Raw genomic sequence first — 115,343 nt, forward strand, 5'->3', positions numbered from 1 at the left:
TTACTGATTCGGATACTGACTCAGAAACGGATTCTGAGATGGATTCAGATACTGATTCGGATACTGATTCGGATACTGATTCAGAAACGGATTCGGATACCGATTCAGAAATGGATTCTGATACTGATTCAGAGACTGACTCAGAGATGGATTCGGATACGGATTCTGAAACTGACTCAGAAATTGATTCGGATACTGACTCAGATACTGACTCAGAGATGGATTCGGATACGGATTCTGAGATTGATTCGGATACTGATTCTGAGATTGACTCACTTACTGACTCAGAGATGGATTCTGATACCGATTCAGAAACGGATTCTGATACTGACTCAGAGATTGACTCAGATACTGATTCAGAAATGGACTCAGAAACGGATTCTGATACTGACTCAGAGATGGACTCGCTTACTGATTCGGAGACTGACTCAGAGATGGATTCTGATACCGATTCAGAGATTGATTCACTTACTGACTCAGAAATGGATTCAGAAATGGATTCTGATACTGACTCAGAGATGGACTCAGAAACGGATTCAGAGATGGATTCACTTACTGACTCAGAGATGGATTCTGATACCGATTCAGAGATGGACTCAGATACTGATTCTGATACCGATTCAGAGATGGACTCACTTACTGACTCAGAAACGGATTCAGAGATGGATTCTGAAACTGACTCAGAAATTGATTCAGAAACTGACTCAGAGATGGATTCTGACACTGACTCAGAGATGGACTCACTTACTGATTCTTGAACAGATTCTGACGTTGATTCTGATACAGATTCTTGAACAGACTCAGAAGTTGATTCTGATGTTGATTCTTTTGTAGATTCTGATGTTGACTCAGAAGTCGATTCTGATACTGATTCTGATACGGACTCAGAAATTGATTCAGAGATAATTTCGGCCTTACGGTTATACAAACCTGCATCGACATTTGTTACGTTTGCATTATTCACACGAACTGCAACAGATCCATTCGCATCTACATCTGAGTCAATAGTATCATTTGTTCCAATGTTTTGTTTAGTGAAAAGGTAGCCATTTGGCGCAATAACAGAAAGTGTATAGTTGCCATTTGGTAAATCTTTGAAGCTATATGTTCCATCACTTGCTGATTGAACTGAGAAGGTTTGGTTTGTTGCTGTATTACGGATTGTAACGTAAGCACCTGAGATAGCAGGTTCACCTGCATCACGAATACCATCTTTGTCTTTGTCTTCCCATAGGCGGCCACTTACACTGTATGTTTTAGGAGCAAGTTGATCAATAACACTTGCGTTAACACCATTGATACGGTATCCAGAGATGGCAGTACCAGCTGCATCAGCGACTGTGTAAGGAATATTCTGTCCACTATATGATCCATTATGGACTACATTGGCCGTTTCATACACATATGGTGATGATCCTTTTGCTGCAACCAAGTTCATTTTTAAGGTCTTCAAATCCTGAATGGAACCTGAATATGTAGTACGGAATTTAATTGTATCTGTTCCAGCAAGTGTTTTAGTTTTGGCAACATATTCTGCACCGGTTGTACGACTAGTTTTGACGGTACCTTGTGCCTGTGCTTGGCTATATGTTATTTTATTAGTTGCAGCACCATTAATAAGGACATTTGTTGGATCGCCTAATTTCGAATCTGCTGAAGTATCAATATGAATGGCCGTATATTGCGTTACTTTTACAGCTTGTCCTGGAACGTAAACTACTGTCCAGTCAATTGTTTTAGTTGCTGAATCATATACACCAGTTACAGATTGAATTAAGTTTTTTGGTTGAACTGTAGATGAACCTGATCCTCCCCAATAAATTTGTTGGTGGCTATCTGTGAAGTCTGAAATCGTAAAGGTTGTTTTGGTTCCTGATGTTGTTGCACGCAAACTCGAATAATGAGCATAGTCAATCGGAGATACACCCTCACTCACAACATTAAATGTGATGACTTGTCCTGCACCTTCCGTTACTGTTGTTACAACTTCCGCTACCTGTCCGTCTGCTAGACGATAACCTGGAATCATTGCTGGGTCAGCAACTTCTGCTACGGTGATTGAAACTTTTTCAGAACGAGGATTTTCAGTTTTAACTGGAACAATTTTATTTGTTGAACCAACAATTTTTCCATCTTGGTCCACATAGCGAACTTTATAAGACACAGCCGCTGTACGAGTTACAGTAGCGGTACTTGAAGACGCTTGAGCTGGTTCAACTGTGCTACTTGACGCAGTTGATGTACTAGATGATTGCGCACTTGTCGATGATGACATTGACACCTCATCAGTGCTCGCAAGAGTGCTAGTAGTTGAACTTGCAGTATCTTCTGCCATTACCTGACTAGCCGCTGCACCTGCTCCTACAATTGCACCTAGCGATGCCGCACCTCTAATCAAAACAGAAGCTTGGTTGTAAGCATCTGTATCAATAGAGCGGACTTTTACTTTCTCTGGTTCTGGACTTGATGATACTTTCACCAAGCCTACATGGGTCATAATGGTGCGAACCCAATGTTTCCCAGCTTTGTGAAGTTTTACTCGTGTCTTACGCGAGACCTCACTATAATTTAACTTTCTAAGTTTACCTTTCACGCTATCGCCTTCCTCCTAATAATCCAGTATCTATTTGTACCAGCTTGCTACCTTAATATACTAAATTATTTTACTATTTTTATAGACTAATGAATTATACTAGTTTTTTATGCCCTTATTTGTACATTTTCTTATATATGTCTAAAAAATACAAAAAAACATTAAACAACTTTAAATTTTTTGTTTTTCAATGTTTTTTCGGAATATTAACGATACATTTAAGTGGTTAAGTGTCCATTTTGCGAACGCTTTCTGAACTAATCCATAAAATTTACTAAAATATTCGCCATGTCTCTTGCTGAAGTATCTCCAGGTTTTCTGATCCAATTAATAAACAAAAAATGTAAACAAACAACAAAAGTTTCCCAAGCATATTCTTGCGGAAGGTTGAATTTTTTATCTAAATGAGCGAGTTTATTTTGAATATCAGAATTTTTCAAAATCAAAGCAATATGCTCTTTTATAATATGATCAATATCAGCAATATAATCTAGCAACATACAACACAATTCTCTTCTAGTTTCTAAATAAGAAACTAGTTGGTACAACACTCCAAACCCAAATGTTAGGTCTTGACTGAGTATAGTCGTTGTCTCTGCCATTAAATCTTCAAATGCAAATTGAATCACTTCGTCTTTCGCATTATAATAATAATAATAAAAAGATGAACGGCTTATCTTTGCTTCTTCAATTATGTCTTTTATTGTGATATCTTTGTAAGCTTTTTTTTGGATTAGCGAAAGTAATGCTGAAACAATTTTGTAATTATTGACTTTTACATTCATAAACTCCCTTTCATATTTTATAATATAGTTCTCATTCCAAGCCTAAAAGGACTATCTATATCTTTTAAAAAGAATGTGATAATCCTATATTTTTGATGAGAAAAGAAGAAAATGTTAATCATTAAAATTGCTTTGCTACCTAAAGTACCTCATAAGAGAGAACACAACAGATATGGTGACCAATAAGACAACCGTTAAATAAAAGATTGGACGACGGTTGTTTTTCTTTTCTGGTTTAACATAGCGTGCATTACTAATTTTTTCTGATATATCTTTTTCTAACAATTCATTACGTTTTGTCATGACAATCTCCTTTCTTTAATACTGCAATATATTGTTCTTTTGAATCTTGTCCAGATTTTTGCCGTTGTAGACGAACAAGATCTGGCAGATAATCGGCATTTGCTATATAATCCACCATTTCTTGGCCCTGACCTTCAGCAAATAGGTGTTCACTAGCCATAAACATTGGTTGATGTACTGTATTTTCAAATGCTAAAATGAGTAGATTATGTTCAAAAGCCATTCTGTTTGCAGACAAAATTTCTCTTCCATGGTTGATATCCAAGTAAATATCACACTGGGCAACCAGCTTTTCAACTACTTGGTTTGAAACATTTGGATACAGTGTCACATTTTCATAAGCCGCAAAACTGGTTAATCGTGGAGACATTTCTGTCAAAGCTGCAATATGAAATTTATGAGTTGGAAGACTTATCACAAGGGTAGATAAATCTTGAATATTATCTGAGTTTGTTAAAATCAGGATTTCTTTTCCATTTTGATTTTGCCGTTTTTCTGGATAGATATAGCCCAAGTATGAAACCCGCTCTGCTTGTTCCTGCGGTAACAACTTCAGCATATTTTTATAGCTTTCTTGGTCTTGGACAACCACTCTCTTACTACGACGTGTTTTTTGTTCTAAGATTAGTCTCATATTGCCAGGAATGGTGTCTGTTATTTTTTCCTGCCAAAACAGAATGTCGTCTCCCGGCTGGTCAAAATAATGTGACACGATAAAGGAGCTCGATAAGGTATTATAAAAAATCTGTGACGTATCTTGATTGGATTCTTTTAAATAAAATTGAACAAAGTCAACCTTTTTTGAGAAAATATAGGTCTTTTCATTCCAGTTCAGCAAAATGTTTCCCGACAAATAGTTTTCTGAAATGATTTCTTGACCGTCTAAAGAATAATATTTCTTTAATACAATACGATTTTTCTCATCTCGGAATGATTTTGCAACTTTAAAACCAGCTAAATTATAATGATCTGAATAGCGAACACGGTGTTCTCTATCAAACCAATCCACTTGTTTTACAATTCGAAGATGAGTTGGTTCGTGGTAAAAAATTTCTCCCATTTTGATGTTTCGATTCCAGATTTCACCACTAGCGTTAGTTCCTGTAATTTGCCAAAAATCTGGCAGAGGAACTTTATTAAAATAAAGACCGGTTCCTGTTTGATTTTCCATACCACAAAAGAAAACATAGGGGGATGTTCGTTGAGGTCCGATATTCCCATCATCATTTATAACGATTGTTTTTCCAGTAAATCCAGCTTGTTCTAATGAATACTCTAAATCAAGGGAAGCATTGCTCAACCAATCAAATAATTTAATCATTTGTCAAAACCTCCACAAAATGTTTCCATTTTTTTTCTAAAATATTTCTTAAATATTCACTTGCAATTTCATAAGATTCAATGGCCGCTTGCTTTATTGTATCTTGTTCGTACATAAAAATGATTCGATCTGCAATTAGCGTTGAAACAATTCCTGCATCATCTGGCTCTAATCGAGGTACCAGATGACCATTTTTACCTTCTTTAATAAACGTTTGATTACCATAAGGTACATCCAATCCAATCATAGCTAAGCCAGAACCAATGGCTTCTAAAAGTGTTAACCCAAATCCTTCACTTGTTGAAGCAGTAAGGTACAGTTCATAATCTCTGTACACATCCTGGAGCGAATGATGGCCTTTTAATTGAATATACTCTTTTGCGTCTAGGGCTTCTATCAACTCCGTTAATTGCTGCCTTTGGCCACCCTCTCCATATATGTCCAATGTCACCGGAAAGACCTCACGCGCTTTTACAACGGCCCTTACAAGCCAATCAATATGCTTTTCACTTGCTAATCTTGAGGCAGTAATTAAACTGTATTTTTTGCGCGGATTGCCGGTAATTTTCAAGGTATCCAAACTACCAACAGGAATAGCAAATACAGCAGGCTGAAAATCTGTATACTGTTGAAATTGTTGTTCTAGCAATCTTTTTTGTGCTTCTGTTGAAGTGATGAAAGCATCTACCTTATCTGCATTAGAAAATTGGTATTCGTAATAGTTATTCCAGAGAATATTTTCTTCGTTACTTGCCTTTTCATTATAATGCTCAGCATGAATCACAACAGCTAGTTTTGCAGCCCCTTTATGTTCAAAAACTCCTTGTCCAATACCGGTTGCCCTATCTAACAGCAGAATATCTTTGTTAGTCAACTGCAATTGATCTAACATTCGACAAATTAGATCTTCTTTAGCATACACTCGCCCATCTGGAAATTCGAAAAACTCTCCGCCAAAGGCCATATTTTCTTCAAAAGCAATACTACCATTTTCATTATAAAAGGTTCGTTGGATAGTTTCTAATTTATCGTCATTAAAAACAAAGAATTCGCTAAATTGTTTTGTATACGTGTAATAATCTTTCCGCAACAGCTGCCCTTGACCAGATAAATATTCAACTCGCTGTACACAGTCAGTTGTGTCTCTTTTAAGGGCTACAACTATTTGAATATCTGTTTCTTCAAAAGTATAACGGATAATCTGGCCATTTACCTGTTTTTCAGCAATGGGGTGTGAAAATGTTTGTTCTAATTCCACTAAAGGATAGGTAGAAGGGGCTATTTTTATATCTGTAAAAAACGAATACAGCCAAATAATCTCCTGATTTTCCAATCCAATATTCTCAGTTAAATGTTGTAAATTTTCTGCCTGGAACATGTCAGTAAAAATAAATTTAGTCGGAATGTTCAGTTGACGAAAAATACCTGCACGATAGGCTTGAGCATATTCAACTCCACTACTGGCCCATCCGATGCCTTTGTTGATATTGTAAATAGTCATAATGCTTCCTTTTTAATCTAAACATAATAAATCGAGAATTCACCATCTTTATCTTTTGAAATGGTGCTTAGCATAATATTGCGCACAATCGAATCTTTAACGTCTTCTTCCATTTTGAGATAAGATCGAAACGATTCTAAATAGTATTCATTGATTGAATTTCTTTGAGCTACCTGTCTTAATGAAACCATTGATTTCAATTGTTGAAGGTTATCAACCTCAGAAATCCAACAAACATCAATGGCTTTTAAAACAGATAATCGATAAAACTCATCTATTTTCTCATTTATCATTAAGATTTCTTGCTTTTTTTGTAGCTCTTTATGGTATAAATCTAACAGTAGATTTTTCACTTCCTGTTTGTTCTCAACTTGAAATCCCTTTGGAATAGCTCGAAACTGATAACTATAATTCTCAAGAATGTAGCGTTTTAATTGATTCTCTGTTAAGGACTCATTTTTTTCTAAGAATCGATCAATGCTATCAATAAAAATACCTTCTAACTGATCTGCTAATTTTTTCTCGCCATAAATCAGGCTATCACGTAACCGATAAATTCGATTGCGTTGAAAACGAAGACTTTCATCAAATTTGATAGTTGTTTGTCTTCCACGAACCGCCTTGTCTTCACTTTTTTCTTGTGCACGTTCAAATGCCTTTTGGTATCTACGCTTTGTAATTTCTTGTCCATAATTTTTCCGATCAGTATGGTTATTACGGTCAAAATATCGTTTTACTAGATAAGGTGCATGCTGAATCAATAATTCATCTTCTAATGAGACAAAAAACTGACTCAGACCGGGGTCGCCCTGTCTTCCAGCGCGTCCTCTTAATTGCCAGTCAGAACGCATATTCGGCATACGCTCCGTTCCAATAACAGCCAATCCTCCTAGTTCACGCACGCCTTCTCCCAATATAATATCGGTACCACGACCCGCAATAGACGTTGCTACATTGACTGCACCTTTTTGTCCAGCCTCTTTAATAATCATGGCCTCTTTTGCGATATTTTTGGCAGTAAGAACATTATGCGGAATACCTTCTTGAAGAAGCAGACGGGAATAAATCTCTGCTACACCTACTGTTCCAGAAATGAGCAATACTGGTTGTCCCTTTTCATGCAATTCTTTAACATATTCGATGGTTGCGTACAGTTTTTCAGGTAAAGTTGTATAGACCTTATCTGGGTAATCCACCCGAATAAGAGGAGCATTAGTTGGAATCACAACAACAGGAACCTTGTAGGTAGAAATCAATTCATCCTCTGCCAACTTTCCTGTCCCTGTCATTCCAGATAAGGTCGGAAACATATTAAAGAGACTTTGGTAGGTAATAGATGCCACAGCTTTCGAATCTTTAGTTAGCTTTACTTTTTCTTTGGTTTCAATCGCTTGATGGATACCGGATTGTAAGCGTGTTCCTTCCATTAAGCGCCCCGTTCTATTATCCAATAATTTTATTTCATCGTTATCAACGACATAGTCTACATCTACTTTATAAACATGGTGGGCACGAAGCGCAAGATTGATATGTCTGAATAATTCGAAGTGTTTATCAGAATACAAGTCTTCTATATCGAAATACTTTTCTGCGTATAAACCACCTTCTTCTGTTAAATAAACTACCTTGTCGTCCTTGTCAAAGAAATATTCTTCATCTTTTTTTAGCGTCAAAACGAATTGATTGGCACTTTCATATAAGTTCGATTGAACTCGCGGTGATCCAGAAATAATAAGAGGTGTCTGAGCGCTATCAAGTAGTACGGCATCTGCTTCGTCTACAATAACAAAATTAAAGGGTCTTAAAAACTTATCTTCTTTAGAACTGGCCAAATTATCAGCCAGGTAATCAAACCCCAAACCTGTACTGGTTGTATAGGTAATATCTGAATAGTAGATTTCCCTCTTGAAAGAAGGATTTACTTCATCCGTTTCACTATAAACTGCTACTCCGACTGTTAGTCCAAGCCATTTATAGACCTTTCCCATTTCTTCTGCATCACGTTTCGCCAAATACTCATTGGTTGTTACCAACAAGGCACCTTTTCCTGAGAGGGCATTTAAATATAGTGGCATAGTTGCTGTCAAGGTTTTCCCTTCACCAGTTTTCATTTCCGCAATATTTCCACCGTGAAGAGCAATTCCTCCAAGAACCTGTACATCAAAAGGGAACATCCCTAAGACACGCTTTGAAGCTTCCCGAATGGTTGCATAAGCTTCGGGTAATAAGTCCTCTAATGTCTCACCATTTGCCAATCGTTCTTTAAACAGAACAGTTTGGTGCTGTAAGTCAGCGTCAGACATAGCTTTCATAGTGGACTTAAATAGATTTATTTTTTTTAATTGTTTGCGTAAACGCATTAATTTCAACTCATTAAAGAGTGAGTGGTGTTTTTTTAATTTCATACTTCTAGTCTAATTCAATAAAGTTTCTAACAAGTTCCAATTCATTTGGCAAATCAGCACTTTTATATTTTCCAACAATTGGAAGAACCTCTGTATCGCTTGGTTCAGCAATTTTTAAAATTGATAACGATCGAAATGATAATGTGTAACAACCCGCACTACGTATATATACTGTATATGTAAAAGTATCTTCAGGACAAGCAAATTCTTCTTCGCCTTCTCTAAGGACAGTTGTCTCTACTATCTCTCCCTGACGATTGTAAAACATAATCTGTACAAAATAGCGAAGCGGTGGCGTTGTTTCCATATCCAACTCAATGGCATATTTTTTACCTGGAATCAAGGCTGGCAAGTCAGGAACACTGCGATTGCCTTGGTAATTTGTTCGTGATTGAAATGTCCGAAGTGGTTTTCCAGCTGCTAATCTAGGATTGTGTAAAAGCGTTTCGTTTTCTTCGAAAGAAACTTTAGAACCATACAAATAAGACTGTCCGCTTCGAACATACGGCCACTCAATCTTTTTGATTAAGATTTTTCCCATTAGAATTTCCTTCCAAAATTTTCTTCTAAAAAGTTCGCAAACTGCCTCATAAACCATTGATTGATTGCACGACTGTTGTCATTATGACGTCCTTCATATCCTTTTGTAAAAATATGTGTATCATGTTCTACAAAATGGTCAATCAACAGATTTTTAGCTGTTCCGTCATAATCATCATTTTCCATATAAGCAATCGCAAATTTTGTATCTTTGAAATCAGATTGGGAAAACTTATCCCAAAATCTCTGATTTAATGCTTTCACTTCTTCTAACTCTGCTGCCCCAGTCACATTCAAGAGTACATCAGCTGATGTTTCAAATTCATGAGGACGTTTTAATTTCATACCTAATGCAGTATCCCCAAGATTGGTAAATGGTTTTCCAACTACTACCCCATATGGATTGAAGGTTGAAGCGTAATACAAAGCTCCAAAAGATCCCATTGATAATCCCGATAAAATCATTTGCGAGGAATCAAAATTCAAATAATCTAATGCTTCTTGAAGTGTTTGCTCTAATTGGCTTTCAAAATTATCTGACCCAGTGTAAAAGGCGCCACCCTCAATGCGAGGATCTGCAATCAAAACAAAAGGTGCTTTAAGATTTTTCATAATCCCAAAACCTTCAAAACCTTCCGCAGTTCGATATCCAGAAAAATAAACATTCAATGGTGGTTTTAAGTCTCCTGGATTGAAGTAAGAAAAGAATTCTTGGCGTTGGGAATTAAAGGCATGTTTTCCACCAAGGACCATTTCTCCGTATCCTTGACGTGAATAACGCCAGTGCATTGCACCAAATTTTAATTTCCCATTCCCTTTGGCATGGACGACGACAGAGTACATACCCGCATCAGGATTTTTTGGAATAATATAGACATCTTGCATTTCTTCTTCCGTAATAAAGATTGACTCAAGAAGTCCTCTTGTGCTACCTCTTTGAATTGGAATCAATTCAATTTGAATGGAGCAATTCCCTTCTTTGACGTATTCTTGCCATAATTCAATAGCCACCTCAAACGAACTCAAATTGTAGCGATAAGTAAATAATTGAGTAAAATCCTCACCAAAGTTACCTTCAAAAATAGCATGAACATGCCCTTGGTAGGATACTTTTCCTTTAAATAATGGATTAGGATCAATGTCTGGCAGTTTTAGCTTGGCACCATATTGTCCAGGAAATGCCACCATTTCGATATGGGCAACTTTCTCTTCGGTACTACCATCTATCTTAATCGTCTGAGGTCTTTTTCTTTTAACAAAACCACCGTCTTCTTGCTCTAAAATAGAAACACCTTTATCTAAAAAGACTGCATAGGCTTCAACATTAACACTTATCGGAGTTAAATCTTCCTCCCTTACCGTATCCGAAATCACAACTGCTCCAAAATAAATCGCTACATGTGCAGGTTCACCATTTTCTTGTAGGGGAAGCTGTGATTGCTTATGCAATTTGAGTGCTTCTAAAAAATCTGGAAGAGCTTCTATCGTGGAATAATGCCATTTTACAGAGCGATCAGCGCTATGGTCTATTGTCCAGTCTTCTCTACCGATTTGTAGTATTTCCATTATCTCTCCTCCTCATCGTAGAGCAAACTCTTCCACTTATCTAAAATTCTTCCACTTGTGTAATCAGCCATTTTTTGTACAGCATATACAATCGAACGATTCCAGTTGGCTAATCCATCAAAATAATAATGAAGTGCCTGATTCAATTCTGAATCATCTTGTAAAATCCAGCCATTTTTTTGGTGTTCTACATATTCTGAGACAACAGAATTGACCTGTGGTAATCCCGCACTAATACTTGCAATTTGTGTATATAAATCAGGGACTTCTCCCAAGTCAAGCACCAATCGAACCTTATCCAATGCTTTAATAATTTGAGTCTCATTTGTGAAATGTGAAAAGATAATTGACTTTAATTCCAATTCAGTGGCTTCATCAATCTGATTTTCACCCTCACTTTCTGCCACACGGAAAAACAACTCTAAATCATATTTAGAATGGATTTCTTTTTCAATTGCGGCTTCTAAACGTTTTAAAACACCGTCTTGTCTGAACGTAACAAGTTGCAAATGAATCAACGGATTCACTGCCATGCTTTCTAAAATCAATTTGCAATAATCGACAGCCTCTTGTTCTGAAATAGTATCAATGAAGAAATAGATGATTAGTTCTTTAATCATTTGACTATTCCCAAGTCTCAGACGAGTATCAAATGGTGATACTCTCGAAATTTTATGAGACAAGTGACCTAAATTGAAATTAGAGAGTTCTAACTGGAGCTCTTCTTCTAATTTTAAACTATCTACTAATAAGACCTTTGACTGTTCTAAAACATCTTTTAATCGATCCTGCTCAACATGCTCATTTCGACCAGAAAAGAATGAAAAGATTTTTTTCTGGTTCGGAAAAGAATCAAACAAGAGTGTATTGTGTCTTCTGTCAGAAGATATAACCAAGATATCTTCCTCTGTAATAGTCTTTAATTTCTGTAACCGTTCTTTTAACAATTCTTCCCAAGAATGGTAAGTATATTTATCAAAAATACAATCTGCCAATGGATTGATTTCAATCCGCATATTTTCAATCAAATATTCTCTAATTTGCCAAACACCATTTCGATTTAAATAATCTTGATGGCATGGTTCTCCATCGACATAATATAAAATACTAGAAATGAAACCTCGATCATCAAAATAAAGAATTTCTGTTGTTTCATTACCACTATAATTAGTAATGGTGACAATATTCCCATTTTCTGCAAAATCAATTACAGCAATTGTTTCTCTTTGTTGATTTCTCGCTATAATGGAAAAAGGTGTATAAACAAAATTTGTCCCTTCTGGCCAATTCAAGGCTTTAAAATCAATCGGAACGGTGTGCTTTAAATGAATGCTTTGGATATCGTCAAAGAAAGACCAGTATTGTGCCCCTAACAAGTCTTGCTTATGAAAATAGTAACGAAGCTGTGGTTGGTAATTCAAAATAAGTAAACCTGCTTCTTCATCCGCATTTGAAAACATTCGATATTGATTAATCGTGTCATCAAATTTAACACTGTTGTATACACGAAACCATAACGGAGCAGTATCAAACCAAGTCCGTTCATTGTTGTACCACGAAGGTATAAAATAATACATGCTTTCTCCTTAATTAAAGTATGTCTTTGTATTTCTTCCACATTTGGAAAGACTCAACTTGTTCTATAATACCAAGCATCAACATTGTAATCACAAACGCATTACTAATTAGTAAAGCCGGACTAATCGGTTGAGAACTCAAAACAATAGACAATAATGGCACACCACTGATTATAACTGTCAGCAAAGCACCAATCTGTGATATGATACCAATTTTTCGAGAAATAAACCTCTGTGTATCGTAACCAGGTGTAACACTTTCAATATAATCACCATTTTGGCGCATTGATTTAGCAATTTCATATGAATCATAATTATAATATGCAAATCCAATCGCTAAAATATACAATAGACAGATGTAAATGATCGCACCCATTAATTTGGAAATACCAACATTTTGGTACAAGAACAAAAGAAATTCATTATCTGGATTTGTACGAAGCAAAATAGAAACAATGTAGAGTGGCAACATCATTAAAGAGATACCATACATAAATGGCATACTTCCAGCCGGCATCATCCGGATTGGTAGATAACTGTCACGAGAATTGGAATTCGCCAATCCTATCCGCTTGATTGGAATACGATACTCCGAACGATAATTGGATATAGCAATCAGAATTAAAACCACCAGTATAGCAGCAAAAAGAACAAGTCTCAAAAACAATTCCGACTGTTCAAAAGTATTCTCTCTAAAATACAGGGTTGCATTATTTATAAATGACAAAATCATGTTTGACATAATGAATATCATCATACCGCCTAACCCCAACCGACTGTTTTGATTCCCCAACCAAACCAGTACAGCAGCGCCAGAAGCCAGTAAAACAATCGTCATTATTCGAACCAATCCTGGGTATGAACCTCCCATAAAATCAACGTGTTCAAAGGTAGAATTCATTGTCAAACCATAGCCTTGTAAAATGGCAATAGCGATCGCTAATGTCGTTTGGTAACGATGAGTTTGTAAGGCTGTTTTATTTTTCAACATGCCAAAAACAGCAAAAAAGCGCCATAAAATCATGGAGGTCATCCAAGGACCTACTCCTAGGCTAAACAGAGTTAGATTACTCAGATTTCCCGCTGAAAAAACCGCTAGACTTTCGAGCAAGTTCTTTGTTTCTGCATCTGCAATAAATTGATTATTAAGTGGCATTGTCGAAATCGGTATCCCTCTCCCAACAAGGTATACAAAGATAAAAAAGATAGTCCATAATCCACGTGCCCAGACTGGATTTTCTAAAAATTTAACTTTAATTTTAAACATAATATTTTCCATGTTCGTATTATAGCATAAAATAAATGGCAATGCACTTACTAATATGCTTTTTCTCCTTTGTAAAAATCAATATATATATATATATATCAACATCGATGTAACTTCGTTTGTGAATTGTTTATCAAATCAATAAAAACCTATAATAATATGCATATTTAAATTGCTTTATTTAGGCTACAAAAAATGCTATAATTGAGTAGAAAAAATAATTTAGCAATAGAAAAGAGGATGTTGGTCTCTATACTTTGAAACCAATTAAAGAAATAAATGGAGAAGATTTCAGTTATCATTCCCGTATATAATGGTGAAAAGCACCTAGCGCAGTGTATCGAGAGTGTTATCAACCAGTCCTATAATAATCTTGAGATTATCATTATTAATGACGGTTCTACTGATGGCAGCTCAGCGATTATTGAACATTATCGTCAACACGATAAACGTATTCGTGTTTTGCACAAATCAATAAATGAGGGATTAGGCGCTGCACGTAATTCATCGCTAGCCTTAGCTACTGGACAATACATTTGCTTTATTGATTGTGATGATTGGATGGACAAAAATCATGTATCCGATTTATATGATTTACTAACTCGTACAGATAGTGATATTGCCGTTTGCAACTTCTCCCAGTACATTGAGGATGAGGGACGTTTTAAAATCCATATTCACCCTGATGACTACTATGAAGCGGTCTATACTTCACAAGAGTGGTTAGCCTATCAGTACGGCATGCCTAATTTTTTAAGTTCTTGTTTTACAGTTCCTTGGGTTAAATTGTATAAAAAAGAATTATTTGAAAACATTCTGTATTTTACTGATGGTTTTGGTGAAGATGACCGCACAACATGGAAACTCTATCTTGTTGCTGATAAAATTGCATACATGAATCGCCCAAGTCTTGTTTACCGTCTAAACTCGGCTAGTATGACTCAGACCGCTAATCAAGCTACTATCTTCAATACAGAACCTGTTTTTGAAAGACTAGCGACACTCAGTTTAATTGGCTTTGATGTTTCAAAAGAAATCAAAGCCTATGAGTGGAGAGCTGGTATTAACCGTAATGATGCCCTCAATAAAGGTCAAATGGAAAAATACAAGCACTTGAAATTTATTGAACAAATCATGAAGAAGTATAGAGGTTAATATGAGAGTTTATATCACAAATATCAACGGTCACTCTGGAACTAGTACTGCACAAATTGCACAAAATATGGTAACAGATATCGCCACAGAATTAGGGTACAGAGAGCTCGGTGTCTTTTGTTATCCAATGAGTTCTGATAGCAACGAAGAGCTTTCCAAGCGAATTGATGGTATTTTAGCAAGTGTTCGAAATGGTGATGTTATTATCTTTCAAACACCCACTTGGAATACTACCGCTTTTGATATTCGTTTAATGGCAAAAATCAAAGCACACAATGTTAAGGTTGTTGTCTTTATCCATGACGTTGTTCCATTAATGTTTGCTGGAAACTTCTATTTGATGGAACACACCATTCCATATTACAACACCGCAGATGTCATCATTGCTCCAAGTCAAGCGATGATTGACAAATTGCGTGAACATGGCTTAACTGTTGAAAAGACAATTATACAGGGCATGTGGGATCATCCAACAACTGCACCACAACTTCCGTCTCAGTTCAAAAAAGTCATCCATTTCCCTGGAAATCCTGATCGCTTTAGTTTTGTAACAAAGTGGGAGCATGACATAGAGCTTCGTCTCTATACTGGACGCGATGTCACTGATTTACCACAGAACGTTACCAAAATCCCTTATCGGCCTGCCGAACAACTTCTCATTGAAATGTCTGAGGGAGGATTTGGTTTAGTTTGGATGGACGATCACGATAAGGAATACCAAACCATGTATTGTCCTTATAAATTAGGTGCTTTTATTGCAGCAGGTATCCCTGTCATCGTTCAAAAAGGCCTAGCTAATGAAGATATTGTACGGAATAATCATCTCGGAATCATCGTTGACAATCTAGATGATGCTATTCAACAAATCAACTCCATGAGTCCAGAAGAGTATCAATCACTGGTTTCATCCGTCAGGTCATTTAGCCCATTGGTTCGTCAAGGATACTTCACACGAAAATTACTAACGGATGCTGTGTTCCACGCATTAAAAAAATAAGGAGACTCAAATGAGCTATTTCCCAACTATTACAGTTAAACCTATCTTAGAAAGCCTCGATTATATTTTGAAAAACCAATCTTCAGTTGCCAGATTTGGTGATGGAGAAATCGATATCATTACAGGCCATAGCATTCCCTATCAAACTTACCAACCAGAACTCGGTAAACGCCTCAAGGAAATCTTACAAACCAAAAGTTCACCAGAATTTTTGGTTTGCTTGCCTGATGTATTTGAAAGACGGCAACGGTATAATTCAAATGCTAATTTCTTTTGGGAAACCCACATGAAGCAATATCGTACATTCTATGAAGCAACCTGTACTTCGCCTTGGTATGGTTCTACTTTTCTATCAAGACCCTATATTGATTTAGAAGACAAAACTCCTGCAAAAGAATCATTTGAACGTTTGACCGCATTATGGAACCAACGAGACTTATTGATTATAGAAGGAGAAACTTCTAGATCGGGAGTAGGCAACGATTTGTTTCAAAATGCCAAGTCGATTTCTCGTATTATCTGTCCATCAAAAGATGCTTTTGCACATTACACAGAAATTTATGAAACTGCAAAACAATATGCTGAAGACAAATTAGTCCTTATTATGTTGGGCCCTACCGCAAAACTATTAGCATATGATTTACATCAAGATGGTTTTCAAGCTATTGATTTAGGACACATTGACTCAGAATATGAATGGTTCAAAATGAAAGCTACTCACAAAGTAAAACTAAACCATAAACACACTGCAGAATTCAATCGCGATACCGATATTGCTCCAGTAGAGGACGAAGAGTATTTTTCTCAAATTATCGCTCGTGTGGGCATTCAAAATGAGGAGCCTTTCATGGCACAAGAAACCGTAAAAATAGAAAATGAAATCATCAGTATCATTATTCCTGTATACAACGTTAAACAATATCTGAAACGTTGTTTGGATTCCATTCTCAAGCAAACATATAGTAATCTAGAAATTATACTAGTTAACGACGGTTCAACTGATGGAAGCGCCATTATTTGTAACGAATATGCTGCAAAAGACAAGCGTATCCGAGTGATCCACCAAAGCAATTCTGGCGTATCACAGGCTAGGAATAATGCTATTAAACAAGCAACTGGTCGATATATTACGTTTATTGACTCAGATGATTTTATAGAAGAACACTATCTTGAAGCCTTGCATACTTCCTTAGTTAAAAACAAGACTGATATAGCAGTATGCAACTTTGCTTCTTTCAACGAAGAAAGACAAAGTTTCTTGTTCTTTACCCGCTCAGAAGATTATTTTGAAAAAGTCTACAATACACAAGAATGGCTTGATCAAGAAGGTGTTGCCCGATACAACATGTATCTAGTCTTTACCTTTTCGCCTTTAAAATTATTTAAACGCGAATTATTTGATGGTATTGAATACCCTGTCAATCGTGTTCGTGAAGACGATGCTACAATCTATAAGCTATACTTAAAAGCCAAGACCATTAGCTTCATCAATTCACCAGGTTACTACTATTCACAACGCCAAGATAGTCTATCTCGAACAGTTATGCAAGCTGATATTACAACTATGATTAGCAATGCTGAAGAAAGAATTGCACTACTTGCGTCCCTAGGCTATGATCTATCGACACATATTACGTCATATGTCAATCGTCTAAAAAAATGCCAAGCTGACGCCTTGTACGCTGGACAAATTGAACTCTACAATACGATCAGTGCAAAATTAGATTTATATAATAACTATAAAAAGAAATAGGACATATAAAGTAAGACATGTCCTACGCTCTCATTGTAACACCAAGATAATTCTTTTACAAATAATCTGTTGCGAAAGTGTTTTAAATCTTATTTATTATATAGAAGAAAAAAATCAGGTTTTCAACAACCTGATTTTTTTAATTTCTATCCGAGAAATTCAATGCTCTATCATTTTGATCCTGTTTCCAAATTGTACTTCTATATGGTCCTTCTTAATTGCAAACTTCTTGGAAAGTCGGGATTGAAGCGATTTGGTAAAATCTTATCCAAGTGGAATCCTTGTTTTTGATAAAAAGATAGGCCAATGTAATTACCTTCAGTAACATAAGTGATCCATTGTGTATCAATCACATACTTATCTTTCTGGTACTGGGTAAAGCCGTTTAATAAGGCAGTTCCTATTCCTTGACCTTTTAAAGTTGGCTCAACATAAAAGACATAGATATGTCCACCTTGTGCATCGATACCCCCACCGATACAACCGAGGACATTTCCATCTTCTTCTGCGACCCAATAACCATGAAAGTCAGGAGTTTCTTCCTCAATTTCTTTTGCTATTCTACTTGGATTATAATATTCCTGAATCACTTCTTCAATGTAATCTTGGGTATGCAAATCAGCATAAGTATCTCGCCAACCTGCTGAACAAACAGAAATAATCCCATCAATATCAGACTGATTTGCTCTCCGTATTTCCATACTAGTCTCCTAAAAATGGAGGCAAAACCGCCTCCATACTTTCAACTTAATAATCAGGGCGTACAACGCCTTTAACCGTAGCTTTTGTCGCTTCGTAATCACCATCTACCACGACTTTGATGATCCGTTTAGCATCTTCTTCCGGTGCAGCAACTAAAGGCAAGCGAAGTGGCCCAACATTGAAGCCTAGATAATTCAAGACTGCCTTGACCGGTGCTGGACTTGGATAAGAAAAGAGGGCATTGACTTTTGGAATGAATTTACGCTGGATTACAGCCGCAGTTTTCACATCATTCTGCAAAATGGCTTCCATCATATCATGCATTTCCTGACCATTAGTGTGAGATGCAACCGAAATGACACCATCAGCCCCCAAACTCATAGCATGAAAAGCATCGCCGTCTTCACCAGTATAAATCAAGAAATCATCTGGCCGGTTTTCAATCAGATAGGCAATATTGGCCAAGGTCGTACATTCCTTGACACCAATGATATTTGGATGCTCCGCCAAGCGCAACATGGTTTCTGGTGTCAATTCAACTACTACCCGACCAGGAATATTGTAAAGAATAATTGGCAAATCAGAAGCATCCGCAATCGCTTTAAAATGTTGGTACAATCCTTCTTGGGACGGTTTGTTGTAATAAGGTACAATAGCTAAACCAGCCGCAAAACCACCGAAAGCCGCTACTTCCTTTGCAAAATCGACAGAGTCCCGCGTATCATTTGTACCAATACCAGCAATCAATGGAACGCGTCCATTAACGATTTTTTGAACAGCAGCAAACAGTTCTAATTCCTCATCGTGGGTCAGTGTTGGACTTTCAGCTGTGGTTCCAGCCAACAAAATCGCCTCTGTATGGTTTTCCAACAGATGCTCCACCAGCTTAGGCAAAGCTTCAAAATTGATAGAACCATCTTCATGAAATGGTGTCACCATTGCTGTGATTATTTTTGCATTTCGCAATTGTTCAATAGACATAGGAGACCTCTCACTTTTCTATTTCTGATATTTTACTTCAAATCAAATACTAAATCGGTAGTTGGTCGAACCAAGCCACGTTCATGAAGGGATTCTGCAATTTGTACTGAATTCCAAGCTGCTCCCTTTAAGAGGTTATCTGAAACAACCCACATGTGGATACCTTTTTCAGCATCTAAATCTTTGCGGATACGGCCGACAAATGTATCACGGCTTCCAACAGCATTGACTGCTTGCGGGTAAGTTTGTGTCGCAACATCGTCTTCTAATACTGCACCTGGGAAGTTGGCAATCGCTGCTTTTACTTCATCAATTGGCGCAACAATATCGGTTTCAATGTAGACAGATTCTGAATGACCTGATAAAACAGGGATACGGACACAGGTTGCCGAAACAGCAATACTGTCATCTTCCATGATTTTCTTAGTCTCATTGGTCATTTTCATCTCTTCATAGGTATAATCATTGTCAGTGAAGACATCGATTTGTGGAAGAGCGTTAAAAGCGATGGGGTAATGTTTCTTGTCCCCACCTGATGGTAGGATATTTGCAACAACATCTTTAGGATTCACACCATCATTCAAAACAGAACGCAGTTGATCCTGTGTTTCCATAATGGCACCCATACCCGCACCTGATACTGCTTGATAGGTCGAAACGATAATGCGGTTCAAGCCCCACTGCTTGCGAATTGGTTCCAAAGCCACCATCATTTGAATAGTAGAGCAGTTTGGACAAGCAATAATACCATTGTGATTTTCCATGGCATGGGCATTGACTTCAGGGACTACCAATGGAACATCTGGGTTCATCCGAAAATGCGAAGTATTGTCTACTACTACTGCACCTGCTTTGACAGCGTATGGCGCATATTTGGCAGAGATAGAACCACCTGCAGAAAAGAGGGCAATATCCACTCCTTCAAAGGCTGTTTCTGTTGTTTCTTCAATGACAATGTCTTGTCCTTTAAAACTGAGCGTTTTGCCTGCCGATCGGGCCGAAGCCAAAAGACGCAAGCTATCAATTGGAAGAGTTGTCTCTTCTAACATCTGAATCATCTGTGCTCCTACGGCACCTGTTGCACCTACAACTGCTACTGTGTATCCCATAATTTCCTCTTTCAAAAGAGCCAAAGCTCTACTTTCATAATTTTCTAAAAATTTTATAATAGCTCCATTATACTATTTTTTTAAGGACTTGTCAGTAGAAAATAAAAAAAATCCCCTATTCAAAAGAATAGGAGATTTGGGGCATGTTTCCATGAGAACAGAAGGTTCACACAACTGTCCAAAATCCGCTCCTGCGTTACAATTGAATGTAGATTTCCCCAGCGTAATATGGTCCAAAGACCACATCGACTCATCGCATACACTAAGTATAGCACAAGTTAACTATGTTTGCCAATCAAAGGATTTGGTCGATCGATTTCCTTCAATCGCTTTTGAAGCCAGACAATGTCATACCACCGGTCAAATTTGAAGCCAAGTCGGTCAAAATGAGCGACCTGTTTGTAACCTCTTTTTTCATGAAAAGAAATGGAGGCTGTATTTGGAAGAGAGATACAAGCCAAGAGACTGACATAGTGACGCTCATCCAACATCGCTTCTAAGGCATCATACAAAAGCGTACCAATCCCCGACTGGCGGACTTGTTGATCAACGTATATTGAAACTTCAACTGTCCAATCGTAAGCTGCTCTTCCATAGTATTCATGAGCGTATGCATAGCCAAGAATCCGACCGTTTTCCTCTGCTACTAGATAGGGATAATATTGCATAATTCCCATCATTCGCTCTTGGAATTCCGCTATGGTTGGTACAGCTGTTTCGAAGGTGATGGCTGTTTCTAGGACATAAGGGCTATAAATCTGGAGTAAGTCACTAGCGTCACGAATCTGGGCTTCTCGTATCTGAATCATATACTACTTCTTTCTCTTTGGTGGAACTAGTATAGCATATTTCACAGGCAAAAAGCAGGCAAAAGCCTGCTTCAGATTGAAGAAAAAGTCCATTTTGGGCAATTTTCTTCAATCTTTTTTTATATACTTGAGAAATAAAGAAACTCTTTTAAATACTGCTACATCAGCTTTTATGAGAGTTTCTATTATATCGTAGTCAGTTTCTACAATAACAATTTTTCTATTAAAAATAGGGTTTGTCTACGTTCTGAAGCAGGCAAAAGCCTGCTTTTCTGTCTTTAAAACAAACCAAGTGCTTGTCCGTTTTCGTCCACATTCATATTGAGAGCTGCTGGTTTTTTAGGAAGTCCTGGCATGGTCATGACCTCACCTGTTAAGACAACCAGGAAACCGGCTCCTAATTTGGGAACGATTTCTCGGATAGTTACCGTAAAATCAGTTGGAGCACCAAGAAGGTTTGGGTCATCTGAAAAACTATACTGGGTTTTGGCCATACACACAGGTAACTGAGCCCAACCATTTTGCACAATTTGAGCCAGTTGGGTTTTGGCTTTTTTCTCTAAAACAATTCCCGAAGCACCATAAATACCACGCGCAATAGCTTCTATTTTTTCTTCAACAGACTGTTCATCTGCATACAAACGCTTGTATTGAGCTGGCTTCTCTTCAATCACTTTTACAACTGTTTCAGCCAAGGCAACTCCACCTTCAGCACCATCTGCCCAAACACTTGCTAAGGCAACAGGAACTTGAATTTCTGCACATAGTTCTTTTAGAAGTGCAATTTCTGCTTCTGTGTCTGACACAAATTCATTGATAGCAACGACTACTGGAATACCATAGCCACGCATATTATTGACATGGCGTTTTAAGTTAGCAAAGCCATCTTTAAGTGCAGCAGTATTTTCTTTTGTAAGTTCTTCTTTAGCAAGCCCACCGTTCATTTTCAAGGCACGAATGGTCGCAACAACTACAATGGCATCAGGACTTTTAGGTAGATGGGGCGTTTTAATATCAAGGAATTTTTCTGCTCCTAAATCAGCACCAAAACCTGCTTCTGTTACAGTGAAATCTGCCAGACGAAGGGCCGTTGTTGTTGCCAAAACAGAATTACAACCATGTGCAATATTGGCAAACGGACCACCGTGGACAAAAGCTGGTGTACCATAAATCGTTTGAACCAAGTTTGGTTTTAATGCATCTTTCAGAATTAAAGTAAGAGCGCCTTCTACTGCCAAATCACGAACAAAAACAGGTGTTCGATCATAGCGGTAACCTATGACAATATTGCCCAATCGCTCTTTGAGGTTTTGTAAATCGGTTGCTAGACACAAAATTGCCATGATTTCAGAAGCAACGGTAATATCAAAACCGTCTTCTCTGGGAACACCATTTAAAGGACCACCAAGCCCAACTGTTACCTGGCGCAGCGCACGGTCATTTAAATCTAAAACCCGTTTCCAAATAATGCGACGTGGGTCAATATTGAGCTCATTTCCTTGGTGCAAGTGGTTGTCAATTAAGGCGGACAAAGCATTATGAGCTGTTGTAATGGCGTGCATATCACCTGTAAAGTGCAAATTGATATCTTCCATTGGTAGGACCTGGGCATAGCCCCCTCCTGCTGCTCCACCTTTGACTCCCATGACTGGGCCAAGTGATGGCTCACGAAGGGCAATCATGGTTTTCTTCCCAATGTGCGAGAGTGCATCGGCCAGACCAATTGTAATCGTTGATTTGCCTTCTCCAGCAGGGGTTGGGTTAATAGCTGTAACCAGAATCAAACGACCTGTTGGACGGGATTGGACCTGCTTGATTTTATCGGCGGTTAGTTTTGCTTTGAATTTCCCGTAGAGCTCTACATCATCCAAATCAATCCCTAAGGGGGCAACCACATCGAGAATCGGTTTCAATGTGACACTTTGTGCAATTTCAATATCTGTTTTCATAATCCACCTCACATTTTCTATTCTTATTTTACCAACAAACAAGACAAAAAGAAACAAATGAAACAACTCTTCGTCAGAACATTCGTATTTTATAAGTAAACAAGAGAGAGGATTTCATCGTTTCTAAAGTTTTTTCTATACCAAAAACTTTACGGAAACGCTTTTTTTCTGTACAATATTAGCATGAAAATTTTAATTACATCAGGTGGTACGAGTGAAGCCATTGATCAAGTCCGTTCGATTACCAATCATTCTACGGGATATCTTGGTAAGCGTGTTGCAGAGGTCTGTTTAGCAGCTGGTCATACTGTATCCTTAGTTACAACTAAGCAAGCTGTCAAACCTGAAAGCCACCCTAATTTAACCATATATGAAATCAAAAATGTAGCTGATTTAGTAGATACTATGGAACCCTTGGTCAAATCCCATGACAGTCTCATTCATAGTATGGCAGTTTCTGATTATACACCTGTTTATATGACATGCTTGGAGGAAGTCAAGGCAAGTGAAAAGATTGAAGACCTATTGGAACGATCTAATTCAGAAAGCAAAATTTCATCTGCTGATGAGGTGCAAGTTTTATTTCTCAAAAAGACACCAAAGGTCATTTCTCTCGTCAAAGAATGGAATCCGTCCATTTCACTAATCGGCTTTAAACTGTTAGTGGATGTTTCAAAAGAAGAATTGCTTCGTGTCGCACGCGCTAGTCTTGAGAAAAACAAGGCTGACTACATTGTGGCTAATGACCTCCTAGACATCAAAGATGGGCAACATATCGCCTATATTGTAGACGCTCAAAAAGAGAAACAAGTTCAAACCAAGGACGAAATCGCACAAACACTCCTGAGTATTCTCACTGAAAGAGAGGGCTAAAAATGGCCAATATTACACTTGCAGTCACAGGATCCATCTCTGCCTACAAGGCTGCTGATTTAACCAGTCAATTGATAAAATTGGGTCACAATATAACAGTCTTGATGACCAAATCTGCCACCCGATTTATTACTCCATTGACTCTACAAGCTTTATCTAAAAATCCTGTACAAACTGATGTCATGATTGAAGAAGACCCTAAATCCATCAAACACATCGATATTGCAAAAGCAACAGATGTATTTTTGGTAGCACCCGCTTCTGCTACAACTATTGCTAAACTCTCCTATGGTTTTGCTGACAATATGGTGACGTCTGTTGCCCTCGCATTACCATCATATGTTCCAAAACTCATTGCGCCTGCTATGAATACCAATATGTATTTAAACCCTGCAACACAAGAAAATCTAAAGCGTTTGGCAAACTATGGCTTTAAAGAAATTCAACCACGTGAAGCTTTGTTAGCTTGTGGTGATTTTGGGACCGGTGCCTTAGCAGACCTAGAAGATATTTTAAAAGAGGTACAAAATAAGTTATGAAAAGAAGAAAATCAACCGATATAGCTGTCATTGCTATGTTTTTCGCCACTATGCTCGTCATTCACTTGCTAAGCTCCGTTATTTTTAATGTCCTACCCTTTCCAATAAAACCAACCCTGGTTCATATTCCAGTTATCATTGCTTCTATTATTTACGGACCACGGATTGGAGCTATTCTTGGTGGCCTGATGGGAGTGATTAGTGTCGTAACCAACACACTTTACCTATTGCCGACCAGTTATCTTTTTTCTCCATTTGTTGAAAACGGGAATCTTAATTCCCTTATCATCGCTATGGTGCCACGGATTCTGATTGGTGTGACACCTTACTTTGTTTACAAATGGTTCCACAATAAAACTGGATTAACCGTTGCTGGGGCGATTGGGTCTATGACCAATACCGTATTTGTCTTGGGAGGAATCTTTGTTCTATTTTCAGCTGTTTACAATGGCAATATCCAAGCCATGCTAGCTTCCATTGTTGGAACCAATGCCCTAGCTGAAATGGTTATCTCAGCTGTATTGACAGTTGCTATTGTTCCAGTTATGGAAAAAATCAAAAAATAAATGGAAAAAGCATGTGAGAGCGTGCTTTTTTTTTCTGAAAATGGTATAATGAAAGCGATTAATTTTTAGGAGGATTCCAATGACCTATCAAGAAACTTATCAGGCATGGTTAGACTATGCTGATCTTCCAGATTATCTCCGTAAAGACTTACTTGACATGGATGAGAAAACAAAAGAAGATGCTTTTTATACCAATCTAGAATTTGGTACTGCAGGTATGCGGGGCTATATCGGAGCAGGTACAAACCGTATCAACGTATTTGTCGTTCGCCAAGCTACTGAAGGATTGGCTAAGCTGGTTGAGTCAAAGGGTGAGGAAGCTAAAAAACGTGGTGTAGCCATCGCTTATGACTCTCGCCACTTCTCTCCAGAATTTGCTTTTGAATCCGCCCAAGTTTTGGCTGCTCATGGGATCAAATCTTATGTCTTTGAAAGCCTCCGCCCAACACCTGAATTGTCTTTTGCTGTCCGCCACTACAATGCTATTGCTGGAATCATGATAACGGCCAGTCACAATCCAAAAGAGTTCAATGGCTACAAGGTTTATGGTGAAGATGGTGGTCAAATGCCACCTGCCGATGCCAATGCTTTAACAGACTATATCCGTGGAATCGCCGATCCATTTACCGTGGCGCTTGCAGATTTAGAAGAAAGCAAGACTTCTGGTTTGATTACCGTTTTAGGTGAAGAAACAGACGCTCTTTACCTTGAAGAGCTCAAAGCCATTACCATCAATCCAGACTTGATTGCTGAGCATGGTAAGGACATGAAAATTGTCTATACGCCACTTCACGGAACCGGTGAAATGTTGACCCGCCGTGCTTTGGCTCAAGCTGGTTTTGACTCCGTTGAAATTGTAGAAAGTCAAGCCACTGCTGATCCTGATTTCTCAACAGTTGCTTCACCAAACCCTGAAAGCCAGGCAGCATTCGCTTTAGCAGAAGAATTAGGCCGTGAAGTTGGAGCTGATGTGCTTCTTGCGACAGACCCAGATGCTGACCGGGTAGGCGTTGAGGTTCGTCAAGCAGATGGTAGCTACTGGAACCTTTCTGGTAACCAAATCGGTGCTCTCTTAGCCAAATACATCTTAGAAGCACACAAACAAGCAGGAACATTACCAGCTAACGCAGCCCTTTGCAAATCGATTGTGTCTACTGAATTAGTAACCAAGATTGCTGAGAGCTACGGGGCAACCATGTTCAACGTCTTAACAGGTTTCAAATTTATTGCTGAAAAAATCCAGGAATTTGAAGAAACAGGCAATCATACATACATGTTTGGTTTTGAAGAAAGTTTTGGTTACCTCATTAAGCCTTTTGTTCGTGACAAAGACGCTATTCAAGCAGTCCTACTAGTCGCTGAAATCGCAGCCTACTACCGCTCACGTGGTTTGACACTGGCTGACGGTATCGATGAAATCTTCAAAGAATATGGCTATTTTGCTGAAAAGACCATTTCAGTAACCCTATCTGGTAAAGACGGTGCAGAGCAAATCAAGGCGATCATGGCTAAATTCCGTGACAATGCCCCAAGCCAATTCAACCAGACAGACATCGCTCTATTTGAAGACTTTGCCCTTCAAACAGCTACAACACTTGACGGTACAGTAACAAACTTGACCACTCCACCGAGCGATGTGCTCAAGTACACCCTAACAGATGATTCTTGGTTTGCCGTTCGCCCATCAGGGACAGAACCAAAAATCAAGTTCTATATCGCTACTGTTGGTGAAACCCTTGCTGAAGCAGAAGAAAAAATCACCAACATCGAAGCTGAAATCAACGCATTTGTGAAATAACACAAAAAGAGGCCAAGGCCTCTTTTTTGTTTACTCCATCCACTTCCACATCCAGTCTCTTTCTAATTTCCAGTAATCCATTCCCAAAAAGCCACTGAAGGTTAAGAAGCGAAGGGCTGACACGTTTGAGAAGGGGATTAACTTTCTCATTCTAATTGATTTTTTTGTTTTATACAAATGGATAAGTCAAAAACCACCTGCTTGACTCAGCAGGTGGCGGTTGGATATAAGAGGAAAAGTGACTGTCCCACTTCTTTTTTGAAAATAGAATCACGCTATCCTGTTTATGCGATTCAAACAATAATGGTTGTCTAAGTCGTTATAGTGTTAACAAGATGAGATTATCACCCCTTCGCTGTCTATGACGCTCAACTGAAACTTCACGATGAAAGAATCGAGCTAGCTCAGGAAGGGTTAGGGTAGTCAATTAGCCTTTATATATACTTTTAAATAAGGATAGCTAGGCTAATAAGTAGGATTTCTTAACAAGATTTCACAACTAGCTTTTGTTGTATACCAAAAGCATCCGATTAAGTGAAACAGTCCTTCTCCCAGACAAGCTAGATACAAATTAAAAACACACTCATCAACAAATGACTAAAGAATGATTTCACGACTTCTTTCTTTTTTCCTCAGAAAGAATCTAACACGATAAACAATACTCACTTGGAGTATATACACGCAATATGGTTTCCAAAACCTTGTAGGCATATTCACAGCTTTCACCTACACTGATTTTCTCCCTACTCCTTTCTTGAGTTGTGCTGTTATTTGTAGTCTAGCGACTATTGTTTTCAAGAGGAATTTCCTCTTTTCACTTGTATTATACCTCTTTTTTTAAACGCTTTCAAATAATTATGTGCAATTCTTCTAAAAAAATAAAAAGTAGGATATTTATCCTACTTTAGATTGAAGAAAAAGTCCATTTTGGATCATTTTCTTCAATTTTTTTCTTTGGTTAGTAAACATCAAAATCTTTAGAAACGCTGATAAATTAGCATTTTAAAGAGTTGGGGGAGGATTTGAATTTGCTATTTTCTAGCGTTTAAAGGGTTTGTCTACGTTCTGAAGTAGGATATTTCTCCTACTTTCCATCTTGATAAGCCTGCCACATTTTTTGTTGGGCCTTGGCAAAGGCATAGTGGTAAAAGTCATCTGCTGCAACCCATGTGAGTTCTTTATTTGCAAATTCACTTTGAGCTTGCTCTTCCAAAATCCCCTCAATTAGTTCAATTTGCCACTTACGATGACTAAAGATATGTTGGATTTTTTCAAAACGAGTCTCCTGCCAAGAAATATCCATAGAATGATGGTCCTCAAACAATTGCAATACAGACTTTTCCTCTTTCTCCGCAACTTCATCAAAGAGACTAAGTTCTTTTTGGCTTGCTTCAGTTACTTCCATCAAAGGAAAGGACCAAAAACCTGATAGAAGACCTGAGGAAAGATTTTTTTCCAATAAAAATTCATTATTTTTATTTCGGATAATAAACCCTTTCAAATAGACAGGAATTGGCTTTTTCTTGGGTGCTTTAATGGGGTACTTGTCCATGGTCCCATGTAAAAAAGCTGCGCTAAAGTCTTTAACAGGACTTTCTTCCGGACGTGGATTAACAGGCGATTCGATGTCTGAGCCCAGGTCCATCAGGGCCTGATTAAAATCTCCCGGTCTTTCTGGATCAATTAATTCTTCCATCATGGCTTGAAAAATCTTGCGATTGGCTGGGACGCCGATATCGTAATCAACTTCAAATAAGCGACTGAGCACGCGCATAACATTTCCGTCAACAGCTGGCTCAGGAAGGCCAAAAGCAATACTAGAAATGGCACCTGCTGTATAAGGTCCAATACCCTTTAAACTCAGAATCTCTTCGTGTGTCTTGGGAAATTCTCCCTTAAAATTAGCAACCATTTGTTTCGCAGCTTCTTGCATATTGCGAACGCGCGAATAGTAACCTAGCCCTTCCCAGACTTTCAACAAAACAGCTTCTGGTGCCTGAGCCAAGTCTTGTATCGTCGGCAGGCGGTATAAAAAACTTTCATAATAAGGAATGACGGTGTCTACACGGGTCTGCTGGAGCATGATTTCAGATACCCAAATAGCATACGGGTCACTCGTACGCCGCCAAGGTAGATCACGTTTGTTCTCATCGTACCAGTCTAAGAGAGCTTTTCGAAAGGCTACAATCTTGTCTGTTGGCCACATGTTAATGCCATAATCTTGTAAATCTAACATAAAATCAGTATACCATAAAAGAAAAAAGAGCTGGTTTCCCAACTCTTAATCTGATACATTTTTCTGCGTTTGTTGCATTTGGAAATAGGTTCCCTTTGCTCTCATCAATTCAGCATGATTGCCCATTTCCACAATATCTCCATCTACCATTACCAGAATCAAATCTGCTGCTTGAATGGTTGATAAGCGATGAGCGATGATAAAGCTCGTACGCCCTTTCATCAACTTTTCAAAGGCTTCTTGAATCAGCAATTCTGTCCGTGTATCGATAGATGACGTCGCCTCATCCAAAATCAAGATTTTCGGAACACGAACAAAAACGCGCGCAATGGCTAAGAGTTGCCGTTGCCCTTGCGAAAGGGACTCTCCTGCATCCGCTAGATAGGTGTCATATCCATTTGGCAACTGTCGAATAAAGAAATCAGCATTGGCAGCCTTAGCTGCTTCTACCACCAATTCTCTGGTAGCATTTGGATAACCATAGGCAATATTGTCATGAATCGTTGCTGATTTCAACCAGGTTTCCTGTAAGACCATGCCAATTTGTTTCCGTAAGGACTCTCGGCTATAAGCGGTAATTGGAACACCATCCAATAAGATTTGTCCTTTTGTAACTGGGTAAAAACGCATCATTAAATTAATCAAGGTCGATTTTCCAGCACCTGTTGGGCCAACAATAGCAATCTTACTACCTGCAACCACTTTTAAATTCAGATTTTTCATCAGAGGCTTTGTCGGAACATAGGAGAAATCGACATCTTGAAATTCAATTTCCCCTGTGACATCTTCAAATTGCAGTTCTTTTGTCTCTTCCTCGGACAAGCGTTCTTGGTCTAAGATGGCAAATAGCCGCTCTGCACATGCCAAGGCACTCTGCAATTCAGACAAGACTGATGATATATCATTAAAAGGCTTACTGTATTGACTGGCATAATTTAAGAAAGTTGTTAATTGCCCCACTGAAAAGGTTCCACGCATGATTCGCAAGGCACCAATTCCTGTTAACAAAGCATATATCAATGCATTGATAAAGCGCGTGGTAGGGTTTACCGTTGAGGAAGCGAAAATAGCCACTTGGGATACCTTGGCGTAGTCTGCATTGATGTCATTAAATTCCCTTGAAAATTGTTCTTGTGCATTAAATGACTGAATCAAGCTCAACTGCCCAATACTTTCACTTAAAAACGATACCTGTTGACCTCGGGCCTTGGTTTGTTCTCTATAATACAAAAATGATTTTTTCGCAATATAGCGCGCCAACAAGAGGGAGACTGGTGTCAATGCAACCACCATTACCATCATTAGTAAATCTAAATCAGCCATTGTGAAAATCGTCAGAACAATCGTCAACACACCAATAAAGAACTGATTAAAAATCATCAAAAGCCCATTGGTTAATTGCTCACTATCACTACTGAGTCTAGCCACTAAATCACCCGTTGATTGCCGATCAAGATAGGACAAGGGCAAGTGTTGAATCGCATCAAAGGCTTCCTGTCGAAGAGCAGTCACCAATGTGTACACAAGACGATTCACCAATAAAGGTGTCACCCATTGGACTATAGTATTTAGCCCAATGACCAAAGCCATTATTTTTAAAATCCTCAATAAATCTGCACTCAAGCCATTTTGTAAAACAGCATCAACAGATTGACCAATCAAGATAGGCAAATAAACACTCAGCAAAACTTGGACAATACTGGCTAGTAAGAAAAGAATCAATTGGAGAGGTTGTTGGAATAATAAGGCAATCAATCGCTTCAAATTAGAGGAACGGTCTGTACGCAATCCCATCTACACCACCTCCTTGCTTTCTTGTGAACGGGCAATTTCTTGGTAGACAAAGCAGTGATCAAGAAGCTGTTCATGCCGTCCCAAACCAACTTGCTCTCCTTTGTCCAAGACCAGAATTGAATCCGCCACAGCTAAGCTATTGGTTCGCTGAGAAATAAGAATCAAGGTTTTTGAAGGCATTTTTTCTTTCAAACTATCCAATAAGCGTCTTTCGGTCAAGTAATCCAAGGCTGAGGTGGCATCATCCAAAATCAAAATCGGAGCCGGTTGTAGCACGGCTCTTGCAATGGTCAGGCGTTGCTTTTGGCCACCTGAAAAATTTCGTCCCATGGCCTCGACCCGAGTGTCCAATCCTTCTTTTTCCCTTAAAAAGTCCGCGGCTTGAGCAATTTCAAGGGCGTTCCATAATTCTTGGTCTGATATACCAGATAATCCTAGTGTCAAATTCGTCCGAACAGTCCCGGCAAATAATTGGGGTTGTTGCGGAACAAGAGCAAATTGCTGCCGCCACTCTTTCAAATTCTTAGGAGAATAGCCAGCCTGAAAAACCGCAACTTCTCCTTCACTAGCAGCATAGAGATGTAAGAACAAATCGATCAGAGTCGACTTACCTGATCCCGTTCCGCCAATAATTCCAAACGTTTGACCTCTAAAAATTTTAAATGAAATGTTTGAAAGAGCCGTTTCAGATGCCGTTGGGTATTGGAAGGAGAGATGATCCACCTCTATTTGTAAATTTTGATAAGAACTTTTCTTTACTGGTAGAGGGGCAAGAAGGTTTTCTGATTCTTGCTCAAAAATTTCTTCTACTCGCTTAGCACTGACAAAACTTTGATTTAAAGTTGTCACAACCATGACCAATTTGACCAATTCCACTAAGATTTGTAGTAAATAGTTAATCAGTGCAACCAACTTTCCTTGCTCCAATAAGCCGCTATCGATAAATTGGTTTCCCTGCACAATCAAGATGAATAACGAAGCGTTGACCACCAAAAAGGTCAAAGGAGTCAAACTAGCAGACAAAAAACCAGCCTTCATCTGCTGGCTCTCATAGGACTGATTGGCGGTGTGAAACTGCCTTACTTCTCTATCTGTCTGTACAAAGGCACGCACAACCCGCATCCCAGAAATGCTTTCTTGAATCAAGCCAACAAGACGATCCATTATTTTTCGAATCGTTGCAAAGTAAGAACTTGAAATCTTTGATATAAGGATCACAATCACAAATAGTACAGCAATCATCCCCAAAAAGATGATGGACAAATCAGGGCTGATATAAAAAGCCATAAACAGCGCTCCAAACACCACAATCGGAGCCCGTAAAAACAAACGCAAAAAGGTATTGATCCCATTTTGAATTTGCAAGGTATCGCTAGACAGGCGAGTTAAAAGACTACTTGGCCCTAGTTGATCACGGCGTTCTTTCGGAAGGGTTAGGACTTTTTGATACAAGTCTACGGTTAAATCCTTTGCGAATCCAACAGCTGCTTTTGATGCAAAATACTGGGCAGAAACCGCAACAAGAACACCTACTATTGCAAATGAGACCAATAATAAAATCATAGCAATCAAGTCTTCTTGATTGCCATGAACAATAATAGTGTCAACGATATAGGCGATGACCAAAGGAACGATCAATTCAAAAGCAGCCTCTAGTAACTTCAATAACGGAGCTAGGATGGACTCTTTTAAATAGTTCTTAAAGTAATACAATAACGATTTCATACTAAATTGCATCAGCTGCTTGAGCCGCAGTAATAATCGCTAATTTGTAAACATCTTCTGAGCTACAACCACGAGAAAGGTCATTAACCGGCTTATTCAAACCTTGAAGAACTGGACCCACTGCATCAAAGTTACCAAGACGCTCAGCAATCTTGTAAGCAATATTTCCTGCTTCGATAGCTGGGAAGATAAAGACATTGGCCTGACCAGCAACAGGACTATCTGGAGCTTTCAAACGAGCTGTATTTGGAATCAAAGCAGCATCCATTTGCAATTCGCCATCAATTAGCAAATCAGGGCGTTTTTCTTGGGCAATACGTGTCGCTTCAACAACTTTATCAACACGTGGTCCAGAACCAGATCCTTTTGTTGAGTAGGAAACCATGGCAACTTTTGGATCAATGCCAAATGTTTTAGCAGTTTCAGCTGAGTTAATCGCAATTTCAGCCAATGTTTCTGCATCTGGATCAATGTTAATTGCACAGTCTCCAAAGATGTATTGGCGTTCTTCGCGCACCATCAAGAACACACCTGATGTACGTGTCACACCTGGCTTGGTTTTAATAATTTGCAAAGCAGGACGAACAGTATCGGCAGTCGAGTGAATCGCACCAGAAACCATCCCTTCAGCTAGTCCTAATTGAACCAACATAACACCAAAGTAATTCACATCACGTAAGATTTCATCAGCTTGTGACTCTTCCACTTTTCCTTTGCGAAGCGTCAAAAATTCTTGCTTCATAGTGTCAAAGTTCGCATAGTTATTTGGATCAATAACTGTAATACCAGGATTTGAAAAACCAAATTCAATCAATAAGGCATGAACTTCTTCTGGGACCCCCAAAATAATCGGCTCCACCAAACCTTCAAATTTAAGACGGGCTGCCGCACGAACAATCCGCTCATCTTTTCCTTCAGGAAAGACAATTCTTAATTTTTTTCCTACGATCTTGTGCTTTAAGTCACCAATAAGGCTACGAATTTCCATTTTAAAACTCCTTTAGTTTGATAAATTATTTATTACAGCTTGAAAATCAGCTGGTAATGAACGTTGTAAAGTTAGTCTCTCCTCATCAAAAGGATGGACAAAAGAAAGATGGTGGCAATGAAGGGCTTGCCGTTTTATCCCAAAATCCAAACGGCCACCATATAAATCATCTCCCAGCAAAGGAAAGCCAATGTGGGAAAAATGTACCCGAATTTGATGGGTACGACCAGTATGCAATTGAATGTCCACTAGATGAACATCTCCCCAAGACTTTATAACCTCATACGAAGTGTGGGCATATTTCCCCTTTTTCGTGACACATCGGGTGATAATACTGTCTTCAGGGCGACCAATAGGGGCAATAATATCACCAGTCTTAGCCAATTCCCCTCGACCGTGTACCAAAGCATAATACCGCTTTTGAATGGTCTTGGCTTGCAATTGCTTATCCAAACGTGAATGAGCATAGCCATGTTTGGCAAACAACATCAAACCTGATGTATCACGATCGAGCCGCGTCACAATATGAATTTGTTGGTTTTCATACTGTTTGCGAACATAATATCCCTTGACAAAATTAGCCATGGTTGACGAATGAATGCTACTTGGAATCGAAGCAAAGCCAAATGGTTTATCAAGAACTAGAAAATGCTGGTCTTCATACACGATATCTAAAGGGTGTTCCACAGGAGCCAAGCGTCCGTTTTCATCTGTTTCGCTTGGAATATCAATGGTTACCCTATCTCCAATATCTAAAAGATAAACCGCATTTTGCTCTATGCCATTTACTAGGATATTGCCACCCTTAAACTTCACCTTGGCTAGCAAACTTTTTGAAATCTCATGTTTTTTCAAAAATGTTTTGACTTTGACATGCTGGTCTGCTACAAATTCAAACCGCATTACTCCACCTCTCCAATAAAGGCGTCTTTCACACGATTCCAAAAACTAGTGTGACTTGGTGTCGCTAAAAAGTGAATCTTGCTACGATCAATCTGATATTCAATTTTCTCGATGCTGTCATAGACAAAAGTACGATTATCAATTGAAATAGAATACCTGTCATTGTGTTTTGGCTCAATCACGATTTTGTCCTTTTTCGGAACAACAATGGAGGAGCCAAGCGTGCGGTAAACACGATTGTTCAGACTCGCTACCTCCGCAATTTGCAAAGCTTCAATGGTCGGATGTAAAACAGCTCCACCAAGTGATTTGTTATAAGCAGTTGAGCCAGTCGGCGTTGAAACCGAAATACCATCACCTCGAAAACGTTCAAAGGGAACATTGTTAATGATAATATCTGCTACCATCGTTTTTGAAAGTCGTTTAACAGTCGCTTCATTGAGAGCTCTACCTGTAATCTGTCGCCCATCCATTAGATGGACACGCACCCCTAAAATCGGATAAGAAACACGAGCCCCAGTATCCAATTTTAGATTTTCAATTAACTTGTCGACCTCAAAATCTCGATAATCGGTATAAAAACCAAGGTGACCAGTATGAATCCCTACAAATCGAACACGATCTAAAATCGATTCGTATTTATGAAAGGCTGACAGCAACATTCCATCACCACCAATCGAGATAACGATATCAGGATTTTTAGGTGTCAAAATAAAATTAGCTTCTTTTAACTTATCCCACAACTCTTTTGAAACTGCCTCACTTTTGGGATTGCGGCTACTGAGCAGTGCGATTTTTTTTCTATCTGTAATCTTCATCTGTATCGTCGCTATTTCCAACACCATCATTCAATTTTCTGTGAGCAGGATCAAATAAGGCCTGTGCTTCTTGAATGTCGTCCCGGATTTTTCGCATCTCCTCATCTAATTGATAGGCAATCTTTGCCGTAATTTCCAAACGTTGCTTAATTTCTTCAGGAAAATTTCCCTTGTACTTATAATTCAAAGAGTGTTCAATCGTTGCCCAAAAATTCATTGATAAAGTACGAATCTGTATCTCTGCCAAGACAGTCTGGTTACCATTAATCGTATCTACTGGGTATTCCACCACGACATGATAAGAACGATAGCCTGACGCTTTCATATTTTTGATATAATCACGCTCATGTACAATACGCATATCCTTGCGTTTTCTCAATATTGCAAGTACTTCTTCCACGTCATCTACAAATTGTACCATAACCCGAACACCTGCAATATCCTGCATATCTTGGGCTAAATTTTCTGTCTTGATATGACGTAAAATCATCTTTTCTTTAATTGATTCAATTGGCTTGACACGACCTGTGACAAATTCAATCGGAGAATGACGATTGGCCTTACGGTACTGCTTACGAACACCTCTCAGCTTGATTTTCAACTCTCCAACAGCCTGAATATACGGGTCTAAAAATTCTTCCCAATTTAACTCCATACGGTCCTCTTTCTAGTCAAAATGAAAAAAGATTTCATCTGGATGCAATAGTCCATTCTTGTCAAAAAATCGTTTTTTTTTATAGAATAGCACAAAGACTATTATACCATACGAAAGGCTTTTCCTCTACTAAAAATGAACCAATTAGAAATTGAATACAAGACATTGCTCACAAAATCAGAGTATAAAAGGCTAAAAGAGTTTTTCTCTGGACATGCCCTTTTTCAGCAAACCAATTATTACATCGATACACCAGAATTTGAACTAAAGAAAAACCGCTTATCTCTTCGCATTAGAACACTAATGGATCGTGCGGAATTGACATTAAAAAAACCACTCGACGTTGGAAACATCGAATACAATCAAGAAATCAGCTTAGAACAAGCCAATCAATTGATTCAAAAATTTGAGCTGCCTAATGGTGAAATAAAAAAAATAATCCAAGACACGGATATCCCTTTCGAAACGCTATCTATCTGGGGATATTTAACCACAAATCGAATCGAAATCAACGATGGCCTTGGACTATTTGCCCTTGATGAAAATCATTACAATGGTATCACAGATTATGAACTAGAAATTGAAGTCCAGAATCCAGATGAAGGAAAAATTGCTTTTGATTATTTTCTAAAAAAACAATCCATCAAATTTAAATATGCTAGTAGTAAGGTTGCCCGCGCTGCTGCCTCTCTTCCATCAGCCAAATAAGTGCTGATTTTTTTGTTTTAGAAATGAAAAAATTACGGTTTTTTGGTAAAATAGTACTGTATGTAGATCTCATCGGTTCAGCTAACAAACGCTGTTCCTGCTAGAACATTCAAAAGGAGAATTTTTTGACATGGTTCAACCATATGCCGACAAACAAATTAAGTTGTTTTCACTTTCAGGAAACCGAGCTATTGCTGAAAAAATTTCAGAAGCCGCTGGTATTCCGCTTGGAAAAGCCTCTTCTCGCCAATTTTCCGATGGAGAAATTCAGATCAACATCGAAGAAAGTGTTCGGGGTGTCGATGTCTATATCATTCAGTCAACCAGCTATCCTGTCAACAATCATTTATGGGAATTATTGATTATGGTTGATGCCTGCATCCGTGCTAGTGCCAATTCTGTTACTGTTGTCATGCCATACTTTGGTTACGCAAGACAAGATCGAACCGCTGCACCGCGCGAACCAATTACAGCAAAATTAGTTGCCAATATGCTGGTAAAAGCTGGCGTGAATCGTGTTGTTAGCTTAGATTTACACGCAGTTCAAGTTCAAGGCTTCTTTGACATTCCAGTAGACAATCTCTTTACAGTTCCTCTTTTTGCAGACTATTATGTTGAAAAAGGGTTAACAGGAAATGATGTTGTCATTGTTAGTCCAAAAAATTCAGGCATTAAACGGGCCCGTAGTCTAGCTGAATACCTTGACGCTCCGATTGCCATTATCGATTATGCACAAGATGATTCTGAGCGCTCACAAGGCTATATCATCGGGGAGGTTGCTGGTAAAAAAGCCATTTTAATTGATGATATATTAAATACTGGCCGTACTTTCTCAGAAGCAGCAAAAATCGTCCAAGAAAATGGTGCAACAGAAATTTATGCCGTAGCAAGTCATGGGTTATTTGCAGGAAATGCGACAGAATTACTAGATCAGGCTCCTATTAAGGAAATCTTAGTAACAGATTCCGTAGTAAGTAAAGAAAATCTACCTAAAAATATTGCTTATATCACTGCTAGTAAATTGATTGCGGATGCGATTATTCGTATCCACGAACGCCGTCCAGTTAGCCCTCTGTTTAATTATTCTGTACCCAATAAGAAATAAAAGGAGACCTGTCTTTGATTTATCTTGATAATGCAGCAACGACTTCTCTTTCTGATCAAGCCCTCCAGACATTGATAGAAGTATCAAAAGAAATATTCGGCAATCCGTCTAGTATTCATTCTTTTGGACGCAAGGCTAATCAAATTCTACGCACTGCAAGGGAAACAATTGGGAAGATTTTGGAGGTTCCTTCAAGTTGTATTATCTTTACATCAGGAGGCTCCGAAGCAAATAATTTGGCCATAAAAGGTTACGCTCTTTCCCACCAAGATAAGGGAAAACACATTATTACGACTGCCATTGAACACCACTCTGTGTTGCATACAATGGAATACCTTGAAAAACGATTTGGTTTTGAAATAACCTATATTCAACCAATCAATCAAACCATCTCTGCTCAACAGATTCAAGAAGCACTTCGACCAGATACCATCTTGGTTAGCACCATGTTTGCTAACAACGAAACCGGTGATGTATTGCCAATCAAAGAAATCGGTCTATTACTAAGAAATCATCCAGCTGTCTTCCATGTCGATGCGGTTCAAGCTATTGGAAAGGTTCCTATATCACCTGAAGAGCTACACATTGATTTTCTGTCTGCCTCCGCTCATAAATTTCATGGTCCAAAAGGAACAGGATTTCTATACAGTCGCTTGCCACGGTTTGATGCCTTAATTCATGGTGGCAAACAAGAGAGCGAGCATCGTGCTGGGACCGAAAACATCCCAAGTATCGCTGCTATGGCCACTGCTCTTTCTCATCAAATTGACATGCTAGATACCAATTTTCAAACGGTCGAGGCTTTAAAAAAATCATTTTTACAACACTTAGATGCAACTAACTACTATCTAAATCAGACACAAGATTGTCTGCCCTATGTTTTAAACATTGGCTTTACAGACCAACTGAACGAACAAATCCTCATGAGATTGGATTTAGCAGGAATTGCCGTTTCAAGTGGATCAGCCTGCACGGCTGGTGTAGTCCAAAAAAGCCATGTATTGGAAGCTTATTACGGTCCAAATTCTCATCGTCTTACAGAATCCATCCGAATTAGCTTTTCAGAAGAAAACACAGTTGCAGAGATAAAAAGAGCAACACAAATAATAAATGAAATCATTGGAGGTGCCGCCTAATGGCATTTGAACAACAAGTAACCCTAAAAGATTGCCGCTACACTTATCAGATTCATCCAGCAATCCGAAAATACACATTACGTGACAATACTTTTGAAGTCACAAAAGTTGGAAATTACCAACTAACTCGTATGTTAGAGGAAGTTCCAAATTCAAATCAAGGATTTTTGTTAAAAATCATCATCAATTCAGATTTAACTGGTTTTAAAATCAATATCACTGACAAATCTGGTTTGCATCTTGTGAATATTTTTAAAAACCAGGAAAGAACAGTCATACAAGAGAAGTTTTATTTTCTCATGGAAAGTTTAGTGGACCGTGAAATTTTCACAAAGATCGAACAATAATACTACAAAAAAACAAGGAAAATCCTTGTTTTTTATTTTTAAATGCATATACGTTGATTTTTTCACAAACATCATCTACAATAGATAATAGAGAAAAACAGAAAACGAATGGAGAAATAGATTGTGAAAAAAGAAAAAGATAGTGCGATTCCGAGAGCCACAGCTAAACGCTTGTCACTCTACTACCGTATCTTCAAACGATTCCACAAAGAAAAAATTGAGAAGGCCAGTTCAAAAGAAATTGCAGAAGCAATTGGTATTGATTCTGCCACTGTCCGCCGTGACTTTTCCTATTTTGGAGAATTGGGTCGACGTGGTTTTGGCTATGATATCAAAAATATGATGGATTTTTTTGCTGATATCTTAAACGACAATTCCATTACTAATGTTATGTTGGTTGGAGTCGGAAATATGGGACGCGCCCTTCTTCACTATCGCTTCCATGAACGCAATAAAATGAAAATTGTGATGGCTTTTGAATCAGATGATAATCCCGTTGTCGGAACAGAAGACCAAAATGTTCCTATTTATGCCATATCCGAAGTAGAAGAGAAAATTAAGGGTACTAATACAAAAACAGCCATTTTAACAGTTCCAAGTAGCGTGGCTCAAGAAGTAACTGATACTTTGGTAAAAGCTGGCATTAAAGGGATCTTAAGCTTTTCACCTGTTAATCTATCTGTTCCAAAAGATGTTGTTGTACAGTATGTCGATTTAACAAGTGAACTTCAAACCCTTCTTTATTTCATGCGCAAAGGCTAAGTTTCATGAAAAAACCAATTATTGCTATTACGGGAAATCAATTTTTTGATTCAAACGACACCGTCTCCCCTCACCTTAGCTACTGCGCTACTGGTTTTGTAACAGCGGTGCAGGAAGCTGGTGGTGTCCCCCTTATCATGCCCATATCTGAACCAGAATTAGCAAAAGAATACGTTACTTTAGCGGATAAATTGATTTTCACGGGTGGACAAAATGTCTTACCACAATTTTACCAGGAAGAGCAAAGCATTGACAGCGACGACTATTTATTGGAGCGGGATCTCTTTGAATTAGCGTTAATGAAAGAAGCCCTTCTTCAAAACAAACCAATCTTTACAGTCTGTCGTGGAACCCAGCTCTTTAATGTCTTAATGGGAGGAACCCTTTACCAAGATATTCCGAATCATTGGCAGACGGCTGCTTCTGCTACACCAGTTCATGATATCGGGATTGAAAAAGATTCATTATTAGCAACTATTTACGGTGAGCATGCCTCAATCAACTCCTTTCATCACCAAGCGATAAAAAAACTGGCACCTGATTTAATAATCACTGCTAGATCCTCTGATGATGGTATCATTGAGGCCATCGAACGAAAAGATCAGTATCCCTATCTTGGTGTTCAATGGCATCCAGAATTGATGGTAGAAGATAGAACACTCGAGAAAAATCTCTTTTCCTTTGTAGTAAATCACCTTTAAAATAATTCACTCTCCTCACGGAAACTAAAATAGTTGCTTTTTCCCACAATTACATGATCCAATAAGACAAGTCCTAGTGTTTCACAGGACTTTTTTAAATTCCCTGTAAAATCAATATCATTTCGACTGGGTTCGACCATACCTGAAGGATGATTATGGACAACAACAACCGATGTCGCCATACATTTGACTGCATAGTGCAAAATCTCTCTAGGAACTGCTAGACTTCTATCCACACTACCGATAAAAATCGTTTTTTGGGAGATAATTTGATTTTGCGTGTTCAAATATAAGGCTACCAGATGTTCCTGCTTCTCATGACCAATCTCGCTAATCATTTTTTTAGCCAAACGTTCACTTCCCAATACCCGTTCTTCCAAAATTAATTCCGATTGACTTATCCGCTTTCCAAGTTCCAGCATAGCTTTGATCTCAATCGCTTTGACGCGACCAATGCCTGTAAGTGTCTGTAATTCTTCAATGGACAGCTCTTTGAGATTTGCCAGATGTTGAATCTTGGCCAAGAGTTCCTGGGCTAGGTGTAAGACTGGTTGCGTCTTTGTCCCTGTTCGTAGTAATATGGCCAATAATTCTTGATTACTTAATCTCTCTGCACCAACAGCCATTAACCTTTCTCTAGGTAATAGCGCTTCTTCTTTAAATTGAATTGTATACATCGGTAACCTCCTATCTCTCTATTCGTAATTTAGGATAAAGAAAAAACCTAATAAAAGATACTAGGTTTTATAATTGTAACTGATTATACGATTTTTTAAAGTAGTCTTTCATTTCATCAGAAGCTTCGTCAAAAGCAATTTCTGACTTTAAAGCTCCTTGAACAATCGTTCGTTTTGTTGCTGCAAAGTCATCACAAGTTACTAGTGTAATCCTATTTTGACCTGGGACATCATCGATAACATCTACTCTTTCTGGTACAACAACTTCAACAGAATCAATGATATAGATATAAATCTTATCTTTGTCAGTAATGTAAATTTTCATTCCATTTTTAGCATTTTCAAGAGGAGAAAAGAGGGCTTCACTTGCTCCAGTCATACCAAAAACATGGTGACTAGCTAAAGAATAATTCCCTTTTCCCATTTCTTGGTTTTCTTTCATTGTTCCAGCACCATACATTAAGGCTGTATTTGATAAACCTTTAAAAATTGGTAAATTTACACCCAATTCCGGAACAGCAATCCCTCCGATAACTGGAAGATTTTGGGCTTCCCACTGCGATTTTAAAATAGCTTCTGTTGAAATAGATTCTACTTGTGAAAAATCAAATGTAGTATTGGCTTTCTTGTTTTTTTCAATTTCATCCTTTGAAATATTACTAATTTGGTAATGGTTCGAATACCAAACAATAATCATATTGCGAATCGAAGTACTAAAAATAAGTAACATAGAAAGTATTAACAAAATCGAAATAAAGAAGTTTCTTATAAAATGATTTTGTCTCATTCGTTTTTTAGAATGCTGTTTCATCAATGCTACTCCTCTGTTTCCTCAGTATCATCTTCTGGATCCACTAAGGTAAATGTAACGATTCTCGCATCTTCATCTAGCCTCATAACTTTTACACCCATAGTCGATCGACCTGTTTGAGAGATATTTGACACATTGGTTCGAATAACGACGCCTGTATCGGTCATGACCATCATGTCTTCCTCACCAGAAACGGTAACAACACCAGCCAAGTGACCGTTTTTATCCGTGACATTCAAGGTCTTAATCCCTTTACCGCCACGGCCTTTTGTCGGGTATTCAGTTGCTGGAGTCCGTTTCCCGTATCCATTTTCTGTTAGCACGAGTACTTCTTGATCATCTGAAATAACCGTTGCACCAACGACTTGATCCCCATCTCGAAGATTGACACCACGAACCCCTGTTGCAGATCGACCCATATTACGAACAACAGTCTCATCAAAGCGAACAGAGTAGCCGAATTTTGTCCCCATAAAGATGTCGGATTGACCATTTGTCAAGAAGACTGCAATCAATTCATCATCTTCTTTTAGATTCAAGGCTTTCAGACCATTTTGACGAATGTTACCAAACTCTGAGACGCTTGTCCGTTTGACCACACCTTGGCGGGTTGCAAAGAACAAATAATTGCCATCATTGCGTTCACGACCAACATTGATAACGGTTTGAATAAATTCATTTTCATCCAGTTTCAGTAAATTCACGATTGGCAAGCCTTTTGCAGTTCGACCATATTCTGGAATTTCATAGGCCTTCAATCTGTAAACCCGACCAGTATTCGTAAAGAAGAGCAAGCGATCATGCGTACTGGAGGAAACCATGTCTTTGACAAAGTCATCATCTTTAACACCAGTTCCTTGAACTCCACGACCACCCCGTTTTTGAGCACGGAATTCTTCTTGTGCAAGACGTTTAATATATCCCTTGTTGGACAAGGTAATCAAGACATCCGTTTCTTCAATCAAGTCTTCGTCTTCAAGAGAAAGAACTTCACCAATCATCAATTCTGTCCGGCGTTTATCAGCATATTTGCGTTTGACTTCTGACAGCTCTTCCTTGACGATAGCAATGACTCGTTCTGGTTTGGCTAAAATATCTGCCAAATCTGCAATCAAAGCCATTAACTCATCATATTCAGATTGAATTTTGTCTCGTTCCAAACCAGTCAAACGGCGAAGACGCATGTCTAAGATCGCTTGACTTTGGCGCTCGCTCAAGTCAAACTTGTTCATTAATTCTGCCTGAGCAATCGCATCTGTCTCTGAATTGCGGATAATCTGGATAACTTCATCAATATGATCCAGTGCAATCAAGAGACCTTCTAAGATATGGGCTCTGCTTTCAGCCTTATCCTTGTCAAATTGCGTCCGACGCACTACCACTTCTTTTTGGTGTTCAACATAGGCAGTTAAGATTTCTTTGACGGATAAAATCTTAGGTACTCCGCCTTGAATCGCTAACATATTAAAGCTAAAGTTGGACTGCATCTGCGTTAATTTGAAAAGATTATTTAAAATAACACTTGCAGACGCATCACGGCGAACTTCAATCACAAAACGGACACCTTCACGACTCGATTCATCTCGAACAGCTGTGATACCCTCAATCCGCTTTTCTTGAGCCAAGCGAACAATGTGATCGTGTACCTTCGACTTGTTGACCATGTATGGGAACTCAGTAACAACGATCCGCTCACGGCCATTTCCAAATTCTTCAATCTCTGTACGAGAACGAAGAACAATGGAGCCTTTTCCTGTCTCATAAGCCTTATGAATCCCAGATTTGCCCATTACAAGGGCACCTGTTGGAAAGTCTGGTCCAGGCAAAACTTCCATGATGTCACGTGTTGTTGCTTCAGGATTATCAATAATTAAATTGACAGCATCAATGGTTTCACCAAGGTTATGTGGTGGAATATTTGTCGCCATACCAACGGCAATCCCTGTTGCCCCATTGACTAAAAGATTTGGAAAACGTGCTGGCAACACCAACGGCTCACGCTCATTTCCATCATAGTTATCCTGGAAATCAACTGTGTTTTTGTTAATGTCACGAAGCATTTCAAGAGCAATCTTGCTCATTCTTGCCTCGGTATAACGTTGCGCGGCAGCACCATCTCCGTCCATCGAACCAAAGTTTCCATGACCATCAACAAGCATGTGACGGTAGCTCCACCATTGAGCCATCCGAACCATAGCTTCATAAATCGAACTGTCACCATGTGGATGGTATTTACCCATAACATCACCCGTGATACGAGCAGATTTTTTATGGGGCTTATCAGGTGTTATCCCCAATTCATTCATCCCATACAAAATACGGCGATGAACTGGTTTCAACCCATCTCGTACATCAGGAAGCGCACGAGATACGATAACACTCATCGCATAATCAATGAAACTGGTCTTCATTTCACTGGTTAAATTGATATTGACTAAATTTTTATCTTGCACTAAATGGCCTCGTTTCCACTAGAAATACTTACTACTATTATACCACAAAATAAGTTATATTTATTTTAATAAGATAAGAGTTGTTTGAAATGTAAACATTTTCAAATTCCCTACTCTGCTTGTACTTGTTTTCAAAAAGTGCTAGAATAATAAGTGGTTGGACCAAGGGGTCCATAATGAATAAAAGGAGATGATCTGAAATGACAAATTCAAAACAACACAAAAAAGTCATCCTTGTCGGTGACGGTGCCGTTGGTTCTGCTTATGCTTATGCCTTGGTTAACCAAGGTATTGGTCAAGAACTCGGTATTGTTGATATTAACAAAGACCGTACTCAAGGTGATGCTGAAGACTTGAGCCACGCTCTTGCGTTTACTTCTCCAAAGAAAATCTATTCCGCTGAATATTCTGATGCCCATGATGCAGATTTAGTCGTTCTTACTGCTGGTTTGCCACAAAAACCAGGTGAAACTCGTCTTCAATTGATCGAAAAAAATCTTCGTATCAACCAACAAATCGTTAGTGAAATCGTCGCTTCAGGATTCAATGGCATCTTCCTTGTTGCTGCCAATCCTGTTGACATCTTGACATACTCAACATGGAAATTCTCTGGTTTCCCTAAAGAGCGTGTCATCGGTTCAGGTACTTCTCTTGATACAGCTCGTTTCCGTCAAGCCTTGGCAGACAAAATTGGTATTGATGCGCGTTCAGTCCATGCCTACATCATGGGTGAGCACGGCGATTCAGAATTTGCTGTTTGGTCACATGCCAACGTTGCCGGCGTTAAATTAGAGCAATGGTTACAAGATAATCGTGATGTTGATGCTCAAGGTCTTGTTGATCTCTTTATCTCAGTTCGTGATGCCGCCTACTCAATTATCAATAAAAAAGGTGCGACCTACTACGGTATCGGTGTTGCTCTTGCTCGTATTACACAAGCAATCTTTAACGATGAGCGTACTGTACTTCCACTTTCTGTTTTCCAATCAGGCCAATATGAAGGTGTTGAAGGTATCTTTATTGGACAACCTGCCATCATTGGGGCACACGGTATCGTTCGCCCAGTAAACGTTCCATTGAACGACCAAGAATTGCAAAAAATGCAAGCTTCTGCTAGACAATTAAAGGAAATTATTGACGAAGCTTTTGCAAATCCAGAAATTGCTGCATCTGTTAAACAATAATCTAAAACTTGTCCTAGGACAAGTTTTTTTATACAAAAAAAAGAAACCACAATTGGTTTCTTTTTGTATTATTTTGACTTGATATAGTTGACACCATCTGCCTTTGGAGCTACCGCTTTTCCAAAGAAAGCAGCCAGTACCACAATTGTCAATAAATAAGGTGCAATTTGCAGGTAAACTGGATTGACTCCTTGAAGGAATGGTAATTGTTTAGCTACAATCGCTAAGGACTGAGAAAGACCAAAGAACAAACTAGAAAGCATCGCACCGACTGGATTCCAGCGTCCAAAAATCATAGCTGCCAAAGCAATAAATCCAGGGCCTGCAATAGTGGCACCAGAAAATTGACCAGAGATAGCCTGTGAATAAATCGCGCCACCAATACCACCTAAAAATCCTGAAATCAATACACCTGTATAGCGCATGAAATAAACATTGATACCGAGTGTATCTGCCGCTTGTGGATGTTCACCTACTGATCGCAATCGTAAGCCGAATTTGGTTTTATAAATAATGAACCAAGTAAGAAAAGCAACAAGAATAGCAACATAAGCTGGTAAACTTGTTGATGTAAAGAAAATTTTACCAATAACCGGAATATCTGATAAAATTGGGAAAGTGAATTTTCCAAATGACTTACTAATCGTATCTGTTTGCGCACGGTTATAAATCACTTTACAGAGATAAACAGATAAACTAGGTGCAATTAAGTTCAAAACTGTACCAGAGACAACATGATCTGCTCGAAAATTGATTGTGGCAAGTGCGTGAATTGCAGAATAAGCTAATCCTACAAGCCCAGCAAGAACAGAAGCAATCCATGGTGTCATATTCCCAAAATTTGGGGCTAAAGCAATGTTAAAAGCTGCTCCAGCAAAGGCACCAACTACCATAATTCCTTCCAAACCAACGTTTACAATTCCACCTCTTTCAGAGAATGTTCCACCAATACTGGTAAAAATAAGAGGTGCAGCATAAATTAAAGTATTTGAGACAATTAATGCCAAAAGTGTTGTTAAATCCACCTTATTGACCTCCTTTTAATTTTCTTGGTTTAATAACATATTTGATGAGATAGTTAATTCCAACAAAGAAAATAATCAAGCCAGAAACAACATCAACAATTTCAGGTGGTACAATAGCCTGCATACCAGATTTACCAACTTCTAAAATACCGTATAAAAGGGCAGCTAATGGAATACCTAGTGGAGAATTTCCTGCCAATAAGGCAACGGCCATGCCATTAAATCCAATGCTTAATGATGAATCTTGTTGTTTAACGTATTCATAAGTACCAAGGCCATCAACTGCTCCACCTAAACCAGCAAGTGCTCCAGAAATAACCATCGAGATAATGATCATTTGTTTTGCAGAGATACCGGCATATTGAGAAGCATGAGGATTAAGTCCAACAGCAGTAATTTCATAACCCAATGTTGTCTTTTTCAGTATAATCCAAAATAGAACAACAGCTATCAGTGCAAAAAATAGGCCTAAATTGATACGTGAATGATTAAAAAGATTCGAAAGCCACTCAACTTGGTAAGATGCACTTTCAGGAATTTTGGCTAAATCTGAACCTTTTTGAGAAAATTTCTCTAAAATATACCCATTTACAACTGCATTACAAGAATATAAAATAATGTAGTTCAACATGATGGTCACAATGACTTCACTGGTTCCTAAATAGGCTCGCAAGGCACCTGGTATAGCCCCAGCAAAACCTCCGGCTACACAGGCAACAACGATAGTAAGAGGAATAGAAACTATTTTGGGTAAACTTTGTGTTTCAAGAGCTACCCACGCAGCTGCAGTCCAACCAATTAACGCTTGTCCTGGTAAACCAACATTGAAAAATCCTGCTTTAGAAGAAACAGCAAATCCCAAGGCAACCAGAATTAAAGGCGCCATTGCGCGACCAATTTCACCAATATTATACGGTGAACCAAATGCCGTATCAATTAATTTTGTATACGCAGCAACTGGGTCATCACCAAAAATTAAGATAATAATTGCACCAGCAATCAACCCCAACAAGACAGCAATAAAAGGAACTGCCAATTCTTGATATTTTTTAGACATGTACTTCCTCCTTTGCTAATGTTCCACCAGCCATTAAAATACCTAACTCTTGTTTATTTGTTTCTTCTGGTAACAGAATACCTTGTATTTTTCCATCATGAATGACAGCAATACGATCTGACACATCTAGTATTTCATCTAATTCAAAACTTACGACAAGAACAGCTTTTCCTTTGTCTCTTTCTGCAATTAGACGTTTGCGAATGTACTCGATTGCCCCAACATCCAAACCACGAGTTGGTTGACTGATAATCATCAAGTCAGGATTGCGGTCAATCTCTCTAGCAATAACAGCTTTCTGCTGATTTCCTCCAGAGAGAGAACCACCTGAGACCAATTCGCTAGCTCCACGGACATCGAATTCTTCCATCAAACGACGAGCATTTTCATTGATTTTACGATAGTTTAAAAATCCATTTTTACTAAGTGGTTCTTTATAATAGGACTGAAGGGCAATGTTTTCAGCAACGGTCATATCCAGAATCATCCCATCTCGATGACGATCTTCTGGAACATGACTAACCTGCATTTCAGTAATCTGACGTGGACTTAAATTTGTTACTTCTTTTCCTTTAATTTTAATCGAACCTGATTTTACTTTACGAAGTCCCGTTAAGGCTTGAATCAACTCTGTTTGGCCATTTCCATCAATACCAGCAATACCAAGAATTTCACCAGCTCTGACGGAGAGATTTAATTCTTTTACAGCAGGAACACCACGGTTCTCATGAACTACCAAATTTTCTACTTCAAGAACCACCTCTTTAGGATTAGCCGAAATTTTTTCTGTTTTAAAAGACACGGAGCGGCCAACCATCATCTCTGCTAATTCTTGACTAGTAGTGCCTTCGATTGTCACAGTATCAATAGATTTTCCACGCCGAATAACAGTTACATGGTCCGAAACGGCACGAATTTCATCAAGTTTATGCGTAATAAGAATGATAGATTTTCCTTCATTTTTTAAACTGCGCATAATATCCAATAATTCTGCAATTTCCGCAGGAGTTAATACAGCTGTTGGCTCATCAAAAATGATAATATCTGCACCACGGTAGAGGGTTTTTAAAATTTCCACACGTTGTTGCGCACCAACTGTAATATCAGAAATCTTAGCTGTTGGATCAATGGACAAGCCATATTTATCAGAAAGCTCTTTAATTTCTTTAATAGCTGCTTTCATGTCTAAGACACCAGCATTTGTTTTCTCGCTTCCAAGAACAATGTTTTCGGCTACTGTAAAAGCTTCTACCAACATAAAATGCTGGTGAACCATTCCAATCCCTAATTTTGCTGCTTTAGATGGTGAATCTAACGAAACTGACTTCCCATTTAGAAAAATTTCACCACTAGTTGGTTCTAAAAGTCCAACCAACATGTTCATCAGCGTTGATTTTCCTGCTCCATTTTCACCGAGCAAAGAATGAATCTCACCTCGCTCGACTTTTAAATTAATCTGATCATTTGCTACGAAATCACCAAATTTTTTTGTAATGCCACGCATTTCAATGACATAATCTGTCGTCATATCTCTTTCCTTTCGACATTCTTTTTATATCAGTAAAACCAATCCAACAAATTAAAGGCTTAGCTTTACTGAGACAAAAGTCTCAGTTTTAAAAAAGCGACCGCGAAAAAGGTCGCTTTTTCTCAAATGAAATTATTTTTTATCTGATTTTACACCAGAGTCAACTGTTAAGCTTCCGTCAACAATCGCTGTTTTTGCTTCTTCAACAGCTTTTAATACATCTTCTGAAAGACCTTCTGTTGCAAGATCAACACCACCATCTTTCAAACCATAAGTTAGGACTTGCCCACCAGGGAATTCTTTACCGTCTAATTGATCGTTTGCAATTTCTTGAAGAACATGTCCAACTTTTTTAATAGTTGATGTTAAGGTTGAGGTTGATTCTTTGCCATCTTTAGAAGTATATTTACCTTCTTCAGTTTGATCACGGTCTACACCGATAACCCAAACTTTATCTTTGCTATCAGCTGGCAATTGAGAATTGATGTCTGCTGCTTCTTGGAAAACTCCAGTACCAGTTGCTCCTGAAGCATGGTAGATTACATCAACACCAGAAGCGTACATTGTCGCAGCAATCGATTTACCTTTAGCAGCATCACTGTAACTATCAGCATATTGAACTTCAACTTTAATAGATGGATCAACAGATTTAACACCGGCAACGAAACCAGTTTCAAAGCGCGTGATAACGTCTGATTCCATACCACCTACGAAACCAATTTTCTTAGAATCACTTGTTTTAGCAGCAACAATACCTGCTAAGTAAGCACCTTCATGGTCAGCAAACAAGGCATTCAAAACATTATCCCCTTCAGTTGCTGAATCAATTAGTACATAGTTCAATTCAGGGTGACGTGCTGCAGCAGTTTTTACGCCATCTGCTAATTTATAACCAATACCTGCAATCAAGTTAAAATCACTTGATGCTGCTGACTCAAGGTTTGTCTCATATTGAGATTCATCATCAGATTGGAAATACGCATAGTCTGTTTTTTCCTTTAATCCATGTTCTTTACCCCAAGCTGAAATACCTTCCCAAGCAGATTGGTTAAATGATTTATCATCAACACCACCTGTATCAGTAATCATCGCAACCTTCAATGAAGAACCGGAATCTTCTTTAGATTTTGAAGCATCTGATGAATTGCTTTTATTGCCGCAAGCTACTAACGCAAGTGCAGCTAATGAAGCTAAACCAAGGCCGACAAATTTCTTGTTCATTTCTGAACCCTCCTAAAAAAATCTTTTGCAACAATTGTTGCATGTTGGAATGGATACAGTCTGATGACTGTGACACAGATTAGTTTAAATCTGTGAAAGAATATGGAAGTAATTCCCCGACTGTCATCACGACTGTCGATTTATCTTTTGCAACTAAGGTTACCGGTAAATCTGGCGAGAAAAATTCAGCCATAACCTGACGACAAGCTCCACAAGGAGAGATTGGTTTTTCTGTTTCTCCGTAAACAACGAGCTCTTTGAATTCCGTTACACCTTCAGAAACAGCTTTAAAGATTGCAGTACGCTCTCCACAATTTGTCAATGGAAAAGACGCATTTTCAATATTGCAACCTGTGTATTCACGTCCATCTTCTGCAACCAATAGTGCTCCGATGGGAAAATGAGAATAGGGAACATAGGCATTTTGGCTTGCAGAGATTGCTTTTTCAATCTGGTTAGTAGTCGCCATCTGCTTTCTGTCCTTTCATGATTGCAACACCTGAAGAAGCACCCAAGCGATTGGCTCCTGCTTTAATAAAGGCTTCTGCATCTTCTAAAGAACGGACTCCACCAGATGCTTTCACACCAAGTTCTGTGCCAACAATATGGCGCATCAATGTCACATCATGAACGGTTGCACCACCTGTTGAAAAACCTGTTGAAGTTTTGACAAAATCTGCGCCAGCTTCTTTTGACAATTCACAAGCCAGCATTTTTTCTTTATCTGTCAATAGACAAGTCTCAATAATGACTTTTACCAACTTGTCTCCACTTGCTGCGACAACTGCTTCAATATCCGCTTTTACCAAATCTACGTTTCCAGATTTCAAAGCACCAACATTCAGTACCATATCAATCTCATCTGCACCGTTTTCGATGGCATCTTTGGTTTCAAATGCTTTCACAGCTGAGGTACTAGCTCCCAAAGGAAAACCAATAACCGTACAAACCTTCACATCTGTATCTTTTAATTCTTGAGCTGCAAGTGAAACCCAGATTGGATTCACGCATACACTGGCAAAATCAAATTCTTTTGCTTCTTCTAGAATAACACGAACTTGTTCTTCGGTTGCGTCTTGTTTTAAAAGAGTATGATCAATATATTTATTTAATTCCATGAGTTTTTCTCCGTACATTATGAGACGATTTCGATAATTTCTTTCGTCTTTACAACAACATCTTCTATTTTAACATTTTTTTGGAAATCTGTAAGTATTTTATCCGAAATTTTTACATTACTATATATGGTTGCAATAACATCACCAACTTGAACTGCTTCTCCAACTTTTTTGGTGAATACAATGCCAGATTCATAATCTAATGAATCTGTTTTAACAGCACGTCCTGCACCTAATCGCATGGCAATAAGACCAAATTCTTTTGCTGGCAATTCTGTAATAAAACCAGTTGACTCCGCTTTAACTGCTATCGTATGTTGGACTTGCACCGGACGATACAAATCTTGTAGATCACCACCTTGCGCTATTACCATCTCTTCAAATTTTGCTAATGCAGTACCATTTTTAAGATGTGAATGAACTTCTTCGACTGTCTTGTCTATATCAGCAAGACGCAACATAACTTGAGCGAGCTCACATATGAATTCTGTGATATCCTCCCTTCCTTTTCCACGTAAAATATCAAGTGCCTCTAGTATTTCGAGGCGATTTCCAATACTTGTCCCTAAAGGCTGTGACATATCGGTTAAAACAGCAATTGTCTTTCTTCCAACAGCTTTTCCTAAGTCCACCATAGTTTTAGCCAAAATACGGGCATCTTCTATCCGTTGCATAAACGCGCCGTCACCGACTGTCACATCAAGTAAAATACTATCTGCTCCTGCCGCAATCTTTTTAGACATAACCGAACTTGCAATCAGTGGAATAGTATCAACAGTTGCAGTCACATCTCGCAGAGCATAGAGGAGCTTATCTGCTTTTACAAGATTATCCGATTGGCCGATTACTGCAAGACCAGTTTCTTGAACTTGTTTGATAAAACTCTCTTGCGATACTTCAATTTGGTACCCCTTGATGGATTCCAACTTATCAAGGGTTCCACCAGTATGCCCTAGACCACGTCCACTCATCTTTGCTACTGGAACACCAAAACTCGCTACCAAGGGAGCTAAGATGAGGGTCACTTTGTCACCAACTCCACCAGTTGAGTGTTTGTCCACTTTGATACCAGCAATTTCCGATAAATCAATTTGTTCACCAGTTGCAACCATAGCCATGGTTAAATCAGAGATTTCTTGCGTAGTCATTCCTTTAAAATAAATAGTCATGGCAAATGCAGACATTTGATAATCTGGTACAGATCCAGTAACATAGCCGTCAATCAGCCAATTTATTTCTTCTTTTGACAGTTCTAAACCATCTCGCTTTTTCTGAATAATATCAACTGCTCTCATTCTTTTACACTCTCAAGGATATAGTAGCCCTTGTCCTTCTTTTTGATTGTGCAATTTCCGAACACTTCTTCCATTTTAGCTTTGGCACTTGGAGACCCTTGTTTCTTTTGTATCACAAGGGTTAATTTCCCACCTTCTAGTAAATGATTATAAGCGCCTGAAATCATTTCATGCACAACTGTCTTACCAGCTCGAATGGGAGGATTTGAGACAATATAATCAAATTGGCCAGACACCATTTCATAGATATCCGACTGAAATATACTGGCTTCTACTTGATTCTTCACTGCATTTTTTTTAGCCAGTTCAACAGCTCTTTCATTGATATCAACTAGAGTTGCCTTAACACCAAAAACCTTAGCTAAGGTAAGCCCGATGGGGCCATAGCCACAGCCAAGATCTAGAAGGGTTCTATTTTCTTTTAAGTCAAGGTTTTTCAGCAATACTTGACTTCCAAAATCAACCATTTTTTTACTGAAGACACCCGCATCTGTAAAAAAGGACATTTCTGTATTCAGAAGGGAGACATTCAACTCTTGAACATCATGTGCTACTGTTGGTTTTTTTTCATAATACATGTTTGACATAAGACTATTATAGCATGTTTGAAAACCGTTTACAAGAAACCCTCCCCTCTTTCAAGGTTGATTAAAAACTAAAGTAGAAAGCGTTTTCTTTTTTTGCTTGATTCTATTATAAATCTTTCTAAAAGAAAAAGAATCGGTCAAACGTCCGATTCTTTTTCATTCTTTAATAAATAATCTACATCTATAATTTCTAGAACTTTATATTTTTTTCGTACAATTTCTTTTCTTTCCAACTCCTTGATTATCCGCCTTAATTGTCGATCACTTACCCCTATAAATGGAGCAACTTCACGAATGACAAATGGGATTGTATTACTATCGTGCCGAATCCTTAAATCCTTGATATATCCCAATGTCCTTGCCTTGTGTCCGTATAGTCTCGTATCTGAATAATGTGTTGTACGATTCAGTAATTTAGTAAAGGTGCCCTCCATTACAAAATGAAGAAATGGAATATGGCAAAACAAATCAGTTAGGGCACGCTGGCTTGGAATACATAATAATTCTAAATCTGTATCAGCATATACATAATGAAGAAAACAATTTTTTGTATAGATTTCAAGCTCTCCAATTAAATCACCATGTTGTACATAGCCTAATACGGTCTCTTGTCCTTCGCTACCAAGTTGTTTTATGACAGCTCGTCCAGATAAAATAATATAGAGATGTGGCGCATCTTGTCCAACTAAGGCCACTACATCACCTTTTGAAAAGTAGGCTATTTGAAGTGAAGACAGGGTTTCTTCTGGTAACAAATCCTTTAATTTTTTACCTTTAATGCTTACATGATCTAATCGAGCCATCTTTTTTTCCTCAGTAGTTTCTTAACTATCATTTTATCACAAATCCTCGAAAATATTTTTACATTCACTGTATTTAATGCTACAATAATGCTATGAAAAATGAATTATTAAATTTTGAAAAAATCAGCCGTACAACCTGGCAAAGACTTCATAGAGATACAACCGCTCCACTAACACAAGAAGAATTAAATTCGATTAAGAGTTTAAATGATAAAATCAACCTTCAAGAAGTCGTGGATATCTATCTACCACTGCTCAATTTAATTGCAATCTATAAAAAATCAAGTGAAGATCTATCCTTTTCAAAAAGTATCTTCTTACAAGAAAAAATTCGGCCAAAGCCATTTATTATCGGGATTTCAGGTAGTGTAGCTGTTGGAAAATCAACGACGAGCCGTCTCTTGCAAATCCTATTATCAAGAAGATTTAAATGGGCGAGTGTTGAAATGATTACAACAGATGGTTTCCTATATCCCAACCAAACTTTAGAAGAAAAAGGCGTTCTAAATAAAAAAGGATTTCCTGAATCTTACAATATGGAATTATTGCTGGAGTTTTTAGAAGCCATCAAAAATGGACAAGATTTCCAAATTCCGGTCTATTCCCATGAAGTTTATGACATTCTTGAAAATGAAAAGCAAACTATTCAACCGGCGGATTTTGTCATTGTCGAAGGCATTAATGTTCTGCAAAATCCACAAAACCAAAGCCTTTATGTGAGTGATTATTTTGACTTGGCTATCTATGTGGATGCAGAGGTTTCTAATATTGAAAACTGGTACTTGGAACGATTCCAAAGCCTTTTGAAACTAGCTGAAAAAGATCCTAACAACTACTATCATCGTTTTACAACGATGCCTTTTAACGAGGTATTAGCCATTGCCCAAGATACCTGGAAAAACATCAATCTCGCCAACCTTAAAACTTATATCGAGCCAACAAAAAATAGGGCAGATATTATCCTTCACAAGGCCCAAAATCACTCTATTGATAAAATTTACTTGAAACGGTAGATTTCCCTTGTCAAATTGTCTATTTTCCGATATAATAATATGGTTAGTACAGAAAAGGTGGAGGTGAAACCATTGGCAAATATTAAGTCAGCTATCAAACGCGCTGAAAAGAACGTTTCTCAAAACGCACAAAACTCAGCTCAAAAATCAGCTATGCGTACTGCTATTAAAGCATTTGAAGCAAATCCTTCTGAGGAGCTTTTCCGCGCTGCAAGCTCAGCAATCGATAAAGCAGAAACTAAAGGTTTGATTCACAAAAACAAAGCAAGCCGCGACAAAGCACGTCTTGCATCAAAACTTGCTTAAAAAAGAGCCACTCGGCTTTTTTTGTTTGTCGTATTTTATACAAAAAGAGACTTGGAAAGCCATTTCAGTCTCTTATTTTTTTATTGGCAAACGCACTTCAAAAACAGTTCCTTTGGGATGATTGTCTCTGACTGAAATTGTACCATTTAGAGTATGTAGGATTTGTTTTGCTAAGGACAAGCCGAGACCAAAGCCACCTTTTTGACGTGTCCTTGCCTTATCCACTCGGTAAAAACGATCAAAAATTTTTGTTTTATTTTCTGGACTAATCCCAATACCATCATCAGCAACTGTCAATACAAACTGCTTATCTTTTATCCCAGTTTCTATCACAATCTGAGCATCTTCTTCTGTATACTTCAAAGCATTGTCAAATAAAATGGTCATTAATTGCTTGATCAGTGCCTTGTCGGAATAAAAAGCCATCGATACAGAATTTATAATCTGCAGCTCGCGATTGCTCTCTTCAGCCATGATAGTAAAATTATCCAAGGCATCCACAAGAACTTCTGGTTGAATGAGCTGGATCTCTGCTTTTATCCCATCATCTCTTCTCGCTAAATTTAAGAGATTAGTGGTTAAAATCCGCATGTTCCGAACTTCCTCTAAACTAGACGCAATATTTTCGCTCGATTCCATAATAGTGGCCTCTGGTTTACGAAAAAGAGCTTCGAGGCGGTTTTGTAAAACAGCGAGCGGCGTCCGCAATTCATGACTAGCATTCTCCACAAATTCTTTTTGCTTTTGAAAGCTAATCAGTAACGGTTTCACACTGAGTTTTGCTAAATATAGACTAGCAAAAATAGAAACCAACCAAAAACTAATCATGACCAACATCACCGTCTTTTCATAACGTGCAATAGAGTCCGTAATTTGAGTGGTGTTAAAAACAATCGATGCATACTGGATATCTAATCCCGCAGCTTGTATCACATCTACTTGTGACACATCTAAGGTCAAAATACGGTAACTCTCTTCTTGACCAAATAGGGTTTCAACTGTCTGGTCTTCTATCTTATTCACTTTTTCAGCATCAACAGCTAGATTTGCCAAACCTGAGATATAGTCTATCTGATTGACGATGCCCCCCTCCTGATTATATAAAATCACATGGTAATTCGTATTTAAGCGTAATTTATCAGATGGTTTAAAATTAGGAGAGATTTTTTTATCTGTCTTGTCATCTGTTTGATTGTCTGAATCAATCACAACTTCTGCTTCTGACGAGATCCCTCGCATCAAAGCAAAATTTAACAAGAGGGTAGGGTCTTTTTCAAATGCCTTGAAATTTTCATCTGCTTGTTCATACATAGTTCCCCTCATTAATTGGAGGATAATCAGCGTCATGAGGGTGAAAATGCAGGTAAATAATGCAAAATAACGGATAAAATACGAAAGATTATCCGTTTGTAATTGTCGTTTCATCTTATTGAACATTTTTTAATAAATACCCAACACTGCGCAATGTTTGAAGATTGTCTCCAAATGCTGTTCCTTTCAATTTTTTACGGATTTTTGAGACATAAACTTCGACAACAGAAATCGTTGTGTCACTATCAAATCCCCAAATGCGGTCAAAAATTTGTGTCTTTGGTAAAATCACATTTTGATTTTGCAAGAAATAGACCAATAAATCAAATTCTTTCCCTAGAAGTTCCACTTCAGATCCAGCTGCTCTTGTTGTATTGGTTGCTAAATCAACTACAATATCGCCATAAGTTAGCAGATGCTCATTGAATTTACCAGTACGTTTCAAAAGAGCTTGAATCCGCATTTTTAATTCTTCTAAGTAAAATGGCTTGGTCAAGTAGTCATCTGCTCCCAATTCAAATCCTGTTCCCTTGTCATCGATGCTCTCTTTTGCCGTCGTAATGAGAACCGGTGTTGCCACACCTTTTTCACGTAGTTCCTTTAAGACTTGAAAGCCATCTTTTTCAGGTAACATCAAATCCAGTAAAATCAGGTCATAAACACCAGATTCTGCTTCGTAAATCCCTTCTTCCCCATCAAATACCTGCATGACATCTGCAAAATCATCTAAAAAGTCAAACACTGAATTGGACAAACTTAAATCATCTTCAACCAATAAAATCTTAATCATACTAAACTCCTTTAAAAAATATTATACCACGGATTCCACTATTTTCATTCATATTAGGAAACTTTTGAAATATGGTAGAGTGCAATTAGAGAGACCAATAAAACTGTGGATATTCGTCTTACAATCGAAACATATTGGGCCATTTTTTCAACATTCATAATCGTTACCTCTCTTCTTTCTTGTAACAAACAGTATATATTTCTTTTCTTAAAACAAACTAAAAAATGGTTCCATTGGAACCATTTTATTATAATTCTGTAATCTTACCAGTGTTTAGGTAGACAACCCATTCACAGATATTCTTGGCATAATCCCCGATACGCTCCAAGTAAGAAATAACTTGGAAGTAATCACGACCAGCAATAATAGAATCTGGATTTTTCTTGATTTCTTCGGTTGCTAACTCACGAATGCTATCAAAGTATTGGTTGACAATTTCATCTTGAGCCGCAATATCGTAAGCTTGGTCGCTGTCCCCCTTGTTTAGGTACAAGTCAAGAACGGCCTCAACCAATTTACGAACTTGCCGTCCCATTTGATTGATTTCTTCTTCAACAGCGGCAATACGAACTTCACCTTTCATACGAATAGTAGCTTCAGCAATCGCAGAAGCATGGTCTCCCATACGCTCTAAGTCACTAGTTGCCTTCAATACTGTGATCACCCGACGCAAGTCAGAGGATACGGGTTGCTGAAGGGCAATGATTTCAAGTGATTTTTTTTCTAATTTCACTTCAAAGTCATTGATGTCCGAATCTGCTTCAATAACTTCTTTTGCCAATTCACGATCATGTGTAATAAAAGCACGGACTGTTTTATTGATTTGGCCCAATACTTCATTTCCCATAGCATAAAACTGGTTATGCAATTTATCTAATTCTTCTTCAAATTGTGAACGTAACATCATCTTCCTCTTTTCTATGGATTAACCAAATTTACCTGTAATGTAATCTTCCGTTTCTTTATGAGCAGGATTTAGGAACATTTCTTTTGTTTTATTGTATTCAATTAGGTCGCCAGCAAGAAAGAATCCTGTTTTATCGGAGATACGTGATGCCTGTTGCATGGAACGTGTCACGACTAGCATGGTATACTTTTCTTTCAAGTCGTACAAGGTGTCTTCAATTTTGCCAGCAGAAATTGGATCCAGTGCTGAAGTTGGTTCATCTAACAAGATAATCTTTGGGCTGGTTGCCAATACACGGGCGACACAGACACGCTGTTGTTGCCCCCCTGACAAACCAAGTGCCGAATCATGCAGACGATCTTTCACCTCATCCCAAATGGAGGCACCTTTTAAAGAAGATTCAACCGCTTCGTCCAATACCTGTTTGTCTTTCACACCATTGATTCGAAGTCCGTAGACAACATTCTCATAAATTGACATTGGGAAAGGGTTAGGTTGTTGAAAGACCATCCCGATTTCCTTGCGAAGATCAACAGTATCCGTCCGAGGACTATAAATATTTTGGCCATTGTAGCTGATAGCTCCTGTGACAGTCACCTCTGGATTTAAATCCCCCATTCGGTTAATGGATCGAAGCAGGGTTGATTTACCAGATCCTGACGGTCCAATCAAAGCGGTGATTTCATTTGGATAAAAATCAATGGAAACACTGTTTAGGGCTTTTTTCTTATTGTAATAGACGGATAAATCTTTTACTTGTAAAATAGGTTCGCTCATACTGTTTCCTTTCTATCCAAAGTGCCCAGACACATAGTCACTGGTTGATTTACAGTGAGCATTTTGGAAAATCTTCGCTGTTTTATCGTATTCAATTAAATCGCCCAAGTAGAAGAATGCAGTGTAATCACTAGCACGGGCAGCCTGTTGCATGTTGTGCGTAACAATGATAATCGTATAATTTTTCTTCAACTCAAACATGGTTTCTTCCAATTGCATGGTCGCAATCGGATCCAAAGCTGAGGCAGGCTCGTCCATCAAGAGAATATCTGGTTTCACCGAAATCGCTCTGGCGATGCACAAACGTTGTTGCTGACCACCAGACAAGGTAAAGGCAGACTTATGCAAATCATCTTTTACTTGATCCCATAAAGCTGCTTGTTTCAATGAAGTTTCAACAATTTCATCTAAAACTTTTTTGTCTTTTACCCCTGCTCGCTCATAAGCAAAGGTGATGTTTTTATAAATAGATTTTGCAAATGGGTTGGGACGTTGAAAGACCATTCCAATATGCTTACGCATTTCATATACATTAATATCTGGAGCATTGACATCAATTCCTTGATATAAAATTTCTCCTGTTACTTTCGCAATATCAATCGTATCATTCATGCGGTTCAAACTTCTGAGGAAGGTTGATTTTCCGCAACCTGACGGTCCGATAAGTGCTGTAATTTTATTTTTTTCAAACTGCATATCAATGCCATGGATGGCTTCCTTTTGTCCATAATAGACATGTAAATCCTTAGTTTCCAAGGCTAGTTCCTTGTCAGGAAAAGTGATGATATGCCGTTCATTCCAATCGTAATCAGCCATTGTTTCTCCTAATACGTTAATGCTTTTTCAATTAAGCTGCTGAAGTTAATTTTGAGTGTAGGAATTTTCCAAGTCTGCGAGCGCCAAGGTTAAAGATCAAAATAAAGATCAATAAGACTGCTGCACTACCTGCTGAGACCTGTGTTGCATCAGGGATGGTTCCTTCACTGTTAACTTTCCAAATATGCACTGCCAATGTTTCAGATTGACGGAAAATTGAAATCGGACTGGTCACACTAAGTGGGTTCCAATTGCTCCAATCAAGAGCTGGTGCTGATTGTCCAGCTGTATAGATGAGAGCGGCAGCTTCACCAAAAATACGACCAGATGCCAATACAATTCCGGTCACAATCCCTGGAAGAGCTTCTGGAATAACAACATGAAGTACCGTTTCCCATCTTGATAAGCCTAGAGCAAGTCCAGCTTCACGCTGTGTATGGTGAACCGTACGAAGACTATCTTCAATCGTCCGTGTCATCTGTGGCAAGTTAAAGACTGTTAAGGCGAGGGCACCTGAAATAATCGAGAATCCATATTCAAATTGCACAACGAAAATCAAGTAACCAAACAAACCAACAACAACAGAGGGTAAGGAAGACAAAATCTCAATACAGGTCCGAATAAAATCAGTTAAACGGCCTTTTTTAGCATATTCAGCCAAGTACACTCCTGCTCCCATTGACAATGGAATCGAAATCATTAAAGTAACAACCAAAAGAAAGAGGGAATTATACAATTGGATTCCAATCCCGCCTCCAGCTTTATAAGAGGAAGAGGCGCCTGTCAAAAACTTCCAACTGATATGCGGAACACCTCTTAAGAGAATAAAAAGAATCAGTGATGCCAAAATCGTTACAATAATAGCAGCAATTGTATAGAGAGTTCCTGTTGCTAATTTATCAACTTTTTTAGCGTTCATAGTTCTTCACCTTTCTCTCTCTGGTAATAAATTTCATCAACATATTAAAGGCCAAACTCATAATTAATAAAACAAGGGCTAACGACCACAATACGTTGTTTTGCACCGTCCCCATAACAGTATTACCAATACCCATTGTCAAGACAGAAGTTAGGGTTGCAGCTGGTGTCGTTAAGGAAGTTGGAACAACTGCTGAGTTACCAACGACCATCTGAATTGCCAAAGCTTCACCAAAAGCACGAGCCATCCCAAAGATAACAGCTGTAAAAATCCCCGGTTTTGCAGCATTCAATATGACACGCCAAATCGTTTGCCAACGGGTTGCTCCCATAGCTAAACTGGCTTCACGATAGTGGCGCGGAACAGCTCTAAGAGCATCTGTGGTCATAAAGGTTACTGTTGGCAAAATCATGACAAACAAGACCGCAACACCAGATAGAATACCAAAACCAGTTCCTCCAAAAATAGAACGGGTAAATGGCACAACAACTTGCAAACCAATGAATCCATAAACTACTGATGGAATACCAACCAAAAGTTCAATCGCAGGTTGCAAGATTTTTGCACCATATTTTGGAGAGACCTCTGTCATAAAGACCGCTGCACCAATGGCAAAGGGAGTCGCAATCAAGGCAGACAAAATGGTAACGATAAAGGAGCCCGAAATCATCGGAAAAGCTCCCAACAATGGTTTACCATCAGCTCCTTTGACACTTGGTTGCCACTCTGTTCCAAATAGGAATTTTACTGGACTAATCTTATCGACAAAGAAGGTCGACAATCCTTTTTGAGCAACGAAGACCAAAATCATCGCTACAATCACGACAATCAATGACAAACAAAGAAAAGTGATGGTCTTACCAAATTTTTCTAAACGAGAATTTTTTGAAGGGGATACCAATTTTTTAGCCAATTCTTGATTTTTCATACTTCTCCTCTTACTTTTTCGTTACAGTTCCATCAGGCGACTTGATAACTTTCATATCATTCATCGAAATATAGCCCATTCCAACAACAATGCCTTCTTGGACTTCATCTGTCATCATATAGTCTAAAAATTCTTTTGTTAAACCTTCTGGATCGCCTTGGGTATACATATGTTCATACGCCCAAAGTGGCCAATAATTAGTAGCAACATTTTCGGTTGTCGGCTCAAAACCATTTAATTTAATCGTTTTAATAGAATCATCTAAATAGGCGAAGGCCAAATAAGAAATCGCACCTGGAGTTTGTGCAACAATGGATTTTACCATACCATTTGAATCTTGTTCTTGACTTTGTTTGGCAGAAACTCCATCCATGATAATGCTGTCAAAAGTCGCACGAGAACCAGAACTTGCAGCACGATTGATAATGGATACTTCTAAATCTTTTCCACCAACTTCTTTCCAGTTGGTAATTTTACCAGAAAAGATGTCTCGCAATTGCTCAGTTGTTAAGTTATCAACAGTTACTTTTTCGTTCACAATGACTGCCATATCCGCAACTGCAACCTGGTGGTCAACCAACTTACTGGCATCAATCCCATCTTTTTCCTCAGCAAATACGTCACTGTTTCCAATATCAACTGCTCCAGACTGAACTTGAGACAAACCTGTACCAGAACCACCACCTTGGACATTCACAGTTTTCCCAAGATTTTCTTTGCCAAATTCATCTGCCGCCGCTTCAACAAGGGGTTGAAGAGCTGTTGAGCCAACTGCTGTAATCGTTTCTCCTCTTTGGATCCAAGATGAGCAGGCCGACAAGCTAACACTTGCAATAACAATCGCTGATAAAATTCCCAGCTTGTGCTTTTTCTTCATTTTTAGTTTCCTTTTGTTTTTTTAAAAGAGAATTTTGCAGTTTTTTACACATTTTTTACAAAAAAACCGCTAGTTCAAATATAACATATAAGATATTAAGTTGCAAACTATTTCTACTATATTACCTTAGTGAAAACGGAGGCCTTTTGGAAAGTTATTTTTTAAGATTCCAGAGGCAATTTTGGCAAAACCCAAGCCATTTCCATTTACCAATATTTGATACCAGCCATTTGGTACAGGTTTTGAAAGAGTAATTGGGTGTCCTGCCGTATAAAGATAGAATTCCGCTTCTGACAAGGAAATAGTGCTGATGACTTCTTCTTTTTTTAAAGCTAAACCAAGAGCAAAGCTAGGCTCAAAGCGTTTTTTCTTAAAGGTTCCTAGGTGCAGACCATTTCGAGCAATTCGAATCGTTGACAAATCTGGCAAACCATTTGGAACAAGGTAGAGTTCTTCTCCAAAAACTTGCAGCAAGCCATCTAACTGGATTGTCAACTGTTCTTTTAAAAACTGTTTCCAAAGTCCTTGTTGTTCTTGGGATAAGTTGGATTTTCCAGATTTGATTTTTTTAGAGCTGGCTTGGCCTAAAAAACGAAATTTCGCTACAAACTGACCTTCTCCCTTAAACAAATGTGGATACATGCGGGCTGTTTCTGGAAAACCAATTCCTTCAACCATACCATTTATTTTCGAAATCGGAATCAGTTCAAGAGGATAGGTTTCCAACAACCATTTGACAATAGCTTCATTTTCTTCAGGCGCCCAAGTACAGGTCGAATAAATCAATTCACCACCTTCTTTAAGCATCTCCATGGCTGACTCCAAGATATCTTTTTGAAGCACGGCACACTCTGTTGGATAGCCTTCACTCCAATATTGTATGGCTGCTGAATCTTTGCGGAACATGCCTTCTCCAGAACAAGGGGCATCTAGTACAATCATATCAAAATAGGCTGGAAAAACCTTAGCTAATCTATCTGCTGACTCATTTGTTACTAGCACATTTCTAGCACCAAACCGCTCAATATTTTCAACCAAAATCTTGGAACGTTTTTTGGAAATTTCATTGCTGACTAAGAGACCTGTATTGTCCAAATAGGATAATAAATGGGTTGATTTTCCTCCTGGCGCAGCTGCTAAATCCAGAACTTTCATTCCTTTTTGTGGTTGTGGCGCTGCTACTTGACCAACTACTTGAGCAGCAGGTTCTTGTGAATAAACCAGTCCAGTGACATGCTCTGGTGATTTTCCAGATACTTTTCCATAGTAGGACCAGTTCATGTTGGGAATCTTATCAGGTTTTTCTTGCTGGTATTCTTTTAGTGGATTCAATCGATAAGCAGCTATCGGCTCATTTTCAAAGCTCGCAAAAAAGGCCGGCGCCTGGGCACCGAGCAATTGAGTGTATTTATCGATAAACGCTTGTGGTAGTTGGCTCATTTTAAATAACCTTTTATTTCCTTTTCCATAGCTTTAGGCAGTAAGATGACCATTTCACGATTGCGATAGGTTAGCTTTTCCCCGTCAAGACAAAGTAATGTGTAGCCCAAGGATTTACCTAAAATAGAGGCTGCTGCGTAATCCCACGGGTATAAATTAGAAGCTACCAATAGGAGCTGATTTTTTAGTACCTTTGAAAAACTAATTCCAGCACTGCCTGTCGATCTTGTTCCTAGGGTCTGCTTAGCAAGATCAGCAAGTCCGTGGCAGTTCTCTTGGTAAAGTCCTGCATTGATCCCAACTAACGATTCTTTTAAGGAGCGTTTTTTGAAGGGCAATAAAAGCTTGCCGTTTAATTCAACGGGAAAGTCTCCACCACCACAAATGAGTTCGTCTTTCATCACATCATAAATGAGACCAAATTGACCGATACCATTTTCATAATAAGCGACTAAAACGGCGAAATCCTCTCTTTGGGCAATAAAATTAGTCGTACCGTCAATTGGATCGATGACCCAGACATTTCCACTGTGAATATCCGTCTGTGAAGTCGTTTCCTCTCCAAGGATCATATCGTTTGGATAAGATTCCAAAATCTTCTGAGTCAAATCCGCCTCAACTTGCTGGTCCAAATGCGTGACCAAATCTGTAAAATGTGATTTTTCGTGAATTGTCAATGAAACATGGAGATTTTCTCGCAAGAACTCTCCCGCTTCCTTAACAATTTGTTGAGCAAAAAGGTACTTAGTTTCCAAGACGAACAGCTCCTTTTCCTTTTTCACGAGCAGCTTTAACAGCCTGATAGGTTGAATAGCCAGATACAGCTTCAAATTCCTTATCAATTTGCTTTTCTTGCCCTTTACCGGGAACAACTGACTTGAATTGTTTGTATCGATCTAGAAGCATTTCAGCAGAAACACCTCCTTCGTACGCTTTTTCCACTAAATTTAAAAAAGAAAGCACGGAGGAAAGCTCCTCTGTGCTCCACGAAAAATCAAGTGGATATGAATACTGTTTGTCCATATCGTTTATCCTATCTCCGCTCTTAATGTTGCATTTTTTAATTCTTGTTTCCGGTAGTCACGAGGTAAAAATGCACGAATTTCATCTTCATTAAAACCTATCTGCATACGCTTTTCATCTAAAATAATCGGTCTGCGAAGTAAACTTGGATAGGTTTCAATCAAACCAATTAATTCTGAAATAGACAATTCATCTACATCAACATTTAGCTTTTGGAAAATTTTTGAGCGTGTCGAAATCAAATCATCTGTTCCGTTTTCTGTCAGCGCTAAAATACTCTTAAGCTCAGAAGCAGTCAATGGGCTCGTCATGATATTGTGTTCCGTAAAAGGTACTTCGTGATTGGTCAGCCAAGCCCGTGCTTTTCGACAACTCGTACAACTTGGTGATAAAAACAGAGTAATCATACCAATACCTTTCTATAAATTTTTACTTTTTTAAACATCTGTCTACTATCATTATACAATAGTCTAGCATGCTTGACAAGAAGAAATCAAATAAAGCCTGTTTAAAGTGGTTTTAGCAATCAAAATGGGCAGAAAAATGAACTAGTTAGCAAGAAACTTTCTGACTTGAGATATAAAGTAAAGCGAGCCTGTGACAACATATAAGGAGTTATCATCCACTGTCGCAAATCTTTCAATCCACTCTTGCCAATTTGTTATTTGGGCATAAGCAGCTGGATAGTCCTCTAACTGAAGACTCGTTGGATAATCAAAACTGGTAACCGTCAAGCTGGTAAATTCATCTAATAGTGTCAACATTTCATCGACAGGTTTGGTATTGATGGCTGCAAACAAGATATGAATCTCTTTGCCTGTATAATCTGCTTTCAAAACATCCACCAGCATCTGAACACTTTCTTGGTTGTGAGCTCCATCAATCATTAGATTAGGCCGGAGAAATTCCGTACGTCCTACCCATTGGCTATCTGCTAGTGCCTGACGAATGGCTGTATCTGAAAGCTGAGGATAGTCTTTTTTTAGTAATTCAGTCGCCATTAAGGCCAGACTAGCATTGTTTTTCTGGTGCTTACCTGGCATGGTCAATCGTAAATTTGAGCGTTTTTCTTGACCAAACGAAAAATCAAAAGAATCTCCCTTATCTTGGTACTTAAAGTCCTTGCCCAACTCGTAGGTCGGTGCGTGATAGAGCGCTGCAGTTTCCTGAAAGACGTTTCGAACTTCTTCTCTTTCCACTGCATAAATAAAAGGAGCTGCATTTTTCAACACACCTGCTTTTTGGCGAGCGATAGCTTCATAGGTCTGACCAAGAATGTCCTGATGGTCCAAGCCAATAGACGGACAGATGACGGCAATCGGTGAAAAGACATTGGTCGAGTCGTATAATCCACCAAGCCCCGCTTCTACAAAGACGATGTCCACTGGCCTAACGTCACCAAAATAAAGAAACATAAGGGCTGTAATAATTTCAAATTCCGTAGCTGGTGTCCAACTGGTTTCCTTTGGCAAACGTTCTACAATCGGCTCAATCTTCTCTACTAGGGAAACAAAGGTCTCTTTATCAATCATTTGCCCATTGAGACTGATTCGTTCCCTGAAGTCAACAATAAATGGGGAAACAAAGGTCCCCACATCATATCCAGAACCGGTAAAGATTTTTTGAAGATAGTTAACAGTTGAACCTTTTCCATTGGTTCCAACGACATGGACCCCTCGAATCTTTTCTTGGGGATTCCCCAATTCTTGTAAAAGCCATGAAATTCGTTCTAGACCAGGCTTGCTTCCAAATTTTAACTTGCCATGAATCCAATCTAAACTTTCTTGGTAATTCATTGTATCATCACTTTCTTCTTTTTTAACAGTATACCATAAGTTGCTTGATCAACTAAAAAGAAGCGGAAAACTTCCAGCTTCTTATCCTTCTGTCCATTTCAATGAAATCGATTCATCTGATTTCATCTGTTGCATGAGGCTGTCAATTCCATCAAACTTGACCATGTCTCGAATTTTATCAAGCCAATAAATGGTCATTTTCTGGCCATAAATTTCCTTTTCAAATCCAAAGATGTGGGCTTCTAGACGCAATTCGGTCCCATCAAATGTCACATTTTTTCCGACGCTGGCCATGGCACGATAGCGTTCCCCTTCGACCTCGACATCTGCTACGTATACCCCGTCACTTGGCAAATGAACCCGCTCTACTGGGGCAAGATTTGCCGTTGGATAACCAATTGTTCGACCACGCGCATCTCCATGCACAACAATCCCCTCTGTACTAAAAGTATAGCCCAACAACTGATTAGCTGTCGCTACATCTCCTCTTGCAATGGCTTTGCGAATCCGCGTCGAAGAGACTTTTTCATCATGAAGACGAACTTCTTCAATCACTTCTACTGGCCCAGGGAAAAGCCGTTTCAAATCAGACACATCTGCTCTGCTATTGCCAAAATGGTAATCAAATCCCGTTACAAGGATTTTTGCCTGTAAGCCTGCAATGTAGCGATCCACAAATTCTTGGGGACTTTGTTTGGCAAAAGAACTCGTAAAATCAGTCAGATAAAGGGTGTCAACGCCATACCTTTCCATCAAAGAAAAGCGTTTTTCAGGAGTTGACAGATGAAGCAACAATTCTGGTGTAAAACGGGCAAAAGCTAATTTGGGGGATTCTGGAAAGGTCAAGACCGATACGGTGAGGCCATGCTCATCGGCTAGTTTCCGTGCTTTATCAAACAAGGCCTTGTGCCCCAGGTGAATGCCGTCAAAATAGCCCAGCACCAGGACGGTTTCTTTTTTCGTTTTTAATGCGTTTAAATCGTTTATTTCTACAATGTCCATAATAGTTTATTTTATCACAAAAAGAGAGAAAAGCCTTACAAAAAGACTTTTCTAGGTTTGTATTGGTTATCCCTTTTCTCCAGGATGGCAACTAGTTTTCCTTGGTGAAAACCAGCCAGCAAATCAGCAGATGTCGCTGCTTCAATAAAGCGTCCGTAGCCAACTTCAGTCAATTGCTCATCAGTCAATTCCAGAATTGGCAAATCACCAATCCCCTGCTCAATCGGTCTAAGAAAAGAATAATCTTTTTCTTCTACTTTTGTGGCAATGTCAGATAAAGTGAGGGCGTCTTCCAACTGCATACCGGCTGATACGGTTCGCTCCAAACGAGACATGTGGCTTTCAATACCCAGTTTTGCCCCCAAATCAACCGCCAAGGTCCGGACATAGGTCCCCTTGCTGCACCTGACCCGAAAATCAAATCTCACCAGGCCGTCTTCAAACCGTAAGGAACTAGTCCGGACAAATTCATGAATGGTTACCTGTCTAATCGGACGATCAACCGTCTCGCCCGCACGGGCATATTCATATAGTTTTCGCCCATTAACTTTGACCGCAGAATACATGGGAGGGATTTGGGAGATTTCCCCCTCAAAGGACGCCATCATCTGATCAATCATCTCTTCTGATAAACCTTCTGGTAAGACAGTGCGTTCTACCACTTCTCCTGAAGCGTCCTCCGTCGTGGTTGAAAAACCAAGGGTCACTTCTCCCTCGTAGACCTTACCTTCTTCTTGCATGAATTCGATCATGCGGGTCGCTTTCCCAACCGCAATCGGTAAGACACCTGTCACGTCGGGATCCAGCGTACCACCATGACCAATCTTTTTTTCTTGTAAAATCTTACGGAGTTTAAAGACCGCATCATGACTAGTCATACCAGCTTCTTTTTTTAGATTAATAATTCCTGTTAGCATAGTGGTATTATATCATAAGCAAGGAAAAAGTAGAATGGAAATCGATCCATTCTACTCCTCTTTCAATTTTGCAAACTTTTCTTTCATGGTTGGGTTGTTTCGCGTTAGCTTTTTAACAGAGACGTCATCGAGTTTGTTATTGGCGAGGCGGAGCTGGTTTTCTGAGGTGGTGAGTGCTGCTTTGACGGCTTCCATGCGTTTGATGGCCTTGTCAATCTCATCGATGGCTTTTTGGAAATTGGTGCTGGCGGATTGGTAATTTTTAGCAAAGGCTGTTTTGAAGGTTTCCAAATCTTCTTCAAAATGTGTAATGTCAATGTTTTGAGCCTTAACCAGAGCTAGCTCCTGCTTGTAGGACAAGCTATTTAGCGCAGCATTTCGCAAAAGACCAATCAACTGGATAAAGAACTGTGGGCGGACCACATACATCTTAGGGTATTCATGGCTGACATCGACAATCCCCGTATTGTAATAGTCGTTGTCTGCTTCGAGCATGGTCACCAAAACGGCGTACTCACAGTTTTTCTCCCTCCGATCCTTGTCTAATTCCTTAAAGAAATCCGCATTCTTGTGCTTGGTCTTGGTCGTGTCCGCTTCATTTTTCATCTCAAACATGATGGAGATGAATTCGACCCCATTTTCATCGGCTTCTCGGAAAATAAAATCACCCTTAGATCCGGTGCTGGATACGAGATTGTCCTTGCCAAATGAGGCACGTGGAAAGGCATAAGAGCGAACCTTGTTGAACTCCGTTTCGGCATAGGCCTCTAAACTTTCTCCGATGGCCTTAGTTGATTGCTGGGCCTTGAAATTCTTATAGAACTCAACCTGATCATTGGCAGCCTTTAATTGCAGCTCGTAATCATTTTTAACAGCAGAAAGGGCTAATTCCCTCTCTTTTTCTTGGAGGAGAAGCTGGTTTTTAACGGTATCGCGTTCTTTTTCGACGGCTGTTAAACTCTGCTGCAATTCATTTTGGTGTTGCAAACGCAAGCGTTCTAACTGACTTTGCAACTCTTGCAATTCCTTGTCCTTTTCGACTAACTGACTCGACATGGATTGTTCAGTCGATTTTTTTACCAGTTCCTTCTGGGCTTCAAATTGGTCTATTTGAGATTGCAGAGTTTGCAATTCCAGATTTTTTTGCTCGAGGGCCTGTTGTTGTTTATTTTTTTCTCTTTCTTCTACCAGTGCAACTTCTTTTGCCAAGCGATCATGGATTTCCTTTTCAAACTCACTGGTTCGAACCTGGCTGAGCAATTCACTGTATTCTGTTTCGTTAACCTGAAAAACGGTATCGCAATGTGGGCATTTAATATGGTGCATAGCAGACCCCTTCTAAATCTTGTATTTTAATTATTATACCACAAAGATGGCAGGCTCTATTTTTATGGACACAATAGCAAAATCATTAGATTTTAAGTTGAAATTTCTTGTGTTCTGAACTGCTTGTGGAAGCGATTTATGATATACTATTTTTAGAAAAAATGGAGGTAACTATGATTAAATTACTGGCCCTCGATATGGACGGGACTTTACTAAATGACCAGAAAAAACTCACTCAAGCACAGATTGATGCCATTCATAAGGCGGTTGATGCTGGTGTAAAATTGGTTCTATGCACGGGGCGTATTTTAAACGGGGTCAAACCTTATTTTAAACAATTAGGCCTAGACGCTGAAAATGAGTACGTGATCGTCAACAATGGCTGTTCGACTCATCAAACCTCCGATTGGAAACTAATTGATTGGGAAGAGTTGAATCCAAAAGATATTACTTATCTGGCAAGTTTCTTAACGGACAACGATATCCAATTGACACTTTTTGATGAGGAAGACTACTATGTCCTTGATGAAGAAGCCAATCAATACGTCCGTGAAGACACCGAAATTGTCTTTGTCGAGCCAAAAACCTTGCCTTATGAAACAGCCATCAGTGGCGATCGCCACCTTTTTCAAGCCATGTTTGTAGGGCCAAAAGACCAAGTCGATGCTTTCCAACTAGAACACGATGTGGCCTTTAATCAAAAATACAACGGTGTCCGTTCCCAAGACATTATTTACGAAATTTTGCCAAAACATGCCAGCAAGGCTTCTGCTCTTGAAAAATTAGCCAAGCATTTGGGCATTTTGCCAAAGGAAATCATGGCAATTGGAGACGCCAACAACGATATTGAAATGCTGGAGTTTGCCGGTCTTTCTATTGCTATGGGAAATGCTGCGCCCCACATCAAGGATTTGGCTGATGACATCACAGCATCAAACAACGAAGACGGCGTTGCCAAAGCCATTGAAAAATGGATTTTACAATCGTAAAAATTTTATAAAAAGGAGAAACCATGAAATACCCTAGCTTATTGGACCGCTTCTTGGTCTATGTGAAAGAAAACACCCGCTCAGATGAAACTTCTACAACGACTCCAAGTACGCAAAGCCAAGTAGAATTTTCACAAAACATTCTGATTCCTGAAATGAAACGGATTGGTTTGCAAGATGTTCATTACTTGCCAAACGGTTTTGCCATCGGTACGCTTCCAGCTAACGATCCAACTTTAAACCGTAAAATTGGTTTTATCTCCCACGTTGATACTGCCGATTTTAATGCAGAAGGCGTCTCTCCGCAAATCATTGAAAACTATGACGGATCTGCCATTGCCCTTGGGACCTCTGGCTACACACTCGATCCAAAAGATTTCCCTCAATTGGGCAACTACCATGGGCAAACCCTCATTACAACCGATGGGACAACACTTCTTGGAGCCGATGACAAGTCTGGTATCGCAGAAATTATGACAGCCATCGAGTATTTAGTGCAACATCCTGAAATCAAGCATTGTGAGATCCGTGTTGGTTTTGGTCCCGATGAAGAAATCGGAGTTGGAGCCGACAAATTCGACGTGGAAGACTTTGATGTTGATTTTGCCTACACGGTTGATGGTGGCCCTCTTGGTGAATTACAATACGAAACCTTTAGTGCAGCGGCTGCTAAAATTGATTTCCTAGGACGAAATGTTCACCCTGGCTCTGCCAAAAATCAGATGATCAACGCCCTGCAACTAGCTATTGATTTCCATAATAGCCTTCCAGAAAACGATCGTCCTGAAAAAACAGACGGCTACCAAGGCTTCTACCACTTGATGGATATTAGCGGTCAAGTTGAAGAGGCTTCTGCTTCTTATATCGTCCGTGATTTTGAAGAAGAAGATTTCAAAGCTCGCAAACAATATCTTGTAGACTTGGCTGAGAAGATGAATGCTGCATTTGATAGCCCACGTGTTATTGTTCACCTACACGACCAATATTACAATATGAAAAAAGTCATCGAAAAAGACATGACACCAATCAACATTGCTAAAAAAGCCATGGAAACATTAAACATCAAGCCAATCATTGAACCGGTTCGTGGTGGTACAGATGGGTCTAAAATTTCCTTTATGGGGATTCCAACACCAAACCTTTTTGCTGGTGGGGAAAACATGCATGGCCGATTTGAATTTGTCAGCCTGCAAACCATGGAAAAAGCGGTTGATGTGATTCTAGGAATTGTTTCAAGCCGTGATTAAAAACTCAAAAAAAGACGTTCAAGGAACGTCTTTTTAGTTTGCAAACAAAAGCACCAAACCAATCATAATCGGTATCGTCGCTAGAATGGTTAGAGAGTTGATATTGGCCGCTTCCGAAGAACGACTCCCTAATTTAAGGGCAAAAACGGGTGCTAGACCTGAAATCGGTGAAAAGAGACAAATGACCAACATTTGGCGAACAAGCAAGGGCAAGGGAAGAAAATAGTAGACACACAGTGCAGCAAGACTACTCATGGTCAACCGAATGAATAAGAGTTGAAAAAGACGCCCCCACTCCTGCTTTTCAAGACGGAAATCCAATAAAATCCCCAGTATTAACATAGCCAGAAATGGGTTCGCATCTCCTGCTATCGCAGCCATGTCCAATAGCGATTGCGGAAGCCGAATACCAATAGCAGCAAGTAGAAAGCTTAATAGATAGACCACAAAAGGGATAGATCCAAAAAGTTTGCGCAAAATAGCGAAGATAGACATCGACTCTTTATCTTTGTTCAATAAGGTAGCAAGGGTATAATTGCCTCCCACCACCATTATGGCATTGCCGCTATCAAAGAGCATAACCGGTGCAAGGTATGCTGCTGGAAAAAAAGCTTGTATGAAAGGCAAACTAAAAGTCCCAATGTTGTATCCTGAAATTTGAACCAATCCTGTACCTTGTCCAACTGCATCCTGATGACGTGCTGTCCAATAACCGACAAAATCCATCACCAAATTCATGAGAATTGCAAGTAGAATCGGTAGAAAAAAACCTCTTCCTAATGAAATAGAGGAAGCGGAAGACAACAAAGCACAAGGCAGAGTCACATTCATGACAATACCGGAAAACATCCCTGAATCCTCTTTTTTCACTACTCCTCTGATTCGCAAGGTATAACCTAACAAAATAATCAAAATAAAGCCCAAGGCTTTTAACAAAATTGCACTCATTTTCTCTCCTTAAAACCCTTCTATTATATCATAAAGAGTGATGCTAACGGATTTCTTAAAAGATATATAATTTTTTTATATATTTTTCTTGACAAATTCCAAACATAGGTATATTATTTATATATAAAATAATTATACATAGGAGGTCAGACATGTATTATCCTGTATCTTCTATCTTAATCGAGTACTTGATTTTGGCCATGTTGCAGAAAAAGGATTCCTACGGCTACGAAATCAGTCAGACTATTAAGATAGTGGCTGACATCAAAGAGTCCACGCTCTACCCCATTCTCAAAAAATTGCAAACGGCTGGCTTTGTGACCACCTATTCGCAGGAATACCAAGGCCGCAAACGAAAGTACTACTCCATTACTTTATTGGGAAAAGAACAAATTGCTTTTTTAAAACACGAGTGGGAAACTTATAAATCGACCATCGATGGTATATTAGAAGGGAGTATCCGAAAATGACACGCAACGAGTATTTACAAGAATTAAGCCTCTATCTAACAGCTTTGCCCCAAGAAGAGAGAGAAAATGTTCTGGACTATTTCGCAGAGTACTTTGCGGATTGCAATGATGATGCTGCTGCTATTAAACAATTGGGTACCCCTGCTGAAGCTGCCAAGGCAATTTTAGATAGTACAAGTGAAGCTGACAATCATGAAAAACAAAGTACGGAACAAGGCGAATCAGACCTTAGAAGTGATTCGTCGAAAAGTTTCAAAGAAACCTTTAAGCAGCTTTTTAATGCTCATTTCCAAGATGAAATTTTCAAGCACACATCTTTCAAAACCTCCTTCTCCTTCAACCAAGATTTGATTGAAAAAGAACCGATTGTATTAGAAAACGTTAGCAAATTAACTGTGACTGCTTCCGAACAGAATATCCATATCCGCCAAGTAAAAGACACAACGCCATCCATCATCTACAAAGTCAATCAAGACGATACTGAAACCACTCTAGACTATAGTCTGATCGATGGCCGACTCGTGTTGGATGATCTTGATGAACAAATTGAGGAAATCACACTCTTCATTCCTACAGAATATTCCCTAGATGAGATCAGCATTGAAGTCGAAGATAGCAATGTGAGCTTAAAAGGAATTGAAGCTCAAACAGTTCAGATTTTAGGAACAGATGTGAATCTGGATTTAAACCATTGCCAATTCCAGCATGCCAATTTGGAATTAGAGGATTGCAACCTCAACAGTTTATCGACAAGGTTTGCTGATACACGTATCTCCTTACAGGATTGCAATGTCCACACGACACAGTGTTCCTTTATCGGTTTGGTAGAGGTGGAAGCCGAAGATTGCAACCTCTCCTTCTACACGTTGGATTCGCAAAAACTTTCGATGGATATTCAGCTAGAAGATGGCTATCTTATCGCATCAGACGCCTTCAAGCCTTTCATTCAAGAAATCGATGATGAAACAACCCTTCAAACAGAGAATCCAAATGCAAGTGGCCGCCTAAAAATCAGAGCCCAAGATGCTATGGTAACAATCAAGGAAAACAGTCTATAAAAAAGACACTGCTAAGCAGTGTCTTTTTAAAGCGCTAAAACCTCAATTTCCTTGCCACCTAATAAAATCAGGTATTTATCAATCCGCGCAATTCCATAGGATTTTTGAAGGGCCTTAGCATAAAGTTCCATTTGAAACTGGTAGCGTTCCCGCAAGGTCTCAGGATTGGTGTAGCTATCTGTCTTGTAGTCAAAGAGGACAATGCGGTCCTCAAAGACCAGATAGCCATCAACAATCCCCCGTACCACAAAGTCTTCCTGACTAGTTGGGTCTTTTTCCAACATGGCAAAAGGAGCCTCACGGTAGAGTTTATCCAAATTCTGAATAATCAGTTGGCCTAGATCGGTATCGAAAAAGGCTAAAATCTTGTCCAATTGCAGGGCAGCTTTGACAGAAGGGCTGGCTTGAACGGACTCCAAGGTTTCTTCCAAGACAGCTCGTGTTACCTGGCCTGACAGAGGCAAACGTTGCATGAATTCATGGGTCGCTGATCCAACCGCCATACCAGAAACGGTCTCGAGGCTACCAATTTCTGGAAGGACAAATTTGGATTTCGACTGCTCTCTATAAAGTACAGGTTTATCCATGATGTCCAGACCTTCACTGTCCATAATCGGCTCGTAAAAGGCCTTGATTTGACTAGGCGTCCGTACGGTTGGCAACTCAATAGCCGCTTTATACTCCTTGTTGACCTTCTCAACACTTTCCAGCACATCTAGCGCCCGTCGAATGTCTGCGGACTGGCGATTGTGTTTAACATTTCCCTTGTCAATACGGCCTTGGAGACAGCCGATTTTGTCAGCAGTCAATTCTTCTGCCTCTACATAGCGAAGCTGATAAGCCAACTCTTGATGTGGGAAGGCCGTCCAAATCGCCACAAGCCAGTCTTGGAAGCTCTGCATTTCTTCCCGCAAAGTAGCTGGTAAATGATGGTCTTCTTTAGCTCCGTCAAACTTTTGACTGAGTTTTTCTTTTTGCCCTTTGCCAATAATGTAAAGCTTTTTCTCAGCACGTGTCATGGCAACATAGAGCAACCGCATCTGTTCTGACAGGGTGGCCAGATTCAATTCTCTGCGATTGAGCTGGTAGGGAACCGTTTCAATACTCACAGGAAGATGGGGCAAAACAGTGTTCACTTGCTCTTTCATATCTGCCAGGTACTTGATTCCAATCCCATTATCACGGCTCAAAATCATGCTTGCATGACTATCTTGCATGCTGAACTTCTTATCGGCATTGAGAACGAAAACATAGGGAAACTCCAGCCCCTTAGAATGGTGAATGGTCATCAATTTGACAGCATTTTTCGGAGCTCCGACCACGACTTCCATTAAATCCGTATCCGTCTCCAAGACCTTATCGATCATATGGATAAAACGGGCCAAGCCCTTAAAGCCTGATTTTTCAAAATTGTTGGCCCGAAGGGCTAGGGCATAGAGATTGGCTTGGCGTTGGTCAGGTTTTGGCAATGCGGCCACATAATCATAGTAAAATCGGTCTCTATATATCTTCCAAATCAAGTCATATAGACTGTGGCTTTTGGCAAACTGCCGCCAATCAGAAAGGTATGCCATAAAGCGAGACAACTTTTCGTAGAGTTCTACAGAGACAAGCTCTGGATGCGCACCTGTTTGCTCCAAGACCAAGAGCAACTTGTCATAGAGTTCTCCTTCTTTTGCCTGAATAGCCAAGCGAGCCAGCTGGTCTTCATCAAAATGAAACATCGGCGAACGCAACAAGGCAACTAGGGCATAGTCGTTCAAAGGATTGTCAATCACGCGCAAAGTGTCCAGCATAATCATGACTTCTAAAGATTTGAGGTAATTCTTCTCGCCACCATCTGATTCAACAGGAATGCCGTACTCCTCAAAGGCAGCAATCAGGGGCTCATTTCTGGTCCGCGAAGAAACCAGTAAGGTGATTTCTGAGAAAGAAACTCCTTGCTCATTGTGGAGGCGGATGATTTCTTTTGCTACGAGATCGATTTCCCCACGGCTAACTGGCAACTCCTCGTCCGCCTCTGAAGTGGATTCTTCTTGCTCCGTATTGAATATGAGTACCTCTGTCTCATATTCCTTATGCCCCTCTTTTTGCTTGGGACTTCCGACAACCAAGAGATGGGTAGTATCATAGAGAATATCCCCCACTTTTTCATCCATCAGATGGGCAAAGACGCCATTCGTGGCATCCAAGACTTCGGACTGACTACGGAAGTTCTCTTTCAGCAAAATCAATTGGCCGTCCTCTGGAAATTCCTGATACCGTTTGAATTTTTGATTGAAAATCTGTGGATCAGCCTGACGGAAACGGTAAATGGACTGCTTGATGTCCCCTACCATAAAGCGGTTGTGACCATTGGACAAGAGCTCCAGCATTCGTTCTTGCATGTGGTTGTTGTCCTGGTATTCATCGACCATGACTTCATGGTATTTTTGTTTGAAAAGACTAGCAACCGTAGGATTTTCTTCTAAAATTTCAATGGCAAAATGGGCAATGTCATTGAATTCAAAAGCATTTTCCTGCATTTTGACCTGCAAATACTGATGAGAGAAATCAAGGACAAATTTCCGTAACAATTCGAGCATGGGCAGGATCTTATCTTCATGGGGTTTTAAGGCCAAAAGGGTTAGGATAGCCGCTTGAAGCTTTTTAAACGGCAGGATATAGAGATTGCGTTCCTTATTGTAGTCCGAAGCAAAAGACTTAATGGTTTCGTCCTTGGTCGAGCCAACCGCCATGACCAAATTGCGTCCCGCAGCTGCTCTTGTAACCTCCGTCGCAAACTCATACAGAGCTTCCACATCTTGCCCCTCTTGGTAGGTCTCCAAAATTTCTAAGAGACTGTCTACATTGTCCAAGTATTTATAGGACTTTTGAAACTCATTTCGAACTGTCTCCAAGTGGCGCTTAAAGTAGTCTATGGCCTCATCGACCAATGATTGCAGAGATTGACCAGATAGGATGCTCTGGAGAAAGAGCTGCTCTTGCTCCTTTTGAGGACCTTGGTAGGAGCTGAGAAAGATCGTCTCCAACCATTCTTTCGGCCCAGCAGTTGATTGGCTAAAGTTGTGAATGTTATAGACAATCTGACGAAAGGCCTGGCTGTCTTTTCGATGTCCTGAGAAATTCCGAACCAGACTGGTAAACAATTCCTTCTGGTCGCCATTCATATAGTCTCGAAAGAGGTCCTCATAGACTTCTTTTTTTAAGATTTGTTGCTCAGATTCATCCGTTAATATCCGAAAAATGGGAGAAACTCCGATTAAGTAGCCATATTGGTTAACCAACTTTTGGGTAAAAGCATCCATGGTTCCAATATCTGCGGTCTGAATACCGGCTATTTGATCCGAAAAGTGTTGCCGGTCTTCATCTGTCTCCGCTTCAGAAAGCGCCTTTGTTAGGCGTTTTTCCAACCGTTCCTTCAATTCACCAGCCGCCTTGACCGTAAAGGTGGAGATAAAGAGCTCATCAATCCCAACACCACGTCCAATCATGTCCACAATCCGCTCAACCATGACAAAGGTTTTTCCAGATCCAGCAGAAGCCGACACCAAAATATTACGGCCATTGCTGTATATAGCTGTTAATTGTTCTGGGGTCATCTTTTGGACCTTGTCAGAAGCCTTTTCTTGGGTAATTCGCTCTTGGATTTGGTCCTCTGTTAAAAAGGGCTTATTCACTATCTTGTCCTCCTTTCTCTGGATTTTCTTGCTTCATCAGTTGGATAAAGGTTTCTTTCTTGCCACGACTCGGACCGGTTATCAAGCGCCTAGCCTGTCCCATATGCCGGTCCGCCTCAAAATGGGTGATACTCTTTTCTTGCTGACCCGCCACACTTCTCCCATCCTTGGTATAAGGATTGATGAGAAAATGCCCTTTGCGAATTGTTTTTTCTGCCTCTTGGAATAAGAAGGCATTGTGATCTAGCAAGGTCTGCAATTCATCTGTTTGGTAAAGGGAATTGTTGAGATGGTAGGAACCATCGCCTAAGAACCCTTTTTGTTGCTCGTTAAAGAGTCCTTTATAGGTCAACTCAGTTTGAGCCTTTTGCGGCAACTCTTCCAAACTTGTAACGGATTTCAAATCTACCTTAGGCTCCTGCATGTGCAAATACATGGCCCCAAAGAGTTGATCAACGTCAATCTTGTATTTCTTTTTCAAGGCTTCCAAATAGGTGACCAACTGAGAATTGAGTCCATTGTAAAATTGCTGAATGTCAAACTGATTGGCACCTGATTTGTAGTCCACGACACCATAACCACCACTTTGTGACAAGCGGTCAACCCGGTCAATAATCCCTCGGATTTGAATACTGTCCTGGACTAAAAATTGGAAGAGTTCTTCCTGACTTTGAATGCTGACCGTTTCTTGGCGTTTCAAGAGACTTGCAGTGGAGCGGGCAATGGTTTCCAATACTTCCTTGGAATAGCGCGCTTCATCGTCCTGGTCATAGAACAAGACAAAGGGCTCTGATTGATTGACGTTCGCAATCGCTCTTTCCAACCGTTTGTCAAAATCGCCCTCCTCTTTCATCGTTAACTCAAAGACCTTGTGCAAATACTGGCCATGGTGACGATGGTCAGGATGAATGGTTTCCAATTCTTTCAAGCCCAAGACATAACGTAAAAAGTAGAGATACTGATTGGTATAAAAGGTTGTCAAAGCTGAAACTGAAAGGGAAATCGGCTCTTCTTCTGGGAAACGAATCGAGAGCACATCTTGTCCAACTGGAACTGTCGCAATATCGTCAACCACTCCAGGAATCAGAACATCTTTAGCCGCAAGGCGTTTGGAGAGGTAACGAGACGCCACAGCCCAGAAAGTTTCCTCCTCTTTGTTCAATTCCCGACCAAGGTCATCTTGATTCAAAGCTAGGACAGTTCCCAAAACATCCCGATAATTGCCGATGGATTCAGACTTGGCTTCAAACCGACTGTTGGATTTGTCTTGAATCGACACACCCAATTCATTCAATTCTTTCAGATATACGGACACATCATCTTCAGCTTCATTGACGACTTGAGGATAGGAAAGAACCAATTCTTGCTCTGCAGCATGAAAGAGGGATAGAGCTGTAAAGCGATTTTTCTTGCTAATTTCCTGACTGGCAATTTCAAACGAAGCAAATTCTCCTGAAAGAGCATTGATGGCCAGGCGTTCTTCATCACTTAGAAGTGACTTGTTTTGTACCACCTTTGGAAAATGGCCTTTGGTCATGCCTAGGGCAAAGACATATGGACTGCTATGGGGTTCAACCAAATCATAGGATTTGATATTGACCACATCGACAGTTGCTGGGACTGTTCGGTATTCTGCCGCCAGCATCGCCGTTCTGAGCAGGGCTAAAAAGTCCTCTAAAGACAAGGACACCATGCCAAAAATCAATTCTATCTGTTGTAAAATTGACGAAAAAACGGTCCAAACTTGCTCATGCTTCTCCAGTTCTTCTGGGCTAGTATTCTCGGTCAATTGTTCCATATTCTCAGCTAAAGACACCCGATTTAAAAAGACATGAAAATCCGTCAGCCAGTCAAGACCTGTTTGTTCCTTTTTCACAAAAAGATAGTCCAAAGACTCCATGAGTGACAAGCGAATCTGGTTGAGCTGGCCTAGATCATATGCCCCCCCATTGTTTGCCCGAAAATCCTTGGAGAAGCGAGTTCCCTTGATATCCGCAAATCGAACATAATGGGCAAAGCGGTCCACTTCTGCTTGGCTGAAACTTCCAAATAGACCAGATTTCATGAGATTTAAGACATCTTCAGCTCTGAACCGGTAACGGTGAAGCCGCTCCAAGGAATCCACAAAATGAACTAGCGGGTGATTCGCCATGGACTCAGCCTTTCCAAAATAATATGGAATAGCAAAATTCTCAAAAACTTGCTCTACTTGAAGCTTGTAACTGTCCACGTCTCCCAGTAAAACTAGGATATCTTTATACCGTACTCCATCAGCTAAGAGGTGTCGGATGCGTCGTGCAACCAATTCAATTTCCTCTTTTTGATTGAGGGCAGACCAGATTTGGATTTGGTTTTCAGGGTGAACGGTAGGTGCATCTTCAGACCGAGTAAAGTCGTGCAGGCTTTCCCAATGCTGCATCAGCACATCCAAATCCGTTTCAGTTTCCTTGTCTCCATTTAGATAATGGGGTTTGACAGCATATTTAATAGCCAATTGACGGAGAAATTCGACTGGAGCCTGATAGACATTTCCAGCGATAAAATTAGCTTGATAGGCTTTCTGACTGGCATAGGTCCCAATAATAATTTCGTGACACTTATCAGAAAGCATGGCAATCAGGGCTTCTTCTTCTGCCGAAAAACGGGTAAAGCCATCAATGACAAGGACTGTTTCTGAAAGCTCCTTATCTAAAAATCCAGCTTCTACCTGTTGGGCAAAAACGGATAACTGGGAACGATTTTCAACTTGTAAATCCTGCAACAAAGCTGTTACAGCAGAAAAAATCGTGACCAAGTCAGCCTCTTTTTCATCCGATAAACTTTCCAAATCAAACAAAGTCAAATTGGCTGTTTTCATTTCCCGATAGAGATCCATTAACTGTTTGATAAAGGCTGGATCCTTCCGCAATCTGCCATATAGCTTCAAATCCATATCAGACAGCTGGGATAAGGCACGGAAAAAAATCATGGACAAGCCTGTATCATCCATCGTCTGTTGTGGGACATCACTATTGAGAACAAAATAACGGGCCATCTGGGCAAAGCGCGTGATGGTGATCCGAAAAGAAGCCTGATTCGGAAGACTTTCCAAAACTTTTCGTTCCTTCTCAAAGGAAAGCGAATTGGGAGCAATATAAAATACACGCTTGCCCGCCTCTGCGAATTGCTGGGCTTCCTGCGCCAAATAGGTTGTCATATCATTTGAAATAGCTGTATACAGTAACTTCATAATCCCAACTTTCTTTTCATAACAAGTCTATATTGTCTTACTATTATACCATATTGAAAGCCACTTTAAGCGCTACAAAAAGAACTCTAGAATAGCTCTAGAGTTGATGTTTAATCTTTTTTCCCAATCGGCGCGATGGCTGCCAGAACTTTTTTCAAGCCCATATTTGGGAAGTTGATTTTGAGCTCTTGTTGTTGGCCACTACCAGAGACTTCAAGGACAGTTCCTTCTCCCCATTTCTTGTGAATGGCGATGTCTCCAATCGACCAGTCTGCTCCAGTTGAGTCCTTGGCCGTTTTACCAAATGGCAGGTCTTGTCCAAGGTTGCGGACAGGCTGAGCAGCGGCTTTGCGACTTTGAAGCGCTTGTTGGAGGCTCATGCCCTGTCCAAATTGGCTGGTTTTGCCATTGACATAAGAAGCTTTAAAACTAGTATTGGCCGGTCTAGCCAGTCCTTGGTAATCCAATAAATCCGATGAAATTTCCCGAATAAATCGACTCGGTTGGTTGTAATTGGTCCGACCGTATAAGAGACGGGACTTGGCATTGGTCAGATAGAGCTCTTTCTCTGCCCGTGTGATGCCCACATAAGCCAAACGGCGTTCTTCTTCCAGCTCCGTTTCGTCTTCTGAAGCCCGGCTAAGGGGAAAAACATTTTCTTCCATGCCAATTAAAAAGACATAAGGAAATTCTAAGCCCTTAGCCGCATGCAGGGTCATTAGGGTCACTTCTGAGCTTTCACTATCCCCGTCATCGGTATCTGCAATCAAAGCCAAGTCATTCAAGAAACGGCTGAGGGTATCTAGGCCCGTCTCTTCTTCTTCGACTTCTTTTTCATCAAAGTTTTTGGTAACGGATAGGAATTCTTGGATATTTTCGATACGGGCATTAGCTTCCAGAGTAGCCTGCACAGTCAAAGCATTGAGGTAACCCGTTTCTGCTAGGACGGCTTCAACCAATTCTGTAATGCTGAGCTTGTCCAAATCCGCCCGCAGTCTGCACATCGTCTGGGCCAAATCCCAAACAGCCTGCGCAGCTTTCCCCTTAATCGACGATAACATAATGTTATCACAGGCTTCAAGCAGTGAGAATTCCTGCATGTTAGCAAAATCTCGAATCTTCTCTACCGTTCCTGGACCGACCCCACGCTTGGGCTCATTCACAATGCGCTCAAAGGAGATATTATCAGCAGGGTTGGCAATGATATTGAGGTAGGAAATGATGTCTCGAATCTCTTTCCGGCTATAGAACTTGGTTCCACCAACCATGGTGTAAGGGATATTGGACTTGAGCAGGGCTTCTTCTATGGTCCGCGACTGGGCATTGGTCCGATACAAGACCGCCATGTCCTTGTATGCAACACCTGTTCGAGCCAAGTCAACCATTTTTCCGGCTACATAAACGGCTTCATCCTGCTCGTCATTGGCCCGGTAATAAACAATATTTTCACCATCCTCATTTTGCGTCCACAATTTTTTAGGACGACGGTTTTTGTTGCGCTCAATGACATCATTGGCTGCTTGCAAAATGGTTTTGGTAGAGCGGTAATTTTCTTCTAAAAGGACAACCTTAGCATCCTTGTAGTCTTTTTCAAAGTCCAAGATATTTTGCATATCCGCTCCACGCCAACCATAAATAGACTGGTCGGCATCCCCGACTACACAGATATTGCGAAAACGGGAAGCCAATAATTTTACCAGCTGGTACTGGGCGTGGTTGGTATCTTGGTACTCGTCCACATGAATGTACTGGTAGCGCTGTTGGTAATAGGTCAAAACATCAGGATGTTGATCGAACAAACGCAAGGTCATCATGATCAAATCATCGAAATCCAAAGCCTCAGACTGACGCAATTCTTTTTGGTAAGCCGTGTAGCACTTGGACACAATTTCCGTATACAAATCGCCTGCTTGTTGGGCATAAGCCACATCATCAATCAAATCATTTTTAGCATTGGAAATCGTACCGAGTATGGAGCGCTCACTCCATTTTTTCGGATCGAGATTAAGATTTTTCAAAATTCGTTTCATCAAGGTCCGCTGTTCACCAGGGTCTATAATGGTAAAGTTACGGTTGTATCCGATATGATCTGCATCGCGACGCAGAATACGGACACACATGGAGTGAAAAGTCGCAATCAAACTATCTTGAGTAGCAGGATTAAGGGCCATGGCTCGTTCTTTCATCTCCCGTGCCGCCTTATTGGTAAAGGTAATGGCCAAAATATTCCATGGATTGACCATCTTCTCATCGATTAGGTAGGCAATCCGATGGGTCAAAACCCGCGTCTTACCTGATCCAGCACCGGCCATAATCAGCAACGGACCTTCTGTCGTCTGCACCGCTTCCGCCTGCCGGTCATTCATTCCGTTTAATAATGGATTCATCTTCCTTTGGTTGCCCAAAAAGCAACGCTTCCTTTCTCATTACAATTCCTTAACCTTCTTATCATACCATTTTTTAGAAAAAAAAGCAGAGCAGACAAACAAAAAACCTGATTGAACATCAGGTTTTCTTCTATTAAAAGTTAAAGACATCGTTGAGGTTTTCAGCCATGGTTGGGTGCGTGAAAATCTGATTTTTGATGTAGGTATATGGAATAGCATTGTCGATAGCCATCTTGATTAAATTGATATTTTCTTGAGAGCCTTCTGCAAAAAGAGTCGCACCTAGGATCAATTGCGTATCACTATCAACAATGACTTTGTAGATACCACGTAGGTCGTTGTTCACATGCCCACGAGGCATACCAGCAACAGCCAATTCATTTGTCTTGTAGTTCAAGCCAGCTTCTTTGGCTTCTTTTTCTGTCAAACCAACATGCGACAACGCTGGCTCGATAAAGGTCGTAGTTGGAACATTTTTACGGCTTTGCAAGTTGTAGTCGCCATTACCAGTTAATTTACCAAAAACAATGCGGAAATCATCTAGAGATGTGTAGGTAAACTGCAAGCCACCATTGACATCTCCAACAGCATAGACACCCGGTACAGTGGTTTCACAATAGTCGTCGACTTTGACAGCACCACGTTCGGTAACTGCGATAGCCGTATTTTCCAAACCTAATCCTTCAATAGCAGGTTTGCGGCCAAGAGCATACAATACAACATCAAATTCATAATCTTGCCCGTTTGCAGTCACAAGGACAGCCTCACTCTTGTTGGCAACTTGTTCTACTTTTGCTCCAACCACAAAAGAAATTCCTGCATCTTCCAAATAACCTTTTGCCATATTGGCTACAACTTCATCATAACGACCAAGAACAGCCGGAGCAGCTTCAAACACAGTTACTGCTGATCCTAATTTGGCATACAGGTTGGCAAATTCAAGACCAATGTTTCCTCCACCAATGACACCCAAGCGTTTTGGTTGTTCAGCTAGTTTTTGAATGCCAGTGCTATCAACTACATTTTTGTTCTCTAGCAAGCCTGGAATTGGAAAAACATTTGAAACAGCACCTGTGTTGATCACAATGGTTTCTGCTGTTAATTGTTCCACTTCTTCACCAGATGAAATTTCAATCACCTTATCTGCTACAAAACGAGCTTGAGCATTGTACAAGTCAACACCAGCACCGGTTAAAACAGCTTCATTTTTGCCACGCAAGCGTGTTACCACAGTCTCTTTATGGGCCATAGCGTCAGCAAAAGAGCCACCATTTTCTGCGATGGTGATCAAAGACTTGGTTGGAATACAACCAATGTTGATACAGGTTCCGCCATACATAGATGCATCTTTTTCAACCAAAGCTACTTGTTTGCCTGAAGCAGACAATTTCCCAGCTAGTGTTTTGCCAGCCTTACCAAATCCAATTACAACGACATCATAGGTTTTCATCTTCTAAATACCTCATATTTTTTATTCATTCTAAGTGTATCAAAGTCGTAACAATTTGTCAGAAATCTGCTACGCAGTAAAAAAACCAGCTCAGTTGAGCTGGTTTAGCTGACTTATTAGTCTTTTGCACCAAGTGCTGCCATAGTGATGTAGTTGTATGGCTTGTTGAAGTGTGGCAAGAAGAAGATATCAGTCAATGCTAATTTCTCGATTGTCACGCCTTCTTGTACAGCAAGTGAGAACATGTGGATACCCATAGAGATATCTTCACGAGCCGCCATTTGTGCACCAAGGATGCGACGAGAATCTTTATCGTAAACGATCTTGATTGTAACTGGGAAGTTACCGTGCTCCATGAATTCTGGTTTTTGGTTGTCAGTGTACTCAGTTACAGCTGCATCAAAACCAAGACGTTTTGCTTTTTCAAGTGTCAAACCAGTTGATACCAAGTTAAGGCCGTAGATAGAGATACCGTTTGAACCTTGAACACCAATACCTTCAAGATCAGTACCACAAGCGTTGTGTGCTGCTACGATACCAGTACGAACGGCGTTTGAAGCAAGCGCGATGTAACTTGTGTCGCGAGTTGCGTTGTCATAGATTGTCGCACAGTCACCGATAGCGTATACACCTGGGATAGAAGTTTCTTGGCGTTTGTTAACAAGGAATGCACCGTTTCGGAAACGCTCGATTTGCTCACCAGCAAAGGCAGTGTTTGGACGGAAACCAACTGCAAGGATAACCATGTCGACATCGTATTCGTTCTTGTCAGTGATGATTTTTTCAACTTTACCGTTACCAGCAACTTCTTTTACTGTTTCACCGAATGCCAATTGGATACCATTGTCTTCCATGTTCTTAGCCATCATATCGCTAAGGTCACGGTCGTAGTAACCAGCAAGACAAGTGTCAACAACGTCGATAAGAACAACTTCTTTACCTTTGCGTTGGAATGCTTCTGCAAGCTCAACACCGATGTAACCAGCACCAACTACTGCTACTTTGTTGATGTCTTTGTCTTTCAAACGTTCGATAACATCTGCAGAGTTTTGGTACAATTTAACAAATTGAAGGTTTTCAAGAGTTGATTCAAATTCCAATGAACCTGGTTTGAATTCAGCACCTTTGATTGGAGGCAAGATTGGTTGTGAACCAGTAGCGAAGATCAATTTTTCGTATGATTCAACGTGCTCTTTACCATCTACAAGAGCTGTAACAGTTTTCGCATCGTAGTCGATGTGTTGTACTGGAGACTCCATGTAAACTGTTGCACCAAGCGATTCCAATTCTTCCTTGTCTGAGTAGAACAAGCCATCAGCACCGGCGATTTGTTCACCGATCCAAAGAGCCATACCACAGCCCAAGAATGAAATGTTTGAGTTTTGGTCGAAAACAACGATTTCGTTGGCTTCACCATAGTTTGTCAACATAGTTTTGATACATGCAGTACCAGCGTGGTTCGCACCAACAACAACGATTTTAGACATAGTAAAATCCTCTTTCAAAATAATTTTTTACATTTTCTATTATACTAGATAATGATACCGATTTCAAACTTTATGCTCAGAAAATCACAATTCTTTACAATAAAAGACTGGGACAGCCCAATCTTTTATTTATTCATTTTTAAAACAATTCCTTGTAAAAGGAAATGGTTTCTTCTAGTGTTGGCATGAATGGGTTGCCTGGTGCACAAGCGTCAATCAAGGCATTCTTAGACAGGTATTCAAAGTCAAACTCTTCTTCTTTGATATCTAATTCAGTCAGTTTCTTAGGAATACCGACGGTTGCTGAAAGTTTTTCGATTTCAGCAATCGCATAGTTTGCACATTCTTCATCTGTTTTGCCTTCTGTGACCAATCCGAGTGCTTTGGCTACATCACGGAAGGCCGCTGGAACGCGTTTGGCATTTTCACGTTCAATAATTGGAAGGAGCATGGCACAGCAAACACCATGTGGCAAGTGGTAGACAGCGCCCAGTTGATGGGCCATTGAGTGCACATAGCCAAGACCGGCATTGTTGAAGGCCATACCACCTAAGAAGATCGCGTTGACCATGGCTTCACGCGCTTCAATGTCTTGACCATTTTCAACCGCACGTGGCAAGAATTCTTTAATCAGTTCAATTGCACCGATGGATAATTTCTTGGTCACTCCGTATGCCCCAGGTGTTACCAAAGCCTCAATGGCATGTGTCATTGCATCCATACCAGTTGCTGCCGTCAAGTCAGCTGGTTTTGAGAGCATGAGTTCTGGGTCATTAACAGACATGATGGCTAAGCTGTTCTTGTCCACCATCACCATCTTCACCTTTCGCTCTTCATCAGTAATGACATAGTTAATGGTAATTTCTGCTGATGTTCCTGCTGTGGTGTTGATGGCCACAACTGGAAGACCTTTTTCTTTGGACTTGTGTAAGCCCTCATAATCTTGAGGTGTGCCACCGTTGGTTGCCATGATGGAGATACAGCTTGCCGCATCTTGAGGAGAACCGCCACCGACTGATAAGATAAAGTCGCAATCATTTTCCTTCAAGACTGCCAATCCATCATAGACATTTTTACAAGATGGGTTTGGATCAACATCTTTAAAAACGACATAGTCAATTCCTGCAGCATCAAGTGGGGCTGTTACTTTCGGTAAGATGTCGCTTGAAGCGATAAAGTGGTCTGTCACCAACAAGGCTTTTTTGAAGCCTAATTCTTTAACCTGGTCACCGAATTCGTTGATAACACCTTTACCGATAAGGTTAACCGCTGGTACGTAAAATACTGACATTACTTGTCCTCCTTTAGTATTTTGTAAACGTTTTTATAATAATATTTTACTACTTCTTATTTGTGAAATCAATAACAAAATCGGTTGAGGTCTATAAAAATATGCACATTTATTAAATTGTCAGAAATTTTAATAAAACTTTTTACAAATGAATTTTTTTTTGATATAATCTTTAGACAGAGGTGAAAAAAATGAAAAACATTGCTTTTGATTCCGAACTGTACTTAAACTTGCAACGCGACCATATTTTGGAGCGGATTAACCAGTTTAATGGTAAACTCTATCTTGAATTTGGTGGCAAAATGCTGGAAGATTTCCATGCTGCGCGTGTCCTACCCGGATATGAGCCGGATAACAAAATCCGTCTTCTGCATGAATTAAGAGACCAAGTTGAAATTGTTATTGCCATTAATGCTAATAACATTGAACATTCTAAAGCCCGTGGCGATTTGGGTATTTCTTATGACCAGGAAGTATTCCGTCTCATTGATAAATTTAACGATCTCGATATTTTTGTTGGATCCGTGGTCATCACACAATACGCTGGTCAACCTGCTGCCGATGCCTTTCGTCATGAATTGACAAAAAATGGGATTGCTTCCTATCTTCACTATCCAATCGATGGGTATCCTACTGCGATTGACCGGATTATTTCGCCAGAAGGCATGGGAAAAAATGACTACATCAAAACCAGTCGTAATCTCGTAGTTGTAACAGCCCCTGGTCCAGGTTCTGGTAAATTGGCTACTTGTATGTCAAACCTGTATCATGACCAAGCCAATGGGATTACATCTGGTTATGCCAAATTTGAGACTTTCCCTGTGTGGAATTTGCCACTTCATCACCCGGTCAACTTGGCCTATGAAGCTGCTACTGCAGATTTGGATGATGTCAATATGATTGACCCATTCCATTTGGAAACTTATGAAAAAACGACTGTTAACTACAACCGTGATATTGAAATTTTTCCAGTTCTAAAACGCATGCTGGAGCGGATTTTGGACAAGTCACCTTATGCTTCTCCAACAGACATGGGCGTCAACATGGTGGGCTTTGCCATTGTCGACAACGATGCAGCCATCGAAGCTTCCAAGCAAGAAATCATTCGTCGTTACTACCAGACCTTGATAGAGTTTAAGGCTGAACGTGTTGAAGCTTCCGCTATCAAGAAAATCGAACTCTTGATGAATGATTTAGGAATTTCTCCTTTAGATCGAAAAGTAACTATTGCAGCACGTCAAAAAGCTGAAGCTACTGGAAATCCTGCCCTTGCCTTGGAACTACCAAATGGTCAAATTGTCACAGGTAAAACATCTGAATTGTTTGGCCCATCTGCTGCCGTTATTGTCAATGCGATTAAAGCCTTGGCAGGCATTGACAAACAAACCCTCTTAATCGAACCAGAATACGTAACACCAATCCAAGATTTGAAAATTAGCCATCTTGGAAACCGAAATCCTCGCCTTCATTCAACAGAATTGTTAATTGCACTGGCCATTACTGCTATGAACAATACAGAGGCTGACAAAGCAATGAAACAATTGGGGAATTTGAAAGGAAGCGAAGTTCACTCTACTGTGAATTTACCAGAAGAAGATAAAAACGTCTTCCGGAAACTCGGCATCAATGTTACTTTTGATCCCGTCTACCAGCAAAATCAACTCTATCGTAAATAAAAAATAAACCAAATCGATTGATTTGGTTTATTTTTTTGTTTGCATATCTCTTGGAATCCCATCGTGTTTTCCTGTAACATACATGGTAAAAACGCCTTTTGCAACAGCTTCATCATCTTGATTGGTTATTGTAACTTCCACAATATTAGTCGATTTTCCATTATGGACACAAATCCCTTCAACGGATAATCTATCGCCCAATCTTGCTGCTCTCATATAATTCATGCTAGACTGCATGGTTACCGCTGCCGTTTTTAAAGATAGGGTAACAAGACCAGCAATCTGGTCACACATGGTAAACAAATAACCACCATGTGCATTCCCATAATAATTTAAGGAAGAATCAACAACCTTCGTACTGATGATAACGCGTCCGTCTTCAATCGCTTCCACCTTATAATTTTCAAAAACAGTAATGCTATGTAGGTAATTTTTGTTCATCGTTTCTCTTTTCTAACACTAGAAAATCCCACTTTTATGGGATTTTCCTTCTTATTTTTTAAGTTCTAAAATTTCTGGACCTTCAGGTCGTCCAACAATGACTTTTGAAATGAGGCCTAAGAAAAGACCATGCTCGACCACACCAACGGTTACGTCTAATTCATCAGCCAGTGCCTTGGCATCTTCAATTTTTTTCAAATCCAGATCAATAATGTAATTGTCTTGATCTGTCAAGAGCAACTCTCCATCTTTCATGCGGAAGCTTGGAGCGTAGCCTTTTGCTTCAAATTTTCGGAAAAGATTTTTGGCACCATATCGAACAACTTCAACTGGTAATTTAAAAGCGCCTAATTGGTCAACGACTTTTGACTCATCTACAATCCAGATACAATCTTTGCTGTTGACCGCAACAATTTTTTCCATGAGAAGGGCTGCACCACCTCCCTTAATTCCATTAAATTGAGCATCAACTTCATCGGCCCCATCAACAGTTAAATCAACGGTATCCACTTCATCAATTGATTTCAACGGAATCCCCAGACTTTCAGCCTGAGCAGTCGTGGCATTGGAAGTTGTGACGCCAGTAATTTGGAGTCCTTCTTCTTTTACACGGCGTCCAATTTCTTCTACAAAATAGTAAGCAGTTGAGCCAGTTCCAAGACCAACAATCATTCCATCCGTGACGAATTCTGCTGCTTTGATACCGACTTGTTGTTTTAACTGTGACATGAATCTTCTCCTTTTTATTACAAAATAAAACGATTACAACTATTTATTCTATCACATTCTAGTTGCAATAACCATCAAAAATTGACTTACTTGAAATTAAATACCGTTCTAGCTAAATAATCGGATAGTCGAGGAAATAAGGTATAAAATTTATGGGTTGCATTCAGCAAAAAGGGAAGATTTAATTCCCGTTTTTTGGTTCCCATGGCCTTGACAATCTTACGAGCTACATCATCTGGTTGCAAGAGAAAAGCCTTGACACTTTCCTGGTAGGAACCGTCAGGATCTGCTAAGTCAAAAAAGCCAGTGGCAATTGGACCAGGATTAACAGTCAAGACCTGGACATTGTATGGAGCTAATTCCAAACGAATGGTATCTGAAAAACCAATCGCCGCAAACTTGGTCGCTGAATAGACGGAAGACTTGGCAGAGGCCACTTTACCTGACATACTGACAATATTGATAATTTGACCTGAACGGGCTTCTTTCATCTTCTTTCCCACGATACGGCAGAGGTTCATCAAGGCAAATACATTGATATCAAACATGGCACGCACTTGACTGTCCGAAAAATTCTCATAGGCATCATAAGTGGCATACCCCGCATTGTTGACCACAATATCAATCGGACCATAGTCTTGGTAAATACCTTCTACTAATTCCATCAAGGCTGCTTCGTCCCGAATATCGGTATTGTAGACAACCTTGTTTTCATGGTCTGCATAGAGGGACTCGATTTTCTGAGAATCACGGCCTAGCAAAATTAAGAAATCATTTTTGAGCAATGGTACCATGGATTGAACCAAACCACCTGAAGCCCCTGTCAGCAAAATCCGTCTCATACTTCCACCTCTTCCAGGTCTTTGACAACGTGGACATTTTCAAAGATGGTTTGGGCGTCACGCCTTAACTGGCTGACATCCTTGGATAAAAATCGTGGACTGATGTGGTTTAGCAGAAGGCGTTTGGCGCTTGCATCACTGGCAACTTGAGCTGCCTCCATATTGGTCGAGTGCCCATGTTTTCTAGCCATTTTTTCATCCCCTTTGCCATAGGTAGACTCATGTACCAGTATATCGGCATTGACAGCCAGGCGAACACTGGCATGGCATTTGCGGGTGTCTCCTAGAATCGTTACAACCTTACCAGGCCGTGGCGGAGAAAGGTAGTCACTGGCAATAATCTCACGACCATCTTCTAAGGTAACATTATGGCCATTTTTAACCTGTCCAAAGAGCGGCCCAAAGGGCACACCTGCTGCCTTTAATTTTTCCGCATCTAGTACCCCATCCAAGTCTTTTTGGATAACGCGATAGCCCACACAGAATGTGGTATGGTCCAATGCTTCTGCATAGACTTGAAATTTTTCATTCTCAAGGATTTTTCCAAGATGGTCCTTGTCAAATTCATGAAACTGAATCCGGTAGGGCAAGCGAGTGCCAGATACTTTTAGGCTGGTCAAGACAAAGGATTTGATGCCAACCGGGCCATAAATGGCTAAATCGGTCTGTTCTTCATTGGCTTGAAAAGAGCGACTCGATAAAAAGCCTGGTAAACCAAAAATATGGTCGCCATGTAAGTGGGTGATAAAAATTTTGGAAATTTTACGAGGGCGAATGGTGGTCTCCAAAATCTGATTTTGCGTTCCCTCACCACAGTCAAAGAGCCAAATTTCATTGAGTTCGTCCAAGAGTTTGAGAGCCAAACTGGACACATTACGGGATTTAGAGGGCTGGCCTGCACCAGTCCCCAAAAATTGTATAAACATAGTTCTCCTATTTCTTACAGTAGACAATGGCTTGGTTGCCTGACCACTGGATATAGACAGTATCTGAACGATACTGCTGGGCAGCTTCCATCACTTCTTCTTGATTGAGGCCACTGATGCGGACATAATGGTCATTTTCTGCCAAATTGGTTATTAAAAATCGGTCTTGTGCGATGGCAGTCCATTCCTGGTCTTGAAAATCCATTGTCTCCATATAAAGAGCTTGGTCTTTTTCATAGACACAAAAATGGGGAAAGATTTGGGCTACTTCAAAGAGCAGTTCAGAGCTAATTTCTTCTTGTTTTTCCGAAAAGACACGGGCTAGACCACTTTCATTTACAAAGGTAAAGCCAAACGCTTTACCAGACAAATTGAGGCGGACAAAGGGCTTTTCTTCGGAAAAATCAGGATATTCTTGAAACAAGTCACAGGCTGTTGCTAATTCCAAGTAATAATCAGTCGCTGCCTGCGGATTTTGCTTTTGGTAGATTTCTGCAAAATATGCATTGATAACAGAAGGCGGAGGCGTTAGAAACAGCAATTGCTGTTCCTTGTTTAAATCTTTCAAAACACGCTCCAAGTATACCTTGTCCATACTGGTAAAGCCGCCATATTTTAAGGCTAAGTCAATCATTTCCATCCTACAAAATCATCCAATCTCCATTTATTATCTGGGGCAATGTAGCCTGAAACTACCTCAACATCCTCTTGAAACTCCCGCTTATCGATAAGGACCGTATTGGCTAACTCATGCAAACGATAGGTTTGGGCCAAAGGTACCTTGATGGTAAAAGGCTCAAACATGGTCTTGATTTTTGCTAGCACCATCATTTGAATATGTGACTTGGCATCCTTGTCTTTCGCTGAAATCATAACATGGGGAAACTGGGTTGGGTGAAAATCGTCCCCCACCCTATCCAACTTATTGTAAATCGCCAAACGTGGAATATCCAACATATCCAAATCTTTTAAGATGTCTAAAACAACCTGTTCCTGCTCGGAATGATTGGCATCTGAGGCATCAATCACATGCAATAATAAGTCCACATTCATGGATTCTTCCAAGGTTGATTTAAAGGCTGAAATCAACTCTGTCGGCAGGTCTTGGATAAAGCCAACGGTATCTGTTAGCGTTACCTGAAACTTATCCGCCAAATGTATTTGTTTGGTGGTCGCATCCAAGGTCGCAAACAGCTCGTCTGCTTCGTATTGTTGCTTGTCCGTCATGGCATTCATGATGGTGGACTTGCCAGCATTGGTGTAACCAATTAAGCCGATTTTAAAGACTCCTGATTGGAGGCGGCGTTCACGGACAGTTGCTCGATTCTTTTCAACAACTTTTAGCTGCCGTTCAATGTCATGAATCTGATTCCGGATGGACCGCCGGTTGAGTTCTAACTGGCTCTCACCTGGTCCACGAGATCCGATACCACCTGCTTGCCGGCTGAGCATTACCCCTTGTCCAACTAAACGGGGTAGCATGTATTTGAGTTGCGCCAGGTGGACCTGTAATTTCCCCTCGTGGCTTCTAGCTCTCATGGCAAAAATATCTAGGATCAGTTGCATGCGGTCAATCACTTTGATGCCTAGAATACTCTCCAAATTGGCATTCTGACGAGGTGTCAGACGGTTATTAACAATCACCGTATCGATTTCATCTGCTTCCACCATCTGGGCGATTTCATCGAGTTTACCAGAGCCAACGAAGGTTTTACTATCGTATTTTTCCCTTTTTTGCGTGTAGACACCTTTGACCTCTGCACCAGCTGTTTGAGCCAGACTAGCCAATTCTGCCATCGACATGTCAAATTGCTCTGTTCCCTGTAATTCTACTCCGACTAGGAGGACGGTTTCTTGTGTTTTCTTGGTTTCAATCATGTAAAAAAGCCTCCACATCTTGTTTGATGGTTTCCATGGTATTTTCTTGGGAAATATCGTAAAAAGTGACATTCATACGGTTTCGGAACCAAGTCAATTGCCGCTTGGCAAACCGTCTGCTGTTTTGTTTAACTTTTTCAACCGCCTCATCCAAAGAAGACTCCCCTTTAAAATAAGGAAAAAATTCCTTGTAGCCAATCCCTAGACTAGCCTGACTGTCAGGATACTGCTGATAAAGCCATTCTACTTCCTCTAAAAGCCCCACGTCCATCATGCTATCCACGCGTTGGTTTATACGATCATAAAGACGCGACCGCTCATCTGTCAGCCCAAGCAAATAAACATCATAGTCTTGCTCCTGGTTTGTCATATTCTGACCAAATCGATGCAGTTCGAGTGCCCGAATGGCCCGACGGCGATTGAGTTGTGGAATGTCTAGCCCAGCTTTTTCAACAGCCACAAACAACTCGTCATCAGTCCAATTTTCCAAGTCTTTTCGGTACTCCAGTAGGGCTTCTTGGTCAATCTCTCCACCTAGGTGGTAACCTTCTAATAAACTTTGAATATAGAGTCCAGTTCCTCCAACCAGAATCGGCACTAAGCCTTTGTCAGCAATTTCTTCAATCTTTACTCTTGCTTCTTGTACAAATTCAAAGGCGGAATAGCCTTCTGATACTGAACGGACATCAATCAAATGATGAACAGCCTGTTCTTGCTCTGCTTTTGTTACCTTGGCCGTCCCAATTGAGAGCTCTTTATAAACCTGTTGACTATCGCCAGAAATGATTTCCCCATTGAAGTCTTGTGCCAATTGTATTCCTAAGGCAGACTTTCCAACTGCCGTTGGGCCAACCACCACAATTATTTTTGTTTTCATCTTTTTTCCTTGAAAATTTTGGATTTTTTCGCTACTATATATTATAACATAAGTAAATTGGAACACGGTCTTGAGCTTGTTGAAAATGAAAATTCTATTTCCAATTCAACGATTGTCTCGGACCCATGTCAGAAAAAGGAGTACGAATTATGCCTAAAAGTTTTGGAAAAGGTTTCTTTACAGGTGTCTTGAGCACAGTTGCTGCAGTTGTTGGTGCAGGATTTGCAATTCAAAAAGTCATTATTGAGCCAGAAGAGAAAAAAGAGGCTTTCGTTGAAGAAAACCGTAAAAAAGCAGCACGCCGTCGCGTGACACGTTAATTAACAAAACCGTACAGAATTCTGTACGGTTTTTATTATGAAAATGTAATGGTGTAACGGTATACCTTCTCTTCTTTTGGGCTAGCCCATTGGACATGTTCTTTTTCTTCAAAGATATCCCCCTCATCCGTATAAGTCGATAGCCCTACCATCGGCTCCAATGCGACAAAAGGAGCCTTATTCGCAGCAGACCAAATTAATAAATTGGGAAAATCTGAAAAAGCCATCTCAATTTCATGCTGCCCCTTCTCAGAAGCTAGACTTACTTTTTTTGAGTGACTGTTAGCCAAAATTAGGGCATCTCTTTCAAATAAGTTGTGTTGCAATGGAAGAGTCCTGCCATCAAAATCCACAACCCTTTTCTTCAAGCGATTGACCAAGCCTGTTTCTACTTCACAAGCAGGTAGCGCCTGCTCTTCTGTTTTATCGAAGAAAATAGCATAATCTGAAAAATCCAACCCCTCTTCCAATGGACAACGAAAACCAGGATGTCCACCGATAAAAAATGGCATTTCTTTATCGGATTGATTCAGTACATGATAGGCCGCTTCAAGCTGGTTCTCTTTCAGCTCATAGGAAATGGATAAAGTAAAGGGAAATGGATATTGTTTCAACATGTTTTCTGTCGCAGAAATTGAAAACACAATACGGTTAGCTGTCTGCTCCTTACAGATAAATTCCTCTTTACGGACAATTCCATGGCGAGGCATGGAAATTCTTTCCCCAGTCTGCGTTTGTGCTTGATTCTCCCGCAGGCTACCACAAATCGGAAAGAGAACAGGAGCTTGTCCAGACCAATAAGCTGGATCTCCTTGCCAAAGATATTCTAGACCTGTCTTATTTTTAATAGAGGTTAGAGCGCCACCAAAGCTATCAAATGCGATGGTTAAATGTTCATTTTCAAGAATATATTTCATAAAAACTCCCTATTTTTCCACTATGGAAACTTGAACTTCTTTGTAAATCCAATCAAAATCAGCTTGTTCAAAATGCCCTGTGAATGGTGAAAGCGCATTGGCGGATCCAACAGCGATGGCATATTTCAAACTTTCTTCTGGAGAACTTTCTTTGGCCAAACCAACCGCTAAAGCTGCCACCATTGAATCACCACAACCGACCGTATTAACAGGCTTAATTTTTGGTGGACGGCCATGGTAGACTTTGCCATCATGAATAAGAACTGCACCATCGCCTCCTAAGGACACGACAACATACTCTATCTCTTCTTCAACTAATTGTTTAGCGTAGAAAACCATGTCGTCGATGGAGGAAATCGTGACACCAAAATGTGCTGCTATCTCATCTTCATTGGGCTTGACTAAGGTTGGTTTTGATGCTAAGGCATGTTTAAAAGCCTCCCCACTGCTATCAAGAATAACTTTTTTACCACCTTCTTTTGTCAAACGAATCAAATCTGCATAAATCGTTGCAGGAACACCTTTTGGAAGACTTCCAGAAATGGTTACCACCTCCGTCTCTTGTAAAAGCTGTTGGAAGTGCTCCACAAAAGCAGTGACTTCTTGCGCTGAAATGTCACAACCCGGCTCTAAAAATTCCGTTGAACCAAACTTTTCTTCCAAAATATTGATGCAAGATCTGGTTTCCCCTGCTACCTTCGTAAAAGAAGTTGGAATGTCGATTTCTTTCAAAAGAGATTCCAAATATTGCCCATTAAAGCCCCCTACAAAACCAGTTGTTAAAACTGGATAGCCACAGAGCTTGACATTCTTTGCGACATTGACACCCTTACCACCTGCATTGTTAATGGTCTCTTTCACTCGCATGACCGTCCCAGGCTCCAAAGTCCCAATCAACTGATACCCCTTGTCAATCGAAGCATTTAGTGTAACCGTTGTAATCATATCGACTCCTTTTTACCACAAACTGGTTATAACCAGTTTTTCTTTTATTATAATATATTAACCGTTTAAAATCAAATAGAATCTTGAATAAGCATGCAAAAAGAGACAGAGGATGATCTATTCTTCTGTTTGAATTCACACTGCATTTCTGCTAGAATAAAGGGACGAAAAGGAGTTCATATGAAACAGCAAGTATCCAATTTAAAACTAGCTGAGCGCGGGGCAGTTCTTTCCATTATTGTCTACCTCGTCTTATCAGGTGTAAAATTTGCAGCTGGGAAAAGCTTTCACTCCGATGCACTGATTGCAGATGCATTTAATAACTTATCTGATATTGTTGGAAATGTGGCTGTTTTAATCGGTTTGAAGATGGCGCAAAAACCAGCAGATAGCGACCATAAATTTGGTCATTGGAAGATAGAGGATCTTGCTAGCCTTATCACTTCCTTTATCATGTTTGTTGTAGGGATTCAAGTTCTTCATTCGACTATTCAAAAACTAATGAGTCATGAAGTGGTCCCTATTGACATGGCTGGTGCCTGGGTAGGGATTGTCTCTGCGCTCGCCATGATAACCGTCTATTTTTACAACAAGCGACTAGCTAAAAAAGTTCGTTCAAAAGCACTTGAAGCAGCTGCTAAAGATAATTTGTCAGATGCTGCCACTTCTATCGGAACGGCCGTTGCTATCTTTGCTTCTGCCTTGAACTTTCCTGTCTTAGATCAAATTGCAGCTATCATTATCACCTTCTTTATTCTCAAAACAGCCTACGATATTTTTATGGAAAGCTTTTTCACACTATCAGATGGTTTTGACGAAGAAGTCTTGGAAACCTACGAGGCAGATATTTTAAAAATTCCTAAGATCATCTCCGTTAAATCCCAACGTGGACGAACATACGGAGCCAATATCTACCTTGATATTGTTCTGGAGATGAACCCTGATCTATCTGTTTACGAAAGCCACGAAATAACGGAGCAAGTTGAAAATCTACTCAAGCTAAAATACGGTGTCTTTGATGTGGATATCCATGTCGAGCCTTCGGAAATCCCACATGATGAATTGTATGAACATGTCTATGATAAACTCTACCGCTTTGATTCACAGGTCCAAGGACACGAAGTCAATTTTGAAAGTTTAATTGAAGAGCACTTCGTCGGAATAAATGAAAATGGCAAAAGAATAAACCGTATGGAATTCCTCGAAACCCATACGGAAAAAAGTCATTATTTAAAAAACTACCAATTGGTTTCTATTAGCCAAAAGTCAAAACTAGCCACTTATGAAATTGGAAACTGCATCCATACTTCGCTTTGGAGACGGCATGAAGATTGGCAGATGGTTTACCATCAGGTAACAAGTCGTACTCCTTTCGAATAATCTCCCACAAAAATCGCCTTAGAACTTTTTCTGTTCTAAGGCGATTTCTATTGTCTCTTTTGAAAAGAATCCTTTTCGTTACAAATATTTGTTAGAACATTGCTAGTAGGAAAAGCAATGGAAACAGACCTTTTGTTTAAACCGAAACATGATCTTTTCTTAGAAACAAGTCATGAACTAGCCAAATGATCACAAGCCCTTGAATGACAACACTGATCATACTACCTTCCACACCAAAGGAGCCACCGCTAAGCCAACTAGGCCCCGTCGTCGTTACATGGATAAAGGCGTCGCCAGTCTGGCTACCACTTACTGGAAAAGCAAAAACATTTCCTTGGAAACAATTCCAGGCAGCATGGATACCGCTAATAACCCATAAATTATTTGTCTTGAGCATCACCAGACAGGCTAAAATGGCAAACAATGTTAAATCAAGTAACGGAATCACGCTAATCCCATCATTTCCCAAGTGAATAGCTGTGAAAAAGATAGAGGATACAATCACGCCCACCGGAATATTGTTCTTAGCGGAAATACTTGTAAATAGCCAACCTCGGCAGAGTACTTCTTCTGTTGTCCCTTGAATGGACCAAGCCAATAATAAGACAAGAAATTTTAAAATAGTTGTTACCGAGAAATCAAATGCTTCAATGTTGACCACCCCAAACAGCATCATAACCAGAACTGTGACCGTTAATAAAGCAGCGCCCAAGCCCCAGCCTTTCAAAAACTCCTTTAGGGCATTTTTTCTGGACAGTCCCATTCCCTGCCAAGGTGTTTTTTCAACCTGACGAGCCCATAGCACGACTACAAGCGCGATAAAGGCAAAGCTAGCTAACTCAATCACCAAAGATAAAAAACTATCCTCCAGCACTTCTGGAGACAGTATTGGAATCCACATCAATCCCACTATTCCAATTAGTTCTCCAAGAAATAATAGGACAAGTGCCACAATCGGTGCCAACCACCACGATAAGTTAAATGCTGATTGTTTTTTAGCCTCAATAATCGTCTCTTTCATCTCATCCTCCTAAAATAAATAATATAAGATACTTAATCCAAGGATATCCGCAATGGTATGGGCCACAAAAAACGGAAATAAATTTTTATCCGAACTTCTTTGATACAGGACATAAAAAATCCCACCAAATATAAAACCGATCCCAACCGCCGACAACATTCCCTGGTAAATATGGAAAATAAAGCGAACAAAGAAAGCCCAAACCAAAACCCATTTTCGATCTTTGGGCGATACAGACATACACATCCCTAGAAAGAAAATCTCTTCGTAAACCCCATTCAACATGGCATATAAGACCGAAGACAAGCGAAAGTGTTCGAAGATGAAAGAAAGAGGAGCTGGAAAGGGAAGCTGCCCTGCTAGCGGCTGTGCTAGCAGGAAAAATAAATCCATCGCAACTGCGACAAAGAAAAACAACGCAATTCCTTTAACAAAACTTTTTAGAGAAGGTTTGACATTCCAAGCACTCAGATCAAACTTACGAAACCCTAAATAGGCAAACGCAAGTACTAATAAAATCGCTTGCAACAACAAACTACTATAATCATCCTGCACTGTGAATTCCAAGGCATCTGAGACAGTTGTTGTCTCTTCTAATAAAGATTGATACCCCAATACTGCTAAGTAGCTCGCTTCTCCAAACAACAAAACTGATAAGACCAGAATATCAAACCATTTTAAATATTTTAATTTCGTCATCTTCGTCTCTCATTTCTTTTTTGATAATTCCAGACCATCATACCACTAGTTACAAAACGCAGCACTAGTAGAACGGGAACCGATAGCGCCAATAAAGGATAGACTCTTAAAGCCCCACCTACTAGCAAATAATCCCACAAAGCATGATCCAAAGCCAAGGCCTCAATTTTCCCTGTAAATAGGTATAGGAAACTATAATAGATCCCCATCAAACTAGCCAAGATGATTTGCAATAAGACCTGCTTCCAAGCACTTCCACTGAGAATCACAACTCCATGACTGAGTCCAAATACCAATGCAGATACAATTATAGCCTTATGAAAAGGTAGACGTTTCAAACAATAGGCCAAAATAACCCGTCTAAATAAAAACTCTTCCCCAACACCAACCAATAGCGTCGACAAAAATGGCAACCAAAACGACAACTTCCAAGTCAAATTTGTCCCCATAAAAAAGAGAACCAAAGAAGCAAGAGGAACAAAGTTTACCAAATAAAAAGACCACTTCTTAGGAAAAATATACGAAATCGATAACTCTTTATTGTATCTGTTCACAAACCAGACCATCATCCCTGCTGTTACTAATAGAAAGGGAAATTTATAGAACACAAAGGCTTCTGTCCCATAATCAATCTGAAACACACCATGAATCACTAAATAACTCAAAACAGTCAACCCTAAATAAAGACCCAATATCGTATAAACCTGCTTTGATGATATTACTCGATTTTCTGTTCTCATCTTATCCTCCTTTGATTCAAATCACGTTTAGTATACCAAAACTTTCTATTCTTTTTATACCCTCTATCTACTTTTCCTCTGTTTTTTCTCAACACCTCATGGAAATAGGGCGCCCTAGAAGTCATTTATAGTATAATAAAGACAAAAGGAGGAATGAGTATGCCACATATCTTAGTTGTTGAAGATGATCCGATTATCAATCAAGTTGTTTGTGAATTTCTACGCGAAAATAACTACCAAGTCACGACAACTGACGACGGACAAAAAGCCATGGAACTATATGCCAATACTTCATTTGATGTGATTATTCTGGATATTATGATTCCTTCCTTAAGCGGTCTTGAGGTCCTAAAAGCTATCCGTCAGGAATCTGATATTCCTATTGTCATGCTAACAGCTATGGACGATGAATATACACAACTCATTAGCTTTCAGCACCTCATCAGCGATTATGTGACCAAACCCTTTTCCCCCCTCATTTTGATGAAACGAATTGAAAATATCCTTCGACTACAAAAGCCGACAGATACGATTACACTCAGTAGATTGGTAATCTCTCCAGAACATGGAACTGTTTTTTGGGATCAAAAAGAAGTGAAATTAACCAAAAAAGAGTATGCGATTTTACTTCTATTATCCAGAGAAAAAGGCCATATTCTAACCAGAGATGCTATCATGATGGACATTTGGGGCTATACTGAATTAGATAGTCGCGTACTGGATAATCATATGAAAAATCTACGTAAAAAGATTCCAGATTTACCATTAAAGACCATTATTGGTCGTGGTTACAAGATGGAGGAAGAGGAATAAGATATGGGACTCGTACGAAAACAATTTTTCATCGTTACCGCCATGATGTCTGCAACCTTTCTCTTTTTCTTAGGCCTTCTTTATGTGACACTACCTATCTACTACAATCAAGCAAAACAACGAGAACTCCACTCAGAATACCTAAAAGTTGTGAACTCCCTAGAGGGATTAAGCAAAACAGAGCTGTTAAAAGCGATTGAACAAGTAGACAACGAAATCCCAAGTATGTTCTTTCGTTTAGTGAACCAGGATGGCCATGAACTGTACCCTGTATTGACCGATCAAGAATGGGCTGAAAAATCGAGCCGTTATTTTGAACATACACACTATGATTCCGTTGGAGCTTGGGCAGAATACATCACATCAAAAGAGGGACAAGAATATATTGTCCAAGTAGATTATGGCTTTTCGTCTTTATCACAAACCAGTGAAATCCTAGTCACCTTTTACCCCTTTATTCTTATCGGCATTGTCTGTCTGACCAGTTTAGTCGCCTTCGTGTATAGCTATCATTCCAACAAACGCATCAAAGCTATCTCAAGCAAAACCAAGGAGATGCTTTCCTTAGAGCCCGACTTATTATGTACCACTGATGGAAAAGATGAAATTGCGACCTTAGCACAAAACATCAATAGTTTATATGATAAATTATTGACCAGTATTCAAGACTTGCAATCCGAAAACAAACGGGCCAAACAACGTGAAAAAGAAAAATCTGACTTTCTCAGGATAGCTTCTCACGAATTAAAAACGCCCATAGCTAGTATGACAGGGCTTGTAGAAGGCATGCTGTACAATGTTGGAGAGTTTAAAAATCACGATCTTTACCTAAGAAAATGCCTAGATATTTTAAAAGAACAGGCTGAACTTGTCCAATCCATCTTAGAAGCGACTAAATTAGAGCTTCCAAATCAACTGTTGACGGACCGCTTTTCTCTATCAGAATCCCTAAATGAGATTCTCCCCACATACTCTGCCTTTGCCCAAACCAAGCAAATAACCCTAAAGCTCCATATAGAAGAAACAGGTATTATAGCAGATAAAGACTACTTCTTAAAAGCAATTAAAAACATTCTAGATAATGCCATTCGCTATGGAAAAGCAGATACCACGGTGTGCTTATCCTTAAACAATAAGCAGTTGGTCATTGAAAACACTCCCGAGTCCAGCTTGTCTAAAGAAGAGATAGATTCCCTGTTTCAACCTTTTTACAGACCCGATTTTTCCCGTTCTAAAAAAGTGGGAGGGAGCGGTATTGGTCTTTTTATCGTCAAAGAAATCCTCGACCGCCACCAGTTTCCTTTCCAGTTGAGTAGCACAACAAAAGGACAGCTTCGTTTTACAATTTGGTGCACAAAAGAGGCTGGGACAAAAACATTTTGATTTTTGAAATTCTTTATCATCCACTTTTCAATTTAGTAAATTAGATCTAAAAAGCGAACAAAACAGAATTCTGTCTTGCTCGCTTTTTATATTTAGGGTTAAAATTTTGTCCCAACTTCTTTTAAATTATAAGGCTTCTACTGCTGAAACAATTTGTGAAATCAATTCAGTATCTGATAAGCCTGTTACCTGAGCCACAACTTCTGTTAATGGCTTTTCAGCTATCAACTCTTGCAATTCAACAGATTGGGGATCTGTTTCGTCCTTGTAAGAAAAGATATACGCAACAGTGTTCAATAAGTTTTCGTATGACAAGCCACGCTCTTTTAATTCACGAATAGGGCGAATAAAACGTTCATCATAGCCCAATTTGCGAATCGGTGTTCTGGCAACACGGCTCACTTCATCGACAATATATGGATTTTCAAAACGGCTTATGATGACTTGATGGTAATCCACTAAAGCCTGTTCATCAAATTGCCATTTAGCGATCAACAAACTACGAATTTCCGCTAAAACAGCTTCGACTTTCTCTTTTACCGTCACGTTTTGAAGGGCTTCTAAAATAGTTGCTGCGCCATAAAAAGCTCCTGTATAGGCTGACGTCGCATGTCCAGAGTTCACTGAGAACAATTTCCGCTCAATAAAGGGTTCTAAGTCTTCTTCATAATGAACTTTGTCCAGTTTTAAAGTTGGATTCTTCATAGCTTTTGTCTCAACGACCCATTCGCTAAACGGCTCTACCACTACAAATAGAGGGTCTGTATGACTCTGTGCTGGTACAATACGGTCTACTGCAGCATTTGGAAATCCAATATAGGCTTTGGCGAATGCTAGGCCTTCTAAAGTAAGGTGTTTTTGTACTTCTTCATATAAAAAGCTAGATCCACCAATCATATTCTCACAAGCCAATACATCTAACGGTTGAGTATTGCCTTTTTTCAAACGCGCCTCAATGCCTTCTGCAATCAATGGTGCAATAAAAGGTAAGATATTTGGACCAATGGCTGTTGTCACGAGATCTGCTTTTGCAATAGCTGCAATAACTTCTTCGGAATTCTTGCCATTGTTAATGCCACGGACACCCGAAACAGCGATACGGCGCTTGCCTTCTTCTGCAATTTCAATCTCGTATTGACCACGCGCATTTAAAGCATCAATGATGGTTTCATTGACATCTACAAAAGCAATCTCAAAACCATTTTCAAATAGGATTTCTCCGATAAAACCTCGGCCAATATTTCCAGCACCAAAATGAACTGCTTTTTTCATCTTTTTCCTCCCTGCTTACCCTGCAGTGTTCAACAAGGCAATCACTTCTTCTTCTGATTGAGCATCTGCTAATTGAGCCACGTTTTCGACATCGGCACAAAAGAGTGAAATTTTTTGAATCATTTCCAAATGATCATCCCCCACTCCTGCAATGCCAAACAAAATCGTCGCTATCTTAGGTAATTCCTCTGTCCCAAAATTGACACCAGCTGGCACTTGAACAATGGTGATGCCTGATGAAACCACTTCTTTTTTGGCTGCATCTGTCCCATGAGGAATGGCAATGAAATTGCCCATGTAAACAGACAATTCGTTGTTTCGTTCAATCATGGCTTCGATATAAGCTTCATTAACATGACCAGCATCACAAAGAACTCGTCCGCAATAGCGAATGGCTTCTTCTTTGCTGGAAAATGTTTGATTCAGTTTGATTAAGTCTTTTTGAAATTCCATGTTAGTTCTCCAATTTTTTTATATTTTCAGTAAAGATTGTATTTAATAGTTGATAAATAATTTCTTTATTTCCTGTCCTGTATATCTCAGTATACAGATTGTTTTCAATGATTGACTGGCTAATAGCTGTCATCAATTCCCGCATTTCATCTGATTCAGCATCTTTGGTCACCATCACCAGAATTCGCTGCACTTCCTCTTTTTGATGATTCATTGCCAATGCTTCAACTGTGTTTTTTAAATCAACCACCAAAAATCGACTTTCTTTGATGCTTCTGGATTGCGTATGCAAAAGCGCTAAATTTGTATGCGGAATCGCAAGCGGACTGATTTCAAACCGAGACAATAGTTTTTGACTCACATAATCCTTATCCGAAACACAGTCCAACTGATCAACAATTTCTTCTACTGTTGCTTTAAACTGGTGACTGTTTTCCAATTCCAAAAGACTAAAATGAAACAAGAGATGACTCGAGGCCATTAAATATTGTTGCAAATCATGTGCATGTGGCGAAGCCAATTCTTCCCGCTCTGAAATGGTACGATTTTCCTGGATATTTTGTAGCGTTTCCTGTAATTCTAAAATTTCTTGCGTATTGGGAAAGGTTGAAATCAAGGCTATTTCTTGTTGCGGAATCGGTTTGGTCGTCAGGCAATAGTCATAGTGAGATGGATTGATTTGCTGCCAATCCGTTGTATTTCTCACGTCAATCAACTCCACAAAAGGAGCGATATTTTTGATTTTTGAAACCAAAACACTCGTTGTCAATGGTCGCTCATCTGTAAATAAGAGTAGGCGAATTGGGTAAATATCTGGACTTCTTCTCAAACTAGAGGCAAAATGCAAGGTTACCAATTCATACTCGAACTCATGTTGGATATAGGCTGGGAAAATATCCCGCATAACAAGTCCAACAATACTATGTAAAAATTGATGCTGCTGAGTTGCCAGATAAGCAATATTGGCTGTTCCGCGTTCTGGAAACAATATTGGAACCGCTAAACTCAATCTCATATGATGAAATAAGAGCTGAAACAAGAGTTTATCCTTGAAAAATTGAATCTTGGTAAAACGCGATACCGCATCAATCATCTGCGTCAGACTATAATAAAATTCACTATCAAATTTCTCACGAAAGAGTGGTACTTCCTGCCGTTTGATAATGGTCTCATCCAAGATATTGGCAAAGTAGAGAATTTCTTGTAAGTTAAAAAATTCCTTGCTCATTTTTGCCAAATCGGAAAAGATTTTTTTAGCAACGTCCAGCGCTTCTTTTGAAACATTACCTGGTAGGGACAAGTCATCCTGATTGTCAGAAAGGCTCAATAAGATTATAAAAAACTGCTTTAATTTCGAATCAATATCCCCTAGATCAGAAACATAATCTTCAAAAACTGTTCTAGCCGCCTGTACACGATGGGTATTCAAAATTGAAAACGAGCCATATTGGTCATTCCAGAAATCTTGAATGGAAATCGCATTGGACAATACAATCGCCAAAACACGTCTTTTCTGAGTTGCATCACCAAGCACTTGGTAACCTTTTTTGCGGGATAGGGACAAGTGAAATTCTGACAAACGTTTTTCTATATCTGCAATATCCTGAATTACCGTCACATTTGAAACTAGAAATTCCTCTTGTAAATCCTCGTTAATAATGGGATCTTGGCTTGTCAAAAGTCGATACGCCAACATCATTTGGCGGTAACTGATTGTCAACTCCTCTGAGGATTCTTCCAATTCAATTGTCGAAGCATCACCAACAAGATAGTACTTCTTCCCCTCTTTTTCAATAAGAATCCCCTTTTTAGAGAGTGTCTCTGTCAAATCTGAAAGAGTCCGGTATACGGTACGAGTTGAAACCTGAAGGATTTCACCCATTTCTTTCAATGAAAGCTTCCCTACTTGGAGGAAAGCTTTCAGTAATTGTTCTTCACGTTTTGTTAATAGCATATCTTTATTATACTACTTTTTAAATTAGTTTTGCGAATGTGAAACCAGTTTATCATAAGCTGGTGTTGCTACAAGACTATCAACGACTAACACTTGGGAATCCGGTGCTAATTCTTTGGCTTCTGATACAACTGCTGCTGTTCCAACTAAGAGAACTTTGGTACTATTTACCAATGATAATTCTGAATAAGAACTGGTTTCAACTGGAGTTTGAATAGCTTTTTGTGCAAGAATAGAACGCAAGGTTTCTTTGCCCATTGTTGCAGATCCTTGAGCTAGATTGTATGGAAAGATAATTTTTTCAATTGTTTTGAGGTCAACTTCAGCAACACCCACTACTGAAGTTGTTTCAGACTTTGGGGAGTTGTCACCTGCTAATCGAGAAACAATATCATCATATTGAGGAGAAGTCAAAAAGTTATCAACGGACACATGGATAGCACGTGGAGTGCGTTGCGCTGCACGCGGTGTCAATTCTTCTTGGGTTACAATCAATGTGTTTGGCTCATCTGTCAAGTTTGAAATCGCATTGTTTGTAACTGGAATTGTTAAACCAGCTTTTTTCACCTTATCACGTAGAAGAGAAGCACCCATTGCTGAGCTACCCATTCCAGCATCACAAGCAAAGATAATTTGATGAACTGTATTGGTTGAAATTTCTGAAGGTACTGCCCCCACAACTGCTTGGCCTTTTGCTTGAGCCTTTGCTGCCTTAGTCGCAGCTTGTGCATCAGCAAGGTCATCTGTTTCTGACTTATCTGCTTTCAAAATAAGGGAAGCGACAAGGAAGGATACAATAGCAGCAACTAAGACACCTGCAAGAACATTAAAATGAGGAGCAAAACCTTTTGGAGCCATCAACATAATAGCAATTATAGAACCTGGTGACGACGGAGCTTTCAAGCCTGCATCCAGCAATTGGAATGTGAAAGTACCTGCAACACCTCCAGCGATAGCAGCAAGAAACATCAATGGTTTCATCATTACATATGGAAAATAAATTTCATGGATTCCACCAAAGAAATGAATGATTGTAGCTCCCCATGAAGATGATTTAGCAGAACCTTTTCCAAAGATACCATAAGCCAATAAGATACCAAGACCTGGGCCAGGGTTAGCTTCTAACAGATAAAGGATTGATTTACCTGCTTCTGCAACTTGCTCCGTACCTAGTGGTGTAAAAATTCCATGATTAAGAGCGTTATTTAAAAAGAGAACTTTCGCTGGTTCAATAATAATGTTTGCAATCGGAAGAAGATTCGCACTAACTACAGCTTCAACCCCTGCTTTTACAACTTCAATTAAGATAGAGACAATTGGACCAATTCCGAAGAAAGCCAATAGTAATAGTGCAAATCCAATCAAACCTGCAGAGAAATTATTGACCAACATCTCAAAACCTGGACGAATTTTATGTTGAAATGCCTCGTCAAACTTCTTAATACTCCATCCACCAAGAGGTCCCATAATCATCGCACCAATAAACATAGGCACTGATGCACCTGCAATGGCACCAAATGTAGCAATGGCGCCCACTACTGCTCCACGCTGACCGTGAACCATATGTCCACCGGTATAACCAATTAAAAGTGGTAATAAGTAAGTCAACATAGGACCTACTGTTGACGCAATTTTTTCATTTGGTAAATAACCATCCGCAATAAAGAGAGCTGTTATGACTCCCCAAGCGATAAAAGCACCAATATTGGGCATGACCATATTTGACAAGGAAGTTCCGAGTTTTTGAATCCGAACTTTCAATGAAGATCCATTTTCCATTTTTCTACTCCTTTTGGAAATTTACCTTATCTAAGATAAGGCAGTCATTTTTTAATAAGTCTATTATATAATGACTCTGCTTGCAAGAAAACTAAAACCTTGTCACAAATTTTGTGACACAAAAAAATCTACCGCAAGGGTAGATTTTGATTATTCAACAGTAACCGCTTTTGCAAGGTTACGAGGTTTGTCAACGTCAAGGCCACGTTGCAAGGATGCATAGTAGGCAATCAACTGAGTTGGAATCACCATTGCAATCGTTGCTAGGAATGGATGCACTTTGTTGACAATGATGTCATCGCCTTCGCGGTCCAAGCCTTCTTCCACCACGGTCAAGACACTAGCTCCACGCGCAGCCACTTCTTGAATATTTCCGCGTGTATGACTAGCTACAATTTCACTGGACGAAATCAAGCCAATCACTGGAGTCCCATCTTCAATCAAGGAAATGGTTCCGTGTTTCAATTCTCCTGCCGCAAAACCTTCACACTGGATATAGGAAATTTCTTTTAATTTCAAAGATGCTTCCATGGCTACATAGTAGTCATTTCCACGGCCAATATAAAAGGCATTGCGAGTCGTTGACAAGAGTTTTTCAACCTTATCTGCAATCATATCTTTTTCTGAAAGCGTTGCTTCAATAGATTGTGCCACAAGTGACAACTCATGCACCAAGTCAAAATCAATAGCCTCTTGTTTTCCATTGGCTTCTCCAACTGCTTTTGCCAAAAAGGCTAGGGCTGCAATTTGAGCTGTGTAGGCTTTTGTTGATGCAACAGCAATTTCTGGACCAGCATGCAACAACATAGTATAAGTCGCCTCTCGTGAAAGCGTAGAACCTGGAACGTTGGTCACGGTTAAGCTCGGAATGCCCATGGCATTGGCTTTCACCAAAACTTGGCGACTATCCGCTGTTTCACCTGATTGACTCAAAAGGATAAACATTGGTTTTTTGCTCAAGAGTGGCATATTGTAACCCCACTCAGAAGCCACTCCCAATTCAACCGGTGTGTCAGTTAATTTCTCCAGCATGGCTTTTGAAGCAAAACCAGCATTGTATGACGTTCCAGCCGCCAAGATGTAAATACGGTCCGCTTCTTGCACTGATTTGATAATCGCTTCATCAATCTTCATATTGCCAGCTTCATCAGCATAAGTTGAAATCAATTTCCGCATAACGGTTGGTTGCTCATCCACTTCTTTCAACATATAGAACGGATAAGTTCCTTTTCCGATATCGGATAAATCAAGTTCTGCCGTGTAGGTTTCACGCTCCAATGGGTTTCCATCGTAATCTGTGACAGTGATGCTGTCCTTGGTCAACACAACCAACTCTTTGTCATGGATTTCCATGAACTCAGAAGTTTCACGAATCATGGCCATGGCATCTGAACACACCATGTTGTAGCCCTCACCGACCCCAATCAAGAGTGGAGATTTGTTTTTTGCTACATAAATCACATCTGGATTTTCGCTATCCACCAAGGCAAAAGCGTAGGAACCTTCGATGATATGAAGTGCTTTTTTAAAAGCCTCCAAAACAGATAATCCCTCTTCAACCAATTGACCGATTAAATGAACAGCAATCTCAGTATCGGTTTGCCCCTTAAAGTCATGACCTGTTAAATAGTCTTCTTTGATGGCCAAATAGTTTTCAATCACACCATTGTGGACCAAAACAAAGCGGCCAGTTGCTGATGTATGCGGATGTGCATTGTCTTCTGAAGCTGGACCATGAGTTGCCCAACGTGTATGGCCAATACCTGTTTCACCTGCTACATCGATTCCTAGTTTTTCACGCAAATTGGCAATGCGACCAACAGACTTGATTAACCGTCCATTATTTGCCCCATTTGCAACAAAGATGCCAGCTGAATCATAGCCACGGTATTCAAGCTTTTCCAAGCCTTGCATTAAAATATCCGTTGCATTCCGATTTCCAACTACTCCAACAATTCCACACATATTCTATTACCTTGCTTTCATTTATAAATTGGTATAGTCTGATTTCATTTCATGAAAACCAATAAAAACAGTATATAATAAGCATTTGAATCTGTCAACAAAAATATTGGTATAGTCTAATTTTACACAAAAAAACTAGCTCTACTGAGCTAGTCCCGTTTCGATAAAACCAAATTGCTCCAATGGAGTCACTCGAAATGCTAATTTCCCTACAATTTGTTCCTCTGAAATCAATCCAAATTCACGACTATCTCGCTTATCCAATCGATTGTCATTTAAAATAAGATAGTGTTTTTTAGGAACCGATTGGAAAGCACCTTGTGTCAAACTATCAATTGTCAAATCTTCTGTAAAATAATCTTGCGTGTGAACTTTATCAAGATAGGTTTCGTGTACGACTTCTTCGTTCCGGTAGAGGACATCATCCATATAAGTTACCTGATCCTCTGCCATAGCAATCACACGTCCTGCGTATTCTTTTCCATCTACTTCATACACAAGGAACTCCCCATAATTGATTTCTGGATTTTTTACTGCAATGACTAGATCACTGTTTCCAAGATAGGCATTGGCCATTTGATCATTGATCCGAACTGGTTCAAAAAACCAGATTCTCAAAACTAGTAAACCGACAATCAAGAAAATCAGTAATCCTATTCGTTCAAATAATTCTCTCTTTACCATTTTTTCACTCTCCTACTATTAGTATAGCATATTTTTCATGAAAATGGGAGAGGGCTTACGCTAACAAAGCGGACAAAATCTCCTCAGCTATCACGCGATTCCCCAAGGGTGTCAAATGTAGACCATCACTGTAATATTCAGGATGTCCCTTGGTTACTGGATATAAATTCACAACATCCACTTTGTGCTCACTGGCAATCCTTGGAATCTCGACTTGCAAGACCTCTTCAACAACGGTATTATTGAGTCCAAAACGACTTGTCGGCACATGAGGAGGTACCACTAATAAAATATCTGGCTGACTTTCCATCTCTTGGTAGGCTGCTACCATTTGACGGTATTCCTTTAAAAACTGTTCTTTGTTCCAATAAGCTGCGCGACTATCATTGCTTCCAATCATCACAATGACAATATCCGCCTGACTCTTTAGAGATTCTTGGGCATTTTTTTCTTGAAAATAGGGATAATCTGAAGTTGACAAAAGGGACCTACCACTCATACCATAATTGATCACTTGATAGTTGTGGCCTAATTTTTCTAATAAAATAGAGGGATAAGCATCTTGGATTCGATTTTCCAGACCATAACCATAGGTCAAACTATCCCCAACTGCGGCAACCTTTATCGAGCCGTTTCCCAGCGTCAAAACCGCAGGATTCATCACATCTTCCATCAATCATTTCCTTTACCATTCATTTCCTATTATTGTACCATCTTGCAAAAAATAGTCAAAAGAAGACGATTTGTGCTATACTTAGGCTATGAAAAAACACGTTATCATCATTGGAGGAGGAATTGTCGGATCGACGGCAGCCTTCTATCTATCTCAAGAACAAGGTTTGACAGTTACACTAATCGATAAGGGGATTGGCACAGCTACTCGAGCTGCCGCAGGCATCATCTGCCCCTGGCTTTCTCAAAGACGAAACAAGGAGTGGTATGCTTTAACTGCCAGTGGTGCTAGCTTCTACCAACAACTCATGATCGATCTACAAGAAGCAGGTATCCCAGATCTCCCCTATCAACAAACAGGGACTCTGGTCTTTAAAAATAAGGCCTCTCTTTTGGAAAAATTGCAGAGCATGGCTACTGAAAGACGAAAAACAGCTAAAGACATTGGCGATTTGTCTATTTGGACTGGGGCAGAGCTCACACAACTTATCCCTCCTCTGACAACCCAACAAGGAGCCATTTTAGCCAGTGGTGGAGGGCGTGTTGATGGCGAAAAATTACTGGAACACCTCCAACAGCTCATCCTAAAAAACGGCGGGCAGATCCTTAAAGGAGAAGCCACACTAAGAGATGAAAAGACTGTCCTGATTGAGGAACAAGAACTCTCTTTTGATCACCTTTTACTAGCATGCGGTGCCTGGTTACCCACTATCCTCTCTTCTCTTTCCTACCAAGTAGATATTCGACCACAAAAAGGGCAACTCCTTGAAATTCAAACACAGTACGAAACTGAGTCTTGGCCTGGTTGTATGCTACATGGTGAAATCGATATTTTACCCTTTGAAAATGGAAAGTTAGTGATTGGTGCAACCCATGAAGATGATATGAACTATGATTTGACAATAGATACCAACAAGATTCAAGCGATGAAAGACATTGCCAGTCAGTTTATCCCAGCAGTAGCTAATTCCACTGTCGCAGCAACCAGGGTTGGAACACGAGCTTACACCTCAGATTTCTTACCATTTTATGGCAACCTAGCAGATAACCCCAACATTTGGGTCGCTAGTGGTCTCGGCTCATCTGGTCTAACATCTGGTCCATTTATCGGTTGGCAACTAGCACAAGAAATAGCCGGTAAGAACAATCCCTTTAACCGCATCCCCTACACCCCAGCAAATTACATCAAAAAAGAGAGCTGAGCTCTCTTTTTACTGAAGATGACAAAAAACTTCGATTGCTCGAAGTTTTTTCTGTTTATTACAATACTGTACGGACACGCATTGTGTTGGTTGATCCAGATACGCCGACTGGTACACCAGCAACAATTACAATGTTATCACCTGGCTGTACAAGACCTTGTTCTTTAGCAACTTTTTCTGCTAATACGAACATATCGTCAGTTGAAGCTGGTTTTTCAGTTACAACTGGAATAACACCCCAGTTAATCATGAGTGATTTTTGAACTTTTTCAGTGAAGGTAATCGCTAAAATATCTGCATCTGGACGGTATTTCGAAATTTGACGTGCTGAGAAACCAGTCTCAGTAACGGTAACAACTAATTTGATATCCATTGAATGAGTCGCATCTTTTACAGCAGAAGCAACAACTTCTGTCTTAGAAGTGCGTTCAAAGTTTGTCGAATCCAAACGACCATATTCGTTCAAGAGTGTTTGTGCATTTTTGGCAATTGTTGCCATAGTACGCACAGACTCAACTGGGTATTTACCATTTGCAGACTCACCTGAAAGCATAGTCGCATCGGTTCCATCAATAACAGCATTAAACACATCTGAAACTTCTGAACGAGTTGCACGAGGTTTGTCAGTCATTGTTTCAAGCATGTTTGTTGCAGTGATTACTGAT

103 protein-coding genes (1 of these 103 running past the window's edge) are annotated in these 115,343 nt (G+C 39.7%); 26 read left to right on the plus strand and 77 right to left on the minus strand.

Annotated elements, in window-relative coordinates:
- From ACVR1I_RS08825 to secY2, 10 genes are all read right to left on the minus strand, one after another.
- Positions 1-2,593: SdrD B-like domain-containing protein (locus tag ACVR1I_RS08825; protein WP_447443658.1), on the minus strand; the 2,593-nt coding region annotated here is incomplete at its 3' end.
- Between the two features lie 257 nt (positions 2,594-2,850).
- Positions 2,851-3,378 carry a TetR/AcrR family transcriptional regulator gene (locus tag ACVR1I_RS08830; RefSeq protein WP_447443659.1) on the minus strand — a complete coding sequence of 176 codons (528 nt, stop codon included), beginning with the start codon at positions 3,376-3,378 and terminating at the stop codon, positions 2,851-2,853.
- 135 nt (positions 3,379-3,513) lie between these two features.
- Positions 3,514-3,681, minus strand: coding sequence for a hypothetical protein (locus ACVR1I_RS08835; RefSeq protein WP_447443660.1), 168 nt, complete (start codon positions 3,679-3,681; stop codon positions 3,514-3,516).
- Positions 3,668-5,002, minus strand: a complete 1,335-nt coding sequence (gene gtfB, locus ACVR1I_RS08840) for an accessory Sec system glycosylation chaperone GtfB (protein WP_447443661.1) — start codon at positions 5,000-5,002, stop codon at positions 3,668-3,670. Before gtfB ends, ACVR1I_RS08835 begins: the two co-directional genes overlap by 14 nt.
- Entirely contained in the window at positions 4,995-6,503 is a 1,509-nt protein-coding gene (gtfA, locus tag ACVR1I_RS08845; protein ID WP_447443662.1) for an accessory Sec system glycosyltransferase GtfA, read from the minus strand. The genes gtfB and gtfA overlap by 8 nt, the downstream gene beginning before the upstream one ends.
- Positions 6,504-6,520: 17 nt before the next feature.
- Positions 6,521-8,908 (minus strand): accessory Sec system translocase SecA2, encoded by a 2,388-nt coding sequence (gene secA2 / locus ACVR1I_RS08850; RefSeq protein ID WP_447443663.1) that lies wholly within the window; start codon positions 8,906-8,908, stop codon positions 6,521-6,523.
- 4 nt (positions 8,909-8,912) lie between these two features.
- Entirely contained in the window at positions 8,913-9,449 is a 537-nt protein-coding gene (gene asp3 / locus ACVR1I_RS08855) for an accessory Sec system protein Asp3 (protein ID WP_447443664.1), read from the minus strand.
- Positions 9,449-11,014 carry an accessory Sec system protein Asp2 gene (gene asp2 / locus ACVR1I_RS08860; RefSeq protein WP_447443665.1) on the minus strand — a complete coding sequence of 522 codons (1,566 nt, stop codon included), beginning with the start codon at positions 11,012-11,014 and terminating at the stop codon, positions 9,449-9,451. The genes asp3 and asp2 overlap by 1 nt, the downstream gene beginning before the upstream one ends.
- Positions 11,014-12,591 carry an accessory Sec system protein Asp1 gene (asp1, locus tag ACVR1I_RS08865; RefSeq protein ID WP_447443666.1) on the minus strand — a complete coding sequence of 526 codons (1,578 nt, stop codon included), beginning with the start codon at positions 12,589-12,591 and terminating at the stop codon, positions 11,014-11,016. Before asp1 ends, asp2 begins: the two co-directional genes overlap by 1 nt.
- 13 nt (positions 12,592-12,604) lie before the next feature.
- Entirely contained in the window at positions 12,605-13,870 is a 1,266-nt protein-coding gene (gene secY2, locus ACVR1I_RS08870; protein ID WP_447443667.1) for an accessory Sec system protein translocase subunit SecY2, read from the minus strand.
- Positions 13,871-14,137: 267 nt separating this feature from the next.
- Between secY2 and ACVR1I_RS08875 the strand changes: the two genes are divergently transcribed.
- The 3 genes from ACVR1I_RS08875 to ACVR1I_RS08885 are packed head-to-tail and all read left to right on the plus strand — an operon-like array spanning position 14,138 to position 17,763.
- Complete coding sequence (locus ACVR1I_RS08875; RefSeq protein ID WP_447443668.1) at positions 14,138-15,013, plus strand: glycosyltransferase family 2 protein; 876 nt, start codon at positions 14,138-14,140, stop codon at positions 15,011-15,013.
- 1 nt (position 15,014) lies between these two features.
- A complete protein-coding gene (locus tag ACVR1I_RS08880; protein WP_447443669.1) occupies positions 15,015-16,010 on the plus strand; it encodes a sugar transferase in 996 nt (331 codons plus the stop codon).
- A 10-nt stretch (positions 16,011-16,020) separates the two neighbouring features.
- Complete coding sequence (locus tag ACVR1I_RS08885) at positions 16,021-17,763, plus strand: SP_1767 family glycosyltransferase (protein WP_447443670.1); 1,743 nt, start codon at positions 16,021-16,023, stop codon at positions 17,761-17,763.
- A 200-nt stretch (positions 17,764-17,963) separates the two neighbouring features.
- On the opposite strand, the gene ACVR1I_RS08890 is transcribed toward ACVR1I_RS08885, so the two are convergent.
- From ACVR1I_RS08890 to ACVR1I_RS08910, 5 genes are all read right to left on the minus strand, one after another.
- Positions 17,964-18,464, minus strand: coding sequence for a GNAT family N-acetyltransferase (locus tag ACVR1I_RS08890; RefSeq protein ID WP_447443671.1), 501 nt, complete (start codon positions 18,462-18,464; stop codon positions 17,964-17,966).
- 46 nt (positions 18,465-18,510) lie between these two features.
- Entirely contained in the window at positions 18,511-19,446 is a 936-nt protein-coding gene (dapA, locus tag ACVR1I_RS08895; RefSeq protein WP_447443672.1) for a 4-hydroxy-tetrahydrodipicolinate synthase, read from the minus strand.
- A 32-nt stretch (positions 19,447-19,478) separates the two neighbouring features.
- Positions 19,479-20,555: an aspartate-semialdehyde dehydrogenase gene (locus tag ACVR1I_RS08900; RefSeq protein ID WP_447443673.1), complete on the minus strand. Its 1,077-nt coding sequence runs from the start codon at positions 20,553-20,555 to the stop codon at positions 19,479-19,481.
- 278 nt (positions 20,556-20,833) lie between these two features.
- A complete protein-coding gene (locus tag ACVR1I_RS08905) occupies positions 20,834-21,361 on the minus strand; it encodes a GNAT family N-acetyltransferase (protein WP_447443816.1) in 528 nt (175 codons plus the stop codon).
- Between the two features lie 281 nt (positions 21,362-21,642).
- Entirely contained in the window at positions 21,643-23,313 is a 1,671-nt protein-coding gene (locus tag ACVR1I_RS08910; protein WP_447443674.1) for a formate--tetrahydrofolate ligase, read from the minus strand.
- Between the two features lie 183 nt (positions 23,314-23,496).
- Between ACVR1I_RS08910 and ACVR1I_RS08915 the strand changes: the two genes are divergently transcribed.
- The 4 genes from ACVR1I_RS08915 to ACVR1I_RS08930 all read left to right on the plus strand — a co-directional run bounded on the left by ACVR1I_RS08915 (position 23,497) and on the right by ACVR1I_RS08930 (position 27,089).
- Complete coding sequence (locus ACVR1I_RS08915) at positions 23,497-24,186, plus strand: phosphopantothenate--cysteine ligase (protein WP_447443675.1); 690 nt, start codon at positions 23,497-23,499, stop codon at positions 24,184-24,186.
- Positions 24,187-24,188: 2 nt separating this feature from the next.
- Positions 24,189-24,725: a phosphopantothenoylcysteine decarboxylase gene (coaC, locus tag ACVR1I_RS08920; RefSeq protein WP_447443676.1), complete on the plus strand. Its 537-nt coding sequence runs from the start codon at positions 24,189-24,191 to the stop codon at positions 24,723-24,725.
- On the plus strand, positions 24,722-25,291 hold the full coding sequence (locus ACVR1I_RS08925; protein ID WP_447443677.1) for an ECF transporter S component: 570 nt from the start codon (positions 24,722-24,724) through the stop codon (positions 25,289-25,291). Before coaC ends, ACVR1I_RS08925 begins: the two co-directional genes overlap by 4 nt.
- Positions 25,292-25,370: 79 nt before the next feature.
- A complete protein-coding gene (locus ACVR1I_RS08930) occupies positions 25,371-27,089 on the plus strand; it encodes a phospho-sugar mutase (RefSeq protein WP_447443678.1) in 1,719 nt (572 codons plus the stop codon).
- 1,084 nt (positions 27,090-28,173) lie between these two features.
- Here the strand turns inward: ACVR1I_RS08930 and mutY are convergent.
- Genes mutY through yjbM form a run of 7 tightly spaced genes read right to left on the minus strand, consistent with a single transcriptional unit; the run spans position 28,174 to position 36,208 of the window.
- Entirely contained in the window at positions 28,174-29,325 is a 1,152-nt protein-coding gene (gene mutY / locus ACVR1I_RS08935; RefSeq protein ID WP_447443679.1) for an A/G-specific adenine glycosylase, read from the minus strand.
- A 45-nt stretch (positions 29,326-29,370) separates the two neighbouring features.
- Positions 29,371-31,119, minus strand: a complete 1,749-nt coding sequence (locus ACVR1I_RS08940; RefSeq protein WP_447443680.1) for an ABC transporter ATP-binding protein — start codon at positions 31,117-31,119, stop codon at positions 29,371-29,373.
- Complete coding sequence (locus tag ACVR1I_RS08945) at positions 31,120-32,844, minus strand: ABC transporter ATP-binding protein (protein ID WP_447443681.1); 1,725 nt, start codon at positions 32,842-32,844, stop codon at positions 31,120-31,122. It lies immediately after the preceding gene.
- A gap of 1 nt (position 32,845) precedes the next feature.
- On the minus strand, positions 32,846-33,832 hold the full coding sequence (gene pta / locus ACVR1I_RS08950; protein WP_447443682.1) for a phosphate acetyltransferase: 987 nt from the start codon (positions 33,830-33,832) through the stop codon (positions 32,846-32,848).
- 12 nt (positions 33,833-33,844) lie between these two features.
- Complete coding sequence (locus ACVR1I_RS08955; RefSeq protein WP_447443683.1) at positions 33,845-34,735, minus strand: RluA family pseudouridine synthase; 891 nt, start codon at positions 34,733-34,735, stop codon at positions 33,845-33,847.
- Positions 34,735-35,553, minus strand: coding sequence for an NAD kinase (locus tag ACVR1I_RS08960; protein ID WP_447443684.1), 819 nt, complete (start codon positions 35,551-35,553; stop codon positions 34,735-34,737). The genes ACVR1I_RS08955 and ACVR1I_RS08960 overlap by 1 nt, the downstream gene beginning before the upstream one ends.
- Positions 35,537-36,208, minus strand: a complete 672-nt coding sequence (yjbM, locus tag ACVR1I_RS08965) for a GTP diphosphokinase (RefSeq protein WP_447443685.1) — start codon at positions 36,206-36,208, stop codon at positions 35,537-35,539. Before yjbM ends, ACVR1I_RS08960 begins: the two co-directional genes overlap by 17 nt.
- 135 nt (positions 36,209-36,343) lie before the next feature.
- Between yjbM and ACVR1I_RS08970 the strand changes: the two genes are divergently transcribed.
- The 6 genes from ACVR1I_RS08970 to ACVR1I_RS08995 all read left to right on the plus strand — a co-directional run bounded on the left by ACVR1I_RS08970 (position 36,344) and on the right by ACVR1I_RS08995 (position 40,967).
- On the plus strand, positions 36,344-36,916 hold the full coding sequence (locus ACVR1I_RS08970; protein WP_447443686.1) for a CYTH domain-containing protein: 573 nt from the start codon (positions 36,344-36,346) through the stop codon (positions 36,914-36,916).
- Between the two features lie 130 nt (positions 36,917-37,046).
- Positions 37,047-38,021, plus strand: coding sequence for a ribose-phosphate diphosphokinase (locus tag ACVR1I_RS08975; RefSeq protein ID WP_447443687.1), 975 nt, complete (start codon positions 37,047-37,049; stop codon positions 38,019-38,021).
- Positions 38,022-38,035: 14 nt separating this feature from the next.
- Positions 38,036-39,157, plus strand: coding sequence for a cysteine desulfurase family protein (locus ACVR1I_RS08980; RefSeq protein WP_447443688.1), 1,122 nt, complete (start codon positions 38,036-38,038; stop codon positions 39,155-39,157).
- Positions 39,157-39,504, plus strand: coding sequence for a DUF1831 domain-containing protein (locus ACVR1I_RS08985; RefSeq protein ID WP_447443689.1), 348 nt, complete (start codon positions 39,157-39,159; stop codon positions 39,502-39,504). The genes ACVR1I_RS08980 and ACVR1I_RS08985 overlap by 1 nt, the downstream gene beginning before the upstream one ends.
- Before the next feature lie 123 nt (positions 39,505-39,627).
- Positions 39,628-40,266: a redox-sensing transcriptional repressor Rex gene (locus tag ACVR1I_RS08990; protein ID WP_447443690.1), complete on the plus strand. Its 639-nt coding sequence runs from the start codon at positions 39,628-39,630 to the stop codon at positions 40,264-40,266.
- Between the two features lie 5 nt (positions 40,267-40,271).
- Entirely contained in the window at positions 40,272-40,967 is a 696-nt protein-coding gene (locus ACVR1I_RS08995; RefSeq protein ID WP_447443691.1) for a gamma-glutamyl-gamma-aminobutyrate hydrolase family protein, read from the plus strand.
- On the opposite strand, the gene radC is transcribed toward ACVR1I_RS08995, so the two are convergent.
- The 3 genes from radC to gyrA all read right to left on the minus strand — a co-directional run bounded on the left by radC (position 40,964) and on the right by gyrA (position 44,908).
- Positions 40,964-41,644, minus strand: a complete 681-nt coding sequence (gene radC / locus ACVR1I_RS09000) for a RadC family protein (RefSeq protein WP_447443692.1) — start codon at positions 41,642-41,644, stop codon at positions 40,964-40,966. The genes ACVR1I_RS08995 and radC overlap by 4 nt on opposite strands.
- A gap of 67 nt (positions 41,645-41,711) precedes the next feature.
- Positions 41,712-42,455, minus strand: coding sequence for a class A sortase (locus ACVR1I_RS09005; protein WP_447443693.1), 744 nt, complete (start codon positions 42,453-42,455; stop codon positions 41,712-41,714).
- A gap of 5 nt (positions 42,456-42,460) precedes the next feature.
- The gene (gene gyrA, locus ACVR1I_RS09010) at positions 42,461-44,908 is read right to left on the minus strand and encodes a DNA gyrase subunit A (RefSeq protein WP_447443694.1); all 2,448 of its coding nucleotides are present in this window, start codon (positions 44,906-44,908) and stop codon (positions 42,461-42,463) included.
- 200 nt (positions 44,909-45,108) lie between these two features.
- Here gyrA and ACVR1I_RS09015 point away from each other — a divergent pair, with 200 nt between their 5' ends.
- Complete coding sequence (locus ACVR1I_RS09015) at positions 45,109-46,092, plus strand: L-lactate dehydrogenase (RefSeq protein ID WP_447443695.1); 984 nt, start codon at positions 45,109-45,111, stop codon at positions 46,090-46,092.
- A gap of 68 nt (positions 46,093-46,160) precedes the next feature.
- Here the strand turns inward: ACVR1I_RS09015 and ACVR1I_RS09020 are convergent, their stop codons facing one another.
- The 9 genes from ACVR1I_RS09020 to ACVR1I_RS09060 form a co-directional block, all read right to left on the minus strand.
- A complete protein-coding gene (locus tag ACVR1I_RS09020) occupies positions 46,161-47,117 on the minus strand; it encodes an ABC transporter permease (protein ID WP_447443696.1) in 957 nt (318 codons plus the stop codon).
- A 1-nt stretch (position 47,118) separates the two neighbouring features.
- Positions 47,119-48,174 (minus strand): ABC transporter permease, encoded by a 1,056-nt coding sequence (locus tag ACVR1I_RS09025; RefSeq protein ID WP_447443697.1) that lies wholly within the window; start codon positions 48,172-48,174, stop codon positions 47,119-47,121.
- Positions 48,167-49,702 carry an ABC transporter ATP-binding protein gene (locus tag ACVR1I_RS09030; RefSeq protein ID WP_447443698.1) on the minus strand — a complete coding sequence of 512 codons (1,536 nt, stop codon included), beginning with the start codon at positions 49,700-49,702 and terminating at the stop codon, positions 48,167-48,169. The genes ACVR1I_RS09025 and ACVR1I_RS09030 overlap by 8 nt, the downstream gene beginning before the upstream one ends.
- A gap of 132 nt (positions 49,703-49,834) precedes the next feature.
- A complete protein-coding gene (locus ACVR1I_RS09035) occupies positions 49,835-50,923 on the minus strand; it encodes a BMP family lipoprotein (RefSeq protein ID WP_447443699.1) in 1,089 nt (362 codons plus the stop codon).
- A 79-nt stretch (positions 50,924-51,002) separates the two neighbouring features.
- Positions 51,003-51,392 (minus strand): cytidine deaminase, encoded by a 390-nt coding sequence (locus ACVR1I_RS09040; RefSeq protein ID WP_447443700.1) that lies wholly within the window; start codon positions 51,390-51,392, stop codon positions 51,003-51,005.
- On the minus strand, positions 51,379-52,041 hold the full coding sequence (gene deoC, locus ACVR1I_RS09045; RefSeq protein WP_447443701.1) for a deoxyribose-phosphate aldolase: 663 nt from the start codon (positions 52,039-52,041) through the stop codon (positions 51,379-51,381). The genes ACVR1I_RS09040 and deoC overlap by 14 nt, the downstream gene beginning before the upstream one ends.
- A 17-nt stretch (positions 52,042-52,058) precedes the next feature.
- Positions 52,059-53,336, minus strand: a complete 1,278-nt coding sequence (locus ACVR1I_RS09050; protein WP_447443702.1) for a pyrimidine-nucleoside phosphorylase — start codon at positions 53,334-53,336, stop codon at positions 52,059-52,061.
- Positions 53,333-53,923 (minus strand): class I SAM-dependent methyltransferase, encoded by a 591-nt coding sequence (locus ACVR1I_RS09055; RefSeq protein WP_447443703.1) that lies wholly within the window; start codon positions 53,921-53,923, stop codon positions 53,333-53,335. The genes ACVR1I_RS09050 and ACVR1I_RS09055 overlap by 4 nt, the downstream gene beginning before the upstream one ends.
- 137 nt (positions 53,924-54,060) lie before the next feature.
- The gene (locus tag ACVR1I_RS09060) at positions 54,061-54,726 is read right to left on the minus strand and encodes a Crp/Fnr family transcriptional regulator (protein WP_447443704.1); all 666 of its coding nucleotides are present in this window, start codon (positions 54,724-54,726) and stop codon (positions 54,061-54,063) included.
- Between the two features lie 92 nt (positions 54,727-54,818).
- Between ACVR1I_RS09060 and coaA the strand changes: the two genes are divergently transcribed.
- Positions 54,819-55,739 carry a type I pantothenate kinase gene (gene coaA / locus ACVR1I_RS09065; protein ID WP_447443705.1) on the plus strand — a complete coding sequence of 307 codons (921 nt, stop codon included), beginning with the start codon at positions 54,819-54,821 and terminating at the stop codon, positions 55,737-55,739.
- Between the two features lie 57 nt (positions 55,740-55,796).
- Positions 55,797-56,045 (plus strand): 30S ribosomal protein S20, encoded by a 249-nt coding sequence (gene rpsT, locus ACVR1I_RS09070; protein ID WP_447443817.1) that lies wholly within the window; start codon positions 55,797-55,799, stop codon positions 56,043-56,045.
- Positions 56,046-56,117: 72 nt separating this feature from the next.
- Here the strand turns inward: rpsT and ACVR1I_RS09075 are convergent, their stop codons facing one another.
- From ACVR1I_RS09075 to ACVR1I_RS09150, 16 genes are all read right to left on the minus strand, one after another.
- On the minus strand, positions 56,118-57,482 hold the full coding sequence (locus tag ACVR1I_RS09075) for a sensor histidine kinase (RefSeq protein WP_447443706.1): 1,365 nt from the start codon (positions 57,480-57,482) through the stop codon (positions 56,118-56,120).
- Positions 57,472-58,146, minus strand: coding sequence for a response regulator transcription factor (locus ACVR1I_RS09080; RefSeq protein WP_447443707.1), 675 nt, complete (start codon positions 58,144-58,146; stop codon positions 57,472-57,474). The genes ACVR1I_RS09075 and ACVR1I_RS09080 overlap by 11 nt, the downstream gene beginning before the upstream one ends.
- A gap of 247 nt (positions 58,147-58,393) precedes the next feature.
- On the minus strand, positions 58,394-59,050 hold the full coding sequence (gene phoU / locus ACVR1I_RS09085) for a phosphate signaling complex protein PhoU (RefSeq protein WP_447443818.1): 657 nt from the start codon (positions 59,048-59,050) through the stop codon (positions 58,394-58,396).
- Positions 59,051-59,071: 21 nt separating this feature from the next.
- A complete protein-coding gene (gene pstB, locus ACVR1I_RS09090) occupies positions 59,072-59,830 on the minus strand; it encodes a phosphate ABC transporter ATP-binding protein PstB (protein ID WP_447443708.1) in 759 nt (252 codons plus the stop codon).
- A gap of 12 nt (positions 59,831-59,842) precedes the next feature.
- Entirely contained in the window at positions 59,843-60,646 is an 804-nt protein-coding gene (gene pstB, locus ACVR1I_RS09095) for a phosphate ABC transporter ATP-binding protein PstB (RefSeq protein ID WP_447443709.1), read from the minus strand.
- Positions 60,647-60,677: 31 nt separating this feature from the next.
- Positions 60,678-61,565, minus strand: a complete 888-nt coding sequence (gene pstA / locus ACVR1I_RS09100) for a phosphate ABC transporter permease PstA (protein ID WP_447443710.1) — start codon at positions 61,563-61,565, stop codon at positions 60,678-60,680.
- Positions 61,555-62,493 (minus strand): phosphate ABC transporter permease subunit PstC, encoded by a 939-nt coding sequence (gene pstC, locus ACVR1I_RS09105; protein ID WP_447443711.1) that lies wholly within the window; start codon positions 62,491-62,493, stop codon positions 61,555-61,557. The genes pstA and pstC overlap by 11 nt, the downstream gene beginning before the upstream one ends.
- 10 nt (positions 62,494-62,503) lie before the next feature.
- Entirely contained in the window at positions 62,504-63,370 is an 867-nt protein-coding gene (locus ACVR1I_RS09110; RefSeq protein WP_447443712.1) for a phosphate ABC transporter substrate-binding protein PstS family protein, read from the minus strand.
- Positions 63,371-63,496: 126 nt separating this feature from the next.
- Positions 63,497-64,810, minus strand: coding sequence for an RsmF rRNA methyltransferase first C-terminal domain-containing protein (locus ACVR1I_RS09115; protein ID WP_447443713.1), 1,314 nt, complete (start codon positions 64,808-64,810; stop codon positions 63,497-63,499).
- On the minus strand, positions 64,807-65,565 hold the full coding sequence (locus tag ACVR1I_RS09120; RefSeq protein WP_447443714.1) for an inositol monophosphatase family protein: 759 nt from the start codon (positions 65,563-65,565) through the stop codon (positions 64,807-64,809). The genes ACVR1I_RS09115 and ACVR1I_RS09120 overlap by 4 nt, the downstream gene beginning before the upstream one ends.
- Positions 65,555-65,833 (minus strand): UPF0223 family protein, encoded by a 279-nt coding sequence (locus tag ACVR1I_RS09125; protein ID WP_447443715.1) that lies wholly within the window; start codon positions 65,831-65,833, stop codon positions 65,555-65,557. The genes ACVR1I_RS09120 and ACVR1I_RS09125 overlap by 11 nt, the downstream gene beginning before the upstream one ends.
- Positions 65,834-65,838: 5 nt before the next feature.
- Entirely contained in the window at positions 65,839-66,240 is a 402-nt protein-coding gene (locus ACVR1I_RS09130; RefSeq protein WP_447443716.1) for a Spx/MgsR family RNA polymerase-binding regulatory protein, read from the minus strand.
- Positions 66,241-66,381: 141 nt separating this feature from the next.
- Entirely contained in the window at positions 66,382-67,629 is a 1,248-nt protein-coding gene (locus tag ACVR1I_RS09135) for a bifunctional folylpolyglutamate synthase/dihydrofolate synthase (protein ID WP_447443717.1), read from the minus strand.
- A gap of 81 nt (positions 67,630-67,710) precedes the next feature.
- Positions 67,711-68,631, minus strand: a complete 921-nt coding sequence (locus ACVR1I_RS09140; protein ID WP_447443718.1) for a bifunctional riboflavin kinase/FAD synthetase — start codon at positions 68,629-68,631, stop codon at positions 67,711-67,713.
- Positions 68,632-68,666: 35 nt separating this feature from the next.
- The gene (truB, locus tag ACVR1I_RS09145; protein ID WP_447443719.1) at positions 68,667-69,548 is read right to left on the minus strand and encodes a tRNA pseudouridine(55) synthase TruB; all 882 of its coding nucleotides are present in this window, start codon (positions 69,546-69,548) and stop codon (positions 68,667-68,669) included.
- Between the two features lie 51 nt (positions 69,549-69,599).
- Positions 69,600-70,874: a DUF2130 domain-containing protein gene (locus tag ACVR1I_RS09150; protein WP_447443720.1), complete on the minus strand. Its 1,275-nt coding sequence runs from the start codon at positions 70,872-70,874 to the stop codon at positions 69,600-69,602.
- 173 nt (positions 70,875-71,047) lie between these two features.
- Between ACVR1I_RS09150 and ACVR1I_RS09155 the strand changes: the two genes are divergently transcribed.
- The gene (locus ACVR1I_RS09155; protein WP_447443721.1) at positions 71,048-71,863 is read left to right on the plus strand and encodes a Cof-type HAD-IIB family hydrolase; all 816 of its coding nucleotides are present in this window, start codon (positions 71,048-71,050) and stop codon (positions 71,861-71,863) included.
- 23 nt (positions 71,864-71,886) lie between these two features.
- Entirely contained in the window at positions 71,887-73,110 is a 1,224-nt protein-coding gene (gene pepT, locus ACVR1I_RS09160; protein WP_447443722.1) for a peptidase T, read from the plus strand.
- Positions 73,111-73,143: 33 nt separating this feature from the next.
- On the opposite strand, the gene ACVR1I_RS09165 is transcribed toward pepT, so the two are convergent.
- Entirely contained in the window at positions 73,144-74,058 is a 915-nt protein-coding gene (locus ACVR1I_RS09165) for an AEC family transporter (protein ID WP_447443723.1), read from the minus strand.
- A 152-nt stretch (positions 74,059-74,210) separates the two neighbouring features.
- Here ACVR1I_RS09165 and ACVR1I_RS09170 point away from each other — a divergent pair, with 152 nt between their 5' ends.
- Complete coding sequence (locus ACVR1I_RS09170; protein WP_447443724.1) at positions 74,211-74,528, plus strand: PadR family transcriptional regulator; 318 nt, start codon at positions 74,211-74,213, stop codon at positions 74,526-74,528.
- On the plus strand, positions 74,525-75,586 hold the full coding sequence (locus ACVR1I_RS09175; RefSeq protein ID WP_447443725.1) for an HAAS signaling domain-containing protein: 1,062 nt from the start codon (positions 74,525-74,527) through the stop codon (positions 75,584-75,586). The genes ACVR1I_RS09170 and ACVR1I_RS09175 overlap by 4 nt, the downstream gene beginning before the upstream one ends.
- 26 nt (positions 75,587-75,612) lie before the next feature.
- Here the strand turns inward: ACVR1I_RS09175 and addA are convergent, their stop codons facing one another.
- The 6 genes from addA to ACVR1I_RS09205 all read right to left on the minus strand — a co-directional run bounded on the left by addA (position 75,613) and on the right by ACVR1I_RS09205 (position 89,110).
- Positions 75,613-79,269, minus strand: a complete 3,657-nt coding sequence (gene addA / locus ACVR1I_RS09180; protein ID WP_447443819.1) for a helicase-exonuclease AddAB subunit AddA — start codon at positions 79,267-79,269, stop codon at positions 75,613-75,615.
- The gene (gene rexB, locus ACVR1I_RS09185) at positions 79,259-82,495 is read right to left on the minus strand and encodes an ATP-dependent nuclease subunit B (protein WP_447443726.1); all 3,237 of its coding nucleotides are present in this window, start codon (positions 82,493-82,495) and stop codon (positions 79,259-79,261) included. Before rexB ends, addA begins: the two co-directional genes overlap by 11 nt.
- Before the next feature lie 110 nt (positions 82,496-82,605).
- Complete coding sequence (pcrA, locus tag ACVR1I_RS09190) at positions 82,606-84,882, minus strand: DNA helicase PcrA (RefSeq protein WP_447443727.1); 2,277 nt, start codon at positions 84,880-84,882, stop codon at positions 82,606-82,608.
- A gap of 133 nt (positions 84,883-85,015) precedes the next feature.
- A complete protein-coding gene (locus ACVR1I_RS09195; protein ID WP_447443728.1) occupies positions 85,016-86,332 on the minus strand; it encodes an FAD-containing oxidoreductase in 1,317 nt (438 codons plus the stop codon).
- Between the two features lie 116 nt (positions 86,333-86,448).
- On the minus strand, positions 86,449-87,819 hold the full coding sequence (gene nox / locus ACVR1I_RS09200; RefSeq protein WP_447443729.1) for a H2O-forming NADH oxidase: 1,371 nt from the start codon (positions 87,817-87,819) through the stop codon (positions 86,449-86,451).
- Positions 87,820-87,958: 139 nt separating this feature from the next.
- Positions 87,959-89,110 carry an iron-containing alcohol dehydrogenase gene (locus tag ACVR1I_RS09205; protein ID WP_447443730.1) on the minus strand — a complete coding sequence of 384 codons (1,152 nt, stop codon included), beginning with the start codon at positions 89,108-89,110 and terminating at the stop codon, positions 87,959-87,961.
- A 191-nt stretch (positions 89,111-89,301) separates the two neighbouring features.
- Between ACVR1I_RS09205 and ACVR1I_RS09210 the strand changes: the two genes are divergently transcribed.
- Positions 89,302-90,786 carry a DUF1846 domain-containing protein gene (locus ACVR1I_RS09210; protein ID WP_447443731.1) on the plus strand — a complete coding sequence of 495 codons (1,485 nt, stop codon included), beginning with the start codon at positions 89,302-89,304 and terminating at the stop codon, positions 90,784-90,786.
- A 27-nt stretch (positions 90,787-90,813) separates the two neighbouring features.
- Here ACVR1I_RS09210 and ACVR1I_RS09215 read toward each other — a convergent pair whose 3' ends face one another.
- The 7 genes from ACVR1I_RS09215 to miaA all read right to left on the minus strand — a co-directional run bounded on the left by ACVR1I_RS09215 (position 90,814) and on the right by miaA (position 96,479).
- On the minus strand, positions 90,814-91,227 hold the full coding sequence (locus ACVR1I_RS09215) for a PaaI family thioesterase (protein ID WP_447443732.1): 414 nt from the start codon (positions 91,225-91,227) through the stop codon (positions 90,814-90,816).
- A gap of 51 nt (positions 91,228-91,278) precedes the next feature.
- Positions 91,279-91,956 carry a ribose-5-phosphate isomerase RpiA gene (rpiA, locus tag ACVR1I_RS09220; RefSeq protein WP_447443733.1) on the minus strand — a complete coding sequence of 226 codons (678 nt, stop codon included), beginning with the start codon at positions 91,954-91,956 and terminating at the stop codon, positions 91,279-91,281.
- An 86-nt stretch (positions 91,957-92,042) separates the two neighbouring features.
- On the minus strand, positions 92,043-92,798 hold the full coding sequence (locus ACVR1I_RS09225; protein WP_447443734.1) for an SDR family NAD(P)-dependent oxidoreductase: 756 nt from the start codon (positions 92,796-92,798) through the stop codon (positions 92,043-92,045).
- On the minus strand, positions 92,795-93,724 hold the full coding sequence (gene rnz, locus ACVR1I_RS09230) for a ribonuclease Z (RefSeq protein WP_447443735.1): 930 nt from the start codon (positions 93,722-93,724) through the stop codon (positions 92,795-92,797). Before rnz ends, ACVR1I_RS09225 begins: the two co-directional genes overlap by 4 nt.
- A 7-nt stretch (positions 93,725-93,731) precedes the next feature.
- Positions 93,732-94,364 carry a cystathionine beta-lyase gene (locus ACVR1I_RS09235; RefSeq protein WP_447443736.1) on the minus strand — a complete coding sequence of 211 codons (633 nt, stop codon included), beginning with the start codon at positions 94,362-94,364 and terminating at the stop codon, positions 93,732-93,734.
- Complete coding sequence (hflX, locus tag ACVR1I_RS09240) at positions 94,355-95,602, minus strand: GTPase HflX (RefSeq protein WP_447443737.1); 1,248 nt, start codon at positions 95,600-95,602, stop codon at positions 94,355-94,357. Before hflX ends, ACVR1I_RS09235 begins: the two co-directional genes overlap by 10 nt.
- Positions 95,595-96,479 carry a tRNA (adenosine(37)-N6)-dimethylallyltransferase MiaA gene (miaA, locus tag ACVR1I_RS09245; protein ID WP_447443738.1) on the minus strand — a complete coding sequence of 295 codons (885 nt, stop codon included), beginning with the start codon at positions 96,477-96,479 and terminating at the stop codon, positions 95,595-95,597. Before miaA ends, hflX begins: the two co-directional genes overlap by 8 nt.
- A gap of 149 nt (positions 96,480-96,628) precedes the next feature.
- Between miaA and ACVR1I_RS09250 the strand changes: the two genes are divergently transcribed.
- Positions 96,629-96,799: a DUF3042 family protein gene (locus tag ACVR1I_RS09250; protein ID WP_447443739.1), complete on the plus strand. Its 171-nt coding sequence runs from the start codon at positions 96,629-96,631 to the stop codon at positions 96,797-96,799.
- 35 nt (positions 96,800-96,834) lie between these two features.
- On the opposite strand, the gene ACVR1I_RS09255 is transcribed toward ACVR1I_RS09250, so the two are convergent.
- Together ACVR1I_RS09255 and pfkB are read right to left on the minus strand one after the other, a co-directional pair.
- The gene (locus ACVR1I_RS09255; protein WP_447443740.1) at positions 96,835-97,716 is read right to left on the minus strand and encodes an aldose 1-epimerase family protein; all 882 of its coding nucleotides are present in this window, start codon (positions 97,714-97,716) and stop codon (positions 96,835-96,837) included.
- A 9-nt stretch (positions 97,717-97,725) separates the two neighbouring features.
- Entirely contained in the window at positions 97,726-98,661 is a 936-nt protein-coding gene (gene pfkB / locus ACVR1I_RS09260; protein ID WP_447443741.1) for a 1-phosphofructokinase, read from the minus strand.
- A gap of 180 nt (positions 98,662-98,841) precedes the next feature.
- Between pfkB and ACVR1I_RS09265 the strand changes: the two genes are divergently transcribed.
- Positions 98,842-100,041 carry a cation diffusion facilitator family transporter gene (locus ACVR1I_RS09265; RefSeq protein ID WP_447443742.1) on the plus strand — a complete coding sequence of 400 codons (1,200 nt, stop codon included), beginning with the start codon at positions 98,842-98,844 and terminating at the stop codon, positions 100,039-100,041.
- A gap of 136 nt (positions 100,042-100,177) precedes the next feature.
- Here ACVR1I_RS09265 and ACVR1I_RS09270 read toward each other — a convergent pair whose 3' ends face one another.
- Genes ACVR1I_RS09270 through ACVR1I_RS09280 form a run of 3 tightly spaced genes read right to left on the minus strand, consistent with a single transcriptional unit; the run spans position 100,178 to position 102,501 of the window.
- Positions 100,178-101,062, minus strand: a complete 885-nt coding sequence (locus tag ACVR1I_RS09270) for a CPBP family intramembrane glutamic endopeptidase (RefSeq protein WP_447443743.1) — start codon at positions 101,060-101,062, stop codon at positions 100,178-100,180.
- Positions 101,063-101,071: 9 nt separating this feature from the next.
- Positions 101,072-101,761 carry a CPBP family glutamic-type intramembrane protease gene (locus ACVR1I_RS09275; protein ID WP_447443744.1) on the minus strand — a complete coding sequence of 230 codons (690 nt, stop codon included), beginning with the start codon at positions 101,759-101,761 and terminating at the stop codon, positions 101,072-101,074.
- The gene (locus ACVR1I_RS09280; protein ID WP_447443745.1) at positions 101,758-102,501 is read right to left on the minus strand and encodes a CPBP family intramembrane glutamic endopeptidase; all 744 of its coding nucleotides are present in this window, start codon (positions 102,499-102,501) and stop codon (positions 101,758-101,760) included. Before ACVR1I_RS09280 ends, ACVR1I_RS09275 begins: the two co-directional genes overlap by 4 nt.
- Positions 102,502-102,660: 159 nt before the next feature.
- On the opposite strand from ACVR1I_RS09280, the gene ACVR1I_RS09285 reads away from it, so the two are divergent.
- Both ACVR1I_RS09285 and ACVR1I_RS09290 read left to right on the plus strand, forming a co-directional pair.
- A complete protein-coding gene (locus tag ACVR1I_RS09285; protein WP_447443746.1) occupies positions 102,661-103,314 on the plus strand; it encodes a response regulator transcription factor in 654 nt (217 codons plus the stop codon).
- Positions 103,315-103,317: 3 nt separating this feature from the next.
- Positions 103,318-104,697 carry a sensor histidine kinase gene (locus ACVR1I_RS09290; RefSeq protein WP_447443747.1) on the plus strand — a complete coding sequence of 460 codons (1,380 nt, stop codon included), beginning with the start codon at positions 103,318-103,320 and terminating at the stop codon, positions 104,695-104,697.
- A gap of 126 nt (positions 104,698-104,823) precedes the next feature.
- Here ACVR1I_RS09290 and ACVR1I_RS09295 read toward each other — a convergent pair whose 3' ends face one another.
- From ACVR1I_RS09295 to ACVR1I_RS09325, 7 genes are all read right to left on the minus strand, one after another.
- Positions 104,824-105,969 (minus strand): mannitol-1-phosphate 5-dehydrogenase, encoded by a 1,146-nt coding sequence (locus ACVR1I_RS09295; protein WP_447443748.1) that lies wholly within the window; start codon positions 105,967-105,969, stop codon positions 104,824-104,826.
- Positions 105,970-105,984: 15 nt separating this feature from the next.
- Positions 105,985-106,422, minus strand: coding sequence for a PTS mannitol transporter subunit IIA (locus ACVR1I_RS09300; protein WP_447443749.1), 438 nt, complete (start codon positions 106,420-106,422; stop codon positions 105,985-105,987).
- 1 nt (position 106,423) lies between these two features.
- A complete protein-coding gene (locus ACVR1I_RS09305; RefSeq protein ID WP_447443750.1) occupies positions 106,424-108,376 on the minus strand; it encodes a BglG family transcription antiterminator in 1,953 nt (650 codons plus the stop codon).
- Positions 108,377-108,400: 24 nt separating this feature from the next.
- Complete coding sequence (locus tag ACVR1I_RS09310) at positions 108,401-110,155, minus strand: PTS mannitol transporter subunit IIBC (RefSeq protein ID WP_447443751.1); 1,755 nt, start codon at positions 110,153-110,155, stop codon at positions 108,401-108,403.
- Positions 110,156-110,305: 150 nt separating this feature from the next.
- Entirely contained in the window at positions 110,306-112,120 is a 1,815-nt protein-coding gene (gene glmS / locus ACVR1I_RS09315; protein WP_447443752.1) for a glutamine--fructose-6-phosphate transaminase (isomerizing), read from the minus strand.
- Between the two features lie 141 nt (positions 112,121-112,261).
- Positions 112,262-112,804 carry a signal peptidase I gene (lepB, locus tag ACVR1I_RS09320; protein ID WP_447443753.1) on the minus strand — a complete coding sequence of 181 codons (543 nt, stop codon included), beginning with the start codon at positions 112,802-112,804 and terminating at the stop codon, positions 112,262-112,264.
- A gap of 55 nt (positions 112,805-112,859) precedes the next feature.
- The gene (locus tag ACVR1I_RS09325) at positions 112,860-113,477 is read right to left on the minus strand and encodes a DUF459 domain-containing protein (protein ID WP_447443754.1); all 618 of its coding nucleotides are present in this window, start codon (positions 113,475-113,477) and stop codon (positions 112,860-112,862) included.
- Positions 113,478-113,565: 88 nt separating this feature from the next.
- On the opposite strand from ACVR1I_RS09325, the gene ACVR1I_RS09330 reads away from it, so the two are divergent.
- Positions 113,566-114,678, plus strand: coding sequence for an NAD(P)/FAD-dependent oxidoreductase (locus ACVR1I_RS09330; protein ID WP_447443755.1), 1,113 nt, complete (start codon positions 113,566-113,568; stop codon positions 114,676-114,678).
- A gap of 58 nt (positions 114,679-114,736) precedes the next feature.
- On the opposite strand, the gene pyk is transcribed toward ACVR1I_RS09330, so the two are convergent.
- A protein-coding gene (gene pyk / locus ACVR1I_RS09335; protein ID WP_447443756.1) for a pyruvate kinase crosses the window boundary here: on the minus strand, positions 114,737-115,343 show its final stretch. The gene runs 899 nt beyond the window's last position; only the last 607 of its 1,506 coding nucleotides appear in the window; its start codon lies beyond the right edge, outside the window; the stop codon is at positions 114,737-114,739.

Source organism: Streptococcus cameli, assembly GCF_053207365.1.

Excerpts from the sequence above, each read along its gene's own strand:
- ACVR1I_RS09080 (WP_447443707.1), bottom strand. The coding sequence starts at position 58,146 with ATGATTAAGATTTTATTGGTTGAAGATGATTTAAGTTTGTCCAATTCA.
- ACVR1I_RS09075 (WP_447443706.1), bottom strand. The coding sequence starts at position 57,482 with ATGTTCAATAAGATGAAACGACAATTACAAACGGATAATCTTTCGTAT.
- ACVR1I_RS08970 (WP_447443686.1), top strand. The coding sequence starts at position 36,344 with ATGAACCAATTAGAAATTGAATACAAGACATTGCTCACAAAATCAGAG.
- ACVR1I_RS09295 (WP_447443748.1), bottom strand. The coding sequence starts at position 105,969 with ATGAAAAAAGCAGTTCATTTTGGTGCTGGAAATATTGGCCGAGGTTTT.
- ACVR1I_RS08975 (WP_447443687.1), top strand. The coding sequence starts at position 37,047 with ATGGTTCAACCATATGCCGACAAACAAATTAAGTTGTTTTCACTTTCA.
- lepB (WP_447443753.1), bottom strand. The coding sequence starts at position 112,804 with ATGGTAAAGAGAGAATTATTTGAACGAATAGGATTACTGATTTTCTTG.
- pfkB (WP_447443741.1), bottom strand. The coding sequence starts at position 98,661 with ATGATTACAACGGTTACACTAAATGCTTCGATTGACAAGGGGTATCAG.
- ACVR1I_RS09125 (WP_447443715.1), bottom strand. The coding sequence starts at position 65,833 with ATGGACAAACAGTATTCATATCCACTTGATTTTTCGTGGAGCACAGAG.
- secY2 (WP_447443667.1), bottom strand. The coding sequence starts at position 13,870 with ATGGAAAATATTATGTTTAAAATTAAAGTTAAATTTTTAGAAAATCCA.
- miaA (WP_447443738.1), bottom strand. The coding sequence starts at position 96,479 with ATGAAAACAAAAATAATTGTGGTGGTTGGCCCAACGGCAGTTGGAAAG.
- ACVR1I_RS09205 (WP_447443730.1), bottom strand. The coding sequence starts at position 89,110 with ATGTCAGTATTTTACGTACCAGCGGTTAACCTTATCGGTAAAGGTGTT.
- ACVR1I_RS09270 (WP_447443743.1), bottom strand. The coding sequence starts at position 101,062 with ATGAAAGAGACGATTATTGAGGCTAAAAAACAATCAGCATTTAACTTA.
- truB (WP_447443719.1), bottom strand. The coding sequence starts at position 69,548 with ATGCTAACAGGAATTATTAATCTAAAAAAAGAAGCTGGTATGACTAGT.
- ACVR1I_RS09165 (WP_447443723.1), bottom strand. The coding sequence starts at position 74,058 with ATGAGTGCAATTTTGTTAAAAGCCTTGGGCTTTATTTTGATTATTTTG.
- coaA (WP_447443705.1), top strand. The coding sequence starts at position 54,819 with ATGAAAAATGAATTATTAAATTTTGAAAAAATCAGCCGTACAACCTGG.
- ACVR1I_RS09210 (WP_447443731.1), top strand. The coding sequence starts at position 89,302 with ATGAAAAACATTGCTTTTGATTCCGAACTGTACTTAAACTTGCAACGC.
- ACVR1I_RS08940 (WP_447443680.1), bottom strand. The coding sequence starts at position 31,119 with ATGGGATTGCGTACAGACCGTTCCTCTAATTTGAAGCGATTGATTGCC.
- ACVR1I_RS08890 (WP_447443671.1), bottom strand. The coding sequence starts at position 18,464 with ATGGAAATACGGAGAGCAAATCAGTCTGATATTGATGGGATTATTTCT.
- ACVR1I_RS09250 (WP_447443739.1), top strand. The coding sequence starts at position 96,629 with ATGCCTAAAAGTTTTGGAAAAGGTTTCTTTACAGGTGTCTTGAGCACA.
- pstC (WP_447443711.1), bottom strand. The coding sequence starts at position 62,493 with ATGAAAAATCAAGAATTGGCTAAAAAATTGGTATCCCCTTCAAAAAAT.
- yjbM (WP_447443685.1), bottom strand. The coding sequence starts at position 36,208 with ATGGAGTTAAATTGGGAAGAATTTTTAGACCCGTATATTCAGGCTGTT.
- pta (WP_447443682.1), bottom strand. The coding sequence starts at position 33,832 with ATGGAAATTCGTAGCCTTATTGGTGACTTAAAGCACAAGATCGTAGGA.
- dapA (WP_447443672.1), bottom strand. The coding sequence starts at position 19,446 with ATGTCTATTGAACAATTGCGAAATGCAAAAATAATCACAGCAATGGTG.
- glmS (WP_447443752.1), bottom strand. The coding sequence starts at position 112,120 with ATGTGTGGAATTGTTGGAGTAGTTGGAAATCGGAATGCAACGGATATT.
- ACVR1I_RS08995 (WP_447443691.1), top strand. The coding sequence starts at position 40,272 with ATGAAAAAACCAATTATTGCTATTACGGGAAATCAATTTTTTGATTCA.
- nox (WP_447443729.1), bottom strand. The coding sequence starts at position 87,819 with ATGTCTAAAATCGTTGTTGTTGGTGCGAACCACGCTGGTACTGCATGT.
- gtfA (WP_447443662.1), bottom strand. The coding sequence starts at position 6,503 with ATGACTATTTACAATATCAACAAAGGCATCGGATGGGCCAGTAGTGGA.
- ACVR1I_RS09175 (WP_447443725.1), top strand. The coding sequence starts at position 74,525 with ATGACACGCAACGAGTATTTACAAGAATTAAGCCTCTATCTAACAGCT.
- ACVR1I_RS08875 (WP_447443668.1), top strand. The coding sequence starts at position 14,138 with ATGGAGAAGATTTCAGTTATCATTCCCGTATATAATGGTGAAAAGCAC.
- ACVR1I_RS09040 (WP_447443700.1), bottom strand. The coding sequence starts at position 51,392 with ATGGCGACTACTAACCAGATTGAAAAAGCAATCTCTGCAAGCCAAAAT.
- rexB (WP_447443726.1), bottom strand. The coding sequence starts at position 82,495 with ATGAAGTTACTGTATACAGCTATTTCAAATGATATGACAACCTATTTG.
- mutY (WP_447443679.1), bottom strand. The coding sequence starts at position 29,325 with ATGTTAGATTTACAAGATTATGGCATTAACATGTGGCCAACAGACAAG.
- ACVR1I_RS08900 (WP_447443673.1), bottom strand. The coding sequence starts at position 20,555 with ATGGGATACACAGTAGCAGTTGTAGGTGCAACAGGTGCCGTAGGAGCA.
- ACVR1I_RS09225 (WP_447443734.1), bottom strand. The coding sequence starts at position 92,798 with ATGAGACGGATTTTGCTGACAGGGGCTTCAGGTGGTTTGGTTCAATCC.
- hflX (WP_447443737.1), bottom strand. The coding sequence starts at position 95,602 with ATGATTGAAACCAAGAAAACACAAGAAACCGTCCTCCTAGTCGGAGTA.
- ACVR1I_RS09050 (WP_447443702.1), bottom strand. The coding sequence starts at position 53,336 with ATGAGAGCAGTTGATATTATTCAGAAAAAGCGAGATGGTTTAGAACTG.
- phoU (WP_447443818.1), bottom strand. The coding sequence starts at position 59,050 with ATGTTACGTTCACAATTTGAAGAAGAATTAGATAAATTGCATAACCAG.
- ACVR1I_RS09330 (WP_447443755.1), top strand. The coding sequence starts at position 113,566 with ATGAAAAAACACGTTATCATCATTGGAGGAGGAATTGTCGGATCGACG.
- pstA (WP_447443710.1), bottom strand. The coding sequence starts at position 61,565 with ATGAACGCTAAAAAAGTTGATAAATTAGCAACAGGAACTCTCTATACA.
- ACVR1I_RS09030 (WP_447443698.1), bottom strand. The coding sequence starts at position 49,702 with ATGACGACAGATTATGTCATTGAAATGCGTGGCATTACAAAAAAATTT.
- ACVR1I_RS09310 (WP_447443751.1), bottom strand. The coding sequence starts at position 110,155 with ATGGAAAATGGATCTTCATTGAAAGTTCGGATTCAAAAACTCGGAACT.
- pstB (WP_447443708.1), bottom strand. The coding sequence starts at position 59,830 with ATGAGCGAACCTATTTTACAAGTAAAAGATTTATCCGTCTATTACAAT.
- pepT (WP_447443722.1), top strand. The coding sequence starts at position 71,887 with ATGAAATACCCTAGCTTATTGGACCGCTTCTTGGTCTATGTGAAAGAA.
- ACVR1I_RS09275 (WP_447443744.1), bottom strand. The coding sequence starts at position 101,761 with ATGACGAAATTAAAATATTTAAAATGGTTTGATATTCTGGTCTTATCA.
- rnz (WP_447443735.1), bottom strand. The coding sequence starts at position 93,724 with ATGTTTATACAATTTTTGGGGACTGGTGCAGGCCAGCCCTCTAAATCC.
- ACVR1I_RS09170 (WP_447443724.1), top strand. The coding sequence starts at position 74,211 with ATGTATTATCCTGTATCTTCTATCTTAATCGAGTACTTGATTTTGGCC.
- ACVR1I_RS09255 (WP_447443740.1), bottom strand. The coding sequence starts at position 97,716 with ATGAAATATATTCTTGAAAATGAACATTTAACCATCGCATTTGATAGC.
- ACVR1I_RS08835 (WP_447443660.1), bottom strand. The coding sequence starts at position 3,681 with ATGACAAAACGTAATGAATTGTTAGAAAAAGATATATCAGAAAAAATT.
- ACVR1I_RS08960 (WP_447443684.1), bottom strand. The coding sequence starts at position 35,553 with ATGAAGATTACAGATAGAAAAAAAATCGCACTGCTCAGTAGCCGCAAT.
- ACVR1I_RS08925 (WP_447443677.1), top strand. The coding sequence starts at position 24,722 with ATGAAAAGAAGAAAATCAACCGATATAGCTGTCATTGCTATGTTTTTC.
- ACVR1I_RS09060 (WP_447443704.1), bottom strand. The coding sequence starts at position 54,726 with ATGGCTCGATTAGATCATGTAAGCATTAAAGGTAAAAAATTAAAGGAT.
- ACVR1I_RS09115 (WP_447443713.1), bottom strand. The coding sequence starts at position 64,810 with ATGAGCCAACTACCACAAGCGTTTATCGATAAATACACTCAATTGCTC.
- ACVR1I_RS09235 (WP_447443736.1), bottom strand. The coding sequence starts at position 94,364 with ATGGAAATGATTGACTTAGCCTTAAAATATGGCGGCTTTACCAGTATG.
- ACVR1I_RS09290 (WP_447443747.1), top strand. The coding sequence starts at position 103,318 with ATGGGACTCGTACGAAAACAATTTTTCATCGTTACCGCCATGATGTCT.
- radC (WP_447443692.1), bottom strand. The coding sequence starts at position 41,644 with ATGTATACAATTCAATTTAAAGAAGAAGCGCTATTACCTAGAGAAAGG.
- coaC (WP_447443676.1), top strand. The coding sequence starts at position 24,189 with ATGGCCAATATTACACTTGCAGTCACAGGATCCATCTCTGCCTACAAG.
- ACVR1I_RS09325 (WP_447443754.1), bottom strand. The coding sequence starts at position 113,477 with ATGGAAGATGTGATGAATCCTGCGGTTTTGACGCTGGGAAACGGCTCG.
- ACVR1I_RS09305 (WP_447443750.1), bottom strand. The coding sequence starts at position 108,376 with ATGCTATTAACAAAACGTGAAGAACAATTACTGAAAGCTTTCCTCCAA.
- ACVR1I_RS09285 (WP_447443746.1), top strand. The coding sequence starts at position 102,661 with ATGCCACATATCTTAGTTGTTGAAGATGATCCGATTATCAATCAAGTT.
- ACVR1I_RS08830 (WP_447443659.1), bottom strand. The coding sequence starts at position 3,378 with ATGAATGTAAAAGTCAATAATTACAAAATTGTTTCAGCATTACTTTCG.
- ACVR1I_RS09055 (WP_447443703.1), bottom strand. The coding sequence starts at position 53,923 with ATGTCAAACATGTATTATGAAAAAAAACCAACAGTAGCACATGATGTT.
- asp1 (WP_447443666.1), bottom strand. The coding sequence starts at position 12,591 with ATGTATTATTTTATACCTTCGTGGTACAACAATGAACGGACTTGGTTT.
- ACVR1I_RS09150 (WP_447443720.1), bottom strand. The coding sequence starts at position 70,874 with ATGCACCATATTAAATGCCCACATTGCGATACCGTTTTTCAGGTTAAC.
- asp3 (WP_447443664.1), bottom strand. The coding sequence starts at position 9,449 with ATGGGAAAAATCTTAATCAAAAAGATTGAGTGGCCGTATGTTCGAAGC.
- ACVR1I_RS08910 (WP_447443674.1), bottom strand. The coding sequence starts at position 23,313 with ATGAAAACAGATATTGAAATTGCACAAAGTGTCACATTGAAACCGATT.
- ACVR1I_RS09195 (WP_447443728.1), bottom strand. The coding sequence starts at position 86,332 with ATGAAAACCTATGATGTCGTTGTAATTGGATTTGGTAAGGCTGGCAAA.
- ACVR1I_RS09035 (WP_447443699.1), bottom strand. The coding sequence starts at position 50,923 with ATGAACAAGAAATTTGTCGGCCTTGGTTTAGCTTCATTAGCTGCACTT.
- ACVR1I_RS08880 (WP_447443669.1), top strand. The coding sequence starts at position 15,015 with ATGAGAGTTTATATCACAAATATCAACGGTCACTCTGGAACTAGTACT.
- ACVR1I_RS08955 (WP_447443683.1), bottom strand. The coding sequence starts at position 34,735 with ATGCGGTTTGAATTTGTAGCAGACCAGCATGTCAAAGTCAAAACATTT.
- ACVR1I_RS09280 (WP_447443745.1), bottom strand. The coding sequence starts at position 102,501 with ATGAGAACAGAAAATCGAGTAATATCATCAAAGCAGGTTTATACGATA.
- ACVR1I_RS09110 (WP_447443712.1), bottom strand. The coding sequence starts at position 63,370 with ATGAAGAAAAAGCACAAGCTGGGAATTTTATCAGCGATTGTTATTGCA.
- ACVR1I_RS08945 (WP_447443681.1), bottom strand. The coding sequence starts at position 32,844 with ATGAAATCGTTATTGTATTACTTTAAGAACTATTTAAAAGAGTCCATC.
- ACVR1I_RS09015 (WP_447443695.1), top strand. The coding sequence starts at position 45,109 with ATGACAAATTCAAAACAACACAAAAAAGTCATCCTTGTCGGTGACGGT.
- ACVR1I_RS08930 (WP_447443678.1), top strand. The coding sequence starts at position 25,371 with ATGACCTATCAAGAAACTTATCAGGCATGGTTAGACTATGCTGATCTT.
- pstB (WP_447443709.1), bottom strand. The coding sequence starts at position 60,646 with ATGGCTGATTACGATTGGAATGAACGGCATATCATCACTTTTCCTGAC.
- gtfB (WP_447443661.1), bottom strand. The coding sequence starts at position 5,002 with ATGATTAAATTATTTGATTGGTTGAGCAATGCTTCCCTTGATTTAGAG.
- ACVR1I_RS08985 (WP_447443689.1), top strand. The coding sequence starts at position 39,157 with ATGGCATTTGAACAACAAGTAACCCTAAAAGATTGCCGCTACACTTAT.
- ACVR1I_RS09300 (WP_447443749.1), bottom strand. The coding sequence starts at position 106,422 with ATGGAATTTCAAAAAGACTTAATCAAACTGAATCAAACATTTTCCAGC.
- secA2 (WP_447443663.1), bottom strand. The coding sequence starts at position 8,908 with ATGAAATTAAAAAAACACCACTCACTCTTTAATGAGTTGAAATTAATG.
- ACVR1I_RS08915 (WP_447443675.1), top strand. The coding sequence starts at position 23,497 with ATGAAAATTTTAATTACATCAGGTGGTACGAGTGAAGCCATTGATCAA.
- deoC (WP_447443701.1), bottom strand. The coding sequence starts at position 52,041 with ATGGAATTAAATAAATATATTGATCATACTCTTTTAAAACAAGACGCA.
- ACVR1I_RS09005 (WP_447443693.1), bottom strand. The coding sequence starts at position 42,455 with ATGAAACAGCATTCTAAAAAACGAATGAGACAAAATCATTTTATAAGA.
- ACVR1I_RS09215 (WP_447443732.1), bottom strand. The coding sequence starts at position 91,227 with ATGAACAAAAATTACCTACATAGCATTACTGTTTTTGAAAATTATAAG.
- ACVR1I_RS08885 (WP_447443670.1), top strand. The coding sequence starts at position 16,021 with ATGAGCTATTTCCCAACTATTACAGTTAAACCTATCTTAGAAAGCCTC.
- asp2 (WP_447443665.1), bottom strand. The coding sequence starts at position 11,014 with ATGGAAATACTACAAATCGGTAGAGAAGACTGGACAATAGACCATAGC.
- ACVR1I_RS09265 (WP_447443742.1), top strand. The coding sequence starts at position 98,842 with ATGAAACAGCAAGTATCCAATTTAAAACTAGCTGAGCGCGGGGCAGTT.
- ACVR1I_RS09140 (WP_447443718.1), bottom strand. The coding sequence starts at position 68,631 with ATGGACATTGTAGAAATAAACGATTTAAACGCATTAAAAACGAAAAAA.
- ACVR1I_RS09135 (WP_447443717.1), bottom strand. The coding sequence starts at position 67,629 with ATGAATTACCAAGAAAGTTTAGATTGGATTCATGGCAAGTTAAAATTT.
- ACVR1I_RS09130 (WP_447443716.1), bottom strand. The coding sequence starts at position 66,240 with ATGATTACTCTGTTTTTATCACCAAGTTGTACGAGTTGTCGAAAAGCA.
- ACVR1I_RS09155 (WP_447443721.1), top strand. The coding sequence starts at position 71,048 with ATGATTAAATTACTGGCCCTCGATATGGACGGGACTTTACTAAATGAC.
- rpiA (WP_447443733.1), bottom strand. The coding sequence starts at position 91,956 with ATGTCACAGTTAAAACAACAAGTCGGTATCAAAGCAGCAGAATTCGTC.
- ACVR1I_RS09025 (WP_447443697.1), bottom strand. The coding sequence starts at position 48,174 with ATGTCTAAAAAATATCAAGAATTGGCAGTTCCTTTTATTGCTGTCTTG.
- pcrA (WP_447443727.1), bottom strand. The coding sequence starts at position 84,882 with ATGAATCCATTATTAAACGGAATGAATGACCGGCAGGCGGAAGCGGTG.